102 protein-coding genes, 1 pseudogene and 1 riboswitch (1 of these 104 cut by a window edge) are annotated in these 114,106 nt (G+C 72.9%); of the genes and pseudogenes, 69 read left to right on the top strand and 34 right to left on the bottom strand.

Annotation, left to right across the window (positions count from 1 at the left end; all coding sequences use genetic code 11):
• A protein-coding gene (locus QMF80_RS09165) for an FAD-dependent oxidoreductase (protein ID WP_283451587.1) crosses the window boundary here: on the bottom strand, window positions 1-1,337 show its 5' portion. Its footprint begins 328 nt before the window's first position; 1,337 of the gene's 1,665 nt are visible here — the first part of the coding sequence; it begins with the start codon at window positions 1,335-1,337; the stop codon falls past the left edge of the window.
• A gap of 131 nt (window positions 1,338-1,468) precedes the next feature.
• Window positions 1,469-1,735 carry a UBP-type zinc finger domain-containing protein gene (locus QMF80_RS09160; protein ID WP_283451394.1) on the bottom strand — a complete coding sequence of 89 codons (267 nt, stop codon included), beginning with the start codon at window positions 1,733-1,735 and terminating at the stop codon, window positions 1,469-1,471.
• 262 nt (window positions 1,736-1,997) lie between these two features.
• Between QMF80_RS09160 and QMF80_RS09155 the strand changes: the two genes are divergently transcribed.
• The 27 genes from QMF80_RS09155 (at window position 1,998) to QMF80_RS09025 (ending at window position 29,205) form a co-directional block, all read left to right on the top strand.
• A complete protein-coding gene (locus tag QMF80_RS09155) occupies window positions 1,998-2,822 on the top strand; it encodes a type 1 glutamine amidotransferase domain-containing protein (protein ID WP_283451393.1) in 825 nt (274 codons plus the stop codon).
• A gap of 9 nt (window positions 2,823-2,831) precedes the next feature.
• Window positions 2,832-4,502 carry a thiamine pyrophosphate-binding protein gene (locus QMF80_RS09150; protein WP_283451390.1) on the top strand — a complete coding sequence of 557 codons (1,671 nt, stop codon included), beginning with the start codon at window positions 2,832-2,834 and terminating at the stop codon, window positions 4,500-4,502.
• 70 nt (window positions 4,503-4,572) lie between these two features.
• Window positions 4,573-5,004 (top strand): nuclear transport factor 2 family protein, encoded by a 432-nt coding sequence (locus QMF80_RS09145; protein WP_283451389.1) that lies wholly within the window; start codon window positions 4,573-4,575, stop codon window positions 5,002-5,004.
• Between the two features lie 21 nt (window positions 5,005-5,025).
• Entirely contained in the window at window positions 5,026-5,481 is a 456-nt protein-coding gene (locus QMF80_RS09140; RefSeq protein WP_283451387.1) for a nuclear transport factor 2 family protein, read from the top strand.
• A 4-nt stretch (window positions 5,482-5,485) separates the two neighbouring features.
• Window positions 5,486-5,866, top strand: coding sequence for a nuclear transport factor 2 family protein (locus QMF80_RS09135; protein WP_283451385.1), 381 nt, complete (start codon window positions 5,486-5,488; stop codon window positions 5,864-5,866).
• Window positions 5,867-5,878: 12 nt separating this feature from the next.
• Window positions 5,879-7,492, top strand: coding sequence for a GMC family oxidoreductase (locus QMF80_RS09130; RefSeq protein ID WP_283451383.1), 1,614 nt, complete (start codon window positions 5,879-5,881; stop codon window positions 7,490-7,492).
• On the top strand, window positions 7,485-8,096 hold the full coding sequence (locus QMF80_RS09125; protein WP_283451381.1) for a DJ-1/PfpI family protein: 612 nt from the start codon (window positions 7,485-7,487) through the stop codon (window positions 8,094-8,096). Before QMF80_RS09130 ends, QMF80_RS09125 begins: the two co-directional genes overlap by 8 nt.
• Complete coding sequence (locus QMF80_RS09120; protein WP_283451380.1) at window positions 8,096-8,530, top strand: VOC family protein; 435 nt, start codon at window positions 8,096-8,098, stop codon at window positions 8,528-8,530. Before QMF80_RS09125 ends, QMF80_RS09120 begins: the two co-directional genes overlap by 1 nt.
• Before the next feature lies 1 nt (window position 8,531).
• A complete protein-coding gene (locus QMF80_RS09115; RefSeq protein WP_283451378.1) occupies window positions 8,532-10,352 on the top strand; it encodes an AGE family epimerase/isomerase in 1,821 nt (606 codons plus the stop codon).
• 37 nt (window positions 10,353-10,389) lie between these two features.
• A complete protein-coding gene (locus QMF80_RS09110; RefSeq protein WP_283451376.1) occupies window positions 10,390-10,767 on the top strand; it encodes an STAS domain-containing protein in 378 nt (125 codons plus the stop codon).
• Window positions 10,764-12,902: a glycogen debranching protein GlgX gene (glgX, locus tag QMF80_RS09105; RefSeq protein WP_283451374.1), complete on the top strand. Its 2,139-nt coding sequence runs from the start codon at window positions 10,764-10,766 to the stop codon at window positions 12,900-12,902. The genes QMF80_RS09110 and glgX overlap by 4 nt, the downstream gene beginning before the upstream one ends.
• Before the next feature lie 24 nt (window positions 12,903-12,926).
• A complete protein-coding gene (locus tag QMF80_RS09100; protein ID WP_283451372.1) occupies window positions 12,927-13,238 on the top strand; it encodes an STAS domain-containing protein in 312 nt (103 codons plus the stop codon).
• Window positions 13,239-13,246: 8 nt separating this feature from the next.
• A complete protein-coding gene (locus tag QMF80_RS09095; RefSeq protein ID WP_283451370.1) occupies window positions 13,247-13,729 on the top strand; it encodes an ATP-binding protein in 483 nt (160 codons plus the stop codon).
• A gap of 28 nt (window positions 13,730-13,757) precedes the next feature.
• A complete protein-coding gene (locus QMF80_RS09090) occupies window positions 13,758-15,032 on the top strand; it encodes a PP2C family protein-serine/threonine phosphatase (protein WP_283451369.1) in 1,275 nt (424 codons plus the stop codon).
• Window positions 15,032-15,775, top strand: coding sequence for a MinD/ParA family ATP-binding protein (locus tag QMF80_RS09085; protein ID WP_283451368.1), 744 nt, complete (start codon window positions 15,032-15,034; stop codon window positions 15,773-15,775). The genes QMF80_RS09090 and QMF80_RS09085 overlap by 1 nt, the downstream gene beginning before the upstream one ends.
• Window positions 15,776-15,845: 70 nt before the next feature.
• Entirely contained in the window at window positions 15,846-16,586 is a 741-nt protein-coding gene (locus QMF80_RS09080; protein WP_283451367.1) for a type 1 glutamine amidotransferase domain-containing protein, read from the top strand.
• Window positions 16,587-16,620: 34 nt separating this feature from the next.
• Window positions 16,621-18,114, top strand: coding sequence for an aldehyde dehydrogenase family protein (locus tag QMF80_RS09075; protein ID WP_283451365.1), 1,494 nt, complete (start codon window positions 16,621-16,623; stop codon window positions 18,112-18,114).
• A 32-nt stretch (window positions 18,115-18,146) separates the two neighbouring features.
• Window positions 18,147-18,272 (top strand): NAD(P)-binding domain-containing protein, encoded by a 126-nt coding sequence (locus tag QMF80_RS09070; protein ID WP_283451364.1) that lies wholly within the window; start codon window positions 18,147-18,149, stop codon window positions 18,270-18,272.
• A 246-nt stretch (window positions 18,273-18,518) separates the two neighbouring features.
• Window positions 18,519-19,001 (top strand): (2Fe-2S)-binding protein, encoded by a 483-nt coding sequence (locus tag QMF80_RS09065; RefSeq protein ID WP_283451362.1) that lies wholly within the window; start codon window positions 18,519-18,521, stop codon window positions 18,999-19,001.
• A gap of 5 nt (window positions 19,002-19,006) precedes the next feature.
• Window positions 19,007-21,415, top strand: a complete 2,409-nt coding sequence (locus tag QMF80_RS09060) for a xanthine dehydrogenase family protein molybdopterin-binding subunit (protein ID WP_283451360.1) — start codon at window positions 19,007-19,009, stop codon at window positions 21,413-21,415.
• Window positions 21,412-22,296, top strand: coding sequence for an FAD binding domain-containing protein (locus QMF80_RS09055; RefSeq protein ID WP_283451358.1), 885 nt, complete (start codon window positions 21,412-21,414; stop codon window positions 22,294-22,296). The genes QMF80_RS09060 and QMF80_RS09055 overlap by 4 nt, the downstream gene beginning before the upstream one ends.
• A 75-nt stretch (window positions 22,297-22,371) precedes the next feature.
• Window positions 22,372-23,598 (top strand): MFS transporter, encoded by a 1,227-nt coding sequence (locus tag QMF80_RS09050; protein WP_283451356.1) that lies wholly within the window; start codon window positions 22,372-22,374, stop codon window positions 23,596-23,598.
• Window positions 23,595-25,079, top strand: coding sequence for an ATP-binding protein (locus QMF80_RS09045; protein WP_283451354.1), 1,485 nt, complete (start codon window positions 23,595-23,597; stop codon window positions 25,077-25,079). The genes QMF80_RS09050 and QMF80_RS09045 overlap by 4 nt, the downstream gene beginning before the upstream one ends.
• Window positions 25,080-25,091: 12 nt before the next feature.
• Window positions 25,092-25,433, top strand: a complete 342-nt coding sequence (locus tag QMF80_RS09040; RefSeq protein WP_283451352.1) for a nuclear transport factor 2 family protein — start codon at window positions 25,092-25,094, stop codon at window positions 25,431-25,433.
• A gap of 84 nt (window positions 25,434-25,517) precedes the next feature.
• A complete protein-coding gene (locus tag QMF80_RS09035; protein WP_283451351.1) occupies window positions 25,518-26,162 on the top strand; it encodes a TMEM175 family protein in 645 nt (214 codons plus the stop codon).
• A gap of 72 nt (window positions 26,163-26,234) precedes the next feature.
• A complete protein-coding gene (locus tag QMF80_RS09030) occupies window positions 26,235-27,518 on the top strand; it encodes an IS701 family transposase (RefSeq protein ID WP_283451349.1) in 1,284 nt (427 codons plus the stop codon).
• A 223-nt stretch (window positions 27,519-27,741) separates the two neighbouring features.
• Window positions 27,742-29,205 carry a GuaB1 family IMP dehydrogenase-related protein gene (locus tag QMF80_RS09025; RefSeq protein ID WP_283451585.1) on the top strand — a complete coding sequence of 488 codons (1,464 nt, stop codon included), beginning with the start codon at window positions 27,742-27,744 and terminating at the stop codon, window positions 29,203-29,205.
• 262 nt (window positions 29,206-29,467) lie between these two features.
• Here the strand turns inward: QMF80_RS09025 and QMF80_RS09020 are convergent, their stop codons facing one another.
• The 5 genes from QMF80_RS09020 to QMF80_RS09000 form a co-directional block, all read right to left on the bottom strand.
• On the bottom strand, window positions 29,468-30,703 hold the full coding sequence (locus QMF80_RS09020; RefSeq protein WP_283451347.1) for a histidine kinase: 1,236 nt from the start codon (window positions 30,701-30,703) through the stop codon (window positions 29,468-29,470).
• Window positions 30,704-30,719: 16 nt separating this feature from the next.
• On the bottom strand, window positions 30,720-32,474 hold the full coding sequence (locus tag QMF80_RS09015) for a sodium/solute symporter (RefSeq protein WP_283451345.1): 1,755 nt from the start codon (window positions 32,472-32,474) through the stop codon (window positions 30,720-30,722).
• A gap of 242 nt (window positions 32,475-32,716) precedes the next feature.
• Window positions 32,717-33,013: a hypothetical protein gene (locus QMF80_RS09010; RefSeq protein ID WP_283451344.1), complete on the bottom strand. Its 297-nt coding sequence runs from the start codon at window positions 33,011-33,013 to the stop codon at window positions 32,717-32,719.
• Between the two features lie 203 nt (window positions 33,014-33,216).
• On the bottom strand, window positions 33,217-34,059 hold the full coding sequence (locus QMF80_RS09005) for a LytR/AlgR family response regulator transcription factor (RefSeq protein WP_283451342.1): 843 nt from the start codon (window positions 34,057-34,059) through the stop codon (window positions 33,217-33,219).
• 140 nt (window positions 34,060-34,199) lie between these two features.
• Window positions 34,200-35,207, bottom strand: a complete 1,008-nt coding sequence (locus QMF80_RS09000) for a GDSL-type esterase/lipase family protein (protein WP_283451341.1) — start codon at window positions 35,205-35,207, stop codon at window positions 34,200-34,202.
• 373 nt (window positions 35,208-35,580) lie between these two features.
• On the opposite strand from QMF80_RS09000, the gene QMF80_RS08995 reads away from it, so the two are divergent.
• The 4 genes from QMF80_RS08995 (at window position 35,581) to QMF80_RS08980 (ending at window position 40,437) form a co-directional block, all read left to right on the top strand.
• Window positions 35,581-37,038, top strand: coding sequence for an amino acid permease (locus tag QMF80_RS08995; RefSeq protein WP_283451340.1), 1,458 nt, complete (start codon window positions 35,581-35,583; stop codon window positions 37,036-37,038).
• A gap of 10 nt (window positions 37,039-37,048) precedes the next feature.
• Window positions 37,049-37,504 (top strand): Lrp/AsnC family transcriptional regulator, encoded by a 456-nt coding sequence (locus QMF80_RS08990; RefSeq protein WP_007262967.1) that lies wholly within the window; start codon window positions 37,049-37,051, stop codon window positions 37,502-37,504.
• A gap of 381 nt (window positions 37,505-37,885) precedes the next feature.
• Window positions 37,886-38,686: a carbon-nitrogen hydrolase family protein gene (locus tag QMF80_RS08985; protein WP_283451324.1), complete on the top strand. Its 801-nt coding sequence runs from the start codon at window positions 37,886-37,888 to the stop codon at window positions 38,684-38,686.
• Window positions 38,687-38,724: 38 nt separating this feature from the next.
• A complete protein-coding gene (locus tag QMF80_RS08980) occupies window positions 38,725-40,437 on the top strand; it encodes a flavin monoamine oxidase family protein (protein ID WP_283451322.1) in 1,713 nt (570 codons plus the stop codon).
• Between the two features lie 79 nt (window positions 40,438-40,516).
• Here the strand turns inward: QMF80_RS08980 and QMF80_RS08975 are convergent, their stop codons facing one another.
• From QMF80_RS08975 to QMF80_RS08965, 3 genes are all read right to left on the bottom strand, one after another.
• Entirely contained in the window at window positions 40,517-41,203 is a 687-nt protein-coding gene (locus QMF80_RS08975; protein ID WP_283451320.1) for a DUF5995 family protein, read from the bottom strand.
• An 89-nt stretch (window positions 41,204-41,292) separates the two neighbouring features.
• Window positions 41,293-42,717: a uracil-xanthine permease family protein gene (locus QMF80_RS08970; protein ID WP_283451318.1), complete on the bottom strand. Its 1,425-nt coding sequence runs from the start codon at window positions 42,715-42,717 to the stop codon at window positions 41,293-41,295.
• A 110-nt stretch (window positions 42,718-42,827) separates the two neighbouring features.
• Window positions 42,828-44,054 (bottom strand): MFS transporter, encoded by a 1,227-nt coding sequence (locus QMF80_RS08965; RefSeq protein ID WP_283451316.1) that lies wholly within the window; start codon window positions 44,052-44,054, stop codon window positions 42,828-42,830.
• A 153-nt stretch (window positions 44,055-44,207) separates the two neighbouring features.
• On the opposite strand from QMF80_RS08965, the gene QMF80_RS08960 reads away from it, so the two are divergent.
• A complete protein-coding gene (locus tag QMF80_RS08960) occupies window positions 44,208-45,296 on the top strand; it encodes an ROK family transcriptional regulator (protein WP_283451583.1) in 1,089 nt (362 codons plus the stop codon).
• 41 nt (window positions 45,297-45,337) lie between these two features.
• Here QMF80_RS08960 and QMF80_RS08955 read toward each other — a convergent pair whose 3' ends face one another.
• The 3 genes from QMF80_RS08955 to QMF80_RS08945 form a co-directional block, all read right to left on the bottom strand.
• Complete coding sequence (locus tag QMF80_RS08955) at window positions 45,338-46,078, bottom strand: SDR family oxidoreductase (protein ID WP_283451314.1); 741 nt, start codon at window positions 46,076-46,078, stop codon at window positions 45,338-45,340.
• Between the two features lie 55 nt (window positions 46,079-46,133).
• Complete coding sequence (locus QMF80_RS08950; protein WP_283451313.1) at window positions 46,134-47,018, bottom strand: RNA polymerase sigma-70 factor; 885 nt, start codon at window positions 47,016-47,018, stop codon at window positions 46,134-46,136.
• Window positions 47,019-47,120: 102 nt separating this feature from the next.
• A complete protein-coding gene (locus QMF80_RS08945) occupies window positions 47,121-49,481 on the bottom strand; it encodes a chitinase C-terminal domain-containing protein (protein ID WP_283451312.1) in 2,361 nt (786 codons plus the stop codon).
• Between the two features lie 279 nt (window positions 49,482-49,760).
• Window positions 49,761-49,891: riboswitch (FMN riboswitch) on the top strand.
• Between the two features lie 152 nt (window positions 49,892-50,043).
• Between QMF80_RS08945 and ribD the strand changes: the two genes are divergently transcribed.
• From ribD to QMF80_RS08895, 10 genes are all read left to right on the top strand, one after another.
• Window positions 50,044-51,192: a bifunctional diaminohydroxyphosphoribosylaminopyrimidine deaminase/5-amino-6-(5-phosphoribosylamino)uracil reductase RibD gene (gene ribD / locus QMF80_RS08940; RefSeq protein WP_283451311.1), complete on the top strand. Its 1,149-nt coding sequence runs from the start codon at window positions 50,044-50,046 to the stop codon at window positions 51,190-51,192.
• On the top strand, window positions 51,193-51,834 hold the full coding sequence (locus tag QMF80_RS08935) for a riboflavin synthase (protein WP_283451309.1): 642 nt from the start codon (window positions 51,193-51,195) through the stop codon (window positions 51,832-51,834). It abuts the gene before it with no gap.
• Entirely contained in the window at window positions 51,831-52,484 is a 654-nt protein-coding gene (locus QMF80_RS08930; protein WP_283451307.1) for a nicotinamide mononucleotide transporter family protein, read from the top strand. The genes QMF80_RS08935 and QMF80_RS08930 overlap by 4 nt, the downstream gene beginning before the upstream one ends.
• Window positions 52,481-53,776, top strand: a complete 1,296-nt coding sequence (locus tag QMF80_RS08925; protein ID WP_283451305.1) for a bifunctional 3,4-dihydroxy-2-butanone-4-phosphate synthase/GTP cyclohydrolase II — start codon at window positions 52,481-52,483, stop codon at window positions 53,774-53,776. Before QMF80_RS08930 ends, QMF80_RS08925 begins: the two co-directional genes overlap by 4 nt.
• A gap of 67 nt (window positions 53,777-53,843) precedes the next feature.
• Entirely contained in the window at window positions 53,844-54,329 is a 486-nt protein-coding gene (gene ribH, locus QMF80_RS08920) for a 6,7-dimethyl-8-ribityllumazine synthase (protein ID WP_283451303.1), read from the top strand.
• A gap of 35 nt (window positions 54,330-54,364) precedes the next feature.
• Window positions 54,365-54,652, top strand: a complete 288-nt coding sequence (locus QMF80_RS08915; protein WP_283451301.1) for a phosphoribosyl-ATP diphosphatase — start codon at window positions 54,365-54,367, stop codon at window positions 54,650-54,652.
• Window positions 54,653-54,762: 110 nt separating this feature from the next.
• On the top strand, window positions 54,763-55,611 hold the full coding sequence (gene hisG, locus QMF80_RS08910; RefSeq protein WP_283451299.1) for an ATP phosphoribosyltransferase: 849 nt from the start codon (window positions 54,763-54,765) through the stop codon (window positions 55,609-55,611).
• A 54-nt stretch (window positions 55,612-55,665) separates the two neighbouring features.
• Complete coding sequence (locus QMF80_RS08905; protein WP_283451296.1) at window positions 55,666-56,130, top strand: PH domain-containing protein; 465 nt, start codon at window positions 55,666-55,668, stop codon at window positions 56,128-56,130.
• 178 nt (window positions 56,131-56,308) lie between these two features.
• The gene (locus tag QMF80_RS08900; protein ID WP_283451295.1) at window positions 56,309-57,709 is read left to right on the top strand and encodes a hemolysin family protein; all 1,401 of its coding nucleotides are present in this window, start codon (window positions 56,309-56,311) and stop codon (window positions 57,707-57,709) included.
• Window positions 57,706-58,776, top strand: coding sequence for a hemolysin family protein (locus QMF80_RS08895; protein ID WP_283451292.1), 1,071 nt, complete (start codon window positions 57,706-57,708; stop codon window positions 58,774-58,776). Before QMF80_RS08900 ends, QMF80_RS08895 begins: the two co-directional genes overlap by 4 nt.
• Window positions 58,777-58,800: 24 nt before the next feature.
• On the opposite strand, the gene QMF80_RS08890 is transcribed toward QMF80_RS08895, so the two are convergent.
• A complete protein-coding gene (locus tag QMF80_RS08890) occupies window positions 58,801-60,762 on the bottom strand; it encodes an AAA family ATPase (protein WP_283451290.1) in 1,962 nt (653 codons plus the stop codon).
• 387 nt (window positions 60,763-61,149) lie between these two features.
• Window positions 61,150-61,806 (bottom strand): uridine kinase family protein, encoded by a 657-nt coding sequence (locus tag QMF80_RS08885; RefSeq protein WP_502962806.1) that lies wholly within the window; start codon window positions 61,804-61,806, stop codon window positions 61,150-61,152.
• 171 nt (window positions 61,807-61,977) lie between these two features.
• Here QMF80_RS08885 and QMF80_RS08880 point away from each other — a divergent pair, with 171 nt between their 5' ends.
• The 3 genes from QMF80_RS08880 (at window position 61,978) to QMF80_RS08870 (ending at window position 64,188) form a co-directional block, all read left to right on the top strand.
• On the top strand, window positions 61,978-63,345 hold the full coding sequence (locus QMF80_RS08880) for a C39 family peptidase (protein ID WP_283451288.1): 1,368 nt from the start codon (window positions 61,978-61,980) through the stop codon (window positions 63,343-63,345).
• Between the two features lie 91 nt (window positions 63,346-63,436).
• On the top strand, window positions 63,437-63,901 hold the full coding sequence (locus QMF80_RS08875) for an SPW repeat protein (protein ID WP_283451285.1): 465 nt from the start codon (window positions 63,437-63,439) through the stop codon (window positions 63,899-63,901).
• A gap of 134 nt (window positions 63,902-64,035) precedes the next feature.
• The gene (locus QMF80_RS08870; RefSeq protein ID WP_283451284.1) at window positions 64,036-64,188 is read left to right on the top strand and encodes an SCO1431 family membrane protein; all 153 of its coding nucleotides are present in this window, start codon (window positions 64,036-64,038) and stop codon (window positions 64,186-64,188) included.
• A gap of 176 nt (window positions 64,189-64,364) precedes the next feature.
• On the opposite strand, the gene QMF80_RS08865 is transcribed toward QMF80_RS08870, so the two are convergent.
• Together QMF80_RS08865 and QMF80_RS08860 are read right to left on the bottom strand one after the other, a co-directional pair.
• Complete coding sequence (locus QMF80_RS08865; protein ID WP_283451282.1) at window positions 64,365-65,255, bottom strand: DUF6114 domain-containing protein; 891 nt, start codon at window positions 65,253-65,255, stop codon at window positions 64,365-64,367.
• A complete protein-coding gene (locus QMF80_RS08860) occupies window positions 65,246-65,878 on the bottom strand; it encodes a DUF6230 family protein (protein WP_283451280.1) in 633 nt (210 codons plus the stop codon). The genes QMF80_RS08865 and QMF80_RS08860 overlap by 10 nt, the downstream gene beginning before the upstream one ends.
• A gap of 178 nt (window positions 65,879-66,056) precedes the next feature.
• Between QMF80_RS08860 and QMF80_RS08855 the strand changes: the two genes are divergently transcribed.
• The 6 genes and pseudogenes from QMF80_RS08855 to QMF80_RS08830 all read left to right on the top strand — a co-directional run bounded on the left by QMF80_RS08855 (window position 66,057) and on the right by QMF80_RS08830 (window position 72,036).
• Complete coding sequence (locus QMF80_RS08855) at window positions 66,057-66,719, top strand: TetR/AcrR family transcriptional regulator (protein ID WP_283451278.1); 663 nt, start codon at window positions 66,057-66,059, stop codon at window positions 66,717-66,719.
• Window positions 66,720-66,902: 183 nt separating this feature from the next.
• Entirely contained in the window at window positions 66,903-68,075 is a 1,173-nt protein-coding gene (locus QMF80_RS08850; RefSeq protein ID WP_283451277.1) for an acyl-CoA dehydrogenase family protein, read from the top strand.
• 69 nt (window positions 68,076-68,144) lie between these two features.
• A pseudogene (locus QMF80_RS08845) lies at window positions 68,145-68,573 on the top strand (GNAT family N-acetyltransferase); the annotation flags it as partial.
• A 279-nt stretch (window positions 68,574-68,852) separates the two neighbouring features.
• Window positions 68,853-69,224: a GNAT family N-acetyltransferase gene (locus tag QMF80_RS08840; protein ID WP_283451578.1), complete on the top strand. Its 372-nt coding sequence runs from the start codon at window positions 68,853-68,855 to the stop codon at window positions 69,222-69,224.
• A gap of 462 nt (window positions 69,225-69,686) precedes the next feature.
• Window positions 69,687-70,820 (top strand): Rv3169 family protein, encoded by a 1,134-nt coding sequence (locus QMF80_RS08835; RefSeq protein ID WP_283451276.1) that lies wholly within the window; start codon window positions 69,687-69,689, stop codon window positions 70,818-70,820.
• A 115-nt stretch (window positions 70,821-70,935) separates the two neighbouring features.
• The gene (locus tag QMF80_RS08830; RefSeq protein WP_283451274.1) at window positions 70,936-72,036 is read left to right on the top strand and encodes a phosphotransferase family protein; all 1,101 of its coding nucleotides are present in this window, start codon (window positions 70,936-70,938) and stop codon (window positions 72,034-72,036) included.
• A gap of 5 nt (window positions 72,037-72,041) precedes the next feature.
• On the opposite strand, the gene QMF80_RS08825 is transcribed toward QMF80_RS08830, so the two are convergent.
• Window positions 72,042-72,470 (bottom strand): hypothetical protein, encoded by a 429-nt coding sequence (locus tag QMF80_RS08825; RefSeq protein ID WP_283451272.1) that lies wholly within the window; start codon window positions 72,468-72,470, stop codon window positions 72,042-72,044.
• A gap of 214 nt (window positions 72,471-72,684) precedes the next feature.
• On the opposite strand from QMF80_RS08825, the gene QMF80_RS08820 reads away from it, so the two are divergent.
• From QMF80_RS08820 to fxsA, 4 genes are all read left to right on the top strand, one after another.
• Window positions 72,685-73,125 (top strand): Lrp/AsnC family transcriptional regulator, encoded by a 441-nt coding sequence (locus QMF80_RS08820; protein ID WP_283451577.1) that lies wholly within the window; start codon window positions 72,685-72,687, stop codon window positions 73,123-73,125.
• A gap of 346 nt (window positions 73,126-73,471) precedes the next feature.
• Window positions 73,472-75,103, top strand: coding sequence for an amidohydrolase (locus QMF80_RS08815; RefSeq protein ID WP_283451270.1), 1,632 nt, complete (start codon window positions 73,472-73,474; stop codon window positions 75,101-75,103).
• 346 nt (window positions 75,104-75,449) lie between these two features.
• Window positions 75,450-76,223, top strand: a complete 774-nt coding sequence (locus QMF80_RS08810; protein ID WP_283451269.1) for a polyprenol monophosphomannose synthase — start codon at window positions 75,450-75,452, stop codon at window positions 76,221-76,223.
• A 68-nt stretch (window positions 76,224-76,291) separates the two neighbouring features.
• On the top strand, window positions 76,292-76,891 hold the full coding sequence (gene fxsA / locus QMF80_RS08805) for an FxsA family membrane protein (protein ID WP_283451266.1): 600 nt from the start codon (window positions 76,292-76,294) through the stop codon (window positions 76,889-76,891).
• A 185-nt stretch (window positions 76,892-77,076) separates the two neighbouring features.
• Here fxsA and QMF80_RS08800 read toward each other — a convergent pair whose 3' ends face one another.
• From QMF80_RS08800 to QMF80_RS08790, 3 genes are all read right to left on the bottom strand, one after another.
• Entirely contained in the window at window positions 77,077-77,451 is a 375-nt protein-coding gene (locus QMF80_RS08800) for an RNA polymerase-binding protein RbpA (RefSeq protein WP_031146696.1), read from the bottom strand.
• Between the two features lie 321 nt (window positions 77,452-77,772).
• On the bottom strand, window positions 77,773-79,179 hold the full coding sequence (locus QMF80_RS08795; protein ID WP_283451262.1) for an MFS transporter: 1,407 nt from the start codon (window positions 79,177-79,179) through the stop codon (window positions 77,773-77,775).
• A 67-nt stretch (window positions 79,180-79,246) separates the two neighbouring features.
• Window positions 79,247-80,017 carry a glycerophosphodiester phosphodiesterase family protein gene (locus QMF80_RS08790; protein ID WP_283451260.1) on the bottom strand — a complete coding sequence of 257 codons (771 nt, stop codon included), beginning with the start codon at window positions 80,015-80,017 and terminating at the stop codon, window positions 79,247-79,249.
• A gap of 186 nt (window positions 80,018-80,203) precedes the next feature.
• On the opposite strand from QMF80_RS08790, the gene QMF80_RS08785 reads away from it, so the two are divergent.
• Window positions 80,204-81,709, top strand: coding sequence for an SCO1417 family PLP biosynthesis transcription factor (locus tag QMF80_RS08785; RefSeq protein ID WP_283451258.1), 1,506 nt, complete (start codon window positions 80,204-80,206; stop codon window positions 81,707-81,709).
• A gap of 45 nt (window positions 81,710-81,754) precedes the next feature.
• On the opposite strand, the gene QMF80_RS08780 is transcribed toward QMF80_RS08785, so the two are convergent.
• Window positions 81,755-83,398 (bottom strand): ATP-binding protein, encoded by a 1,644-nt coding sequence (locus tag QMF80_RS08780; protein WP_283451256.1) that lies wholly within the window; start codon window positions 83,396-83,398, stop codon window positions 81,755-81,757.
• Window positions 83,399-83,468: 70 nt separating this feature from the next.
• A complete protein-coding gene (locus QMF80_RS08775) occupies window positions 83,469-83,663 on the bottom strand; it encodes a hypothetical protein (RefSeq protein WP_008743136.1) in 195 nt (64 codons plus the stop codon).
• A 302-nt stretch (window positions 83,664-83,965) separates the two neighbouring features.
• Between QMF80_RS08775 and QMF80_RS08770 the strand changes: the two genes are divergently transcribed.
• Window positions 83,966-84,391 (top strand): ankyrin repeat domain-containing protein, encoded by a 426-nt coding sequence (locus QMF80_RS08770; RefSeq protein ID WP_283451248.1) that lies wholly within the window; start codon window positions 83,966-83,968, stop codon window positions 84,389-84,391.
• A 305-nt stretch (window positions 84,392-84,696) separates the two neighbouring features.
• Window positions 84,697-86,094, top strand: a complete 1,398-nt coding sequence (locus QMF80_RS08765) for a HEAT repeat domain-containing protein (RefSeq protein ID WP_283451246.1) — start codon at window positions 84,697-84,699, stop codon at window positions 86,092-86,094.
• 567 nt (window positions 86,095-86,661) lie between these two features.
• Here QMF80_RS08765 and QMF80_RS08760 read toward each other — a convergent pair.
• Genes QMF80_RS08760 through QMF80_RS08750 form a run of 3 tightly spaced genes read right to left on the bottom strand, consistent with a single transcriptional unit; the run spans window position 86,662 to window position 89,026 of the window.
• Window positions 86,662-87,543, bottom strand: coding sequence for a 5-oxoprolinase subunit C family protein (locus tag QMF80_RS08760; RefSeq protein ID WP_283451245.1), 882 nt, complete (start codon window positions 87,541-87,543; stop codon window positions 86,662-86,664).
• Window positions 87,543-88,217 (bottom strand): 5-oxoprolinase subunit B family protein, encoded by a 675-nt coding sequence (locus tag QMF80_RS08755; protein WP_283451243.1) that lies wholly within the window; start codon window positions 88,215-88,217, stop codon window positions 87,543-87,545. Before QMF80_RS08755 ends, QMF80_RS08760 begins: the two co-directional genes overlap by 1 nt.
• Entirely contained in the window at window positions 88,214-89,026 is an 813-nt protein-coding gene (locus tag QMF80_RS08750) for a LamB/YcsF family protein (RefSeq protein ID WP_283451241.1), read from the bottom strand. The genes QMF80_RS08755 and QMF80_RS08750 overlap by 4 nt, the downstream gene beginning before the upstream one ends.
• An 88-nt stretch (window positions 89,027-89,114) precedes the next feature.
• Between QMF80_RS08750 and QMF80_RS08745 the strand changes: the two genes are divergently transcribed.
• From QMF80_RS08745 to QMF80_RS08730, 4 genes are all read left to right on the top strand, one after another.
• Window positions 89,115-90,665 (top strand): hypothetical protein, encoded by a 1,551-nt coding sequence (locus tag QMF80_RS08745; protein ID WP_283451239.1) that lies wholly within the window; start codon window positions 89,115-89,117, stop codon window positions 90,663-90,665.
• On the top strand, window positions 90,662-90,787 hold the full coding sequence (locus tag QMF80_RS08740) for a hypothetical protein (protein ID WP_283451236.1): 126 nt from the start codon (window positions 90,662-90,664) through the stop codon (window positions 90,785-90,787). Before QMF80_RS08745 ends, QMF80_RS08740 begins: the two co-directional genes overlap by 4 nt.
• The gene (locus tag QMF80_RS08735) at window positions 90,784-91,698 is read left to right on the top strand and encodes a hypothetical protein (RefSeq protein WP_283451234.1); all 915 of its coding nucleotides are present in this window, start codon (window positions 90,784-90,786) and stop codon (window positions 91,696-91,698) included. Before QMF80_RS08740 ends, QMF80_RS08735 begins: the two co-directional genes overlap by 4 nt.
• Window positions 91,699-91,768: 70 nt before the next feature.
• Window positions 91,769-96,454 (top strand): hypothetical protein, encoded by a 4,686-nt coding sequence (locus tag QMF80_RS08730; protein ID WP_283451232.1) that lies wholly within the window; start codon window positions 91,769-91,771, stop codon window positions 96,452-96,454.
• Window positions 96,455-96,616: 162 nt separating this feature from the next.
• On the opposite strand, the gene QMF80_RS08725 is transcribed toward QMF80_RS08730, so the two are convergent.
• Complete coding sequence (locus QMF80_RS08725) at window positions 96,617-97,081, bottom strand: hypothetical protein (protein WP_283451230.1); 465 nt, start codon at window positions 97,079-97,081, stop codon at window positions 96,617-96,619.
• 388 nt (window positions 97,082-97,469) lie between these two features.
• Between QMF80_RS08725 and QMF80_RS08720 the strand changes: the two genes are divergently transcribed.
• The 4 genes from QMF80_RS08720 to QMF80_RS08705 all read left to right on the top strand — a co-directional run bounded on the left by QMF80_RS08720 (window position 97,470) and on the right by QMF80_RS08705 (window position 101,847).
• A complete protein-coding gene (locus tag QMF80_RS08720; RefSeq protein WP_283451228.1) occupies window positions 97,470-100,274 on the top strand; it encodes a sensor histidine kinase in 2,805 nt (934 codons plus the stop codon).
• Window positions 100,271-100,711 carry a roadblock/LC7 domain-containing protein gene (locus tag QMF80_RS08715; protein WP_283451226.1) on the top strand — a complete coding sequence of 147 codons (441 nt, stop codon included), beginning with the start codon at window positions 100,271-100,273 and terminating at the stop codon, window positions 100,709-100,711. The genes QMF80_RS08720 and QMF80_RS08715 overlap by 4 nt, the downstream gene beginning before the upstream one ends.
• Window positions 100,712-100,904: 193 nt before the next feature.
• Window positions 100,905-101,246 carry a DUF742 domain-containing protein gene (locus tag QMF80_RS08710; protein ID WP_283451574.1) on the top strand — a complete coding sequence of 114 codons (342 nt, stop codon included), beginning with the start codon at window positions 100,905-100,907 and terminating at the stop codon, window positions 101,244-101,246.
• Window positions 101,227-101,847, top strand: a complete 621-nt coding sequence (locus QMF80_RS08705) for a GTP-binding protein (protein ID WP_283451224.1) — start codon at window positions 101,227-101,229, stop codon at window positions 101,845-101,847. Before QMF80_RS08710 ends, QMF80_RS08705 begins: the two co-directional genes overlap by 20 nt.
• Window positions 101,848-102,095: 248 nt before the next feature.
• Here QMF80_RS08705 and QMF80_RS08700 read toward each other — a convergent pair whose 3' ends face one another.
• The 4 genes from QMF80_RS08700 to QMF80_RS08685 form a co-directional block, all read right to left on the bottom strand.
• On the bottom strand, window positions 102,096-103,286 hold the full coding sequence (locus QMF80_RS08700; protein WP_283451222.1) for a lipid-transfer protein: 1,191 nt from the start codon (window positions 103,284-103,286) through the stop codon (window positions 102,096-102,098).
• Window positions 103,283-103,810, bottom strand: a complete 528-nt coding sequence (locus tag QMF80_RS08695; RefSeq protein ID WP_283451220.1) for a Zn-ribbon domain-containing OB-fold protein — start codon at window positions 103,808-103,810, stop codon at window positions 103,283-103,285. The genes QMF80_RS08700 and QMF80_RS08695 overlap by 4 nt, the downstream gene beginning before the upstream one ends.
• A 77-nt stretch (window positions 103,811-103,887) precedes the next feature.
• Complete coding sequence (locus QMF80_RS08690) at window positions 103,888-104,226, bottom strand: Mpo1-like protein (protein WP_283451218.1); 339 nt, start codon at window positions 104,224-104,226, stop codon at window positions 103,888-103,890.
• A gap of 13 nt (window positions 104,227-104,239) precedes the next feature.
• Window positions 104,240-104,926 (bottom strand): M15 family metallopeptidase, encoded by a 687-nt coding sequence (locus tag QMF80_RS08685; protein WP_283451216.1) that lies wholly within the window; start codon window positions 104,924-104,926, stop codon window positions 104,240-104,242.
• Window positions 104,927-104,949: 23 nt separating this feature from the next.
• On the opposite strand from QMF80_RS08685, the gene QMF80_RS08680 reads away from it, so the two are divergent.
• Window positions 104,950-105,459 (top strand): NUDIX domain-containing protein, encoded by a 510-nt coding sequence (locus tag QMF80_RS08680; protein WP_283451214.1) that lies wholly within the window; start codon window positions 104,950-104,952, stop codon window positions 105,457-105,459.
• 27 nt (window positions 105,460-105,486) lie between these two features.
• Here the strand turns inward: QMF80_RS08680 and QMF80_RS08675 are convergent, their stop codons facing one another.
• On the bottom strand, window positions 105,487-107,898 hold the full coding sequence (locus tag QMF80_RS08675) for a glycoside hydrolase family 31 protein (RefSeq protein ID WP_283451211.1): 2,412 nt from the start codon (window positions 107,896-107,898) through the stop codon (window positions 105,487-105,489).
• A 272-nt stretch (window positions 107,899-108,170) separates the two neighbouring features.
• On the opposite strand from QMF80_RS08675, the gene QMF80_RS08670 reads away from it, so the two are divergent.
• Complete coding sequence (locus QMF80_RS08670) at window positions 108,171-110,153, top strand: acetoacetate--CoA ligase (protein ID WP_283451209.1); 1,983 nt, start codon at window positions 108,171-108,173, stop codon at window positions 110,151-110,153.
• Window positions 110,154-110,211: 58 nt separating this feature from the next.
• Window positions 110,212-111,177, top strand: coding sequence for a DUF8829 domain-containing protein (locus tag QMF80_RS08665; protein WP_283451207.1), 966 nt, complete (start codon window positions 110,212-110,214; stop codon window positions 111,175-111,177).
• Between the two features lie 103 nt (window positions 111,178-111,280).
• Here QMF80_RS08665 and ptsP read toward each other — a convergent pair whose 3' ends face one another.
• A complete protein-coding gene (gene ptsP, locus QMF80_RS08660; protein ID WP_283451205.1) occupies window positions 111,281-112,951 on the bottom strand; it encodes a phosphoenolpyruvate--protein phosphotransferase in 1,671 nt (556 codons plus the stop codon).
• Window positions 112,952-113,025: 74 nt separating this feature from the next.
• On the bottom strand, window positions 113,026-113,475 hold the full coding sequence (locus QMF80_RS08655; protein WP_283451203.1) for a PTS sugar transporter subunit IIA: 450 nt from the start codon (window positions 113,473-113,475) through the stop codon (window positions 113,026-113,028).
• Between the last annotated feature and the right edge of the window lie 631 nt (window positions 113,476-114,106).

Below are 114,106 nucleotides of genomic sequence, written 5' to 3'. Positions count from 1 at the left end.
TGCAGGGTGATCCGCTCCAAGTGCTCGTCCCCGTCCAGGGAGACCACCGTGGTCCGCACCCGGGTCTCGATGTGGGGGATCCGTTCGATCTCGTCGATCAGATAGCGGGACATGCTGTCGTCGAGCGAGGCGGCCCGGACCAGGATCGTCACCCGGGCCGCGTACTTGGCGAAGTGGATGGCCGCCTGGCCGGCCGAGTTCGCCCCGCCCACGATGAAGACGTGCTGCGAGATGCAGGCCGAACTCTCGGTCGTGGCCGCGCCGTAGTACAGGCCCGCGCCCTCGAACCGGTCCGCGCCCGGGGCCTCCAGCCGGTTGTACGCCACCCCGGTGGCCAGCAGCACGGTCTCCGCGCTGATCTCCGTACCGTCCGCCAGGGTCAGGATCTTCGCGGGGTCGTCGCGGGTCAGGGAGACCACCTCGACCGGGTGCAGGATCTCGGCGCCGAACCGGGTGGCCTGGATGGTGGCCCGTCGGGTCAGGTCCCCGCCGGAGAGGCCCGAGGGGAAGCCGAGGTAGTTCTCGATCAGGCTGGAGGTGCCCGCCTGCCCGCCCGGGGCCCGGGAGTCCAGCATCAGGGTGGTCAGGCCCTCGGAGGCGGAGTACACCCCGGCGGCCAGCCCGGCCGGGCCCGCGCCGACGATCACGCACTCGTAGTGCGGGCGCGAGGCGGTGGTGGCCAGGCCCAGGCGCTGGGCCAGCTCGGTGTCGCTGGGCGCGGAGAGCACCGCGCCGTCCGGGAAGCGGACGAGCGGCAGGTGCGCGCCGGGCTGGGCGGCGAGCAGGGTCAGCGCCTCGGGGTCCCGCTCGACGTTGAGGAAGCGGAACGGCTGGCCGTTGCGGGTGAAGAAGTCCCGGACGGCGTGGGTGCCGGGAGCCACCAGATGGCCCGCGACGATGATCCCGTCGTAGGCCGGGCGGTAGGTGGCGAGCCAGTCCGACAACAGGTCGTCGAGGACCGGGAAGAGCCGCTCGTGGGGCGGGTCCCAGGGCTTGAGCAGGTAGTAGTCCAGCCGGACCCGGTTGATCGCGGTGATCGCCGCGTCCGTCTCGGCGTAGGCGGTGAGCAGCACCCGGCGGGCGTCGGGGAAGCGGCTGACGGCTTCGAGGAGGAACTCGACCCCGGTGACGTCCGGCATCCGCTGGTCCACCAGGAACAGGGCCGGGTCGTGGCCGCGCTCGTCCAGGGAGTCGAGGATCTTGAGGGCGTCGGCGGCCGAGGAAGCGCCGAGGACCCGGTAGCGGTCGCCGTAGGCGCTGCGCAGGTCCCGGCGGACCGCCCGCAGGACCTGGGGATCGTCGTCCACGGCGAGGATGACGGGCTTGCGGTTCTCCACCCGGGCGGCGTTCGCGGCGGTCGCGGCGGCGGTGGAGGTGGGTCCGGCGCAGACGGGTCCGGCGGCGGGTCCGCAGGCGGGCTCGGCGGCGGGACCGGCGGGGGCGGTCGGCGCGCTCTCGGGGGCCGCGCTCACGCCGGGTCCAGCATGAGCTGGTCGGCGTAGCACCAGGCCCAGTACTCCCCGGGCTCGTGCGAAGCCGCGACCGGGTGGCCGCAGGCGCGGTAGTGCCGGGTGGCGTGACGGTTCTTCGAGGAGTCGCAGCACCCCACGTGGCCGCAGCTGAGGCACATCCGCAGGTGGACCCAGCCGTCACCCAGCGCGAGGCATTCCTCGCAGCCCTCGGTGCCGGGCTTCACCGGACGTATCTGATCGATGTGTGAGCACTGGCTTTCCATCGGCCCCGTCCCTCTTCCTCGCGATCAGCCGACTCTGCGTCGGCGTCCAGACCATAGGGCGGGGCCCTGGAAGGGGTTCACGGATTCGGTCGAGGTCAGGAAGTCCGGAGGCTACTTCATGAACTCCGGCCACGACTTCGTGAGGTGCCCGCACGACCTGGGCCGCTACCTCACGTAGTCGCACACGGGCGCTTTGACGCAGGCCCGGGACGGAAGCAGTGTGGGGGTCGCCAACGACAACAGGCGGCGCCTGGAGGAATCTGTGAGCAGAAAGATTCTGGTCATTGTCTCCGAACACGGTTACTGGGCCGAGGAACTGATAGGGCCCGTAGCGAAGTTCGACGAGCGGGGCTACGAAGTCGTATTCGCCACCCCGACCGGAAAGCGCGCGCACGCACTTCCGCCGAGCCTCGACGCGAACTACGTCGACCCGCCGCTGGGCCGCTCGGTCACCACCGAGGAGACCGCCCGGCTGGGCCGCGAGTTCGAGCAGTCGAGCCGGCTGGACTCGCCCCTCGACATCGAGGCATGGGCGCCCGAGCGCCCGTACACGAGCGACGAGGACTATCTGCGGAAGCTGGAGCAGTACCACCGCGACCTGGACACACTCCAGGCCGACATCGACGGCTACGACGCCGTGCTCATCGTGGGCGGCAGCGGTCCGATCGCCGACCTCGCCAACAACGAGCGCGTCCACGCCCTGATCCTCGCCTTCCGGCAGGCGGGCAAGGTCGTGGCCGCCGAGTGCTACGGGGTGGCCTGCCTGGCCTTCGCCCGGGACTGGGGCGACCGCCGCAGCATCATCTGGGGCAAGCACGTCACCGGGCACTGCAAGGAATACGACTACAAGGACGGCACCGGATTCCTCGGTACCGACTTCAACATGGGCCCGCCCCCGTATCCGCTGGAGTACATCCTGCGCGATGCGACCGGCCCGCGCGGCGCGTACCACGGGAATTTCGGCCACCCGCTCTCGGTGATCGTCGACTTTCCGTTCGTGACCGGCCGGTCCACCCCCGATTCCTATCTGACGGGGCAGAAGATCGTGGAAGTCCTGGAGGACGGTCTCACCCGTTACGGGTGGTAGGGGGAATTCATGGAAGCCACTCCCGGACGGGAAAGGCTGATCGAGCAGTTCAAGGCCGACGGCCTCAATGTGATGTTCGGAAATCCCGGGACGGTGGAACAGGGATTCCTCGACGCGGCCGACGCGGCGGAGGACTTCCATTACATTCTCGCCCTCCAGGAAACGGTGGCCGCGGGCATCGCCGACGGCTATGCCCGCGCCACCGGCGGTCCGGCGCTGCTCCAGCTGCACTCCGGCGTGGGTCTGGGCAACGGGATCGGCATGCTGTACCAGTCCCTGCGCGGCCACACCCCGCTCGTCGTGGTCGCCGGTGACGCCGGGGTCCGCTACGACGCGATGGACGCGCAGATGGCCGCCGACCTGGTGGCCATGGCCCGGCCGGTGACCAAGTACGCGACCCGGGTCACCGATCCGCGCTCCCTGCTGCGTACGGTCCGGCGGGCCGTGAAGATCGCCATGACCCCGCCGCGGGGGCCGGTGTTCGTGGCCCTGCCGATGGACGTACTGGACGAACTGAACTCCGAGCCCGTCCTGCCCGCCACCGTGCCCCTGACCGATGTGGCGCCCTCGCCCGCCTCGGTGGGCCGGGCGGCCCAGCTGCTCGCCGCCGCCGAACGGCCCGTCGTCCTCATCGGCGACGGGGTCTCGCTCTCCGGGGCCCAGGCCGAACTCGCCGCGGTGGCGGAGCTGTTGGGCGCCGATGTGTACGAGGTGGACTCCTCGGAGGTCAACATCGCGGCCTCGCACCCCCTGCGGCGCGGCCAGAGCGGCCACATGTTCGGCCCGCACAGCAAGGAGCTGATCGCGGGGGCGGACGGGGTGCTGATCGTCGGTACCTATGTCTTCCCGGAGGTGTTCCCCGAACTGGAGAGCCCCTTCCGGGCGGGCGCCAGGGTCGTCCACATCGACCTCAACGCCTACGAGATCGCCAAGAACCACCCCGTGGACCTCGGCCTCGCCGCCGATCCCAAGCAGGCGCTGCGCGCGCTGGCGGGCGTACTGGAGCACCAGCTGACCCCGCAGCGGCGGGCCGCCGCGGCCGGCCGGCTGGACGCCCGTACCCGGGAACGGGCCCGCGCGGCCCGGGACACCGGGACGGGGTCCGGGAGCGCGGCCGGGGGCGCGGACCGGGACGACACGCCGATGGCCGTCTTCCTGCGGACCCTGGCCGAGCGCACCGGCGGGGACATGATCGTCTTCGACGAGGCGCTGACCACCTCGCCGCTGGTCACCCGGTACCTGCCGCCCGAGCGGCCCGGGGACTACCACCTCACCCGGGGCGGTTCCCTCGGCGTCGGCTTCCCGGGCGCGGTCGGCGCCAAACTCGCCCGGCCGGGGCGGACCGTGGTCGGGTTCGCGGGCGACGGCGGGTCGATGTACACCTACCAGGCGCTGTGGACCGCGGCCCGGCACGGGATCGACGCGAAGTTCGTCGTCTGCAACAACCGCAAGTACCGGCTGCTGGACGACAACATCGCCCAGTACTGGCGGGAGCGGGACATCGCCGGGCACGGCTTCCCGGGCTCCTTCGACCTGTCCCGCCCCGAGATCGACTTCGCCGGGCTGGCCCGGGCGCTGGGCGCGGGCGGCCTCCGGGTGGAGAAGCCGGACGAGGCCGCGGCGGCCGTCGACCGGATGCTCGCGCACCCCGGCCCGTTCCTGGTGGACATCCAGATCTGAGGCACGGCACGTCACACGTCACCAGCAGCACCATCCACAGGCGCAGCACCCGCAGAAGGAGGAGACCGGCATGTCCGTCGAGCGGTTGACCGAGGACGCGGTCCGCGAGTTCACCGACAAGTGGTACGTGGCCCTGGACCAGCACATTCCGCTGGCGCAGGTGCTCGCCCTCATCACCGAGGACCTTGAGTTCAAGGTCCCCGAGGACACCTTCCTCGGCCACCAGGGCTTCGGCCGCTGGTACGCGGCCGTCACCAGCCGCTTCTTCGACGAGGTGCACACCGTCACCAAGGTGGAGCCCGTCATCGAGGGCGACCGGGCGGTGGTCCGCGTCCTCGTCAACTGGCAGGCGAAGATCTGGGACCCGCCGGCCGCCCGCAGCCGGTGGCTCGGCTTCGACGCCGACCAGACCTGGACGGTCGTGGCCGGTCCCGACGGCCCGCGGATCAAGCGGTACACCGTCGACGAACTCGCCCCCATGCCCGGTTCCGCCGCGCTCTGACCACCGGGAAGGAGCACGACGATGACCGAAGTGACACGGGACCGGGTCGAGGCGGCCTACGCCGCCCTCGGCTCCGGAGACCGGGCCCGGATCCTGGAGCACTACTCCGAGGACCTGCGCTGGCTGGTCCCGGGCAACCACCCGCTGGCCGGGTGGTACGAGAGCCTGGACGCCTTCCTGGATCTGATGGGCCAGACCCGCAAACTCACCGGCGGCACCTTCCGCATGGACATCGAGGCCGTGCTCGTCGGTGCGGACTGCAGCGCCGACCTGTGCCGCAACGTCGCCCTGCGGGACGGCGCCGACCCGGACAGCCGGTCCCCGTACGAGCGGATGGACTATCCGGTCTTCCACTTCATGCGCTGGCGGGACGGCCGGATCGTCGAGGGCCGCGACGGCCTCTTCGGCGACTCGGCGAGCGCATTCAGCCAGTTCTGGGCGCCCTTCGCGCCGGACGGAACCCGCAGGGACCGATAGGGGGATGAGCGCGGTGGACGCACGACAGATCCTTGAGAAGTACTACGCGTACGCCAACGCCGGGGACTGGGACCGCTGGTGCGACCTGTTCGCCGACGACCAGGTCATGGACGAGCAGCTCGCCGGTCACATCGAGGGCCTGGAGGTCCTGCGCTCGATGATGAAGGGCATGGGCACGATGTACCGGACCTTCCGCAACGAGCCCCTGCACCTCCTCGTCGACGGGGAGAAGGCCGCGGCCGTCTCTCACCTCAGCGCCGTCAGCGCCTCGGGCGAGCCCGTCGAGGCCGAGGTCATGAACTTCTTCCGGATCGTGGACGGAAAGATCGCCTACATGGCGAACTACCACGACACCGCCCCTTTCCAGGTGCTGAGCCAGGGCTGAGGGGGACGACTCGTGGCCATCGCAGACACCGACGAGTACGACTACGTCGTCGTGGGCGCCGGGACGGCGGGCAGCGTCCTCGCCAACCGGCTCTCCGAGGACCCGGACGTCACCGTCCTCGTCCTGGAGGCGGGCGGCGCCCGGATCCCGCCCGAGGTGGACGACCCGTCCTCCTGGTACAAGCTCCTCGGCGGGCCCGTCGACTGGGGGTACACCAGCGTCCCGCAGCCCGGTCTGGACGGGCGCCGCACGTACGAACCGCGCGGCAAGGCCCCCGGCGGCAGCAGCAACCTCTACATCATGATGCACGTCCGGGGCCACGCCTCGGACTTCGACAACTGGGCCTACCAGGGCGCGGCCGGCTGGGCGTACGAGGACGTACTGCCCTACTTCGCGCTCCTGGAGGCCCAGGAGGACCCGACCGCCCTCACCACCGGCACCCAGGGCCCCCAGCGCATCACCCACGCCGGGCGGCACCACCCCAACCCGGTCTCCCGCGCCTTCATCGACGCGGCCGTGGAACTCGGCCACCAGGAGATCGCCGACTTCAACACCGACGGCCCCCGGCGCGGCCTCTTCGGCACCGGCTGGCACCACATCGACGTCGCGGACGGCCGCCGCCAGGGGACGCTCGCCGCCTATCTGGAACCGGCCCTCCACCGCACCAACCTCACGCTGCGCACCGGCGCCCAGACCACCCGGCTGCTCTTCGACGGGGACACCTGCGCCGGCGCCGAGTACGTCCAGAGCGCGCCGCCCGCCGACTTCCCGGGCCGTACGGTCCACGACGTCCACCGGAGCGCCGCGACCCCCGGAACGCACACCGTCCGGGCCCGGCGCGAGGTGATCGTGGCCGCCGGGGCGATCGAGTCCCCGAAGCTGCTGCTACTCTCCGGGATCGGTCACCCGGACCGGCTGCGCCCGCACGGCATCGCGGTCACCGCCGCGCTGGCGGGGGTCGGCGAGAACTTCCACAACCACGTCCTGACCGGCCTGATGGCCGAGGTCACCCAGGAGCTGCCGGCGCCCGCCCAGAACCTCTCCGAGAGCGCGCTGTTCCTGTCCTCCAGGCCCGGGCTGCCCGCGCCCGACCTGCAGATCGCCTTCGTCCACGTCCCGTTCGACGTGATCGTGGGCCAGAGCCACCCGAACACCGTGTCCATCCTGCCCGGGGTGGTCCGCCCGGTCTCCCGCGGCTGGATCAGGCTGGCGAGCGCCGACCCGCTGGCCCATCCGCTGATCAACCCGAACTACCTGGGAGACCGCTGGGACCTGGAACGGATGGTCCAGGGGGTGAAGCTGGCCCGCGAGATTTTCGCGACCTCCGCCTTCTCGCCCTGGTACAAGCAGGAGCTCCAGCCCGGCCCGGGCGCGGTCACCGACGAGGACCTGCGGGGCTTCGTACGGCGGAAGGCGGAGAGCTACCACCACCAGGCCGGTTCCTGCCGGATGGGCGTCGACGACCTCTCCGTGGTCGACCCCGAGCTGCGGGTGCACGGCGTACGGGGCCTGCGCGTCGTCGACGCGAGCGTGATGCCCGCCGTGCCCTCGGGCAACTGCCACACCGCCATCGCGATGATCGCCGAGCGCGCTGCGGACTTCTTGAAGGGGGGCTCCCGTGTCTGACGTCGTCCTGCGCGAGGGCGCACTGTCCGGGACCCGGATCGCGGTCCTGGTCGAGAGCGACTTCTACGAGCCGGAGATCTTCTACTACCAGCACCGGTTCGCAGAGGAGGGCGCCGAGGTCGACTTCCTGACCCGGCTGTGGGGCAACGACTCCATCACCTTCTCCGGCCACGAGTACCGGGCGCCGTTCACCGCCGACCAGAGCCTCGAAGGGCTCAGCGACGAACAGCTGCGCCGCTACGCGGCCGTGATCGTCCCCTCCGGGATGGTCGCCGACCGGCTGCGCTACACCGAGGACGTCGACCGACTGGCGCCCGCGACCGAGCTGTTGCGCCGGGCCTTCGAGGAGCCGACCGTCATCAAGGGGATCATCTGCCACGGCATGTGGCTGGCTTCCTCGATCCCCGGCACGGTGCGCGGCCGCAAAGTGGTGTGCCACAACAACCTCATCGGTGACGTGCGCAACATGGGCGCGCAGTACGTCGACGAGGACGTGGTCGTGGACGGGGACCTGGTCACCGGCCGCACCGGCGCCCACCACCACCTCTTCGCCCGCCGGATCATCGAACTGATCGCCGCCGGGCGGGGCCGGGGGACCGGCTGATGCCCGGGCCCCTGCGCTTCTCGCACGTGGGCCTGAACTGCGCCGACCAGAAGACCACCGAGGAGTTCTACACCCGGTACTTCGGCTTCGCCCGGGCCCGGGTGGTGGACCTCGGGGACGCCCGGATCGTGTTCCTGCGCCAGGGGGACGCGTACCTGGAACTCTTCGGCGCCGACGCCGATCCGGCGCGCCCGGCACAGGAGGACGGGCCGAAGGCCCCGGGCCGGATACGGCACCTGGCCTTCCAGACCGACAGCGTGGACGCGTTCCTGGCGGAGCTGGGGGACGCGGCGGAGGTGACCCTGGGCCCGCTGGACTTCGACGACTTCGTCTGCGGCTGGCGGACCGTGTGGCTCCGCGACCCCGACGGGGTGATCGTCGAGGTCAGCCAGGGCTACGAGGACGACCGCTCACACGACAAGGACGGTGCATGACATGGCGGATGCCGTGAGCTTCTCCTTCTCCGACACCATCGCGGGCTACGTCGGCCGCTTCGACTCCACCACCCGCGCACTGACGCTGAAGACCGCCGACGGCCGCGCGTTCGCCGTCTCCCTCGCCGGGGACCCCAGCGCCGAGCTGATCCGCAATCTGGACGAGCCCTACGTCGACGCGTCGGGGCACATCGACGAGATGCTCTCGCCGGGCCGGTTCCTCTACGTGTACGGCGTGCACTACCCGGAGAACGGGGGCCGGTTCGAGGCCAAGCGGCTGGTGTTCCTGGGCCGCGGCGCCGAGGACTACCGTTTCGAGGAGCCCAGTTGGTGGGTCAAGCAGATCGAGTCGCTGGCCTCCTTCTACCGGCGCGCCCAGTTCGGCGACGGCCCGGTGGACTTCACGGAGTACCGCACCGAGATCCGCCTCGGCGGGGACAAGACCGCCAGCCACGTTCAGGAGACCGACACGATCTCCCGGCTGGTCTACGGCATGGCCTCGGCCTACCTGCTGACCGGCAAGGACGAGTACCTGGAGGTCGCCGAGCGGGGCACCGAGTACCTGCGCAAGCACATGCGGGTCGTGGACAGCGAGGAGGACGTGGTCTTCTGGTACCACGGCATCAGCGTCGACGGGGACAGTGAACGCAAGCTCTTCACCTCGGAGTTCTCCGACGACTACGACGCGATCCCGATGTACGAGCAGATCTACGCGCTCGCCGGGCCGGTCCAGACGTACCGCGTCACCGGCGACGTACGGATCAAGAACGACGCGGACGCCACCATCCGGCTGTTCGACAAGTTCTTCCACGACGGCGAACTCGGCGGCTACTACTCGCACATCGACCCGATCCTCTTCAGCGCCGACCACGAGTCGCTGGGCGAGAACCGTGAGCGCAAGAACTGGAACTCGGTCGGCGACCACGCCCCCGCCTACCTGATCAACCTGTACCTGGCGACCGGCGAGCAGAAGTACGCCGACTTCCTGGAGTACACCTTCGACACCATCGCGGAGCGGTTCCCGGACTACGAGAACAGCCCGTTCGTCCAGGAGCGCTTCTACCGGGACTGGTCGCACGACACCACCCACAGCTGGCAGCAGAACCGCGCGGTGGTCGGCCACAACCTCAAGATCGCCTGGAACCTGATGCGGATGAACTCGCTGAAGGCCAAGCCCGCCTACGAGGAACTGGCCCGCAGGATCGGCGAGATCATGCCGGAGGCGGGCAGCGACCTCCAGCGCGGCGGCTGGTACGACGTCGTCGAGCGGCTGAAGAGCGGCGATGCCCAGACGTATCGTTTCGCCTGGCACGACCGCAAGGCGTGGTGGCAGCAGGAGCAGGCCATCCTGGCCTACCTCATCCTGCACGGCACCCTCGGTGACGAGGGCTTCCGCCGCGAAGGCCGCCAGGCCGAGGCCTTCTACAACACCTTCTTCCTCGACCACGACGAGGGAGCCGTCTACTTCAACGTCCTGGCCAGCGGGACGCCGTACCTGCTCGGCACCGAGCGGCTCAAGGGCAGCCACTCGATGTCCATGTACCACTCCGCGGAGCTGTGCTACCTCTCCGCCGTCTACAACAACCTGCTCATCAACGGCCGGGAGATGGACTTCCACTTCAAGCCCGACCCGGCCGCCCTGCCCGACCGCGTGCTCCGCGTCTCGCCCGACCTGCTCCCCGCCGGTTCGGTCCAGGTCGCGTCCGTCGAGATCGACGAGAAGCCGTGGACGGACTTCGACGCGGACGGCCTCACCGTGCGGCTGCCCGACGTCCAGGGACGGGTGAAGGTCAAGGTCCGGCTGCGGCCGGTGACCACATGAGCGCTCAACGGGGGCGCCCCGACACGAGGGGAAGACAATGACACTCAGTGTGAAGGAACGCCGGAACAAGGCGGGCACCGTGCTCGTCGCCACCGGTGAGATCAACAGCGAGACCTCCGGGTCGCTGCTCCAGTCGCTGCTGCCGCTGGTCCGCGAGGGCCGCCCGCTGCGCATCGACCTCACCGCCGTCAGCTACGTCTCCAGCGCGGGACTGCGGACCCTCCTCGTCGTCTACCGCGAGGCCCAGCACGCCGGGGTAGCCGTCACCCTCTACGGGGTGAGCGAGGAAGTCCGGTTCGTCATGTCGGCCACCGGCTTCCTGGACTTCTTCGAGACCGGGGAAGCCGCCGCGGCCGAGGCGAAGGCCAGGGCCCGGGCCGGTGCGGGCACCGTCAAGAAACCGGTCGCGCGATGAGCGGGAGCAGCTCCGAGCAGGTGTTCCGCGTCGACGCCTACCCGACCCACGAGGTGGGCGGGTACGGCGTCCGCGCGGGCAAGCCCTTCCCCTTCGGGGCCAACGTGGTCCCCGGCGGGGTCAACTTCTCCGTCTTCTCCGACCAGGCCACCTCGATGGCCCTGGTCCTCTTCAAGCGCGGAGAGCCCGAGCCGATGGCCGAGCTGGAATTCCCCGAGGAGTTCCGGACCGGCAGCGTCTTCTCCATGACCGTCTTCGGCCTCGACCACGAGAACATCGAGTACGGCTACCGGGCCGACGGCCCCTTCGACCCGGTCACCGGCCACCGCTTCGACGCCCGCCAGATCCTCTCCGACCCCTACGCCCGGCTGATCAGCGGCCGGGACGTGTGGGGCGTGGAACCGGACCGGGACCGGGCCTACCAGTACCGCTCGCGGGTCTGCCTCCAGGACTTCGACTGGGGCGACGACATCCCGCCGAAGATCCCCGCCACGGACCTCGTCGTGTACGAGACCCACGTGCGCGGATTCACCCGGCACCCCTCCTCGGGCGTGACGGCCCCCGGCACCTTCGCGGGCCTGCGCGAGAAGATCCCGTACCTCAGGGAACTGGGGGTCAACTGCGTAGAGCTGCTGCCGGTGTTCGAGTTCGACGAGAGCGACAACCCGCGCGACAACCCGGAGACCGGCGAGCACCTCTTCGACTACTGGGGCTACAACACGGTCTCGTTCTTCGCCCCCAAGGCCGGGTACGCGGCCACCGGGCGCTACGGGATGCAGGGCGACGAGTTCCGCACCCTCATCAAGGACCTCCACGCGGCGGGCATCGAGGTCATCCTCGACGTCGTCTTCAACCACACCGCCGAGGGCAACGAGCGGGGCCCGACCATCTCCTTCAAGGGCCTCGACAACGCCACGTACTACATGCTCACGCCCGAGGGGTACTACTACAACTTCAGCGGCACCGGCAACACCGTCAACTGCAACCACCCGGTCGTCCGCAACTACGTGCTCGACTGCCTGCGCCACTGGGTCGCCGACTACCACATCGACGGCTTCCGCTTCGACCTCGCCGCCATCCTCGGCCGGGCCCTGGACGGCACCCCGCTGCCCAACCCGCCGCTGCTGGAACTGCTCGCCTACGACCCGGTCCTGCGGCACACCAAGCTCATCGCCGAGGCCTGGGACGCGGGCGGCCTCTACGAGGTCGGCAACTTCCCGGCCTACGGCCGCTGGGCGGAGTGGAACGGCAAGTACCGCGACACCGTCCGCAGCTTCCTCAAGGGCGACCCGGGCCTCACCGGGGAACTCGCCACCCGGATCGCCGGATCGCCCGACCTGTACACCGGGCGCGGCACCGCCGCCTCCGTCAACTTCCTCACCGCGCACGACGGTTTCACCCTGGCCGACCTGGTCTCGTACAACGACAAGCACAACGAAGCCAACGGCGAGTACAACAACGACGGCGCCAACGACAATCAGAGCTGGAACTGCGGGGCGGAGGGACCCACCGACGACCCCGAGGTCAACCGGCTGCGGCTGCGCCAGATGAAGAACGCCCTCGCCATCCTCTTCACCAGCCAGGGCATCCCGATGCTGCTGTCGGGCGACGAGGTCGGCCGCACCCAGCAGGGCAACAACAACACCTACTGCCAGGACAACGAACTCTCCTGGTTCGACTGGGACCAGGTCGACGACAACGCCGAACTGCTGCGGTTCGCGCGGGAGATGATCGCCTTCCGTAAACACCACCGCGAACTGCGCTCCACCGCCCACCCCACCGGCATCGTCCGCGACCACGTCGGTCTCCCGGACATCAGCTGGCACGGGGAACGGGCCTGGCAGCCCGACTGGTCGCCCGACAGCCGCCTGCTGGCGGTCGCCCGCTGCGGGCCCGCCGACGACGACGTCGTGTACGTCGCCATGAACGCCCACTGGGAGCCGCACGACCTGGAACTGCCCGCGCTCCCCGGGCACCGCAGCTGGCACCTCTTCGCCGACACGAGCGCACGGGCCCCGCACGACATCCGCTCCCCGGGCGGCGAGGCCGCGCTGGAGAACGCGGGCAAGTACCTGATCGGTCCGCGGTCGGTCGTCGTCCTGGTCGGCCGCGCACCGGATCCCGAGACGTCCTGACCGCACGGCCGAAGGAGACCTGACATGCCGCTTTCCGTGTCCCTGAGCATCGAGGGCGACACCACCGTGATCGAGCTGACGGGAGAGCTGGACGCCCACACCGCACCGGACTTCCACCAGACCATCGAGAAGGCCGCCGGCCACGGCACCAGCACCGTCGAGATCCGCATGGCCGGGGTCGGCTACATGGCCAGCGCCGGGCTGCGCTCGCTGGTCTTCGCCCAGCAGAAGGTGGCCAGCCACGTCACCATCAAGGTGGTGGGAGCCATCGAACCGGTCTCCCGGACCATCAGGACGGCAGGCCTGGACCGCAGCATCGTCCTCTCCGATGACTGAGCGCTCCCATGGGCGGTAGCCCGCACCCGGGGGCCCGGCGCACCGGACCGGCCACCGCCGAACCGCCCACCACCGAGCTGCACGTCCCGGCGGCCCTCGGCTCGCTCACCGCCATCGCCCACTTCGTACGGGCGGTGGCGGTACGGTCCGGACTAGACCGGGGGGCCGCCTACCGGCTCCGGCTCGCGGTGGACGAACTGGCGACGAACATCGTGACGCACGGCTACCGGGGCGGCGAGGGACGGATCACCGTCCTGGGCCGGGCCGGGGCCGGCCGGGCGGCGATCGTCCTCCAGGACACCGCACCGGAATTCGACCCGGTCGCCGGACGTCTGCCGCCCGCCACCGACCTGCCGCCCGAGCGGCGCCGGATCGGCGGCCTCGGCATCCACCTCGCCCTCACCAGCGCGGACGAGTTCAGCTACGTACGCAGGGAGGGCCGCAACATCAGCACACTGACCGTCCTCGCGGGTCCGCGGCCTCGGCGATGACACCCACGCAGGCAGACGGGACCGGCCCATGCCCTCCACCACCGTGATCATCCTCGACGAACACCCGCCCCCGCCCCGGGCGCTGATCGCGGCGCTCTCGGCGATGGACGCCGCCGTGGTCGCCCGTACCCTGTCGGAGCTGCTCACCGGTCCACTGGAGGCACTGCCCGTCGCCGACGTGCTGCTCGCCCCGGCCGGGGTGCCGGGGGAGTCCGTACGCTCGGCCGTGCGCAGGCTGCGCCGCTGGGCCGGGGCCCCGATCGTGGTCGTGTGGACCGTGGACGAGTTCGCCGCACTGGAGGAACACGTACGCATCGGGCACGACTACCTCGTGCCCCCCTTCCTGCCCGCACTCGTCGGTGCCCGGCTGCACACCTGCTCCGAACGCGCCGAACTCGGGCGCACCCTGCGCGAGGCCGACGCCCGCGCCGAACTCATGAGCTACGAGAAGGAACTGGAGATCGGCCGGGAGATCCAGGCCGGGTTCCTGCCCGAATCCCTGCCCGTGCCCGACGGCTGGGAGATCGACGTCTGCTTCCGGCCGGCCCGCCAGGTCGCCGGGGACTTCTACGACGTCTTCGAGATCTCCCACCGCCGCCGCCTCGCCGTGGTCGTCGCCGACGTCTGCGACAAGGGCGTCGGCTCGGCGCTCTTCATGGCCCTCATCCGTTCCCTGCTGCGGCACACCGCCGAGAACAGCGGGCTCCAGCACCTGGTGGCCGCCGGGCGCGCGGGCGGCAGCCGGAGCATCCCGGTCGTCGGCGCCACCCCGCTGCTCAACGCGGTCACCGCAACCAACGGCTACCTCACCCGCAACCACCTGCGGCAGGGGTACTTCGCCACCCTCTTCTTCGGGGTGCTCGACCCGCTCACCGGGAGCCTCGTCTACATCAACGGCGGCCACAACCCGCCCCTGCTGCTCAGCGCCGACGGCTCCGGCCCCAGGACGCTGGACGTCACCGGCCCGGCCGTCGGGGTGCTGCCCGACTGCGTCTACACCCTCGGGTACGCCCAGCTCGACCCCGGGGACACGCTCTTCATCTTCACCGACGGGGTCCCCGAGGCCCGGTGCCCGAACGGCACCTTCCTCGGCGAGGAGCGGATGCTCGACCTGCTCGCCCGGACGCCCCTGCGCGGCCGGGACGTGGTCGGCCGGATGGACACCGCGGTGCGGGAGCACACCGGGACCGCGGAACAGCACGACGACGTCACCATGCTGGCCCTGCACCGGCCACCTGCGGCGCGGGGGCCGCACGGGACCGGTACCGGGCCCGCGGCCCGGGCCGAACCGGCGGTGGCCTGATGGCCCGGACCATCGTGGTCCACTCGCACCGCGGCGGCACCGGCAAGTCCACCGTGCTGGCCAACCTCGCGCTGCTGCTCGCCGCGTCGGGCCGCCGGGTCGGGGTGGTCGACACCGACATCCAGTCGCCCGTCCTCGACCTGCTCTTCCGGCTCGGGCCCGGCCCCTCGCTGGCCGACTACCTGCTCGGCCGCTGCGAGATCGAGGCCGCCGCCCGGCCGGCCGACGTCCCCGGGCTGTACGTCGTACCCGCCAGGACCGGCACCGCGGCCCTGCGGGAGATCATGACCACCGGCTACGACGTCGGCCTGCTGCCCGAGGGGTTCGACCGGCTGGCCGACCACTTCGACCTGGACGTGCTGCTGCTCGACACGCACGCCGGGCTCAACAACGAGTCGGTTACCGCCATGGCGAGTGCGGACGTGCTGCTGATCCTGGCGCGGGCCGACCGGATCGACCTCTCCGGGGTCGAGGAGACCATCGCCCTGGCCGGGCGGCTCTCCTGCCGCCGGGCCCTGGTGATGAGCATGGCCCCCCAGGCCGTGGACCCGGCCCGGTTCCGGCGCTGCGCGGAGGAGGTCTACGGCGCTCCGCTGGCCGGGATCCTGCCGTACGCACCGGAATTGGCCGCCCTGTACGGCGAACGCATATTCGCCGAAGCCCATCCCGACCATCCCATGGTCGAAGAATTCCGCACCATCATCGCGGTGCTCGACGCACGTGACGAAGTATCACGTCCCTGAGGACACCCCCTTACGCCCCTTGCGGGGGGCGTGTTGAATCGGCAGCGAATCGGAAACAAGGAGAACAGTCATGAAGATTCTCGTCGTCATGACGGCCAAAGCCACGCTTCACCTGCTGGACGGCGAACAGCACCCCTCGGGATTCTGGGCCGAGGAATTCGTGGTGCCCTACCAGCTGTTCAAGGCCGCCGGGCACGCCGTGGACATCGCGACGATCGGCGGGGCCGCCCCGACGGCCGACCAGACCAGCATCGACGCCGCGTTCCTCCAGTGGGTGCGCCCGCAGGGCTCCGCGGACGACGACGCGGCCAACGCCGCCGAGTACGTCCGGGTCATCGCGGACACCCCGCAGCTGCGGCAGCCGATCGCCCTGGAGACCCTGGGCGAGAAGGACATCGCCGACTACGACGGGATCTACGTCAGCGGCGGCCACGGAGCCATCGGCGACCTGCCCAAGTCCGACGAGCTGGCGCAGATCCTGCGCTGGACCATCGCCCAGGACAAGCCGCTCGCCACGGTCTGCCACGGCCACACCGCGCTGCTCGCGCTGCGCGACGGCGAGGGCCGCTGGCCCTTCGAGGGCTACCGGATGACCGCCTTCTCGCACAGCGAGGAGCTGGTCACCAACATGGCGGGCCGCCTCCCGTTGATCCTGGAGGTCGAACTGACCCGGCTCGGCGCCCGCTACGAGAAGGCCGAGGCGATCTGGGACTCGCACGTGGTCGTGGACCGGAAGCTGACCACGGGGCAGAACCCGTACTCCTCCAGGGCCCTCGCCGAGACGTTCCTGCACCAGCTCCAGCAGGGGTAGTACCCCCGCCCGCACCCGATACCGGAAGGCAGCCATGACCAAGCGTCAGCTCAAGGGCCGGCCCCTGGCCAACCCGGGGAAACTGTTCATCGGCGGCGCCTGGGTCGAAGCCCGGGACGGCCGGACCGAGCCGGACATCAGCCCGGTGGACGGACAGGAGATCGTGCCGGTGGCCCAGGCCGCCGCCGCCGACGCGGACGCGGCCGTGGCCGCCGCCCGCACGGCGTACGAGGAAGGCCCCTGGAGCAGACTCTCCGCGCAGGAGCGGGCGCTCAGGCTGAACCGGGTCGGCGAGCTGATCGAGCGGGACCTGGAGGAGATAGCACTGCTGGAGACCGTGGACATGGGCAAGCCGTTCGCGTTCTCCAGCACCGTGGACGCACCCATGGCCGCCCAGCTCATGCACTACTACGCCGGGGCGGTCACCCGGGTCGAGGGCTCCTCGCGGGCCCCGGCGGGCGGGCAGCTCGCCTACACGCTGCGGGAGCCGGTCGGGGTGGTCTGCGCCATCACGCCCTTCAACTTCCCGCTGCTGCTGTCGATGACGAAGATCGCGCCGGCCCTCGCGGCGGGCAACGTGGTCGTGCACAAGCCCTCCCCGGCCACCCCGCTCACCGCGCTGAAGATCGCCGAACTCTTCCAGGAGGCGGAGATCCCGGACGGGGTGCTGAACGTGATCACCGGCCCCGGGGTGGAACTGGGCGAGACCCTGACCGGCCACCCGGGCATCGACAAGATCGCCTTCACCGGGTCCACCGTCGTCGGCCAGTCCATCATCCGCAGGGCCGCCGGCACCCTGAAGAAGGTCACGATGGAACTCGGCGGCAAGTCCGCCAACATCGTCTTCGCCGACGCCGACCTCGACGCCGCCGAGGAACTCGCCTTCTTCGGCATCTACTACAACAAGGGCGAGATCTGCACCGCGGGCTCGCGGCTGCTGCTCCAGCGGCCCGTCCACGACGAGATGGTCGAGCGCCTGGTGCGCCGGGCGGCCGCCCTGAAGCCCGGGGACCCGCGCGACCCGGCCACGCTCTTCGGGCCGCTGGCACACCAGGGCCAGTACGACAAGGTCAGCTCCTACATCGAGATCGGCCAGAAGGAAGGCGCCGTCCTGCGGGTCGGCGGCACCGGCTGGACCCCCGAGGGCGCCTCCTCGGGCTTGTCGGGGGGCCTGTACTTCCTGCCGACGGTCTTCACCGGAGTGGACAACGGGATGCGGATCGCGCAGGAGGAGATCTTCGGACCCGTCCTGTCGATCATCCCCTTCGACACCGAGGAGGACGCCGTACGCATCGCCAACGACAGCGCGTACGGCCTCGCCGCCGGGGTCCACACCAGGGACCTGCGCCGGGCCCACCGGGTCGCCTCGCAGATCAAGGCCGGGACGGTCTGGGTCAATTGCTACAACCAGTACGACCCCTCGGTGCCCTACGGCGGCTACAAGGCCTCCGGCTTCGGCCGCGAGTGCGGACCGGAGTCCTTGGAGAGCTACACCCAGACCAAGTCGGTCTGGATCGGCATGGACTGACACCACCCGGCCCACCACCGACAGGGGACCCCATGAACACCGGCATCATCGGTACCGGACGGATCGGCTCCACCCTCGCGCGGATCCTGGTCGCGGCCGGGCACCAGGTGGTCCTCGCCAACGCGCGCGGACCGCACGCCCGGGCGCCCGCGTCGTGAAATCCCTCAACACCATGCATGGTGAGACGCTCGGCGTCGCCGGAACCGCACCCGGCACCACACCGTCCCAGCGCCTCGCGCATTACACGGCGGCGACGACGGGAAAGCCAAGGAAATCGTCGCGGTAATCATCGCCGATCTCGGATTTGCCGCAGTCGACACCGGACCACTGCATTCCGGAGGAATTCTCCAGCAGCCCGGCGGTCCCCTCTTCAACCGGCCGCTCACGGAAGCGCAGGCCTTTGCATGAATGTCACACTGAAAGTGAACGGGGTCGCGGAACACTTCGCGGCGGAGCCCCACGAACTGCTCGTCGAGCGGCTGCGCGACGGGCTCGGCCTCACCGGCACCAAGATCGGCTGCGACACCGGCCAATGCGGTTCCTGCGTGGTGCGGCTCGACGGGAAGTCCGTCAAGAGCTGCCTCGTCATCACCGTCGCCGCGGCGGGCTCCGAGGTGTCCACCATCGAAGGGGTCGCGGGCCCCGGTGGTGAACTGTCCGCACTCCAGGAGGCCCTGCGCCAGGAACACGGCACCCAGTGCGGCTTCTGCACCCCCGGCATGGTCATGGCGCTCGGCGAACTCGTCGAGTCCGCCGCCGGCGCCGCCGCCCCCACCGAGCCCGAGATCCGCGAATGGCTCACCGGGAACCTCTGCCGCTGCACCGGCTACCACAGCGTCGTCCGGGGCGTACAGCGCGCCTGCGCGACGTCGAGACAGGAGGGGTGAAGCCCATGACCACTGTGACGGGGACCGCACTCCACACAACGGGCCCGCTCGGACAGCCCCTCGACAGCCGCGAGGACCCGCAGCTGCTGCGCGGCGAAGCCACCTACATCGCGGACATCGACCTGCCCGGCACCGCCCACATGGCGATCCTCGGCAGCGAGGTGGCGCACGCGAAGATCCTCGTGATCGACACCAAAGCCGCCGAACAGCTCCCCGGCGTCCTCAAGGTGGCCACCGCCGCCGACTTCGCCGACCTGATGCCGCTGCCCTGCATCTGGATACCGGGCGGGGTCGAGAGCCATTTCCCGCCCCACCCCTACGGACTTCCGGGCGCCCGCCCGGTGCTCACCGGCGACGCCGTGCGCCACGTCGGCGACCCGATCGCGGTGGTCGTCGCCGAGACCGAACGCCAGGCCGTGACCGCGCTCGCCGCCATCAGCGTGGAGTACGAGCCGCTGCCCGTGGTCGTCCGGGCCGACCACGCGCTCGCCGAGGGCGCACCGCAGCTCCACGAAGCGGTCCCCGGCAACCTCAACGCGTACTGGACCTGCGGCGACAAGGACCGCACCGACGCGGCCGTCGCCGACGCCGAGGTCGTCGTGGAGCTGGACCTGGTCAACCAGCGCACCATCAACAGCCCCATCGAACCGCGCGGCGCGGTCGGCGACTACAACCGGGCCACCGGCGAGTACACCCTCTACGCCTCCACCCAGGGCCCGCACAACCACCGCTTCCTGCTCTCCGCGCTGGTCCTCGGCATCCCCTTCAACAAGCTCCGGGTGATCGCCCCGACCGTCGGCGGCAGCTTCGGCACCAAGGGGTACCTGTACCCCGACATGGCCCTCGTGCTGGTCCTCGCCAAGGCCCTCGGCCGACCGGTGAAATGGGTCGACACCCGGACCGGGCTGATGAACTCCACCGTCCAGGGCCGCGACCACCGCCAGCACGTCACCCTCGCCGGCACCCGCGACGGCCGGATCACGGCGGTGCGCTGCACCAGCTACGCCAACCTCGGCGCGTACCCCTCCACCATCGGCCCCGGGGTGGCCACCGCCCTGATGGGCCGCTCCATCAGCGGCATGTACGACATCGACGCCGCCTTCTGCGAGGTCTACGCCGCCTTCACCAACACCGTCCCGCTCGGTGCCCAGCGCGGCAGCGGCCGCGCCGAGGCGGCCTTCCTGATGGAACGCCTGGTGGACCGGTACGCCGGGGAGATCGGCATGGACCCGGCCGCCGTGCGGCGCAAGAACCTGGTCCCGGCCGAGAAGTTCCCGTACGACAACGGCCTCGGCTGGACCTACGACTCCGGGAACTACCAGGAGAACTTCGACCGGGCCCTGGAACTCTCCGGCTACGCCGACATGCCCGCGCGCAAGGCCGAGGCCCGCACCCGCGGCAAGCGCCTCGGCGTCGGCCTCGCCACCTACGTCGCGGTCTGCGGGGTCGGCCCCTCCACCCGGATGTCCAAGGAGGGCATGCTCGGCGGCACCTGGGAGAGCGCCAACATCCGGGTCCACCCGACCGGCGAGGTCACCGTCACCGTGGGTTCCGCCTCCACCGGCCAGAGCCACGGCACGGTCTTCGCACAGGTCGCCGCGGACGAACTGGGCATCGACGTGGACTCCGTCAACGTCTACGAGGGCGACACCCTCAAGGCCCCCTACGGCCAGGGCACCTACGGCAGCCGCTCCTACAGCATGGCCGCCCCCGCCATCGCCCTCACCGCCCGCAAGATCAAGAGCAAGCTGGTCCGGGCCGGGGCCGTCTTCCTGAACGTCCCGCAGGACAAGGTGGTCTACGCCGACGGCAAGGTCTTCGAAGAGGGCAACGAGAGCAACGTCAAGACCTTCGCCGAACTCGCCATGGCCATGTGGTACGGCTGGGGACTGCCCCCCGAGATCGAACCCGCGCTCGACGAGACCACCCACTTCGACCCGCCGGACTTCAACTACCCCTTCGGCAGCCACGTCGCCGTCGTCGAGGTCGACGAACTCACCGGCGAGACCGAGGTGGTGGCCTACACCGCCGTCGACGACGCGGGCAACATCGGCAACCCGAAGGTGGTCCTCGGCCAGATCGAGGGCAGCATCGTGCACGGCCTCGGCCAGGCCCTGATGGAGGCCGCCGCATACGACGACCAGGGCCTCCTGATCTCCGCCGACCTGCGCGACTACGCCCTGCCCCGGGCCGCCGACGTGCCCTTCTTCGCCCTCGACAAGACCTGCACCCCCAGCCCGCACAACCCGCTGGGCGCCAAGGGCGCGGGGGAGATCGCCACCGTGCCGCCCGCCGCCGCCGTGGTCAACGCGGTCGTGGACGCCCTCTCCGACCTCGGGGTCCGCCACATCGACATGCCCCTGACCCCGGAGAAGGTCTGGCGCCGCCTGCGCGGAGAAGGAGCCGACCAGTGATCCTCACCGAATTCGACTACGCCCGGCCCGACAGCGTCGCGCAGGCACTGACCCTCCTCGCGGGAACCCCGGGCGCCCGGATCCTCGCCGGTGGCCAGAGCCTGCTCCCCGGCCTGCGCACCGGGGAGGCCGACGCGGGCAGCCCCAAGGGTCCGGCCGGCTCCGGCGGCCCGGGGCCCCGCCTCCTGGTCGACGTACGACGGCTGGAGGAGCTGCGCGGCATCGAGCGCACCCCCGACGGGCTGCGCATCGGCGCGCTCACCACCCTCGCCGAACTCGCCGCCGACCCCCTGGTGCTGACCGAGGCGCCCGAACTGGCCGCCGCCGCCCGGGCCAACGGCGACCCGCAGGCCAGGAACCTCGGCACGGTCGGCGGCAACCTCGCCGCACCCGGCCGGGCCACAGACCTCCCGGTCGCCGCCCTGTCCACCGGGGCCCTGGTCGAACTCGCCCGTCCCGGGCGAACCAGCCGGTCCACGCTCACCGCCGAACGGTTCACGGCGGCCGGAACTCCGCCCGCCGCCCTGCTGACCGCCCTGCTCGTACCCGCCGCCGGGATGGCCGGGGCCTTCGAGAAGACCGCGGACCGGGCCACCCGCTACCCGGTCTGCGCGGTCGCCGTACGCATCACCCCCGAGGGCCCGCGGATCGCGGTCACCGGGGCCACCGCCCGGCCGCGGCGGCTGCCCGGGGTCGAGGAACGGCTGCGTGGCCTCGACGACTACCCGACACCGGCCGTGCTGGCGGCCTTCCGCGCCGAACCACGGGACCTGTTCGTGCCCGGACGCGGCACGTCGGCCGAGTACCTCGGCCACCTCGCGGGAGTACTGACCGCCCGGGCCCTGGCCAGGGCCCGGGCCGCATGGACCGCGCTCGGCTGAGCGCGACCGGGAACCACGGACCACGGGGGAGTGAGAACAGTGGCCCACCTGCCCAAGACGACCAGGGGAGTGACGGTGCACCCTGCAGCCGAGGACCCCGCGGCCCCCACAGGCTCCGGCTTCTGGGTGATCGGCGCGGTCCTGGTGCTCCTGATGCTCTCCTCCTCCGTGCCCTCCGCCCTCTACGTGCTCTACCAGGAGAAATGGGACCTCTCCTCCGCCACCATCACGGTCGTCTTCGCCCTCTACGCCGTCACCGTGCTCGCCGGACTGCTGCTCTTCGGCTCCCTCTCCGACACCCTGGGGCGGCGCCCGGTCCTCGCCGCCGGACTGGTCCTCGCCATCGTCTCCATGGGCCTGTTCGCCGGCGCCCGGGGCCTCGGCTGGCTGCTGGCCGCGCGCGCCGTCCAGGGCCTCGCCGTCGGACTCGCCACCGGAGCCATGGGCGCCGGCCTCCTCGAACTGGCGCCCCGCGCCCGGCCCGCGCTCGGCGCCCAGGTCAACAGCGCCGGACCCACCGTCGGCATCGGGCTCGGCGGCCTCGGCGCGGGACTGCTCGTGCAGTACGGGCCCGCCCCCACCGTGCTCAGCTACCTGCTGCTCATCGGGGCCTTCGCCGTCACCCTGATCGGGGTGGCCCGGATGCGCGAGAGCGCCCCCGGCGCCGCCCGGCGCGGCGGTTTCGCACTCAGCCCGCACCGGATCAGCGTCCCCGCCCCGGTCCGCGGCCGCTTCGCCGTCCTGGTCCTCACCATCGTCGCCGTCTGGTCGGTCGGCGGCTTCTACCTCTCCCTCGGCCCCCACCTGGCGCTCTCCCTGCTCCAGAGCGCCAACTACCTCGTCGGCGGCGCCACCGTCGCCCTGCTGGCGGGCGCCGCCACCACCGCCCAGCTGCTCCTCGGCCGCGCCGAGGCCCTGCGCACCGCCGTCATCGGCCTCTGCGGGCTGCTCGCCGGGCTCGCCCTGGTCCTGGCCGCCCTCGGGCTGGGCTCGGCCACCGTGTTCCTCATCGGCACCACCGTCCTCGGTGCGGGCTGGGGCGCGGCCTTCCTCGGCTCCTTCCGGGCCCTGAGCGCCCTCGCGGACCCCGCGCACCGAGGGGAACTCACCGCCGCGGTCTACGTGTTCGCCTACCTCGCGATGAGCGTCCCGGCCGTGCTCGCCGGACTGCTCACCACCGTCCACGGGCTGCACCGCACCTCGGTCGGCTTCATGGCCGCCGTCGCCGCCGTGTGCGCGGTGGCCCTGCTGGTGACCCTGCGACTGGCCGCCCGCACCCGGGCCGAGGGGAGTACGGCATGAACGGGCCCGACCTGCGCACCGCCCTGAGCGGCCTGGAGATCTTCGCCGCGCTCACCCCCGACCAGCTCGACTGGCTGGTCTCGGTGTCCCGACCGAAGGTGCTCGGCGACGGGGAGGTGCTCTTCCGCGACGGCGAGGAGGCCACCGGTTTCCACGTGCTGCTCTCCGGCGGCCTGGTCGTCACCAAGGTCGTCGACGGCCGCGAGGAGGTGCTCACCCGGCACTCCGCCGAGGAGGAGAGCGCCGCCGCCGAGGAACACGACGGCAAACCCTCCGCCGCGCACCGGTTCACCGGCGAACTGCCGCTGCTCACTGACGGGTCGTACGTGGCCACCGCGGCCGCCAGCGGGCCCGCCACCACCGTCGTCGGCTACCCGAAGCCGGTGTTCTTCGAGATGCTGACCCGCTGCCACGGGGTGGCGGCGGTCCTCCTGCCGGTGCTGGCCTGGCGGATCAAGTCCTCCGAGATCCAGGCCCGCAAACGGGCCACCGTCGAGGCGCTCGGCACCCTCGCGGCGGGTCTGGCCCACGAGCTGAACAACCCGGCCGCGGCCGTGGCCCGGGCCGCCCAGGAGCTGGCGCCCGCCCTGGACCGGCTCACCCGGACCGCGCGGTCCTGGGGCGCGGCGGCCACGGGCCCCGAGAGCGCCGTAATGGACCGGCTCGCCGACGAGCTGGACAAGGTCCCGCCGCCCGCCACCACCGATGCGCTGGCCCAGGCCGACGCGGAGGAGGAGATCTCCGACTGGGCCGAGGAGGCGGGCGTGGAGCGGCCCGGTCTGCTCGGCGCGGGCGTCTCGGACCTCGGGCTGGAGCTGGGCTGGCTGCTCGAACGGCTGGAGGGGGTGGGGGAACCGGCCCTGCCCGCCGCCCTCGACCATCTGGCCGCCGTGCTCGAAACACGGGCGCTGGCGGCCGAGTTGCGGGCGGCCGGCCCCCGGATTTCCCAGCTCGTCTCGGCCACCCGGGACTACGCCAATCTCGACCGGGCGCCCGAGCAGCGCTTCGCGGTGACCGACGGACTGGAGAACACGCTGGTCGTGCTGCGGTCCAAGCTCTCCGGAATCAGCGTCGTACGTGCGTACGCGTCGGGGCTGCCCGAACTGACGGGCTATCCGAGCGAGTTGAACCAGGTGTGGACGAACCTGGTCGACAATGCCGCCGAGGCCATGGAGGGCTCGGGGGTGCTCACCCTGCGGGCCCGCGCCGAGGGCGTGTGCATGGTCGTGGAGATCTCCGACACGGGCCGGGGCATCCCCGAGCGTTCGCTGCCCCGGATCTTCGAGCCCTTCTACACCACCAAGGACGTCGGCAAGGGCACCGGACTGGGCCTGCACCTCAGCTACCGCATCGTGACCCAGCGCCACCACGGCTCGATCACGGCGCGGTCCCGGCCGGGGGAGACCCGCATGGTGGTCCGGCTCCCGCTGGCCCCGGCCCCGCTCGCCGATCCCACCGCACCACCCCTGCCCCCCAGTTGAAACGGAGTCGACATGGCCACGTACGACATCGCCACGCTGCACCCGGTCTTCGTCCGCCAGATGGACGCGCTGGCCGCCCTGGACATAGAAGCGGTGATGAAGAACTACACGGACGACGCCGTGCTCCTTCGATTCGAAGGCGCCTCTGTCGGAATAGAGGCGGTACGGGAGACCTTCACCGGCTATCTCACCCTGAAGCCCACGCTGGTCGAACTCCAGGAGTACATCGAGACGGAGGACACGATCTTCTACCGCGCGATCATGAATCTCAACGGCGAACCTGAGCACGTGTTCGGGACGCTCGTCGTCCGGGATGGCCGGATCTGGCGCCAGACCGCCGGGTTCGGAGGCTGACGCCCGATATCTGGGTAGCGTGTGCGGGGAGGGTGGGGGAAGCGCCCTCCCCGGCACGTGGAACAGTTGGGCAAAGGGGAGGTCATGGAATCGGAAACCGGCCGCGTCGAGGCATTCAGCGACGGCGTGTTCGCCATTGTCATCACCATTCTGGTATTGGAGATCAAGGTCCCGGAAGAAACGGGATCGGAACTCTGGCACGGTTTGTGGGAACAATGGCCGCACTATGCGGCGTATGTGGTGAGCTTCCTCATCATCGGTGTCATGTGGGTGAACCACCACACCATCTTCATTCACCTGAAGAAGGTCGACCGGCCCCTGCTCTTCCTCAATCTCCTGGTACTGATGGTGGTTTCGGTGATCCCCTGGACCACCTCCGTCCTCGCCGAACACCTGGACGACGGTGATTCAGCCAACGCGGCCGCCATTCTCTACAGTTCATGGACCGTGGTCTACGCCCTCGCGTACCTGGGCTTCTGGTGGTACGTGACGCGCGTAGGGCACCTCTTCCACGAACACGTGGACCGCGCGGGGGCCCGGGCGACCCGGATGCGCTTCGGCCTGGGAGCCATCGCCTACCCCTGTACCGTCATCCTGTCCTTTTTCTCCGCACCGCTCACTCTGGCCGCACACTTCGTCATCGCGCTCTACTATGCGGTGAACCAGATCCCCATCCCCCTCGTGGTAGCGGATGAGCGGCTCGAAAGCACCAGCGACCTCATGAAGTAGCCACAGGGGCCTACGGCCGATCTCACCGGTCAAGTAGGGTATTGGATCTAGCTGGTCGCGGGGGAGGCCCGGATGACTCGCGTAGTTCTGCCGGAGGAATCCGCCAAGGATATCTCCGAATTGATCGACGTGCTGATCTCTCTGTTCTTCGAGTCCTTACCCCGGCGGGACCAGCGAAACTGGGCCCGCGTATATCTGAACGGCCTCGTGCGGACCAGCGGCAAGAAGACCATCCGCAATATCGCGGGAACCGGCGCGAGTTCCGTCGAGCAGAGTCTCCAGCAGTTCATCAGCAAGTCCCCCTGGGACTGGACTCCGGTACGTCGCTCACTCGCCCAGCACCTCGAACGCACCGCCCAGCGCCCGCTGGCCTGGGTGGTGCAGCCCATGGTCATCGAGAAGGCGGGCGACCGTTCGGTGGGTGTCGGCCGCCAGTTCGTCCCGCAGCTCGGCCGTACCGCCAACTGCCAGCAAGCGGGAGGCATCTGGCTCGCCTCCAGCGAGGCCAGCTTCCCCGTCGAATGGACCCTCACCCTCCCCGGGCCCTGGACCAGCGAACTCCTGCACCGGCGCCGCGCCGGGATCCCCGACACGGCCCGCTCGCTCACCCCCGCGCAGGACGCCGTGCACGCCGTCCAGCGCATGGCCGCCAGCTGGCAGTTGCAGCGCAGACCGGTCGTGATGGAGGTCGCCAACACCGACATCGCGCACACCATCGAGGCCTTCTCCCTTCAGGACATCCCCTTCGTTCTGAAGGTGGACGGTTCCCTGCCGGTCTCCTTCGGGGGCGCGGGCCGCCACAAACCGGGCCCGCACACCGTCCCCGCCCGCGAGCTCATCGACTCCCTGCGCTCACAGCGCCGGGTCGTCGAATGGACCCGGCACGGCCGGGGCGAGGGCGCCGTGACCCTGCTGACCGCAGCGGCCGTCCTCGGCACCCCCGCGGAGGACCGGACGCTGCCCGCCCCGGTGGCCCCGCTGCTGCTCGTCGGGGCCTGGACGGAGGCCGCGCTGATGCCCTCGGAGTTCTGGATCACCAACATCGGGGACCGGCCGCTCGCCCAGCTCTTCCTGCTGGCCAAACTCACCGACCGGGTCTCGCTCGACTTCGCCGGGATCTGCGAACCCGTGGGCATCCGGGACTTCGAAGGGCGCTCCTTCCGGGGCTGGCACCACCACGCCACCCTCGCCAGCGTCGCCCACGCCGCGACCCTGCTCGGCGCGCGCGGCCGGGCCGCGCCCGATCCGTACTCCGGACCGGTCCGGACCCCCGGTCCGCCCCGGACCACCCCCGCGGTGCTGCCGTCCCGGCCGCTGATACCGGGCCAGGCGACCCGCCGGGAGTTCATCCGCTGACCCTCTGACCTGGTCGTCCTGTAGCGCTACGCGCGTGGCGCGCCCGGCCGGGCGCTGATTGAACAGGAGCGTGCGTCCGGGCCGGGACCAAGGTCCCGTAGGAAAGAACCACTCGGCCCGGTACGTCCTGGACGATCGACCCGGCCCCGACCGGCGCGGGGCATGGGAGAATGAAGTACGTGCGTTTCCTCGGCTGCCCCTCCAGGGCAAGCGGGCCCCTCCGATCGACTGGGATGTTCAGCACGTGCGTTTCCTCAATGACCTGAAGCCGCCGTACGACCTGACGTACGACGATGTGTTCATGGTGCCCAGCCGTTCCGCGGTGGGCTCCCGCCAGGCCGTCGACCTCTCCTCCCCCGACGGCACCGGCACCACCATCCCCCTGGTGGTCGCCAACATGACCGCGATCGCGGGCCGCCGGATGGCCGAGACCGTCGCCCGCCGCGGCGGCATCGTCGTCATCCCGCAGGACATCCCGATCGAGATCGTCACCGATGTCATCGCCTGGGTGAAGACCCGCCACCACGTGCTCGACACCCCGATCACGCTGGCCCCCACGCAGACCGTCGCCGACGCGCTGTCCCTGCTGCCCAAGCGGGCCCACGGCGCCGGTGTCGTCGTCGACGCCGACAACCGTCCGATCGGTGTCGTCACCGAGCACGACCTGTCCGGCGTGGACCGCTTCACCCAGCTCTCCGAGGTCATGTCGAAGGAGCTGCTGCTCATCGACGCCGACATCGACCCCCGCCAGGCCTTCAACCAGCTCGACGCCGGTCACCGCAAGCTGGCCCCGGCCGTCGACAAGGACGGGCGCCTCGTCGGCATCCTCACCCGCAAGGGCGCCCTGCGCGCCACCCTGTACACCCCCGCCACCGACGCCAACGGCAAGCTGCGCATCGCGGCGGCCGTCGGCATCAACGGCGACTTCGCGATCAAGGCGAAGCAGCTGCTGGACGCGGGCGTGGACACCATCGTCATCGACACGGCCCACGGCCACCAGGAATCGATGATCAACGCGATCAGGACCGTGCGGGCGCTCGACCCGAAGGTCCCGATCGTCGCGGGCAACATCGTCGCCGCCGAGGGCGTCAAGGACCTCATCGAGGCGGGCGCGGACATCATCAAGGTCGGTGTGGGCCCCGGCGCCATGTGCACCACCCGCATGATGACCGGCGTCGGCCGCCCGCAGTTCTCCGCGGTCATGGAGTGCGCGGCCGAGGCGAAGAAGCACGGCAAGCACGTCTGGGCCGACGGCGGCGTCCGTCACCCGCGCGACGTGGCCATGGCGCTCGCCGCCGGTGCGTCCAACGTGATGATCGGCTCCTGGTTCGCCGGTACGTACGAGTCTCCGGGCGATCTCCAGCAGGCGGCCGACGGCCGTCTGTACAAGGAGTCCTTCGGCATGGCCTCCGCGCGCGCCGTGCGCAACCGCACCTCCGAGGAGTCCGCCTACGACCGCGCCCGCAAGGCGCTGTTCGAGGAGGGCATCTCCACCTCCCGCATGTTCCTCGACCCGGCCCGCCCGGGCGTCGAGGACCTGATCGACTCGATCATCGCGGGCGTCCGCTCCTCCTGCACCTACGCCGGTGCGGGCTCGCTCGCCGAGTTCGAGGAGAAGGCCGTCGTCGGCATCCAGTCCGCCGCCGGTTACGCCGAGGGCAAGCCGCTGCACGCCAGCTGGAACTAGCCGGGCACTGGCCCTTCCCCCGGTGCGCCCACCCCGTGGCCCCCGGCCCGTCCCCTCGTGGACGGGCCGGGGGCCACGGTCGTCGTCAGCCGAGGCCCTGTCCGGCAGACGCGGGCCGGCCCCGACGCTCCTTCCGCAACACGCCCTAGGAGACTGCTGGAGATCTTGCTCGGGGCGCCCGAGTCACCCCGATTCACCGGTAAATGTCGATCGGGGCAACCTGGTGCAAGCCGGGCGCGTTTCCAAGATCTTCAGGACACTCCTAGGCGGACGGCCGGTCCGCCGGGGCCGAGGAGTGCACCCCGGGCCGGTACTTGGGGATCCGCACGGTGATCTTCATGCCCTCGCCCACCGCCGTCTCGAAGATCAGCCCGTAGTCGTCGCCGAAGACCTGCCGCATCCGCTGGTCCACGTTCGGCAGCCCGATCCCCGAACCGCAGCCCGGCTGCTCCCCGGCCAGGATCCGGCGCAGCAGCGCGGGTTCCATCCCCACCCCGTTGTCCTCGATGGTCAGCACCGCCTCCGGCCCCGCGTCCCGGGCCGTGATGGTGATCCGGCACTCCCGGGCCGAGTCCTCCAGCCCGTGCTTGACCGCGTTCTCCACCAGCGGCTGCAGGCACAGGAACGGCAGTGACACCGGAAGCACTTCCGGCGCCACCCGCAGGGTCACCTTCAGGCGGTCCCCGAACCGGGCTCCGGCCAGCGCCAGATACTGCTCGATGGAGCGCAACTCCTCGGCGAGGGTGGTGAAGTCACCGTGCCGCCGGAAGGAGTAGCGGGTGAAGTCGGCGAACTCCAGCAGCAGTTCCCGCGCCCGCTCCGGATCCGTCCGCACGAACGAGGCGATCGCGGCCAGCGAGTTGAAGATGAAGTGCGGGGAGATCTGCGCCCGCAGCGCCCGTATCTCCGCCTCCATCAGCCGGGTCCGCGACCGGTCCAGCTCCGACAGTTCGAGCTGTACGGAGACCCAGCGGGCCACCTCCGTCGCGGCCCGCACCAGCACCGCCGACTCCTGGGAGCCGTACGCCACCAGCGCCCCCAGCACCCCGTCCTCACCCGTCAACGGCGCTATCACCTCCCACTTCAGCGCGCAGCCGGGCTGTGTGCAGCCGGTACGGCCGCTGCGGCTGCGTCCTGAGGCCAGCAGCTCCGCCGCCCGCTCCATGGCCCGCCGCTCGTGGTGCGCGGCCCCCGGCCCGTCCCAGGCCAGCACCTTCTGCCGGTCGGTCAGGCACAGCGCCTCGGTGCCCAGCAGGGAGCGCAGCCGCCGGGCGGCCTTGCGGGCGGTGTCCTCGGTGAGCCCGGCGCGCAGCGGGGGCGCGGCCAGCGAAGCGGTGTGCAGGGTGTGGAAGGTGGCCCGCTCCACCGGTGTGCCGAGGCCCGGGGCGCCGCGCCCGGCCCGCCCGGCCCGGCGCGCGTGCAGGCGGCCGAGCGCGTAGCCGAGGCTCAGGACCACCGCCGCCACCGCCGGGAGCGCGAAGAGCGCGGGTCCGGTCATCGCGTCCGCCCGCCCGTCACGGCGTGTCCCCGGACGCGGCGGACCCCCGGGTCGCGGCGCGGCCCCGGACCAGCTGCTCCGGCAGGTGCAGCCGGGCCAGGGTGGCCGCCGTGCCCTCAGGGATCCTGGCGGGGGTGGCCAGCGACACCAGCGCCATCGTCAGGAACCCGAGCGGCACCGACCAGGCGGCGGGCCAGGCGAGCAGGGTGTTCGCCCAGCCCGCCGGGGCCAGCCCGGCCCGGGTCGTCACCACCGCGCCGAGCGCCGCGCCGCCCCCGGTGACCAGCCCGGCCACCGCCCCGGGCGGGGTCAGCCGGGGCCACCAGATCCCCAGCACCAGCAGGGGGCAGAAGGAGGAGGCCGACACCGCGAAGGCGAGTCCCACCGCGTCCGCCACCGGCACGTGGGAGGCCAGCAACGAGCCCGTGAACGGCACCGCCATCGCCACCAGCACCGAGAGCCGGAAGGCGCCCACGCCCCGGGACGGCAGCACGTCCTGGTGCAGCACCCCGGCCACCGCCATGGTCAGCCCGGAGGCGGTGGACAGGAACGCGGCGAAGGCGCCTCCGGCGAGCAGCGCCCCCAGCAGGTCCCCGGTCATCCCGCCCACCATCCGTTCCGGCAGCACCAGCACCGCCGCGTCGGTGTCCCCGGTGAGGGCGAGTTCGGGGGCGTAGATCCGCCCGAGCGCCCCGTAGACGGGCGGGAGGAGGTAGAACGCGCCGACCAGGCCGAGCACGACCAGGGTGGTGCGGCGCGCGGCCCGCCCGTTGGGGCTGGTGTAGAAGCGGACCGCGACGTGGGGCAGGCCCATGGTGCCGAGGAAGGTGGCGAGAATGAGGCCGTAGGTCGCGTAGAGCCGGTACTCCTTCCGGTCCCCGGAGAGCGGCTGGGACCAGGACGGGCTGTCCGGTCCGCTGCCCGCGCGGGCCGCGGGCAGTGCGCTGCCGGGCGCGAACTCGAGCCGGGTACGGGCGTCCACCGTGTGCTGCCCGGCGCCGAGGCCGACGCTCTGGCCCGTGTACGACCGGCCGTCGACCCGGCCCGACACCCGCAGGACGAGCGGCGCGTCCAGGGAGATCCGTACGTCCTGGGCGAGGGTCACGGAGGTGTGCTCGCGCAGCACCGCCGGGGCGTCGAAGGCCGCGCGCGGGGCGCCGTCCCCGGCCCAGGCGGCGATCAGGAAGAAGGCCGGGATGAGCAGCGCGGTGAGCTTGAGCCAGTACTGGAAGGCCTGGACGAAGGTGATGCTGCGCATCCCGCCCGCCCCCACCGCGACGGTGACCACCACCGCGACCACCAGCCCGCCCGCCCAGTGCGGGGCGCCGGTCAGGATCTGCAACGTCAGTCCCGCGCCCTGGAGTTGCGGCAGCAGGTACAGCCAGCCGACCCCGAGGACGAAGACGACCGCGATCCGGCGCACCGCCCGCGACTCCAGCCGGTCCTCGGCGAAGTCGGGCAGGGTGTACGCCCCCGAGCGGCGCAGCGGCGCGGCGACCAGGACCAGCAGCACCAGGTACCCGGCGGTGTACCCGACCGGGTACCAGAGCATCTCGGGGCCCTGGAGCAGCACCAGTCCGGCGACGCCGAGGAAGGAGGCGGCGGAGAGGTATTCCCCGCTGATGGCCGCCGCGTTGAGCCGGGGGCCCACGGTGCGGGAGGCGACGTAGAAGTCGGAGGTGGTGCGCGATATCCGCAGCCCCAGCCCGCCGAGCAGGACCGTCGCCAGGACGACGACGGCGACCGCGCTCAGCGCGTAGGTCTGGTTCACCGGGCGGTCCTCGGAAGGGGGCGGGGGAGCGGTGCGGGGGAAGGCGGCGGAGATGTGGTCGGGTGATCGGATTCTAGGCATGGCGACGCGGCGGACAACAGGCGCGTTCCGGCGAATCACCGGCACGGGGACGGCGGGTGACGGGTGGGTGGTGGACGGGCGGCTGATGGGCGGCGCCGTCGGGGAGCGGGCGGCGTGTACGGGGCAGCGGGTGTACGGCGGCGTCCGGCCCGTCGTCGAGCTCAGTACATCCGCTCGTGCGCGTGCTGCGCGCAGTCGTGGTGTTCGGCGCCGTCGCGGTGGGCGATCTCCAGCTCCACCCAGGACTCCTCGGCCCGCCGGAAGGCCAGGGCCAGAGCCGCCTCCGCACGTGGCGGGAGGTGCTGACGGCAGCCCTCGTCGGCCTCGTACAGTACGTCGGCCCACCGCGCGGCCACGCCGCGCAGCCGGTCCACCAGCGCCTGGGCCTCGGCGGGGCCGGACGGCCGGGTACGGGGCAGTCCGCTCAGCGCGTCGAGCAGCGCCTGGATCTCGGACATCTCGCTCCTCCCGCCCGGAAGATCCACGATAGGTGCGCCCGGGGCGACGGCGGGCCGAACGGACGTGCCCTGCGGCCGACGGCCCCGCCGGATCGCCGTACGCGCCGCGCCGCGCGACGAACGGCGCCTCCCGGCCGCCGGGCGGTCACCCGGCCCCGGCCGAACGGGCGCGGGGGGCCCGGCGGCCGGTCCGGGGTGCGGGGTCAGCCCGTGGCCTTGCGCATCAGCAGGTCGCGCAGCTCGCGGGTGTGGCGGCGGCTCACCTGGAGTTCCGCCGCGCCGACCCGGACGCTGGTGGTGCCCGCGTCCAGGCGCAGTTCGTCGATCCGGTCCAGCGCCACCAGATGGCGCCGGTGTATCCGTACGAATCCCCGCGCGGCCCAGCGCTCCTCCAGCGTGGACAGCGGGATCCGCACCAGGTGGCTGCCCTCGCCGGTGTGCAGGCGGGCGTAGTCGCCGTGGGCCTCGACGTACGCGATGTCCGCGATCGTCACGAACCGGGTCACTCCGCCCAGTTCGACCGCGATCTGCTCGGCCGCCCGGTCCGCGACGGTGACCTCGACGGAGAGCGCCGTCGCGGGGGCCGCCCGGGCGGCGCGCGCCGGGACGGGGGCGGCGGCCGGGGACCCGGGGGCGGCGGGCGGCGCCGGGTCACGGCCCAGCAGCGCGCAGACCCGGCGGACGGCCTCCGCCAGCCGCTCCGGCCGGACCGGCTTGAGTACGTAGTCCACCGCCTTGAGGTCGAAGGCCTGGACGGCGAAGCCCTCGTGCGCCGTGACGAACACGATCAGCGGCGGCGAGCTGAACCCGGCGAGCAGCCGGGCGATGTCCAGCCCGGTCAGCCCCGCCATGTGGATGTCGAGGAACACCACGTCGAGGCCGTCGGGCCCGTCCGGGCCCGACTCCACCGCCAGCGTGATCCGGCGCAGCGCCTCGGTGGCGTCCGAGGCTCCGGCCGCCGCGCTCACCCGGGGGTCCGAACGCAGCAGGTAGAGGAGCTCCTCCAGGAGCGGCCTCTCGTCGTCGACGGCCAGTACGCGCAGCATGGGGGGCAGTGTAGAGAGCGCCCCGGCGGGGCGGAACGGGGTGCGGCCCAGTCCGGCAAGTCCGTCTCTTCCGGATCTGGCCGACGCGGGTCGGGCGCGATCCGGAAGGCGCGGATCGGGCGCGATCCGCGAGCGGCGGACTAGTCCGCCGCGAACCCGGCCCCGCGCAGGGCCGCCGCCACGGCCGTCCCGAGGACCCGGTGCCCCTCGTCGTTGGGGTGCAGCCCGTCCGCGAGGTGCCCGGGGTCCAGCAGATCGCGCCCGGGCAGCAGGACGAGCCGGTCGTCCCCGGCCGCCGTGCGCTCGCGTACGGCGCGTTCCATCGCGTCCCGCAGCGCGCCCAGGGTGGCGCCGAGCCGGTTGGGGGTGCGTTCGGCGTCGGGCCGCAGGACGGGCGAGAGCACCAGGAGCGGGGTCCGCGGATGGCCCTGGCGGACGAGGTCGATGAAGGTCCGGGTGGTCTCGTACAGCAGGGGCACCGAATAGGGAACCCCGGACCAGCAGTTGGTGCCGAAGGCCAGGGTGAGGGCGTCGGCGGGGAGGGAGGAGAGCTGCTCGGCGGTGGCGAGTTCGCCGCGGGCGGCCCCCGCGTAGCCGAGGTTGACCGTGTCCCAGCCCAGGGCCCGGCCGGTCACCGCCGGCCAGCCGTGGGCGGGGCGGGTGGACCACCAGCCCTCGGTGATGGAGTCGCCGTGCACCACCCAGCGCGGGGCGGCGGGCGCCGGGGCGAGCGGTCCGCCGATCCCGCGCAGGCCGAGCACCAGCGGAGCCCGGGCCTCGGGCGGGTAGATGGTGAAGGGGCCGCCGCCGGGCGGCAGCCCGATGCGTACGACGCACTCCGCGGCCGGTTCGGTGAACACCTCGGCGACCCGGCCGGAGCGGTCCCACAGGGCGAAGCCGTGCGCGAGGTCGCGCAGCGCGTCGGTGGACCCCGGCACGGTCGCCCGGTAGCGGATCTCCACGGCCCGCGCCGCCGCCGCGGCGGTGAACTCCAGCCGGACCCCTATCGGCAGGACGGCCCGCTCGCCCGTGTCCCAGGGCAGCCGCGCGGTGTCGGCGGGGTCCGCCCGTACCGGCCGGCCCTTCTCCAGCCAGGCCACCCCGCGCAGGAAGGGTCCGGGGTCCAGCCACCGCTCGTCAGGGATCACCTGGGGTCTCCGTTCGTCGTCCACCACCGGCGTGTGCCCCGGGGAGCGGGTCCGGATCCATGGCGGCACGCTCCGGGAGATCTGACGAACTGTCAAGAATGGGGGTCAAAAGCGACCTGCGCACTGATCGATCATCCGCGCGCAACAAAGGACCATTGCGGCCAGATCCGCGCAATGATCGTGCGGCAATGTGCAAGGATGATGCATTACGGGCGGCTTATCCCAGCTCGTAGGCTCACTCGCTGTACGTGGAGTGGTGCGACTGCCTGCTCGGCGGTCCTCCATGCCCAGGCTCTGCCTGTCCCTGCTCCGGACCGCCGCGGTCGACGCCGTTTTGTCTCTCCGGTCCCGCAGTGTCAAAAGGAGTCCCCTCGTGCTCGACCACGGCCAGGCGCCGCCGCTCACCACCGAACCCCCCGCACGGCCCGCCCACCCCCTGCTCCGCCGCAAACCCGTCGAGCGCCTCATAGCCGAAGGCGGCCAGGGCGAGGGCGGCAGCCTGCGCCGCTCGCTCACCATGTGGCAGCTGACCATGCTGAGCATCGGCGCCACCCTGGGCACCGGCATCTTCGTCGTCCTCGGCGAGGCCGCCCCGCTCGCCGGACCGGCGGTGACCATCGCCTTCGTCATCGCGGGCCTGACCGCGCTGCTCTCCGCCCTGTCCTACGCGGAACTGGCCGGATCCATCCCGGTCTCCGGATCCTCGTACTCGTACTCCTACGCGACCATGGGCGAACTCGTCGCCTGGGTCTGCGGCTGGTGCCTGGTCCTGGAGTACGGCGTCTCCGTCGCGGCCGTCGCCGTCGGCTGGGGGGAGTACCTCAACGAGCTGCTGGACGGCACCCTCGGGGTCACCGTCCCGGAAGCGATCTCCTCCCCGTACGGCCAGGGCGGATACATCAACCTGCCCGCGCTGATCGTCGTCCTGCTCGCCATGGTCTTCCTGATGGGCGGTGCCAAGGAGAGCGCCCGGGTCAACTCGATCATGGTCGGCGTCAAGATCGTCACGCTGCTGGTCTTCATCGGCATCGGCTTCATGGGCATCAAGTCCGGCAACTACTCCAACTTCGCCCCCATGGGTCAGGCGGGCATCAGCGCCGCCGCGGCCACCCTCTTCTTCTCCTACATCGGCTTCGACGCCGCGTCCACCGCCGGTGAGGAGGCCAAGAACCCCAAGCGGGACCTGCCGCGCGCGATCATGCTCTCGCTCGGGATCGTCACCCTGCTGTACGTCCTCGTCGCGTTCGTCGCCGTCGGCGCCATGCCGTGGCAGGACTTCGGCCACACCGAGGCCGCGCTCGCCCAGATCATGAAGGACGTCACCGGCGACAGCGTCTGGGGCGTCGTCCTCGCCGCGGGCGCCGTCGTCGCCATCGCCTCCGTCGTCTTCGCCGTCCTCTACGGCCAGACCCGCATCCTCTTCGCGATGTCCCGCGACGGGCTCGTGCCCAAGGTGTTCGCCAAGGTCAACGCGAAGACCGGCGCGCCCCGCGCCAATGTGGTGATCGTGTCCCTCTTCTGCGGCTGCCTCGCGGCCTTCATCCCGCTGGGTGAACTCGCCAACGCGACCAGCATCGGGACGCTCTTCGCCTTCGCCCTGGTCAACGTCGCCGTGGTGATCCTGCGCTACAAGCGGCCTGAGATGCCGCGCACCTTCAAGGTGATGCTGTTCCCCGTCACCCCGGTCCTCGGCTTCGCCGCGTGCCTCTGGATGATGTACAGCCTGCCCGCCGCCACGTGGATCGTCTTCGGTGGCTGGATGGCCGTGGGCCTCGTGGTGTACTTCCTCTACGGCATCCGCCGCTCCCGACTGGCCACAGCAGAGAAGTGATCCACCCGCAGTGCGACTGAACGATCTCGACGAACGCATCGTGCACGCCCTCGCCGAGGACGCCCGCCGCTCCTACGCGGACATCGGCTCCGAGGTCGGTCTGTCCGCCCCGGCGGTCAAGCGGCGGGTGGACCGGCTCCGGGCCGAGGGTGCGATCACCGGCTTCACGGTCCGGGTCGACCCGGCCGCGATGGGCTGGGAGACCGAGGGGTTCATCGAGATCTACTGCCGCCACAACACCTCGCCGGACGACATCCGGCGGGGGCTGGAGCGGTACCCCGAGGTGGTGTCCGCGTCGACCGTGACGGGTGACGCGGACGCCCTCGTGCAGGTCTTCGCCTCCGACATGCGGCACTTCGAGCGGGTGCTGGAGCGGATCGCGGGCGAGCCGTTCGTGGAACGCACGAAGTCGGTGCTGGTCCTCTCCCCCCTCCTCCGCCGCTTCACCTCGGGCGCCCCTGCCTAGCCGGCGGTCACGCCGGGTGGATGCCCTCAAGCGCCGGGCGGGCTGGTTCGATGCCCTCAAGCGCCGGGCGGGCTGAAACATCCCGGCCGGGCGGCTGGACAGGCCCGGCCATCCCCAGCCTCGCCGGCGTTTGAGGCGCCGCCGGAGGCAGCCCGGGCGCCGGGCTGAGGCGCCGCCGCCGGAGGCGCCCGGCCGGGGCCCGCGCCGGAGGCGTACGGCTGTGGCAGCCGTTCCGGAGCGGGATCGGACAACGAATCGCCGCTGTGCGGACAAAATGCGCAACGAATCGTTCAGCGGCACGCAACAGACACGCCTTGTCCACCACGAGCACCCCCCCGTACCGTCTATAGGACCCCGCCCCTCCTGCCACAGAGGTCGTCCATGCCCACGCTGCGCACCGCCCTCCTCCAGAGTTCCGGACGGCTCGGCGACGTCGCCGGGAACCTGAAGGCCCTCGACGAGGCCGTCGCGCGCACCGCACGGGCCGGGGCCGGGCTCCTCGTGACCTCCGAGATGTTCCTCACGGGCTACGCCCTGGAGGTTCAGGAGATCGCCGCGCTCGCCGAGCCGAGCGACGGCCCGTCCGCCGTCGCCGTCGCCGAGATCGCCCGTCGCCACGGTGTGGCCGTCCTGTACGCCTACCCGGAGCGCGACGGCGCGGCCGTCTTCAACTCCGCACAGCTCATCGGCCCCGACGGCGCCCCGCTCGCGAACTACCGCAAGACCCACCTCTTCGGCTGCTTCGAGCAGGACGCCTTCACCCCGGGCGACACCCCCGTCGTCCAGGCCGAGCTGAACGGCCTCCGGATCGGCCTGATGATCTGCTACGACGTGGAGTTCCCCGAGAACGTCCGCGCCCACGCACTCGCCGGGACCGACCTCCTGCTCGTCCCGACGGCCCAGATGCACCCGTTCCAGTTCGTCGCCGAGCAGCTGGTCCCGGTCCGGGCCTTCGAGAACCAGATGTACATCGCGTACGTCAACCGCACCGGCCCCGAGGGCGAGTTCGAGTTCGTCGGGCTCAGCTCGCTGGCCGGTCCCGACGGCACCACCCGTACCCGCGCGGGCCGTGGCGAGGAGCTGGTGTTCGGCGACGCCGACCCGGAACTCCTCAAGGCCTCGCGCGCGAACAATCCGTACCTGCGGGACCGCCGTCCCGGGCTCTACGCCTCCCTGATCTGACCCCTGCCCCCCAGCCCTGCCGCAAGGAGACGTGCCCCATGACGTCCACGGTGCCCACCACCGCCGTCCCGCACAGCGACGGACAGCCGCCGATCACCATGTTCGGCCCGGACTTTCCGTACGCCTACGACGACTTCCTCGCCCACCCGGCGGGCCTGGGTCAGATACCGGCGACCGAGCACGGCACCGAGGTCGCCGTCATCGGCGGCGGGCTCTCCGGCATCATCGCCGCGTACGAGCTGATGAAGATGGGCCTCAAGCCCGTCGTCTACGAGGCCGACCAGATCGGCGGGCGGCTGCGCACCGTCGGCTTCGAGGGCACCGGCACCGAGGGGCTGACCGCGGAGATGGGCGCCATGCGCTTCCCGCCGTCCTCCACGGCGCTCCAGCACTACATCGACCTGGTGGGCCTGGTCACCGAGCCGTTCCCGAACCCGCTGTCCCCGGCCACCCCCTCCACGGTCGTCGACCTCAAGGGCGAGTCGCACTACGCGCAGACCATCGCCGACCTTCCGCAGATCTACCGCGACGTGGCCGCCGCGTGGAACGACTGCCTGGACGAGGGCGCCGACTTCTCCGACATGAACACCGCGATGCGCGAGCGGGACGTCCCGCGCATCCGCGAGATCTGGGCCAAGCTGGTCGAGAAGCTCGACAACCAGACCTTCTACGGGTTCCTCTGCGACTCGAAGGCCTTCCAGTCCTTCCGCAAGCGCGAGATCTTCGGCCAGGTCGGCTTCGGCACCGGCGGCTGGGACACCGACTTCCCGAACTCCATCCTGGAGATCCTGCGCGTCGTCTACACCGAGGCGGACGACCACCACCAGGGCATCGTCGGCGGCTCGCAGCAGCTGCCGCTGCGCATGTGGGACCGCGCCCCCGAGAAGCTGATCCACTGGGCCCAGGGCACCTCGCTGTCCACCCTCCACGAGGGCGCCCCGCGTCCGGCCGTGACCCGGCTGCACCGTACGGCGGGCAACCGGATCACCGTCACGGACGCGGCCGGGGACATCCGGACGTACCGCGCCGCGATCTTCACGGCCCAGTCGTGGATGCTGCTGTCCAAGATCGAGTGCGATGACACGCTCTTCCCGATCGACCACTGGACGGCGATCGAGCGCACCCACTACATGGAGAGCTCGAAGCTGTTCATCCCCGTGGACCGGCCCTTCTGGCTGGACAAGGCCGTCGACGACGCGGGGAACCCCACCGGCCGCGACGTCATGTCGATGACGCTGACCGACCGGATGACGCGCGGGACCTACCTGCTGGACAACGGCCCGGACCAGCCCGCCACCATCTGCCTCTCCTACACCTGGTGCGACGACAGCCTCAAGTGGCTGCCGCTGTCCGCGAACGAGCGGATGGAGGTCATGCTGAAGTCCCTCGGCGAGATCTACCCGGGGGTCGACATCCGCCGTCACATCATCGGCAACCCGGTCACCGTGTCCTGGGAGAACGAGCCCTACTTCATGGGCGCGTTCAAGGCGAACCTGCCGGGCCACTACCGCTATCAGCGGCGCCTGTTCACCCACTTCATGCAGGACCGCCTCCCCGAGGACAAGCGCGGCATCTTCCTCGCGGGCGACGACATCTCCTGGACGGCGGGCTGGGCCGAGGGCGCCGTACAGACCGCGCTGAACGCGGTCTGGGGCGTCATGCACCACTTCGGCGGCGGGACGGACTCCACCAACCCGGGTCCCGGTGACGTCTACGACGCCATCGCCCCGGTCGAGCTGCCCGAGGACTGACCTCCGAGGACGTTCCCCCCGGTCACGGGCCGCCCCCGCGCCACGAGCGCGGCGGCGGCCCGTTCCCATACGGCCCGGGTCAGGAGCTCACCGACCAGGCCGCTCCCGACGTCTGGCGGACGGGCGTCAGCAGGCAGCGGCCGACCAGCCCGACGCCCGCGTCCAGGGACTCCTCGAACTCCTCGGCCAGACCGGGGGAGCGGCGCAGGGTCCACAGCAGCCGGGCCGAGGCCCAGGCGCCGTCGCGGGCGCGCTGCAGGCTCCAGGAACCGACCAGGTGGGTCAGTGGATCGGCGATCTGGAGCAGGTCGGGGCCGGGCATCAGCTCCTCCCGGATGCGTTCCTCCAGGGCCACCAGGGTGTCGCCGACCCGGTCGAAGTCGGCCTCCAGGGCGGCCGGTTCGCAGTCCAGGGTGCGGCAGGTGGTGATCACGGCGAGGGGCAGGTCGTGCCCGATGTGCGCGTTGATCCCGGCGAGGGCGTACTGGAGCGGCCGTACGCCGGGATGGCGCCGGTACTGGAACAGCGGCCGCCAGCACGCCGGCGTCCGGTCGCCCTCGGCGGCCGCTTCCACGGCCATCAGGTACCGCTCGGCGAACCGGACGCTCAGCACCGCCGCCCGGCGCGGCCCGGGGAACTCCCCGCGCTCGATCCGGCGGTGCAGGGTCTCGGTCACCGTCAGGTACACCCGGTTGAAGACCGCCACGCCGTCGTGCGCGGGCAGCCGTTCGTCCAGGGCGCGCATCCGCGCGAGCACCGCTTCCATGGGAGGCAGGTTCGCAGCTGACGGCCGGTTCCGGGAGACTTGGCCCGGTACTTCGCCGGTTCGGGCGAACCCTGCCCGCATCCGGCGGATCAGGAAGGCCGGTCCCCGGTGCCCCGGGAGTCCTCGCCGGTGTGCCCGTCGGTGTGCTCGTCGTACGTCGACGTACCCGAGTCGAGCAGCGGCTCCTGCTCCTTCAGGTGGGCCGGGGCGAAGTAACGCAGCACGTGGTAGCCGGTGATGACGACGATCGTGCCCAGCGCGATGCCGCCCAGCTGGAAGTTGTCGCTGATCTTCAGGCCGACCCCGCCGACGCCGATGATGATGCCCGCCGCGGCGGGTACCAGGTTCAGCGGATTGCGCAGGTCCACCCGGCCGTTGATCCAGATCTGGGCGCCGAGCAGGCCGATCATGCCGTAGAGGATGACGGTGATCCCGCCGAGCACGCCGCCCGGGATGGCCGCGACGACCGCGCCGAACTTCGGACACAGGCCGAAGAGGAGGGCGAACCCGGCGGCGGCCCAGTAGGCGGCGGTGGAGTAGACGCGGGTGGCGGCCATGACCCCGATGTTCTCGGAGTAGGTGGTGTTCGGGGGGCCGCCGAGCGCGGTGGAGAGCATCGAGGCCGCGCCATCGGCGGCGATCGCGGTGCCGAGCTGGTCGTCGAGCGAGTCGCCGGTCATCTCGCCGACGGCCTTGATGTGTCCGGCGTTCTCCGCGATCAGGGCGATGACCACGGGCAGGGCGATCAGGATCGCCGACCACTCGAACTGCGGGGCGTGGAAGGAGGGCAGGCCGATCCAGTCGGCCGTGCCGACCGAGGACAGGTCCAGGCGCCAGTGGTCCACCGCGGCGCCGCCGCCCGTCGTCGAGTGGATCTTCCCGAAGACCAGGTCGAAGAGGGCGGAGACGGCGTACCCGAAGATCAGCCCGAGGAAGATCGCGATCCGCGACCAGAACCCGCGCAGGCACACCACCGCGAGCCCGGTGAACAGCATCACCAGCAGCGCGGTCCACTGGTCCTGGGGCCAGTACGTCGAGGCGGTCACCGGGGCGAGGTTGAAGCCGATCAGCATCACGACCGCGCCCGTGACCACCGGGGGCATCGCCGCGTGGATGATCCGCGCGCCGAAGTGCCGGACGGCCAGGCCCGCGAGGAAGAGCGCCGCGCCGACGACGAGGACGGCGCCGGTGACGGTGGCGCTGCTGCCGCCGCCCGCCCGGATCGCGGCGGCGACGCCGACGAAGGAGAGGGAGCAGCCGAGGTAGGACGGGATCCGGCCGCGCGTCGCGAGGAGGAAGATCACCGTCGCGACGCCGGACATCATGATGGCGAGGTTCGGGTCGAGGCCCATGAGGACCGGCGCCACGAAGCTCGCGCCGAACATGGCCACGACGTGCTGGGCGCCGAGCCCCGCGGTGCGCGGCCACGAGAGCCGCTCGTCCGGCCGTACCACCGCGCCGGGCGCGGGGTTGCGCCCGTCGCCGTGCAGGGTCCAGCGCACGCCGAGGCCCATGGTGTGACTCCGTTTCGCCATGCGGCAGCCGCGCGGGGCGACCGGTGGGCCGACCGAGGGTGCCGGGGGTGGGGGATCGAGGATCGGACCGCAGAACGGCCAGCGTTATATTACGGCTGGATACTGGCAGGTTCGTCCTGATCGGCTGACGCGGAGTCCGCCGCTCCGGCCCCGGCGCCCGGCGTGGCACGCAGTACGCCCGCCCCCGCGACCAGCGCCAGTGCCAGCAGCGTGACCAGGCCGAAGGAGACGACCAGCGAGGTCGCGTCGGCCACCGCGCCGATAGCGGAGGGCGCGATCAGCCCGGAGGTGTAGGTGATCGTCGCCACCCCGGCGATGGCCTGGGCCGGGGCGGCGCCGCTGCGCGCGGCGGCGGCGAAGGCCAGCGGGACCACCACCGCGATGCCCAGCCCGATCAGGCCGAACCCGGCCAGTGCGCCCGCGGGGTGACGGACCAGGACCACCAGCAGCCCGCCCGCCGTGGCCAGCACTCCGCCCGCCCGGACCGTACGGACAGGGCCGAACCGGTCCACCACCTTGTCACCGACGAGCCGGGCCAGGGCCATGGTGAGCGCGAAGGCGGTGGTGGAGGCCGCGGCGAGACCGGCGTCGGTGTGCAGCACGTCCCGGAAGTAGACCCCCGACCAGTCCAAACTGGCGCCCTCCGCGAAGACCGCGCAGAATCCGATCGCGCCGATGAACAGCGCCGACTTCGGGGGCAGCGCGAAGTGCGGGGGTGCTTCGTCATCCTGGCCGCCGCGCAGGTCGAGCACCCCGCGTACGGCGACCAGGCCGACGGCGGTCAACGCCAGCGCGGCGACCAGGTGGTGCAGCCGGGCGCCCGCTCCGGCGTGCGCGGCGACGGTGCCCGCGGCCGAGCCGATCAGCGCGCCCACGCTCCACATGCCGTGCAGCGAGGACATGATCGATCGGCCGAGCCGGTTCTCGGTCTCGACGCCGAGGGCGTTCATGGCGACGTCCGACATGCCCGCGCTCGCGCCGTAGACGAAGAGGAGCAGGCAGAGGGTGGGGAGGTTCGGGGCGAGGCTCGGCAGGACGAGGGAGAGGGTCCACATCGCGAGCAGCCCGCGCAGCGCGTTGCGGGCGCCGAAGCGGTGGTTGATCCGGCCCGCCAGCGGCATGGCGAGCGCCGCGCCGATCGCGGGGAAGGCGAGGGCCACGCCGAGGGTGCCCGAGCTGAGCTGGGCGTGTTCCTGGATCCAGGGGATCCGGGTGGCGAAGCTGCCGGTCACGGCGCCGTGGGCGCAGAAGACGGCGGCGATGGCGATGCGCGCGCGGCGCAGGCGGCGCGGCGTGAGGTCCGTTTCCCCGGTCATGCGATGAAACTATCAGGGAACCTGCCTGATAAATAAGTACCCGCTCCCTCCTAGGATGGCCGCGTGACTTCCGCACCCGCCCCCGCACCCGCTCCCGCGTCCGCCGCACCCGCCGCCGCTCCCTCGCCCGCCTCGCCCAGTACGGCCCGGGCGATGAACGACCGGCTCGCGCTGCGGCTGCTCCAGGACCAGGGGCCGCTGACCGCGAGCCGCCTCAAGACGCTGACCGGACTCTCCCGCCCGTCCGTCGCGGACCTCGTCGAGCGGCTGACCGGCGCCGGGCTGATCGAGGTCGTCGGGGAGTCGGGGGAACAGCGGCGCGGCCCCAACGCCCGGCTCTACGGGATCGTCGCCCGCCTCGCCCACCTGGCCGCGCTGGACGTACGCACGGACAGCGTCACCGCGGTGGTCACCGACCTGCTCGGCCGCCCCGTGGCCCGTGGCGCCCTCCCGGCGGGCGCCGTCGAAGAGGCGGTGGACCGGCTGGCGGACCTCACCCGCGAGGCGGGCGCCACGAGCCTGCACACCGTGGTGATCGGCGCCCCCGGCCTGGTCGCCCCGGCCAGCGGGGAGCTGCGCGACCTGCGCGGCCTGCCCGCCTGGCACCGGGACCTGGTGGCCGCGCTCCAGCGGCGGCTGCCCGCCGTGGTCGTGGTGGAGAACGAGACCAACCTGGCCGCCCTGGCCGAGCAACGCCTGGGCGCCGCCCGCGGGGTGGACTCCTTCGTGCTGCTGTGGCTGGGCGCGGGGGTTGGCGCGGCCGTGGTGCTGGACGGCAAGCTGCGCCGGGGGGCGTCCGGGGGCGCGGGCGAGATCGGCTTCCTGCCGGTGCCCGGCACGGTGGGCCTGCCCTCCGCCACCGACTGCTACGGCGGCTTCCACGCGCTCGTCGGGCGCGAGGCGGTGGCCGCGCTGGCCGCCGCCCACGGCTACACCGGGCCGGTGGAGGAAGCGGCCGCCGGGGCGGCCGGGGAGGCCTTCCTCGACGCCTTCGCCGAACGCCTGGCCCTGGGCGCGGCCGCCGTGACGGCCGTCCTGGACCCCGGCTGCGTGGTGCTGGGCGGCGAGCTGGGCCGGGCGGGAGGCCCCGCCCTGGCGGCCAGGGTCGCGGCCCGGCTGGCCACGCTGACCCCGGTGCCCACCGAGGTCCGCGCCACCACCCTCGGCGATCCGGCGGTTCTGGAGGGCGCCCGGCTGGCGGCCCGGGAGTCGGCCCAGGACGCCCTCTTCGGCGCGCCGTAGCGGGCCCGCACCGGGGGAGGCGCGCACCCGGCGGCCCGCCGTCACCCGCCGGTGGGCCGGGCCAGGAACTGGGCGAAGGTGCCCCGGCCCACCGCGTTCGCGGGGCTCAGGTGGCCGCCGCGCCTGAAGCCCGCGTACGCCTTCCCGGCGAGCGGGACCGGGAGCAGGACCCGGCGCCTGCCGGTGGCGGCCAGGTAGGCGCGGGCGGCGTCCTCGAACGTGAGCACCTCCGGGCCGCCTATGTCGGGGACCCGCCCGGCGGGCGGCGCCGCGGCCAGCTCGGCCAGCCGGTCCGCGACCTCCTCGACCGCGATCGGCTGGCCGCTGACCCCGGCCGGGAGCAGCATCACGGGCAGCTTCGCCACCGCGCCCAGCGCCTGGGCCACCAGGTCGTGGAACTGGGTGGTGCGCAGGATCGTGACCCCGAGGCCCGATTCCGTCAGCATCTCCTCCACCGCGAGCTTCACCCCGTAGTACGGCAGCGGGACCACGTCCACGCCCACGATCGAGATGTAGACGAGGTGCCCGACCCCGGCCCGCCGGGCCGCCGCGATCAGGTGGGCCGCGGCCCGGTCGTCGCCGCCCCGCGGGCTGCTGGCGCAGTGGACCACGGTGTCGGCGCCCGCCATGGCCGCGTCCAGACCGAGGCCCGTCAGCAGGTCGACGGGGTGGTCGGGTGCGTGACGGCTCAGGACGCGGACCTCGTGGGCCGCCGCGCGCAGCCGCCCGGCGACGAGCGAGCCCAGGTTTCCGGTGCCTCCGGTGACGAGAATGGTGCTCATGGTGTCCGTCCCTGCTTCCGATGGGGTGCGTTCACCAGCTCAGACCGGACAGCCCTCAGGAATGTGACAGCTGACGCCGCAGAAAGGTGAGCTTCTCCGGGTTGACCATCGTCCGCAGCCCGCTGACCAGGGCGTCATCGAATTCGATCACCAGAATTCCGATCTCGCCGAAGATCAGGGCGGCCTGCCCGTTGACCTCCGCGAAGGAGACCGGGACGCCCGCCGCGTACTTCTCCAGCGCGCCCAGCAGGAAGCGGGCCACCTTCTCCCGGCCCAGGATCGGCCGCCGCGCCGCGTTGATCACCCCGCCGCCGTCGGCGACGTACGCCACCTCCGCGCTCAGCAGGCCCTCCAGCCGGGTCAGGTCCCCGCCCCGCGCGGCCGCCATGAAGGTGTCCACCAGGCCCTGCCACCGCGCCGGATCCGGCTGGAAGCGCGGTCGGGGCGCCTCCACCCGCTGCGCCGCCCGCCGGTAGAGCTGGCGGCAGTTGGCCTCGGTGAGGTCGAGCAGCCCCGCGATCTCCCGGTGGCCGTACGCGAAGGCCTCGCGCAGGACGTACACGGCCCGTTCCACCGGAGTGAGCTGTTCCAGGAGCACCAGCAGGGCCATCGAGACGCTGTCCCGCTGCTCCGCCGACTCCAGCGGGCCGAGCGTCCCGTCCCCGGTGAGCACCGGTTCGGGCAGCCAGGGGCCGACGTATTCCTCGCGCCGGGCGCGGGCGGAGGTGAGCCGGTTGAGGCAGAGGTGCGTGACCACCTTGGCGAGCCAGGCCCCGGGGTGCTCGATCGCGTCCCGGTCGGCGGCGCTCCACCGCAGGTAGGCGTCCTGGACGAGGTCCTCGGCCTCGTGGGCGGAACCCAGCATGCGGTAGGCGACGGCGAACAACCGGGGCCGGTGCTCCTCGAATTCCGCTGCGGGGGCGGCGCTGCGCGTGGTCATCGCGCCAGGGTACGAGGACCGGGCGGGGCGGATGCGCGAGGACCCGGTGGCCGCCGGGCCACCGGGTCCTCGCACCCTTCGGATGCTGTCAGCCCTGCCGGGTCAGCAGGCGCCCTGGTCCTTCCAGACGCCCCAGTCGCCGGTGCTGCCGGGTTCCTCGTTCTGCGTCCACCACTGGGCCTTCCAGTTGTGGCCCTTGTACGAGACGACCGAGCCGCCGGTGGTGACCGCGCCCGCCACGTAGGCCGGGGTGGTGCAGGTGCCGCCCGGAGGGGTGGTGGTCGGCGTGGTCGGCGGGGTCGTCGGAGGCGTGGTCGCAGGCGTGGTGGGCGGGGTGGTCGCGCCGCCTGGCTCGACCACCGTGGTGCCGCGTGCCAGGTCGCCCGTGATGCCGTAGGTCCTGCCGCCGAAGGTCACCGTCCAGTTGGACGGGGTGGAGGTCGGCAGGTAGTAGACGAAGTCCAGCTCCACCGAGGCGCCCGGAGCCAGCGACTGCCAGGCCGGGAGCTTGAGGGAGACCCGGTTGTAGTCGCCCTTGAGACCGCCCGCGTTGCTGCCCGTGTGGTCGCTGCGGATGACCGTGGTGCCCCAGCCGGACTGGTCCTTGGCGTTGTTCGGCGCCGAGGAGGAGTAGTCGAACTGGAACTCCGTACCGCCGGGCAGCGTGGCCGTGGTGTTGTTGGTGATCTTCAGCTTGGGGCTGATCGGGTAGTTCGAGTCGCCCAGCGGGAACTGGCCGAACTCGGTGTCCACCTTGATCGCCTCGGTCGGCACGGCGGTGGTGGCGCGCTTGGCGCCGTACGGGGCGGCCGACTTGAACTTGTCGTACATCGCCGTGGTGAGCGTGCTGCCCGTCTCGTACTGGCCCTTGGCGGAGTTGTAGGCGTAGTCGCCCGCCAGCTCCCAGACCATCGTGCCGCCGATGCCCTTGTTGACCACGTAGTCGGCCTTGGCGTTCACCGACTGCTCGTCCTCGGTGGAGAGGAACACCTTCTTCTGGTCGTTCCACAGCCACGGCGCGACCAGGGTCGCGTCGTACTTGCGGACATAGGTGCCGGTCAGGGTGGTGTTCGCGGGGAAGCCGTACCTGGTGACGTAGTCGCCGACGACCCCCTTCTCCAGGTTCTTGGCGTGCCACATCGGGTTGGAACCGGCCGGGGCCTCGACCCCGTTGGCGTCCAGGTCGTGCCAGAGGTTGTCGATGCCGACCGCGCCGTCACCGCACTTGGTCAGACCCGCGCCCGCCGGGCAGTTGGTGGCCGGGGCCTTGCCCCAGAGACCGTCGGTGCCGCCCTGTACGTTCTTGAACCCGCGGGTGTAGTACGGCAGGCCCATGTTGATCCGGCCGGACGGCATCGAGCCGCGGAAGTAGTGGTAGGCCCAGTCGGAGTTCAGGTACCCGATGCCGCCGTACTGCGAGGTCGAGTAGACGCCCGCCGAGGCCAGTTCGGAGTCCTTGCCGTCGTCGAAGAGCGAGGCGTTGGGGCCGACGTACTCGTTCCAGGCGCCGTGCAGGTCGTAGGACATGATGTTGACGTAGTCCAGGTACTTCTGCATCTGGAACGTCTCCATGCCCCGCAGCAGGTAGCCGGAGGAGGGGGCGGCGACGGAGAGCAGGTAGTGCTTGCCGTCGGTGGCGCCCGCGCGGTCGAGCTTCTCGCGCAGCGACTTCATCAGGGCGCCGTAGCCCTTGACCAGACCGGCGCGGCGGGCGTTGGAGAGCTGGTAGTCGAGCGGGTTGCCCGCGTCCTTCATCGTGGTCGGGTACTCGTAGTCGATGTCGACCCCGTTGAAACCGTACTTCCGGACGAAGTCGACGGAGGAGTTCGCGAAGGTGTCGATGCCCGCCTGGTTGACCGAGCCGTCGGCGTTGGTGGCCATCGAGTAGAAGCCGCCGGAGTTCACCCGGTTGCCGTCGTCGCCGAAATAGCCGCCGGTCTCCGCCCAGCCGCCGACCGAGATCAGCGTCTTGACGTTCGGGTACTGCTTCTTGAACTTGTTGAGCAGGTTGAAGTGGCCCTTGTAGGGGAGCGAGGGATCCATCTCCGCGCCCGCCACGCCCGGCCAGGTCATTCCGGTGGCCGCGTTGTCCGGGCCGTCCGAGCCGACCGAGAGCTTGTTGTCGGAGCCGACGTGTCCGAAGGCGTAGTTGAGGTGGGTGACCTTGTCCCACGGAATGTTGTTGGCGAGGTAGGCGGGGGTGCCGTCCTTGCCGGTGCGCCAGCCGGTGAAGTACCCGATGACCCGTCGCTGGTGGTCGGGGCCCATCTTCTCGCGGCCGGCGGAGTCGTAGACCGAGCAGTAGGGGACGTCGACGCCCGCCGTCTTGTAGAGCCCGTCGGGTCGACAGCTCTCGTTGTCGGCGGCGTGCGAGACGCCTGCGGAGAGGCCGCCGATGAGCAGTCCGGCGATGGCGGCGCCGGACGCGAGCAGCACGGTCCTGGTGCGCGTGGGGGACAGCATTGTGCCTCCTGGGGAGGGGAGGTGAACGGACACAACGTGCGGAGAAGTAGCGCTGGTTGGCCCGTGACGTGCGCACATCTGGCGGGCTGTCTCCCGGGGAAGATGAAGGGAACGTTAAGAGGACTAGACCACCCCGTCAATAGGTCTGGACCAAAGCTGCACCCCTCGGGGGTTCCGCCGAACGGCCCCGGATGTCCCGCCGAACGTGTGAGCCAGGCCACAATCCCTTGCGTGCGTGGCCCGCGATCACGCGTGGCACACTGGCCCTAGTACCAGTAGCAGCGCACTCCGGGGTCGGTGCAATTCCGAACCGGCGGTTATAGTCCGCGACCCGTCCGCAGCCAGCGGCCGGTTGACCAGGTGAAATTCCTGGACCGACGGTTAAAGTCCGGATGGGAGGCAGTGCGCGGCGGGCCAGTCACCGGTACGCCGCCGTCGGCGGTTCGTCGGCGTAACCCCCAGGGGGTACGTCTCGGACGGACCGGAATCCCGGCCCAGGCGTCCCCGCGTGTACTACCCGCTTCATCTGTCGTATCCCGACAGGCCCCGGAGTCCGTGCCCTATGAGGCAGGAGGACCCGGTGGCGACACACGCCGACGCGAACGACCCGCACGCCATCGACGCGCACGCCGTACGGCGGGCCGTCGAGCTGGCCGCCCGCGGGCTCGGCTACACCAGCCCCAACCCCGTCGTGGGCTGCGTCATCACCGACGCCGCCGGCCGCGTCGTCGGCGAGGGCTGGCACCAGCGGGCGGGCGGCCCGCACGCCGAGGTCCACGCCCTGCGCGCGGCGGGAGACGCCGCCCGCGGCGCCACCGCGTACGTCACCCTCGAACCCTGCGACCACACCGGCCGTACGGGGCCCTGCTCGCAGGCCCTCATCGACGCCGGGATCACCCGCGTCGTCTACGCCGTGCCCGACCCGAACCCGGTGGCGGGCGGTGGCGCCGCCACCCTGCGCGCCGCCGGGATCGAGACGGTCGAGGTCACCGAGAGCGCCCACGGGCCGCTCCGGGCCGAGGCCGAGGCCGGGAACCGGGCCTGGCTGACCTCCGTACGCCTGGGCCGCCCCTTCGTCCTGTGGAAGTACGCCGCCACCCTGGACGGCCGGGTCGCCGCCGCCGACGGCACCAGCCGCTGGATCAGCGGCCCCGAGTCCCGCGCCGACGTCCACCGGCTGCGCGCCGAGGCCGACGCCGTCGTCGTCGGCTCCGGCACCCTGCGCGCCGACGACCCGCACCTCGCGGTCCGCGGCATCGAGGGCGTCCGCCAGCCCCTGCGCGTGGTCCTCGACACCCGCGCCACCATCCGGCCCAGCGCCCGGATCCTCGACGAGGCCGCCCCCACCCTGGTCGCGGTCGCCGAGGACGCCGACACCCGCCACCTGGCGGGCGTCGAGGTGGTCCGGCTGCCCAGCGACACCTCCGGCATCTCCGTGACCGCCCTGCTCGCCGAGCTGGGCGCCCGCGGGGTGCGCTCCGTCATGATCGAAGGCGGCCCGGCCCTGGCCGGGGCCTTCGTCGCCGCGGGAGCCGTCGACGAGATCGTCGGCTACCTCGCCCCCGTCCTCCTCGGCGCGGGCCCGGGCGTCCTCGCCGACGCCGGGATCACCACCCTCGCCCAGGCCCTGCGCCTGGAGATCACCGAGGTCGTCCGCCTCGGTCCCGATCTGCGCGTCACCGCCGTCCCCACCGCCCCCAAGGAGCACTGAGTGTTCACCGGAATCGTCGAAGAACTGGGCGAGGTCACCGCCGTCGAGCAGCTCCGCGAAGCCTCCCGCTTCCGGCTGCGCGGCCCCCTCGTCACCGAGGGCGCCAAGCACGGCGACTCGATCGCCGTCAACGGTGTCTGTCTGACGGTCGTGGAGACCGGGGACGGCGAGTTCACCGCCGACGTCATGCAGGAGACCCTCGACCGCTCCAGCCTCGGCGCCCTGACCCAGGGCTCCCGGGTCAACCTGGAGCGCCCGATGGCCCTCGGCGGCCGCCTCGGCGGGCACCTGGTCCAGGGCCACGTGGACGGCACCGGCCGGATCGTCTCCCGGACCCCTTCCGAGCACTGGGAACTGGTCGAGGTCTCGCTGCCCGCGCGGCTGGCCCGGTACGTCGTCGAGAAGGGCTCCATCACGGTCGACGGCGTCAGCCTCACGGTGGTGAAGGCCGCCGCCGACCACTTCACCATCAGCCTCATCCCCACCACGCTCGACCTGACCACGCTCGGCATCAAGAAGCCCGGCGACCCGGTCAACCTGGAGGTCGACGTCCTCGCGAAGTACGTCGAGCGCCTCCTGGCCGCGGGCGTCGACCCGCTGACCGCCGCCGCCACCGCGGACCCGAAGGAGACGGACCGATGAGCGCGCTCACCTGGCTCAACACCGAGGCCTTCGCGGTCTTCGGCCAGAAGGTCATCTGGTCCGACATGATCGGCAACCTGATCGGCCTCGGCGCCCTCGCCCTCGGCTGGCGCCGCTCCATATGGACCTGGTCCGCCCAGCTGCTCTCCGGCCTGATCCTGGTCGGCGCCTACGCCACCGCCCACCTCGCGGGCGGCGTCGGCAAGCAGCTCCTGGTCATCGCCGTCGCGGTGTGGGGCTGGCGCGCCTGGCAGCGCGGCAGGCAGAACGCCCAGGACGGGTCCATCGCCGTACGCACCGCCACCTGGACCGAGCGCGGCCTGCTCCTGGCCGGGGCGGCCCTCGGCACCCTCGCCGTCGGCGGCCTCTTCACCCTCGTCCCCTCGCTCTCCTGGAGCCCGTGGGCCGACGCCTACATCTTCGTCGGCACGATCGTGGCGATGGTCGCCCAGGCCCGCGGCCTGGTCGAGTTCTGGTTCGCCTGGCTGCTCGTCGACGTCGTCGGCGTTCCGCTCGCGTTCCAGAGCGGTCTGGTCTTCTCGGGCCTCGTCTACGTCGTCTACTTCGCCCTCGTCGTCTGGGGCGCCTACGACTGGTACCAGCGCTCGCGCACCACCGAAAGCCCGGCCCTGGAAGGAGCAACGGCATGACCCTCAAGCCCGTGCCCAACGAGAGCGACCACGCGAGCGAGTCCTTCCGGCTCGACCCCGTCGAGCAGGCGATCCGGGACATCGCTGCGGGCCGCCCCGTCGTCGTCGTCGACGACGAGAACCGTGAGAACGAGGGCGACCTCGTCATCGCCGCCGAGAAGGCCACCCCCGAGATCATCGCCTTCATGATGAGCGAGTGCCGCGGCCTGATCTGCGCCCCGATGGAGGGTCCCGAGCTGGACCGCCTGGCGCTGCCGCAGATGGTGACGCACAACACCGAGTCGATGCAGACCGCCTTCACCGTCTCCGTCGACGCGAGCGGCGCCCACGGCGTCACCACCGGCATCTCCGCCGCCGACCGCGCCACCACCCTGCGGCTGCTGGCGAGCGGCGCGAGCGCGGCGGAGGACTTCGTCCGCCCCGGCCACGTCTTCCCGCTGCGCGCCAAGCCCGGCGGCGTCCTCGTCCGCAACGGCCACACCGAGGCCGCCGTCGACCTCGCCCGCCTCGCGGGCCTGCGACCGGCGGGCGCCATCGTCGAGATCGCCGGTGAGGACGGGGTCATGCTCCGGCTGCCGGAGCTGATCCCCTTCGCCCGCAAGCACGGCCTGACGATCATCTCCATCGAGGACCTGGTCGCCTACCGCCGCTCCGCCGAGCCGACCGTGCGCCGCGAGGCCGAGGTCAGCCTGCCGACGTCCTTCGGCCACTTCACGGCGTACGGCTACCGCTCCACCGTCGACGGGGTCGAGCACATCGCCCTGGTCCACGGCGACATCGGCGACGGCCGCGACGTCCTGGCCCGGATGCACTCCGAGTGCCTGACCGGGGACATCTTCCAGTCCCAGCGCTGCGACTGCGGCCCCCAGCTGCACGCCTCCATGGAGCGGGTCAGGGCCGAGGGGCGCGGGGTCATCGTCTACCTGCGCGGGCACGAGGGCCGCGGCATCGGCCTGCTGGCCAAGCTGCGCGCGTACGAACTCCAGGAGCGCGGCCGCGACACCCTGGACGCGAACCTGGAGCTGGGCCTGCCCGCCGACGCCCGTGACTACGGCGCGGGCGCGCAGATCCTCGCCGACCTGGGCGTCCGCAGCACCCGGCTGATGACGAACAACCCGGAGAAGGCCGAGGCCCTGGTCCGCCACGGCATCGAGGTCGTCAGCCGGGAGGCCATGCCGACCGAGGCGGGCGAGCACAACCTGCGGTACCTGCGCACCAAGCGGGACCGGATGGGGCACGACCTGCCCTGGCTGGACGGCACGGTCGTCGTCTCGGCCTGCGGCAACCAGTAAACAGATCAGACCGAACAGACCGATCAGACCGACAAGCACCGAACGCACCGAAAGCACGAGGAGAGCCGTGAGCGGCAAGGGCGCACCCGAACTGAGCGTGAAGAACTGCGGAGACCTGCGGGTAGCCGTGATCGCGGCCCAATGGCACGAGAAGGTCATGGACGGCCTCGTCGACGGCGCCCTGCGCGCCCTGCACGAGCTGGGCATCGACGAGCCCACCCTGCTGCGCGTCCCGGGCAGCTTCGAGCTCCCGGTGGTGGCGAAGGTACTCGCCGGTCGCGGTTACGATGCCATCGTCGCCCTCGGCGTGGTCGTCCGCGGCGGCACCCCGCACTTCGAGTACGTCTGCCAGGGCGTCACCCAGGGCCTGGTCCAGGTATCGCTCGACACCGGAGTCCCCGTCGGCTTCGGCGTACTGACCTGCGACAACGACGAGCAGGCGCTGGACCGCGCCGGACTCGAAGGGTCGAACGAGGACAAGGGGCACGAAGCGGTCACCGCCGCCGTCGCCACCGCCATGACCCTGCGCACCGTCAGCGAACCCTGGCGCTGAGTGGCGGTCGTCGACCCCTTATTCTGAGGACCATCATGGCGAACCAACCCAAGCCCCCCAAGACGTTCGAAGCGCTCTTCACCGAGCTGCAGCTCAAGGCCGCGAACGGCGACCCGAGCACCTCCCGTACCGCCGAGCTGGTCGGCAAGGGCGTCCATGCCATCGGCAAGAAGGTGGTCGAGGAGGCCGCGGAGGTCTGGATGGCCGCCGAGTACGAGGGCAAGGAAGCCGCAGCCGAGGAGATCTCGCAGCTGCTGTACCACGTACAGGTGATGATGGTCGCCCGCGGGATCTCCCTCGACGACGTCTACGCGCACCTCTGAGCCGCCGGGCCGCCGAGCCCTCGCACCACGCTGTTTCACACCGAAGCACCGAAGCACCGAAGCACTGAGACACCGAAGCACCCCCGCACCTACGCACCCAAGGAAGACTCATGCTGCGCATCGCCGTCCCCAACAAGGGTTCCCTCTCCGGACCGGCGTCGGCGATGCTCCATGAGGCCGGCTACCGGATGCGCAAGGAGTCCAAGGAGCTCGTGGTCGTCGACCCCGACAACGAGGTGGAGTTCTTCTACCTCCGCCCCAAGGACATCGCGATCTACGTGTCCTCGGGCAAGCTCGACATCGGCATCACCGGCCGTGACCTGCTGCTCGACTCCGGCGCCAGCGCCGAGGAGATCCTGGCGCTGAACTTCGGCCGCTCCACCTTCCGCTACGCCACCATCCCCGGCACGGCGAAGGGCCCCGAGGACTTCACCGGGATGACGATCGCCACCTCCTACGAGGGGATCGTCGCCAAGCACCTCGCCGAGAAGGGCATCGACGCCTCCGTCGTGCACCTCGACGGCGCGGTCGAGACGGCCATCCAGCTCGGCGTCGCCCAGATCATCGCGGACGTCGTCGAGACCGGCACCAGCCTGCGCAACGCGGGCCTGGAGGTCATCGGCGAGCCGATCATGACCTCCGAGGCCGTGGTCATCCGCGGCAGCGGCACCAGCGCCGACGACCCGCGGGCCCAGCAGTTCCTGCGCCGCCTCCAGGGCGTCCTGGTGGCCCGCAGCTACGTGATGATGGACTACGACTGCCGCGCCGAGCACCTGGAGCGCGCCGTGGCCCTCACCCCGGGCCTGGAGTCGCCGACGGTCTCCCCGCTTCACAACGAGGGCTGGGTCGCCGTCCGTGCGATGGTTCCGGCCAAGGAGGCCCAGCGGATCATGGACGACCTGTACGAGCTGGGCGCGCGCGCGATCCTCACCACCTCGATCCACGCCTGCAGGCTCTGACCCGCCCGGCCGAAGCCGTCCCTCCGTACGTCCTTTCGTAGAACCGAGCACCTCATGAGCGAGTCCGCCGCCCAGTCCGCACTGCCCGCCCTGCCGGTCACCTTCCGGCCGACCCGGACCCGCGTGGTCCTGCTGGGCGTCGGGCTCGCCATGTTCCTCACCATCACGGCGATCGCCCTGATGCTGGAGGGCCTCGGGGGCGGCGAGCGGCTCAGCTTCGTCTTCACGGCCGTGCTGCTCTCCTCCGTCCTGGTGCTGCTCAGCCGCCCCAAGGTGGTCGCGGACGAGGCCGGGGTCACCGTCGTCAACCTGACCACCACCCGGCGGCTGGAATGGGCGCAGATCCTGCGCGTCAACCTCCGCCCCGGCGACCCGTGGGTGTTCCTCGACCTCAACGACGGCACCAGCCTGCCCGCCCTCGGGATCCAGCCCGGAGTGGCCAAGCAGCAGGCGATCGGCGACGCCCGCGCCCTGCGCGCGCTGGCCGAGAACCACGGAAGCGGCCAGCTCGACCGCTGAGTGCCATTGCGGCCACGATCTCAATGACTACCCTGGTGGCGGGGCGCCTTCCCGCGCCCTCCCACCCTCCCCGGGACAACCCGGCCCGTGGGTACCTGCGACTTGAGGAGTGACTCCCTCCAGCAATGGACGGATCGTCCGGTAGTACACGCGCCGCCCTCCCCTCGGAGGCGGCGGCATGACCACCCCGCTCATCCTGCTCGTGGCGGCATTCGCCCTGATCCTCGCCAACGGTTTCTTCGTGGCGGCCGAATTCGGCCTCGTCACGGTGGAGAGACCCGAGGCCGAACGCGCCGCCGCCGACGGCGACAAGCGCGCCCGTACGGTCGTCAAGGCCCTGCGGGAGCTGTCGTTCCAGCTCTCCGGAACCCAGCTCGGCATCACCCTCACCTCCCTCGTGGTCGGCATGCTCGCCGAGCCCGCCCTCGCCGGGCTGCTCACCGGGCCGCTCGCGGCGACCGGACTGCCCCGCGGGGCGGTCACCGGGATCGCCGTCGTCACCGGCATGCTGGTCGCCTCGGCCGTACAGATGGTCGTCGGCGAGCTGGTCCCGAAGAACTGGGCGGTTTCCCGGCCGCTCCAGGTGGCCCGTATCGTGGCCGGTCCCCAGGACGCCTTCTCCCGTGCCTTCCGGCCCGTCATCGCCGGTCTCAACGCCGTCGCGAACCGGCTCGTCCGGGCGCTGGGCGTGGAGCCCGCCGAGGAGATGACCTCCGCCCGCACCCCGGGCGAACTGGTCTCCCTGGTCCGCCATTCGGCTCAGGCGGGCACCCTGGAACAGGACACCGCCGACCTCTTCGTCCGCACCCTCTCGCTCGGCGAGCTGACCGCCCAGCACGTCATGACCCCCCGGGTGAAGGTCAGCGCGCTCCAGCACACCGCCACCGCGGCCGACGTGCTCAACCTGACCCGGGCCACCGGGCTGTCCCGCTTCCCGGTCTACCGGGAGCGCATCGACGAGATCACCGGCGTGGTCCACCTCAAGGACGCCCTCGCCGTGCCCGAGTCCGAGCGCTTCCGCACCACCGTGGGCCGGATCTGTGTCGCCCCGCTGCTGGTGCCCGGCTCCCTGCCGGTGCAGCCGCTGCTGGAGCGGCTGCGCAGCGAACAGCCGATGGCCGTCGTCGTCGACGAGTACGGCGGCACCGCCGGAGTCGTCACCCTGGAGGACATCGTGGAGGAACTCGTCGGCGAGGTCCGCGACGAGCACGACCTCGCCGAGGACGAGAGCCCCGAGCTGGCCGCCGTGCCCGCCGAGGACGGCCGTCCCTGCTGGGAGGCCGACGGCAGCTGCCGGGTGCACACCCTGCGCCGGATAGGCCTCGACGTGCCCGAAGGGCCCTACGAGACCGTCGCCGGGCTGGTCGCCGACCTGCTCGGCCGGATCCCCGCCCCCGGGGACCGGGCCGAACTGCCCGGCTGGAAGCTCTCCGTCCGCCAGGTCGGCCGCTACCGCGCCGAGCGGGTCCGGCTCGTCCGTACGGCCGACGGCGGCGCGGGAACGGAACCGGATTCCGGCTCCGGCTCCTCCGGTAGCACGGGCTCCGTGGCCGCACGCGAGATGGCGGTCACCCGGTGAACGCCCTCCAACTGCTCTTCGCCCTGCTCCTCGTCCTGGCCAACGGCTTCTTCGTCGGCGCCGAGTTCGCGCTCGTCTCCGTCCGCCGCAGCCAGATCGAACCCCTGGCGGCCTCCTCCAAGCGGGCCCGCCAGGTGCTGCACGGGCTGGAGAACCTGCCCCGGATGATGGCCGCGGCCCAGTTCGGCATCACCGTCTGCTCCCTCACCCTCGGAGCGGTCGCCGAACCCACCGTGGCCCGGCTCCTGGAGCCGCTCTTCGAGGCCGTACGGGTCCCGCACGGCCTCGTCCACCCCCTCGGCTACGCCTTCGCGCTCGCCGCGGTGGTCTTCCTCCACCTGGTCATCGGCGAGATGGTCCCCAAGAACCTCGCCATGGCCGCCCCGGAGAAGACCGCCCTGTGGTTCAGCCCCGGCCTGGTCGCCTTCGCCCGCCTCTGCGGGCCGGTCACCACCGCGCTGGGCGCTTGCGCGATCCTGGTGCTCCGCCTCTTCAAGGTCGAGCCCAAGGACGAGGTCGAGGCCGTCTACACCAGTGCCCAGCTCGGCCGGCTCGTCGAGGACTCCCGGCAGGCCGGGTTCCTGAAGCAGGGCGAGCAGGAGCGCCTGGAGGACGCCCTCGAACTGGGCAGCCGCCCGGTCACCGACGTCCTCCTCGCCCGCGACCGGCTGGTCACGGTCACCCCCTCGGTGACCCCGCGCGAGATCGAGCAGCTGACCGTCCGCACCGGGTACTCGCGCTTTCCGGTCCGCGCGGACAGCGGCTCCTTCATGGGCTACGTCCACGTGAAGGACGTACTCGACCTGGAACACCGGGAAGGGGCCGTCCCGCAGCGGGTCTGGCGCCGGATGACCACCCTGTCGGCCACCCTGCCGCTGGACGACGCGCTCAGCGTCATGCGGCGGGACGCCACCCACCTGGCGCAGGTCGCGGACCCCGCCGGCCGGGTGCTCGGGCTGGTCGCGCTGGAGGACGTACTGGAGAAACTGGTCGGTGAGGTACGCGATCCCGCGCACCGCACGACCGCCCCGCCCGCCCGGCGCCCCGAGCGGGCGCTGACCCGCTAGCGGGCACCCGGTCCGCCGTCCCCGCTACATGGGGGGCGGCGGATCCGTGCGTCCCCGGTCCTGCGGGCCCCGGCCCGACAGCACCTCGCCGTAGGCCTGCATCAGGTCCGCCAGGCGCAGCGTCGACAGGTCCTCCCGGGACGGGGTCAGCGCGTACCCGGCGAGCCGCAGGTCCCGGTAGGCGCAGCTCTTCTCGTACAGGGTGCGCAGGAAGCGGCCGTTGCCCAGCTCGTCGATCCAGCCCTGCTCCACCACGTGCCCGCTGATGCTGCGCAGCTCCTCCAGGGCCTCCTCGTCCCAGCTGTCCCCGTTCGCGTCGGCCAGCACCCCGCCGATCGCGGTCAGTTCGAGGGGGCGGTAGCTCGGGAAGTCCACCCGGGTGGTGAACCGGGAGGAGAGCCCGGGATTGGTCGCGAGCAGCCGGTCCATGCCCGCCGGGTAGCCCGCCAGGATCACCACCAGGTGGTCGCGGTTGTCCTCGGCGCGCTTGAGCAGCACCTGGAGCGCCTCGTCCCCGTAGGCATCGCCCTTGCTGTAGCCCGAGTTGGACAGGCTGTAGGCCTCGTCCACGAACAGCACCCCGCCGATCGCCGAGTCGATCAGCTCGTTGGCCTTGACGGCGGTCTGCCCCAGGAACTCGCCGACCAGATCGGCCCGTTGGGCCTCCACCAGGTGGTCGCCGCCGAGCAGCCCGAGCGCGTAGAACACCCGGCCCAGGATCCGCGCCACCGTCGTCTTGCCCGTACCGGAGGGCCCGGAGAAGACGAAGTGCCGTTTCGGCGGCTGCACCGGCAGCCCCTGCCCGGCCCGCAGCCGGGCCATGTGCAGCTGCGCGGAGAGCGCCTTGACCTGCCGCTTGACCGGCTCCAGGCCCACCATCCGCTCCAGCTCGGCGAGCGCCTCGGCGAGCAGCGCCGGATCCGCCGGTCCCGTCGGCAGCCCCGGTGGCGCGGCCTGCGGCGGTACGCCCGCCCGGTGCCGTACGCCGTCCACCCGGCCGGAGCCGTCGGCTCCCTGCCCCGGCCCCACCGGCAGGTTCGGCGCGCCCGGGCCCGGCCCGAAGCGGGCCTCCGGAGGCTCGGCCGAGAGCAGCGGGTCCGCCTCGAGCTGCCCGTCCGCCGCGATGTCCTGCCCGAGGCCGCCGGCCAGGGCCACGGCGGCGAGGTTCCCGTCCGCCGCGGAGAGCCCGTAGCCGTCGAGGCCGTCCAGCCCGTCCAGGCCGTCGTTCTCGGCGATGGCGGTCAGCCGGGCCGCGGTGTCCATGAACGCCGGGTCCACCCGGTGCACCGCGCGGTACAGCGGCAGCGCGGCCGCGCTGCGCCCGGTGCCCTCGTGCGCCCGGGCCAGCCAGTAGCGCAGCTCCTTGCGCTGCGGCTGCTCGCTGCGGCAGCGCATCAGCGCCGCCGACAGCATCGGCTCCGCCTGCCCGTACATCTCCAGCCGGACCCGGGCCATCCCGCCGAACAGCCCGGCCTCGATGCCGAGCAGCGGATCGTCGACGAGCGGCTCGGTCTGGCGGACCAACTGCTCCCAGTCCTTGACCAGATAGGCCCGGCAGGCGTGCAGGAAGCGCACCTGCGGATCGGTGTCCACCGGGGGCAGCGCGGCCAGCGCCTGGTCCAGTTCGGGCACGTGGCGGCCGTCCAGCCAGTGCGAGGCGTGCGCGAGCAGCAGGTCGCGCCTGCTCTCCAGTACGGGCTGGACCCACCAGCCCAGCCAATACCAGGAGTTGAGCGTGCGCCGGTGCCGGGCGCGCTGTTCCCCGAAGCGGTCCCGGTGGGCGTACATGCGCAATAACGCGTTGGTGGTGTCCACCCGCAGCGCGTGCAGCCCCAGCCAGGCGTCGGCCATCGAGGGATCGAGCAGTACGGCTGCCCGGAACTCCTCCTCGGCCTGCGGATAGGCGCCCATCGTGCAGGCGTCCACCCCGCGCAGCCAGGCGAGTTCGGCCGGGGCGTAGGCACTGCCTCGCGCGGCGAAGTCCATCACATCCCCCACAAGCCTGCCCCCGTGGTGCGCGTCAACCCCCGTGTGCTGCACGTGAGTTGCCCATGCGCCGATGAAATCAGGGTGGCATCGTACCTGCGGTCACGGGCCTTACGTAGGGTGCGGCGGGAACGCGTCCGAGGTGCGCCCCGGGCGCAAGTGATCACGGAGCGTGAAGGTGTGTGAGGGGATCGGCGGCCGAAGGGACGGCCGCGGAGGCTCCCGGGACAGGACGAAGCCCCCGGTCACGGGGGAACAACCGGGGGCTCCGCGTCTTCGGCGGCCCTGAAAAACCGCACATTCAGAACGTAAGGCCGTCGCGGGGGCAGGTCAAGCGCACCCAGGAGGGACCCGGGGCCTGCGTGTGCGGACCGGGCCGGGCTCGGGTCAGGACCTGGGGAGTTCGTCACTCTCGGCGACGAAAAGGGCTCGCAGGGCAGTCGCATCCGCCCCGGAAGACCACTCGTATCCCGTACCGCTCTGGCGCACCAGCGTGTCGGCGAAGGGGCGCGAAGGGTCGTCCGTGAAGTGCGCGCGCTCCGCGCGCTCCCATCCGTCCCAGAAGAGTGACAGTTCGCGCCCGTCCCTGCTCCGCCCGCGCCCCCAGGACTGCTCCCGGGGCATCTCCATCCACATCAGCCGCGCCAGGTGCGGCCGCAGCGCCCGCCGCCCGGCGCCCACGCCCTCGACGATCAGCACCCGCGGCGGCTCCAGCGCGCGCTCGGGGCCGAACCGGCGCGCCACCCAGTCGTACGGCGCCCAATGGGCCGCCCGCCCGGCCGCGAGCGGATCCAGCACCTGGGCGCGCAGCCGCTCCGTCCAGCCGAACAGCTCCTCGTGGGTGGCCACGTCGTCGAGGTGGAGCACGGGCGCCCCGCCGAGGGCCTCGGACAGCCGCCCGGCGAAGGTGCTCTTGCCCGATCCGGCGTGCCCGTCGACGCCGATCACCCGGACCGGGCCCAGGGACGGCGGCAGGGCGGCGAGCTCCCGGGCGAGCGGTGCGAGGGGGCGGGGGGCCGCCGCGGGCGGGGTCAGGGGTTCCACTTCGCCAGCCTACGGGGATGCGCGACACGGCCCCGGCACCCTGGCATCGGCCCCCCGCGAACTGGGAGGCTGGCCGGACCACGTACCAGCCGTACGGCACCGCACCGCATGCCGGACCGCACCGCACGCCCGCACCGCACCGCACGCACCGCACCACTGGGGGTTCCGCCCATGACCGCACCCACCCCGCGCCGGGCCGTCCTCGCCGCGGCCCTCGCCGCCGCCACGGCCGCCACCGTCTCCGCCTCCCCGTCCGCCGCCGCGCCCGCCCCGAAGGGCGCCGGGGGAGCCCCGGCCCCGGGCCGGACCGCGGACAACCGGTTCTGGTACGCGTACCCCCACTGGCAGGCCGGGAACCACGAGGGGACCGCCGCCGCCCCGGGCCCGCGCCCCGGGCTGCGGATCGCCACTCCCGCCGGCCGCACCGAGTACGCCGACCCGCACACGGGGCGCAAGAGCACCTGGGAGTACGCCACCTGGACCTCCCCGGTGCACCGCTGCGCCGTGCCCGCCACCGAGGCCATCGCCTCCTGGAACGCCCGTACCCCCGCCGGGACCTGGATCCAGACCGAGCTGCGCGCCACCTATACCAACGGGGTCACCGGCCCCTGGTACGTGATGGGCCGCTGGGCCTCCGGGGACGGCGACATCCGCCGCACCTCGGTCGACGGGCAGACCGACGGCACCTCCACCGTCTGGACCGACACCCTGGCCCTGGACGGCCCGGCGCGCGCGAGCGGGCTGCGGATCCGCGACTGGCAGCTGCGCCTGACCCTGCACCGCCGCCCGGGGGCCCCGCTGGGCCCGCAGGTGTGGCTGGCGGGCGCGATGGCCTCCGACGTCCCCGACCGCTTCACGGTGCCCGCCTCGGCGCCGGGCCCGGCCCGCGAACTGGCCGTGCCGCGCTACTCGCAGGAGATCCACGCGGGCCAGTACCCCGAGTACGACAACGGCGGCGAGGCCTGGTGCAGCCCCACTTCCTCGCAGATGATCATCGAGTACTGGGGCCGCAAGCCCAGCGCCGCGGCCCTGGCCTGGGTGAAGAAGGAGTACGCCGACCCGCAGGTCTGCCACGCGGCCCGCGCCACCTACGACGCGGCCTACAAGGGCTGCGGCAACTGGCCCTTCAACGCGGCCTACGCCGCCACCTACCCCGGACTCGCGGGCGTGGTGACCCGGCTCGGCTCGCTCACCGACCTGGAGACCCTGACCGGGGCCGGGATCCCGGTCATCACCTCGCAGTCCTTCCGCGAGGGGGAACTCACCGGCGCGGGGTACGGCACGGCGGGCCACCTGATGACGGTCATCGGCTTCACGGCGGCCGGGGACGTGATCGCCAACGACCCGAACTCGCCCACCGACCAGGCCGTGCGCCGGGTCTACCGCCGGCGCGAGTGGGAGAACGTCTGGCTGCGGACCAAGCGCTACCACGCCTCCGGCAAGGTTCTCTCGGGCAGCGGCGGCATCTGCTACCTCTACGCGCCGGCGGTCCCGGACCCGGCGCGGCTCAGCGCGCTGCGATCGGTCGGCGTGCTCTGAGAGTTCCGGATTCCCGCACGGTTTCCGGACCCCTCAAATGGGAAGATTACGGGTTAAAGGGCACATAAAGGCTCCCTCTAGGAGGCGGACCGTGACCACCCACCCCAACATCGAGACGCACCCCGATCTCGCCGAGATGCGCACGCGCTTCGAGCGGGTCACCACCACACCCCGTGCCCAGGCCGTGGAGACCCTGGCCCTGATCACGGGCCTGTACCTGGCGGCCTCGCCGTGGATCGCCGGGTTCAGCGGGCTGACCGCGCTGGCCATCACGAACCTGATCGCGGGCCTGGCGTACTGCCTGTGCATGGGCGGGCTCGGTTCCGCCTACGAACGCACCCACGCGATGGCCTGGACGGCCGTCGCCATCGGCGCCTGGACGATCGTCGCGCCCTGGGTGATCGTCGGAGAGATGGACACGACCCGGACCGTGGTCAGCAACTGCGTCACGGGCGCCGTCGCCCTCGTGCTCGCGCTGGCCATGGCGGGCATGGCGGCCCGCGAGCGCCGCTCCGGGACGCACAGGACGGGCCGCGAGCACGCCGTCGCCGGCTGAGAGCCGGTAGCCTTCCGGACCCCATGGACACCGGGTCCCGGCCGCACGGGCGGCCGGGGCCCGGGCGCGTGACGGGTGCCACGCGTGAGCATCGTCTCTCCCGCGAAGGCCGCGAACGCTGTCACATTGGACGTATGACCGCACACACCGCCGCTCTGACCACACGTGCTCGCGACCTCGTCCGCACCGGGGGCCCCGAGGAGGATTCCGCCTGGCTGGAGCACGTGCTCGGCTGGACCCTCGTGGTCGTCCTCGCGATGCTCGTCACCCAGATCGGCTGGCTCTGAGCGTCCGCCCGCCGGGCGCCGTCCCCGTCTCCTCTTCCGGTTCCGCGGTGGCGAACCGCTGGCAGTGGTTGACGACCGCCCGGACGCCCGGGCCCCCGACGCCCGAGCCCTCCGGGCCGCCCGCGGACCAGTCGGCGTAGGCCCGCGGACCCGCAGCGGAGCGGCCTGGACGGGGATCACGAGGCCTCCAGCCGCAGCCCGTCGGTCACGATCAGGTCGGCGGTGACCAGGGCCTGCTCGGCGCTCACGTTCGTCATGAAGACGAAGGGCGGGATGACGGGCGGCGCGGGCAGCCCGTCGGGGGTGAAGGTGACGCACAGCAGCCCTTCGATGCACCCGCTGAACTTGGTCAGGTACAAGGTCACGTCGCCGCTCAGGTCGAGGGCCGTGGCGGCCAGCCCGTACTCGTCGCCGCCGTCGCGGGTGCGCAGCCGGTAGTCGTAGAGCTTGGCCGCCCGCATCGTGAGCACCAGTACCTTGAGCGGCCCGTCGACCGTCGGCACCTGGGTGACCCCGGCCAGCGCGAACCCCTGCGGGGCGAAGAGGGAGGTGGTGACCGTCGGGGGCGTGCGCGGCACGGTCGGCGGAGCGCCGTCGGCCGTCGCCGCCCGGGCCCGGGGCGCGCCCGTCGCCAGCGCCGCGAGCAGCACCACCGGCAGCACGGCGGCCAGGGTCCGCGGCCCGCTGCCGTTCGGGCGGGGGACGTACGGTTCCTCCTCGTCCCCGTCCGGATCCGGCAGCGGGGTCCAGCCGAAGGCCAGGGCGCTGCCGGTGACGCCGAGCAGCATCCCGACGAGGAAGCCGCCCAGGTTGGTGGCGACGAAGGACAGGACCGACAGCAGCAGGGCGTGGATGCTGACGTACGTGCGGGCCTGCGGCAGGAACCACAGGAACAGGCCCGCGGCGATCAGCGCGAGCCCGATCCCGATCGCGGCGATCCCGCCCAGCACCAGCAGCAGCCCGCCCCAGAAGGGCCGGGTCCGGCGCCAGGCCCGCAGCCGGGCCCGCACCCCGGGCCACGGCAGCCGCCGCTCCAGCCGCCCGGTGGCCAGTGCCGCTAGAAGCACTGCTTGCCGTCCAGGGCCACGTTCAGCTTGAGCCCCTTGAGCCGGAAGTCGCCGCCGGTCGCGGACCAGGCGTGCGAGCGGACGCCCGCGACCTCGATGTCCCCGGCCTGGAGGCCGAACGTCCCGGGCTCGCCCTTGACGCCGTCGACCTGGTCCAGGGTCGAGGCGTCGCGGCCGATCTCGGCGGTGCCGAAGCGGGCGTCACCGCTGAGGTCCTCGCCGTCGATGACCAGGTTGGTGGCGGTGACGTTCCCGGCGGGGCCGCCCGCCATCAGCTTGAAGACCACCTTGCCGACGGGGGTCTCGACCACGGCGGACTGGCAGATGTCCGTGAGCGTCGCCTCGCCGATGCCGAGGAGTGCGACCGGGTGTCCCTTGCCGTCGACGGAGCGGTCCGTCTGCACGTACGAGGACAGGCCCTTGCTGCTGAGGTTGGAGGAGGAGACCTGGAAACCGGTGCCGGAGACGGCGAAGGACGCGGCGAGCGCTCCCTGTGCCATCACCATCCCCATCGCGCCGACCGCGACGAACGCGGGGAGCGCGGCGACGGCCGTCTTCTTCCAGTTGACCCGGCCCTCGGCCGGGGGTCGTGCTGCGGTGCCCTGTCGTCCTGCGGTGCTCATGGCGGAGGTGCCTCCCGTACGTCGTCCGGTGCGCAGCGGAAGTGCGAGGAGCTGCGGAGGTGGGGTGCGAGGGAGCTGCGGAGGTGAGGTGCGAGGGGCTGCTGAGCGCGGGGGAGCCGTGCCACGGGGGTCTGCCATACTGCGGGAATCCTGTGGCAGTTCGAGGCTAGGGCTGAATTTGAATAATAGTCAACAGCGCGGCACCACCGAGCGATCGCAGGTTCGGCGGGCCGAACTCATAGCGACCGGTCGCAAGTTGTTCGCCGACACCTCGTACGACGCCCTGTCGATGGACGACATCGCGAAGCAGGCGGGGGTCGCCAAGGGGCTGATCTACTACTACTTCAAGAGCAAACGCGGCTACTACCTCGCCATCGTCGAGGACTCCGTCAACGAACTCGTCGCCCGGGCGGGCGGGGACACCGACCAGCCCAACGCCGAACGGGTCCGCCGCACCATCGACGGCTACCTCCACTACGCCGAACAGCACCAGGCCGCCTACCGCACCATCGTCACCGGCGGGGTCGGCTCCGACGCCGAGGTCCTCGCCATCCGCGACGCGGTCCGCGCCGAGCTGGTCGCCACCATCGCCGAGGGCGCCTACGGCCACCGGGCCGTCCCCCCGCTGGCCCGGCTCGCGCTGATCGGCTGGCTCTCCGGGGTCGAGGGCACCACCCTGGAGTGGATCGGTACCGAAGGCGAGCCCGAGCGTCCCGACCGGCCGGTCCTGGGCGCCCTGCTCGTGCGGCAGCTGCGCGCGACCCTGAGCGTGATCGAGGAATTCCTCCCGCAGTGCCCGGCCCCGCCCGCCACGCCGGAAACGGCGGACCCCCGCGGGTAGGCCGCAGCTGCGCACCCGTGACGGAACGCCCTTGATCGGGCATACTCAAGCCGCCGCAGCCGCTGGTCAGCCCCCTTGTGATCCGGGAGGGCGCCGACGGCTGTGAGAGATCCGAGACCCGGCGGCGCGACCCACCCATATCGCGCGCCGCCGCCGTGCCCGACGAGGGAGGAGAGCGCCGCCATGACCGACCGCGCCCCGCAACCGGTGGACCGTCAGCTGCCCACCGAGGAGTCCCGTGACCTTCTCGCGCTCGTACGCGAGATCGCCCAGCGGGAGATCCGCCCCCGGGCCGCCGAGGAGGAGGATTCCGGCCGGTTCCCCCGCGAGGTGTTCACCCTCCTCTCCGAGGCCGGGCTGCTGGGCCTGCCGTACGCCGGCGACTTCGGCGGCGGCGATCAGCCGTACGAGGTCTACCTCCAGGTACTGGAGGAACTGGCGGCGGCCCGCCTGACCGTCGGCCTCGGGGTCAGCGTGCACTCGCTGGCCTGCCACGGCCTGGCGGGCTACGGCACCAAGGAGCAGCAGGCCGAGCACCTGCCCGCCATGCTCGGCGGCGGCCTGCTCGGCGCGTACTGCCTCTCCGAACCCGCCGCCGGTTCCGATGCCGCCTCCCTGGTCACCAAGGCCGTCCGCGACGGCGACGACTGGATACTGACCGGCACCAAGGCGTGGATCACCCACGGCGGGGTCGCCGACTTCTGCACCGTCCTCGCGCGCACCGGCGTGCCGGGCCCCAAGGGGATCACCGCCTTCCTGGTGCCCGGCGACGCGCCGGGCCTGACGGCGGCCGTCCCCGAGAAGAAGATGGGCATGAAGGGCTCGCCCACCGCCCAGCTGCACTTCGACGGGGTACGCGTCCCCGACGCGCGCCGCATCGGCGAGGAGGGCCAGGGCTTCACCATCGCGCTGGCCGCCCTGGACGCGGGCCGCCTCGGCATCGCCGCCTGCGCCGTCGGCGTCGCCCAGGCCGCCCTGGACGAGGCGCTCGCGTACGCCCTGGACCGCAAGCAGTTCGGGCACCCGATCGCGGACTTCCAGGGGCTGCGCTTCATGCTGGCCGACATGGCCACCAAGATCGAGGCGGGCCGCGCCCTGTACCTGTCGGCGGCGCGGCTGCGGGACGCGGGGAAGCCGTTCTCCCGGCAGGCGGCCATGGCGAAGCTCTTCTGCACCGACGCGGCCATGGCGGTGACCACGGACGCGGTCCAGGTCCTCGGCGGGTACGGCTACACCGCCGACTTCCCGGTCGAGCGCCTGATGCGCGAGGCGAAGGTGCTCCAGATCGTCGAGGGCACCAACCAGATCCAGCGGATGGTCATCGCCCGGCACCTCGCGGGCCCCGAGTCCCGCTGAGCGCCCCGGACCGCGCCCGCCCGGAAACCCGGGTGCGGTCCGCGCCGCCGTTCTGGTAGTCCAGCGGTCATGGATGACCTTGTGACGGAGCGGCTCGTACTCCACCCGTTGACCCCCGCCGAGGCCGGGCGGGTGCTCGCGGGCGACCCCGACGGCACGGCGCCGTGGGCGCCCGGCTACCCGGCCGAGGGCGACCTGGCTGCCGTGCGCCGGTTCCTGGACACCTGCGCGGCCACCGGTGACCCCCGGCCCTTCGGCACGTACGCGATCCGCCTGCGGGAGAGCGGGCAGCTGATCGGCGGGGCCGACTTCCACGGCCGCCCGGACCCGGCGGGCGAGGTCACGGCCGGCTACGGCCTGGTCCCCGCCGCCCGCGGCCACGGCTACGCCGCCGAGGCCCTGCGCGCCCTGATCGCCCTGGCCCGCTCCCTGGGCGCCGCGGCCGTCAGGGCCGACACCGACCGGGACAACAGCGCGTCCCAGCACGTCCTGACATCGTCCGGAATGCACCTGTCCGCCGAAGACTCCCACTTGCGCCACTACCGCATCGCCCTGCCCGCGAGGGCGGGGGACGGCGTCGAGGGCGAGCCGGGCGCCGGGAGCGCCGCGCTCGCGGCGGGCGCGGAAGGCGTGGCGGCCCCCGGTGGCGTGGCGGGCTTGGCGGGCGCCGGGATCGTGGGGCTCCCCGGCGGCCCGGGGCGCGGGGAAACGGGGTCGGGGGGTCGGGACGCGGGTCCGTGGGAGGTTTCCACCGATCCGGCGCGGCTCGACGCGGGGCTGGTCCACCGGTGGCTCTCGGGGGACGCCTACTGGGCGCTGGGGCGCTCGCGGGAGAAGCAGGACCGGGCCATCGCCGGGTCCCTCAACTTCGGTGTGTACGACCGGGATTCCGGCGCCCAGCTGGCCTACGCGCGCGTGGTGACCGACCGGACCACCTTCGCGTGGCTCTGCGACGTCTACGTCGCCCCGGCCGAGCGCGGCAAGGGGCTCGGCACGGCCCTGGCGGTGGCCGTCCGCGACCACCTCGCCCCCTACGGCCTGCGCCGGATCATGCTGGCCACGGCGGACGCCCACGAGGTCTACGCGAAGGTGGGCTTCGAGCCGCTGGGCAACCCCGGCCGGTGGATGGTCCTCGGCGAGCAGCGGTGAGCGCGCGCGGGCCCGGTCCGGTTCAGCCGCCGAAGAGCGGGCCGGTCGGCCAGACCGGGGAGGAGGCGAGCCGGGACCACTCGGGATCCCGGCGGCCCGGCAGGGTGCGCCCGTCGTCGGCCCAACGCGCCATCATCGCCCGGTAGATGGGCGGGTCCGCGGGTCGGTGAACCGATTCTTCGTACCCCGGAGGCATCGGCCGCCGCCGTCGTCCCGTGGATGCCTCAAGCGTGCTCATGCACGGCCAACGCGGCGGGTGCGGACGGGGTAATCGCACCCACCGTACGGGTATCCGTTCGAGGGGGTCCCCTGGAGCGGGTCCGCGCGCCGTCCCGCGTCCCCGGCCGGTGCCCCGGCCCTCGCGCCGCTGATCTGTCAGCGAGTGACACGACTCTGGCCCCGGGCGCGGTTTCTGACGTACCGTCATATCCGCCGAGCCGCCCCGTGCCCAGGAGGTTTGCCATGCCCGCGGACCGACCCGTCGCCCTTGACGAATACCCCATCCACCAGGCCCCCTTGTCGATGAAGCACGTCGCCACCGGCGACCGCAACGCCTACGACCGCTGCATCTTCCACGTCTTCGACCACGCAGGCCGGGCCGTCCTCATCCTCGGCCTCGGCGTCTATCCCAACACCGGGGTCATCGACGCCTACGCCACCCTGCGCCTCGGCGACGAACTCCTCGCCGTCCGCGCCTCCGACGCACTCACCGACGACCGGATGAACCTGTCCGTCGGCCCGCTGCGGATCACCATCGACGTCCCGCTGCGCCGGATCGGCCTGCGCTGCGAGCCGGACCCCGACGACCCGGACGGGCTCTCCTGCGACATCACCTGGACCGCGGCCTTCCCCGCCGTGTGGGAACCGCACCACGTCCAGCACCGCGGCGACCGGCTGATGCTGGAGGGCCGCCGCTTCGTCCAGGCGGGCACCGTCACCGGCACCATCCGTGCCAAGGGCGAAGAACTCCAGCTCACCGAGGGGGAGTGGACCGGCACCCGGGACCGCAGCTGGGGCGTCCGCCCGATCCCCGGCGAGGACGGTGGCCGGGCCGCCGAGGAGCACCGGACCGAGGGCTTCCACTGGCTCTGGGTCCCGGTCCGCTTCGAGGACCGCTTCCTCATGGTCATCGTCCAGGAGGACGCCGACGGCCACCGCGCCCTGAACGAAGCCGTCCAGGTCTTCCCCGACACCGCCGGGCGGGGCGACGTACAACTCGGCTGGCCCCAGGCGGACATCCGCTACCGGACCGGCACCCGCCACCCCGAGGGCGCCGTCATCCACCTCACCGACCGGGACCGCAAGCCCCTCGAACTCGGGGTGGAGATCCTGAACTCCTCCCCGCTCGCCGTCGGAGCCGGGTACCCGCCCGCCACCGACTGGCAGCACGGCACCTGGCAGGGCCGCGGCTGGACCGACCGGCGGGTCTACGACCTCTCCGACCCCACCGCCCACCCCATGGCCGCCTTCGGGGTCACCGACCACTCCGCCCGCTTCACCCTCGACGGACGGACCGGCTTCGGGATCTTCGAGCACGGCAGCTTCGGCCGGCACGACCCGAGCGGCTTCACCGACTACGGCTCCGTGGCGCCGTAGGAGCGAAGCCCGGGCAGCGGCCCGGACAGCCGTCCGGCATCAGCCCGGCAGCGGCAGCGGCACCGGCACCGGCAGCGGCCGGCCGGCGGTCCACGACAGAAAGGGGTGGCCGTCCATGGCCACGGCTCCACGTCCCCGCACCTCCACCCGGGAACCCGGGGAACTCGGCCGTCGCCTCGCGGCCTGGCTCGGCACCCGCCTCCCCGGTGCGGAGGTCACCAACATCTCCGTACCCGGCTCCAACGGCATGTCCAGCGAGACCCTGCTCTTCGACATCGACCACCCCGACACCCCCGTTCGGGCCTGCGCGCTGCGCCTGGCCGCCGACCCGGACGCCTACACCGTCTTCCCCGCCTACGACATGCCCCGCCAGCACCGGGTGATGAGCCTGGTGGCGGAGCACACCGACGTGCCCGTGCCGCGCGCGTGGTGGCTGGAGGAGGACCCGGAGCCGCTCGGCGCCCCCTTCTTCGTGATGGCCCGCGCCGAGGGCCGGGTGCCGCCCGACGTCATGCCCTATACCTACGAGGGCAACTGGCTGCACGCGGCGAGCGACGCCGAACGCGCCGCGCTCCAGGAGGAGAGCGTCTCGCTGCTCGCCCGGCTGCACGACCAGTTCCCACCGGAGGAGGCCGCGTTCCTCCTCCCGCGGGGCACGGGCAGCCCGCTGCGACGGCACGTGGACGCCCAGCGCGCCTACTACGAGTGGGTGGTGGCCGGACTCGCCCGCTCACCGCTGCTGGAGCGGGCCTTCGACCGGCTGGAGGAGATCTGGCCCGCCGACGAGGGCCCCGCCGTACTCAACTGGGGCGACGCCCGGATCGGCAACGTCGTCTACGACGGCTTCCGGGCCGCCGCCGTACTGGACTGGGAGATGGCGGCGTACGCCCCGCGCGAGGTGGACCTCGGCTGGAGCGTCTACCTCCACCGGTTCTTCCAGGACCTCACGGTGAACTTCGGCCAGCCCGGCCTGCCGGACTTCCTGCGCCGGGACGACCTGGAGCGACGCTACGCGGAACTCACCGGCCACACCCCGCGGGACATGGACTTCCACACCCTGTACGCGGCCCTGCGGCACGGGATCGTGATGCTGCGGATCGCCTACCGGCAGGCCCATTTCGGCGAGGTGGAGGTCCCGGCCGACCCGGACGGGCTGATCCTGCACCATGCCAGCCTCGCCGCCATGGTGCAGGGAACCTACTGGAACCGCGTCTGACGGGCTCAGGCCGCCTGCACGTGCTGGACAGGACGCGAGCCCGGACCGCCGACGTGCGAGAAGGGCTGCGTCCGCCAGTCCAGGCCCTGGGGGAGCGTCAGGTGCACGACCGGCTCCAGCTCCCGCTCGGCCGCCGCCTCCTCCGCCGCCCGCGCCTCGGCGGCGGGCCGCCCCGTGCCCGCGCAGACCGTCAGTCCGAACGGGTTCCACGGGCTCAGGCAGAGCCCGTGCTCCGGAAGGAACTCCTCGTCCGCGACCAGCGCGATGGACTGGCCGCAGTCGGGGCAGACGGCGTGGTGGATGTCGAAGGCCTCGGCGTCGGCGTAGTCCGGGAAGTCGGCGTCCTGGTCGAAGTCGCCGTACTCGCCGTCGGAATGGTCGAGCCGTCCGAGGGACGCCGGTGCGGTACGACCGGCGCGCTTGGTGTTCTGCATGGATGTACTCCCCCTTGGGTGGGCCGGGCGGGCATGTTCGGCCGCGGCCACAGCAAGCACTTCCCGTCGCGCGGCACGAGTAACCACAACCGCCCCGCGTACGCCTGCATACCCTTGTGGGGTTGGTCACATGCCTGCCGCAGGTGCCACTTCCCCGTGGACACCACTGGGCCTGGAGCGCACTTGGGCCATAGGTTGGGCGGCTATGAGCGCAATGGAGGAGCTGGACCGCCAGATCGTGGATCTGCTCGTGCGGGACGGCCGGATGAGCTACACCGACCTGGGCAAGGCCACGGGGCTGTCCACGTCCGCGGTGCACCAGCGAGTACGTCGTCTGGAGCAGCGCGGCGTGATCCGCGGCTACGCGGCCGTGGTCGATCCCGAGGCCGTCGGGCTGCCGCTGACCGCCTTCATCTCCGTGAAACCGTTCGACCCCAGCGCGCCGGACGACATCGCGGATCGCCTGGCCGGGGTCCCCGAGATCGAGGCCTGCCACAGCGTGGCGGGCGACGAGAACTACATCCTCAAGGTCCGGGTCGGGACGCCCCTGGAACTGGAGGACCTCCTGAGCCGCCTCCGCGCCCTGGCCCATGTCGCGACCCGCACCACGGTGGTCCTCTCCACCCCGTACGAGGCCCGCCCCCCACGCGTCTAGCCCGCCGCCGGGGGCCTTTCCGGCCGAGCGCCGATCCCGTCCCGCCTGGGGCCGATCCCGCCCTCCCGGGGCCTTTCCAGCCCCTCCGGCGTTTGAGGAGCGGGGTCCGGGGCGGAGCCCCGCGGGGGCGCGTCGGCAGCCTGCCCGGCGATTGAGGGCCCGCCGAGGGGTGCGACGCGTCGGCCCTCCGGGGGCGCCTCAAACGCCGGCGGGGCTGGAGTATGCCCCCTAGGCGGGGCTCGGGCGAGCCGGCGGCGCGGGCGGGCCGGTGGCGCGGGCGGGCCGGAGAGGGGGCGAGCGGGGACCCTGGTCCGGCCCGGGGCCGGGGACCCGCGAGACTGGTGCCATGACCGACCGCACCGCCGCTTCCGCCACCGCCGCCGGAACCACCCCGACCGAGACCCTCCTGCTCCGCCGGGGTGAAGTCCACAGCCCCGCCGACCCCTTCGCCACCGCGATGGTCGTCGAGCGCGGCCACATCGCCTGGGTCGGCTCCGAAGGCGCCGCCGACGCCTTCGCCCAGGGCGTGGACCGGGTCGTCGACCTGGACGGCGCGCTCGTCACGCCCGCCTTCACCGACGCCCACGTGCACACCACCGCCACCGGCCTCGCCCTCACCGGCCTGGACCTGACCGCCGCCCGCTCGCTGCCGGACGCGCTGGCGCTCGTACGGGCGTACGCGAACCGGCGCCCCGCCGACCGGGTGCTGCTCGGGCACGGCTGGGACGCGGCCCGCTGGCCCGAACGGCGCGCCCCGCGCCGGGCGGAGCTGGACGAGGCCACCGGCGGCCGCCCGCTCTACCTCAGCCGGGTGGACGTGCACTCGGCCGTGGTCTCCACCGCCCTGCTGGACCTGGTCCCGGGCGTGCGGACCACCGGGGACGAGCCGCTGACCCGCGACGACCACCACCTGGTGCGGGCCGCCGCGCTCGCCGCGGTCACCCCCGCCCAGCGCGCCGAGGCCCAGCGGGCCGCCCTGGACCACGCCGCCTCCCTCGGCATCGGCTCCGTCCACGAATGCGGCGGCCCCGACATCTCCTCGGCCGAGGACTTCCACGACCTGCTGAACCTCGCGCGCGAACGGCCCGGCCCCCGGGTCTTCGGCTACTGGGCCGACCTCGACCTCGAACTGGCCCGCGAGCTGGGCGCCGTCGGCGCCGCGGGCGACCTGTTCGTCGACGGGGCCCTCGGCTCGCACACCGCCTGTCTGCACACCCCGTACGCCGACGCCGCGCACACCGGGACCGGCTACCTGGACGCCACCGACGTGGCCGCCCATGTGGCGGCCTGCACCGAGGCGGGCCTGCAGGCCGGTTTCCACGCCATCGGGGACGCCGCGCTCACCGCGGTGGTCGACGGCGTCCGCGCGGCCGCCGAGAAGGTCGGCCCGGCCCGGGTGCGCGCCGCCCGGCACCGGGTCGAGCACGCCGAGATGATGACCCCGGCCACCATCGCCGCCTTCGCGGAACTGGGCCTCACCGCCTCCGTCCAGCCCGCCTTCGACGCCGCGTGGGGCGGCGAGGAGGGGATGTACGCCGACCGGCTGGGCCCGGAGCGGGCCCGGACCCTGAACCCGTTCGCCGCGATGCTCAAGGCGGGCGTCCCGCTGGCCTTCGGCTCGGACGCGCCGGTCACCCCGCTCGACCCCTGGGGCGCCGTCCGCGCGGCCGCCTTCCACCGGACCCCGGCCCAACGGATCTCCGTACGGGCCGCCTTCACCGCCCACACCCGGGGCGGCTGGCGGGCGCTGGGCCGCGACGACGCGGGGGTGCTGGTGCCGGGCGCCCCGGCCGACTACGCCCTGTGGCAGACCGAGGCGCTGGTGGTGCAGGCCCCCGACGACCGGGTCGCCCGCTGGTCCACCGACCCCCGTTCGGGCACTCCCGGGCTGCCCGATCTGACGCCCGGCGCCGATCTGCCGGTGTGCCTGGCCACCGTGGTCGGCGGCCGGGAGGTATTCGTACGCCCACAGGGGTGATCCGCCCGGCCTCGGTTCGGTGCGGGCGCCCGGACCCGGATAGGTTCGGCCGGGTCCACCACAGGACGACCGTGCCGGACGGCTCCGTCTGCTCAGCGCGCCCGCGCCTCGGGGGCGAGGGAAGGTTCCGCCGGCCGGGGGTCCCTCCCCGCTCCTAAGGAGCGTGGGGGCGAGTGGCCTTGGTCGGGGCTCGGAGGTCCAGTAGACAACGGTTACGGCGGCCCGCAGCCAGCGGGCGCCCGGCCGGCCCGAAGGACCCCCGGCCCCGACTCTCCGTCGCACCCCTCCCGCTGTTCTAAAATCGGTTCTCCGTGACGGGACGGGAACGACGCGCAAAGGGGAAGCTGTGAGTGACGGCGGTGAGCGGCGCTACGGCCCGCTCGGGACGGTCCTGGTGATCATTCCGACCTACGACGAGGCGGAGAACATCGGCCCGATCGTCGCCCGCGTGCGCGCGGCGGCTCCCCACGCGCACGTCCTGGTGGCGGACGACAACAGCCCCGACGGCACCGGAAAGCTCGCGGACGGGCTGGCAGCGGCCGACGAGCAGGTGCACGTCCTGCACCGCAAGGGCAAGGAAGGCCTGGGCGCGGCCTACCTGGCGGGATTCCGCTGGGGTCTGGAGCGCGACTACGGCGTCATCGTCGAGATGGACGCCGACGGCTCCCACCAGCCCGAGGAGCTGCCCCGGCTGCTGACCGCCCTCAAGGGCGCCGACCTGGTGCTCGGCTCGCGCTGGGTGCCCGGCGGCCGGGTGGTCAATTGGCCCCGCCACCGGGTGCTGCTCTCGCGCGGCGGCTCGACGTACTCCCGGCTGATGCTGGACGTGCCGATCCGGGACGTGACCGGCGGCTACCGCGCCTTCCGCCGCGAGACGCTGGAGGGCCTGGGCCTGGAGCGGGTGGCCTCGGCCGGGTACTGCTTCCAGGTCGACCTGGCCCGGCGCGCGGTGAGCGCGGGCTTCCACGTGGTGGAGGTGCCCATCACCTTCGTCGAGCGCGAGTTCGGGGACAGCAAGATGAGCCGCGACATCGTGGTGGAGGCCCTGTGGCGGGTCACCCAGTGGGGCGTGTCGGCCCGCGTCGCGCAGCTGGTCCCCGGAGCCAGGAAGCGGTCCTGACCCCTTAGGGGATGTCCGGTACCTCCGATTGAGGTGGCTTTTACGGGGGCCCAGGCACACTGGGTGGTATGACGACCGGCTTTCCCACCTCGAAGGCGAGGCCCGGGGCCCCTTCGGCGGCCCCCCGGCGGCGCTCGCCCGCCCGTACGTTCGTTCCCCTGGCGGTAGCCGCCTGGCTCATCCTGGAGATCTGGCTGCTCAGCCTGCTCGCGGGGGTGGGCGGCGGACTCGCCGTGGCCGCGGTGATCGCGGGCGGTCTGGCGCTCGGCGTGGTGGTCATCAAGCGGGCCGGGCGGCGCGCCTTCCAGAACCTCGCACAGACCTTCCAGAAGGCCCAGACGGGCGAGCGGCCCGCCCCGCAGCAGCCCGGCTCGGGCAACGGCCTGGTGATGCTCGGAGGCCTGCTGCTGATCCTGCCCGGCCTGCTCTCCGACGTGCTCGGCCTGCTGCTCCTGCTGCCGCCCGTCCGGGCCTGGGTCGGCCGCCGCGCGGCCCGTTCGCTGGAGCGCACCATGGCCTCCGCGTCCGCGGGCCCCCTCGGTGACGCCTTCCAGCAGGCCCGGATCCACCAGCCCGACGGCATGGTGGTGCGGGGCGAGGTGGTCCGGGAGGACGAGGTCCGGCGCCCCGGCCCGGACACCGGCCACCGCCCGCCGCTGGCCCCCTGAGGCGCCGTACGGCCGGCTGAACGACGTACGGCCGGGCAGCTTGGCGACGTACGCCCAGATGCCCGGCCGGCGCCGGTGCGGCGCGCCGCGCGGTCGAGCAGCGCGCGGGTGGTGCGTGAGAACGAGCCGAGGGCCCCCGCCACACGGAATGTGGCGGGGGCCCTCGGCTGTTCGGTGTCCGGGTGTCAGGCGGACTTGCGGCTGTCCCGCGGATGCACGGCAATGTTCATGGCGCCGGAACGGAGGACCGCCAGCCTTTCGGCCAGCACTTCCTCGAGCTCCTCGCGGGTGCGTCGCTCCATGAGCATGTCCCAGTGCGTTCGCGCAGGCTTGCCCTTCTTCTCTTCGGGCCCGTCGCCGTCCACCAGAAGTGCCATGGCGCCGCACGCCTTGCACTCCCACTCCGGCGGAATGTCGGCCTCAACCGAGAACGGCATCTCAAAGCGATGTCCGTTCTGGCATGCGTACTCCACCGCCTGGCGCGGGGCCAGATCGATGCCGCGGTCCGTCTCGTAGCTGGTAACCACGAGGCGCGTACCGCGGAGAGCTCGCTCACTCATGAATCGTGCCTCCCGGGCTTGTCGCCCACAGGACAGGTGTCGCTGTCGTCGTCATCAGGTCAACGTCCGGTCGGCGGTATTGATTCCCGCTCCGGGTCATGCGTCGCCCGTCGTACCGCCCCTTGTTGTACCCACCAATGCCCGTTTTGTCACATCTGGCAGCAGATGTCACCCAGCGTCTTCATTCATCGAGTACGCAGTAACGGTCCGCCTGGCAGGCCAAAGGCGTACACTACCGGCCCTTCGCTTCAACGTCTAAATTTGTTCGGAACTCGTTCGCCAGATCGGCTGTCCCGCCCGTTCTCGTACGTTCGCGCGCGTTCAGATCCTCTCGGGGACAGGATTCCCCGCCGCCTCCACCGCGCGGCGCACCGGCACCCGTGCGAGCAGCACGAATCCCAGTGCGAAGAACACCACCAACGAGATGATCGCCGTGCGGTAACTGCCCGTGAGCTGGTAGGTCAGCCCGAAGACCAGGGGCCCCACCCAGCTCAGTCCCCGGTCGCTCATCTCGTACGCGGAGAAGTACTCGGCCTCCCTGCCCGCCGGGACGAGGTGGGAGAACAGCGAGCGGGAGAGCGCCTGGCTGCCGCCGAGCACCAGCCCGATCATCGACGCGAGGGCGAAGAACCACACCGGAGTGCGGGCCGGGAGGAAGTACCCGGCGGTCAGGGTCAGCCCCCACGCGGCCAGCGAACCGAGGATCGTCCGCTTCGCGCCGTACGTCCGGGCCAGACGGCCCATCCCCAGCGCGCCCGCCACCGCGAGCACCTGGACCAGCAGCACCGCCACGATCAGGGTGGACTGCTCCAGCTCCAGCTCCTCGGAGCCGTAGATCGAGGCCTGGGAGATCACCGTCTGCACGCCGTCGTTGTAGATCAGGTACGCGAGCAGGAACGACAGGGTCAGCGGATAGCGCCGCATGTCCTTCAGTGTCGCGATCAGCTGCCGCCAGCCGCTGACGGCCGGGGCCGAGGACGCCTCGCGCACCACCGCCCGGTCCCGCAGCCGCCGCAGCGGGATGATCGCGAAGGCGCCCCACCAGAGACCGGCCGAGGCCAGGCAGATCCGCACGGCCGCGCCCTCGGTGAGGCCGAAGGAGTCGTGGCCCTGGAACAGGACCAGGTTCAGCACGAGGACGAAGGCGCCCGAGGTGTAGCCGAAGGCCCAGCCCCGCGAGGAGACGGTGTCCCGCTCGTCCGGACCGGCGATCTGCGGCAGGTAGGCGTTGTAGAGCACCATCGAGACCGCCAGCGCGGCGTTCGCGACGATCAGCAGCAGCCCGCCCAGCAGGTAGCGGTCGCCGCCCAGGAAGAACATCCCGGCCGTGGCCGCGGCGCCCGTGTACGCCGCCGCCGCGAGCAGCGGCTTCTTGCGTCCGCTGCGGTCGGCCACCGCGCCCACCAGCGGCATGATCAGGACGGCCACGATCACCGACGCCGACACCGAGTACGCGAAGAACGACCCGGCCCGCACGGGTATGCCGAGCGGATGGACGTAGCCGTGGGAGTCCGCGGCGGCCTTGGCCACCGCCGTCAGGTAGGGCCCGAGGAACACCGTGAGCACGCTCGTGGAGTACACCGAGCAGGCGAAGTCGTAGAAGTACCAGCCGTGCTGCTCGCGCTTGCGCGCGGCCGCCTCCGCTCTCCCGCCGTCGGCTCCCTCGCCGCCGCCGCCTCCGCCGTCCCCCGCGCCCGGTTCCGCTTCCGCTGTGGTCCGCGCACTCATCAGTGCCCCCTCGCTGGTCCCCGTACCGCACGGCCCACCTCGTACCGCGCGGCGGCAAGCGGGCTTGTCAGGCCCAGGCCCCGCGGCGCTCCAGCACCGTGCGCAAGATGTCGATCCGGTCGGTCATGATGCCATCGACACCCAGGTCCAGCAGCGACTCCATGCGTTCCGGTTCGTTCACGGTCCACACGTGGACCTGGAGCCCCCGGGCGTGCGCGGTCTCCACGAAGCGCCGGTCGACCACGCGGATGCCCGACTGGACCTCCGGAACCTGCGCCGCCACCGCCCCCACGCGCAGCGCGGCGGGGATCGCGTACGAGCGCAGCCGCAGCCCCACCACGCCCCGGACCCCGTACGAGGTCGCCAGCCGGGGCCCGGCGATCCGCTGCGCCCGGGCCACCCGGCCCTCCGAGAACGACCCGACGCAGACCCGGTCCCACGCGCGCGTCCGGGAGATCAGGTCGAGCAGCGGCAGGAGCGCGGGTTCGGCCTTGACGTCGATGTTCCACCGGGCGTCCGGGAACTCCTCCAGCAGCTCCTCGAACAGCGGCAGCGGCTCGCTCCCGGCCACCCGGGCCGCGCGCACCACGCTCCACGGCAGCTCACCGATCCGGCCCCGGGTGTCGGTGACCCGGTCGAGGGTGGCGTCGTGGAAGGCGACGAGCCTGCCGTCGGCGGTGGCGTGGACATCGGTCTCGAAGTACCGGTAGCCCGCGCCGGTGGCCCGCCGGAAGGCGGCGGCGGTGTTCTCCAGCCCGTCCGCGGCCCCGCCGCGGTGGGCGAAGGGGAGCGGGGCCGGATGGTCGAGGTACGGGTGCCGGAGGCGTACGTGCGTCACGGCGGCAGTATGCACCGGGCGGACCGGGTGCGCCTCGGGACGCCCGCCCGGCCCGTGGCAGCCCGGGGGCGGGACCTCTGGCCGAGGTGGCCCCCGGCGTGACAGTCTGGGCCCGCGGAACCAATCCAATCCCGGCCGCCCGACCCTGCGGTCCGGGGCCAATTCTTCGAAGGTGGACCGGACAGCATGGCTCAGTGGACCTCCGCGGTCGGCGCCGCACAGCTCGCCCGGCTGATCACCTCGCAGCAGCAGCCGCTGCCCGCGGTGACCGGGGCGCGCAAGCCGCCCGCCTACCGCTCGCTCGCCGACGGGATCCGGCTGCTGGTCCTGGAGGGCCGCGTCCCGGTCGCCGCCCGGCTGCCCGCCGAGCGCGAGCTGGCCGTCGCCCTCACCCTCAGCCGCACCACCGTCGCCGCCGCCTACGAGGCCCTGCGCTCCGAGGGATTCCTGGAGTCCCGGCGGGGCGCCGGAAGCTGGACCTCCGTACCCGCCGGGAATCCGCTGCCCGCCCGCGGCCTGGAGCCCCTGCCCCCGGAGGCCCTCGGGTCCATGATCGACCTCGGCTGCGCGGCCCTGCCCGCCCCCGAGCCGTGGCTGACCAAGGCCGTCCAGGGGGCCCTGGAGGAGCTGCCGCCGTACGCGCACACCCACGGGGACTACCCGGCGGGACTGCCCGCGCTGCGCCGGATGCTCGCCGACCGCTACACCGAGCGTGGCATCCCCACCATGCCCGAGCAGATCATGGTGACCACGGGGGCGATGGGCGCGATCGACGCGATCTGCAGCCTGTTCGCGGGCCGCGGCGAGCGGATCGCGGTCGAGTCCCCCTCCTACGCCAACATCCTCCAGCTCATGCGCGCCGCCGGGGTCCGCCTGGTGCCCGTCGCGATGGCGGACGGGCTGGGCGGCTGGGACATGGCCACCTGGCGCCAGGTGCTGCGCGACGCGGCGCCCCGCCTCGCCTACGTCGTCGCCGACTTCCACAACCCGACGGGGGCGCTGGCCACCGAGGACCAGCGCCGCGAGATGGTCGAGGCGGCCCGCTCGGCGGGCACCGTCCTCGTCGTGGACGAGACCATGGCGGAACTGCGGCTGGATCCCGGGCTGGAGATGCCCCGCGCGGTCTGCTCCTTCGACCCCTCGGGCAGCACCGTCGTCACGGTCGGCTCCGCCAGCAAGGCCTTCTGGGCGGGCATGCGGATCGGCTGGGTCCGGGCCGCACCCGATGTGATCCGCAGCCTGGTCGCCGCCCGCGCGTACGCCGATCTGGGCACGCCGGTGCTGGAGCAGCTCGCGGTGAACTGGCTGATGCGCACCGGGGGCTGGGAGGACGCGGTGGAGATCCGACGCACCCAGGCCCGGGAGAACCGGGACGCGCTGGTCACGGCCGTGCGCCGGGAGCTGCCGGACTGGGAGTTCACGGTGCCGGGCGGCGGGCTGACGCTGTGGGCCCGGGCGGGCGGCCTGTCCGGCTCCCGGCTCGCGGAGGTGGGGGAGCGGGTCGGCGTCCGGGTGCCCTCGGGACCCCGGTTCGGGGTGGACGGCGCCTTCGAGGGCTATGTGCGGCTGCCCTTCACGGTCGGCGGCCCGCTCGCGGACGAGGCCGCCGCCCGGCTGGCGGCGGCGGCACGGCTGGTCGGCACGGGTGCGGGCGGCAGCGGCGCGGAGCCCCCGCGCACGTTCGTCGCGTAGCCGTCCCGCCCGGATCGTGCCCGGGCGGGGGGTCAGGGCGGCGGGTCAGGGCGCGTCCGCCGGGACCTCCGGGATCTCCGAGGCGTCGATCGAGGTGCTCTGGTCCGGGGTGTCGTGAGCCGGGGTGCTCTGGGCCGGCGTGCGGTCCTGGGGCAGGAGCGGCGGCTTCGACAGGGCGGTGCGCGGGCGCTCCGGCAGCAGTTCGAGTACGGCCCGGCGGTGCACGGGGTGCGCCGCGTCGTCGTACGGGTCCGGGGTGGCCGGGACCTGGAGCCGGTGCACCGGGCCCGCCCCGAGCCGGGCGTAGCCCCGGCCCGGCGGGACCTGCGCCGTCGGGGTGGTGTGCGGGGGCAGCCCCAGCACCTCCGCGATCTGCTGGATCGTGGCGGGCCCGAGGACGGCCCGGGCGCGGGTGTGCTGCCACACCGCGTCGCTCAGCAGCTCCAGGTGGTCGAACTGCTCGGTCACCACCACCGTGACGTTCGCGGCCCGGCCGTGCCGCAGCGGAACCTGGAGCAGCGCGAGCGGATCGCTGCGGCCCTCGGCCGCCGCCAGGTGGCCCAGCACACTGGGCCGGTCGAGCAGGATCCACAGGGGCCGCCGGACGTCCTCGGGCGCGGGCCGCCCGGCCTCGCGGGCCCGGTGCCCGGCGATCAGGCGCCGCTCGGTCTCCTGGGCGGCCCACGCCAGGGTCGCGTGGGCCCCGGCGGGCCCGCTCTCCACGGCGAGTACGCCCGTACGCCCGGAGAGGCAGGAGTACTCGCCGCTGCCGCCGCCCTCGACCATCACGACGTCCCCGCCGTGCCGGAGGGCCTGGAGGGCGATGGAGCGCAGCAGGGTCGAGGTGCCGCTGCCGGGCTGGCCGACGGCGAGCAGGTGGGGCTCGGTGGAGCGGGGGCCGGTCCGCCAGATCACCGGCGGGGCGTCCCGGGTGTCCTCGCCGTCGGTCACGGGCAGGGTCCGCTGCACCGAGGCCGGGTCGGTGAAGCCGAGGACGGTCTCCCCGGGCGAGGTCACGAAGGGCTGGGCGGCGATGCTCGTGGGCAGCGCGGCCAGCACGCTCAGGTCGAGCTGGTTGCCCTCCTCGTCCCAGTCGAAGAGGTACTCCCGCCCGCGCCCGGACTTGGCGTGCAGCAGGGCTTCGATCCGGGCCCGCGAGGAGGACTCGCCGTCGGTGAAGTACGCCGGGTAGCGGATCCGCAGCCGGGAGAGCCTGCCCGCCTCGTCGAACGCGTACTCGCTGAAGGCCTTGTCCCACTCGCCTCCGTGGGCGAAGAGCGGCGTGGGGTCCTCGGGGATGGAGAAGTACGGCACGAGGGCCTCGTAGAGCGAGCCCAGGCGCTCGGCCTCGGCGTCACCGGGCCCGGTCTTGGCCGGGGTGCGGTCGCGCCCGTGCCAGGCCGCCGCCGCCATGAGGGTGATCAGGGCGATCAGCGGCCCGTACGGGACGAGCGCGACCACGAGCACACAGGCCGCCGCCAGGAACAGCGCGGGACCACGCTTGTCCTTGGGGGTGTCGGCCCACCTGCGCCGCCCGGCCGTGGCCAGGACGCGCAGACCCCGCGCGATGGTCAGCAGCGGGTGGAGGACGTCCGTGGCGTTGTCGGCGGCCGTGCGAGCGAGGTCGCGTCCCCGGCTCAGCGAGACGTTGCCGCTGATGAGGATGCGGGGAAGTGGGCGCCGGGCCACGGGCGTCTCCTGGGATGTCGCGTGCTGCTGCGGGGTGTCGTGGGGAGTGGGGGACGGGGGACGGGGGCGGTCAGAGCTTGATGCCGCCCAGGAGGCTCGCGAGGCTGGCCGTACTGGCCGTGATGCTCGGAGCGATGGCCGATCCGGCGAGGAAGAAGCCGAACAGCGCGCAGACGAACGCGTGCGACAGCTTCATCCCGTCCTTCTTGAAGAAGAGGAAGCAGATGATGCCGAGCAGGACGACACCTGAGATGGACAGGACCATAAGAAGCTCTCCAAGCTCTCCTGGTGGGTGGGGACAGTCACCATCAGTTGTTCCAGGCTCACAGCAAGTATCAATGCGATAAAAGGTGCAGATGGGTGATTTCTCTAATTTTTCACTGATCCGGCCCAGTCCCGGGGGCAGCCCTCCAGGGGTGATCTTTGCCTCGGTCCGACCCCGTCATGTCCAGGTCCGGGCAGTACCCTGTCGATTCACCCGTACGGACGCAGCGCCGTGCGTTCCCCTGCCCGCCCGGCCTGGGGAAACTTCACACCAGGCAGCGAATGAGAGGCGGTACGACCCCGATGAACGAGCGCGCCGAGAACAGCCACCCGGACGTCCCCGAGGTTCCCGACGAGGACGTCATCGAGCTGGCCACCAAGATCTTCGACCTCGCCCGTCAGGGTGAGACCGAGACGCTCGCCGCCTACCTCGACGCGGGCGTCCCGGCGAACCTCACCAACGACCGCGGCGACACCCTCGTCATGCTCGCTGCCTACCACGGCCACGCCGACGCCGTCACGGCCCTGCTGGCCCGCGGCGCCGAGGGCGACCGCGCCAACGACCGGGGCCAGACCCCGCTCGCGGGCGCCGTCTTCAAGGGCGAGGAGCAGGTGATCCGGGCGCTGCTCGCCGGGGGCGCCGACCCGAACGCGGGCACGCCCTCGGCCGTGGACACGGCGCGGATGTTCGGGAAGGCGGACTTGCTCGAACTCTTCGGAGCCAAGTAGTCCGTTTCTGTGGGGGCGTAGGTCCCGGCTCGGTCCCGGCGGCCGTAAATGTGGTCGCGGTGCACAAACCGGCTGGGTCATCATGGCGACGGATTCGATTTGCGAACCAGGCGGACGGGCAGGAGCGGGCAGGACACGTCACGTCCCAGCCCGGTCCGACCGCCCGGTCGCGACGCACCGAGAGAGTGAGAAGGCAATGGTCTACATCGAGCGGAACAAGACGGCGGACGACCTCACGTGCTGTTACGCGGCCCTGTGAATCCCGATTCCCGGTCGCGTCCCCAGCTTGATTTGAGGCCCTTCCCATGTTCGAACCAGTCATAGCGCCGAGCGGAACCCTGCTCGGGCTCCTCCAGCGCGGCCGCGGTGACGGCACGCTGCACGCGCTCGCCGCGCCCCGGGCGGAGGCCCTCGCGGCCCTCAACCAGTGCGTACTGCGCGATCCGCGCCAGGACTGGCAGGTCGAGAACCGCTCCCTCTACTACGCCCGGCTCTACCTGGACCTCAGCGGTCCGCTCGGTGAGATCGAGGCGCACCTCTTCAGCGCCGAGGACATCCTCGACGACGGCGACGCCCGCACCGGCCTCGCCCTGTCCGTCCTGGGCCACCTCGCCTCGTACGGCCGTGACGACGCGCTGATGCTGCTGCGCCGCTACGCCGCCGCCGGGGCGAACTGGGCCTGGGCCCTGGACGAACTCGCCCTGCGCGACGACGACAGCGGCCTGCGCGCCCTGGCCCGGCCCGTCCTGGCCAGGTTCCCCGACACCGCCGAGGGCGGGGCGCGGCTGGCCGCCGCCGTCCGCGACGCCTACGAACCGCGCCCCTGGTGCCTGTGGGAGGAGGACCCCGAGTTCGGCGAGCGGCTGCGCGCCGCCCGCCAGCAGGGCTCCTTCGACCGCTGGCAACGCCAGCTGACCCCCGCCGGGCCCCGCCCGGGCTGGGGCGTCCAGGCCGTCTTCGACTGGGCCGACGACGGGCTGCGCCGCGGTACGCCGCTGCACGTGCCCGCCGCCCGCTGCCTCGGCGCGGTCGCGACCCCCGAGGACCGGCCCGCGATCCTCGCCGCCGCCGCGGGCGCGTCCGGCGAGGCCGCCCGGGCCACCGCCCTGCACCACCTCGTCCTGGCCGAGCCGGCCAACCCGGCCGTCCTCGACCTGATCGAAGCCGCCGGTGACGAACCGGCCGTCGCCGCCTACGAGCGCATGTGCGGCGCCGCGGCCGTGGACCGGGCCCGCGCCTGGGTCCACCGCCCGGACGCCCTCGGAGCGGCCGCCGCGAGCCTCCTCGCCGCCCGTGGCGACGAGGGGGACGCGGCACTGGTCCTCGGCGCGCTGCGGACGACGGTCCGCTCGGCCGGGCCCGACACCGTACGGCTCTTCGCCCTGGTGGACGGCGCCGGACGGCTCGCCATCGGCTGCGCCGCGCCCGTCCTGCGCCACGTCTACCGCGAGACCGCCTCGTCCCACCTGCGCGGCCGCGCCGCCCGGGCCCTGGCCGCCACGGACCCCTCGTTCGCGGCGGGCTTCGCCGTCGAATGCCTGTGGGACTGCGAGGAGACCACCCGCGAGGTGGCCGCCCACCACGCCGAGACCGCCGACGCCCGGGTCGCCCCGCGACTGCGCCGCCTGGCGACGGACCCGGCGGAAGAGGAAGACGTCCAGTCGGCGGTCCGCAACCGCATCGCCCCGGAATCCGCCGTGTGACGCCGCCGCCGTACCCGGCCGGGGGCGGGGCCGAGTCCACCCGCCGCCCCCGAGCCGGTCGTGCGAGCACCCGGGCCCCCGGGGCGCGCCCCGCCGAAAGGGGCCCGGCGCGACGGCACGCACACCGACGGGCGGTCCGCACCGGCCCTGCTGCGGGCCCACCCTGGCCCCGGGGCCCGGTACGGTCCTGCGTGGCCGCCCCGAGCGCCCTCCGGGCACCGCGACCTGGTCCTGCGGACCGCCGTGGCCGGCTTCACGGCCGGGCGGAGCCGGATCCCGCGCGGCCGTCCGCACGCCCGTGGGACGCGGAACCGGCGCTGTGGGCTCGCCCCTGGCCCCCCGTGACCGCCCCGAGCGTCTCCGGCCCGCCGGAGGGTCCCTGCGGGCCCCCCGGGCCCACGTGGCCCGGCAGTGCGGGGTCCCGCGTGGCCGCGCGCACGTCAGCGGGAACGCGCGACCGCTCCTGGGGGCCGCGTCGGGCCGCCGTGCCAGCTCGGCAGAGCCGGGCCCCGTGCCCCGGCCCGGCCCCGGCGACGGCCCGGGCCGCCGCGCGCCCGGGGGAGCGGGTCACCCCTCCAGGACGAACCGCACCGGGGTCCCCGGGCGGGCCTGCGCGGCCCGGTGCAGGGCTTCCTCCGGGACCACGCCCAGGACCGGATAGCCGCCCGTGACCGGATGGTCGGCCAGGAACACCACGGGCATGCCGTCCGGCGGAACCTGGACCGCGCCCAGCACCATGCCCTCGCTGGGCAGTTCGCCGGACCGGGCGCGCGCCAGCGCGGGGCCGCCCTCCGTGCGCAGCCCGATGCGGTTGCCCGCCGAGGAGACCCGGTAGCGGGCCCGCGCCAGCCGGGCCACGGACTCCCCGGTGAACCAGTCGTCCCGGGGACCCGCAAGCACCGGCAGGACCAGCTCCGCCGGGGGCGCGGGCAGCGGCAGCACGTCCGCCGCGCCCACGGGGCCCATGGGCCCGTCCCCGGGGTCGCCCACGGGCAGCGCCGCGCCCGCCGCCAGGACCGGGGGGCCCAGGCCCGAGAGCAGATCGGTCGAGCGGCTGCCCAGCACGGGCGGGACCGCGTACCCGCCGCGCACGGCGACGTAGGAGCGCACCCCGTACACCGCCGGGCCGACCTCCAGCACCTCCCCGGCCGCGAGGCGCACGGGCGCGCCCCAGGGCGCCGGGCGCGCTGCCGCCCGTACGGCGCACGGTGCGCCGGTGACCACCACCGTGACCGGGGCCAGGGCGCGCAGCGCGACCCCGTCGAGGGTGGTCTCCAGGGTCGCCGCCCCGGGCGGATTTCCGAGCAGGCGGTTGGCGAGGGCGTGCGCGGGGACGTCGAGTGCGCCGGAGCGCGGGACGCCGAGGTGCGCGTACCCGGGCCGGCCGAGATCCTGCACCGTGGTCAGCGCCCCGGCCCGGACCACCTCCAGGCCCGCCGCGCCGGGCATCACGCCCCCACCTCCGCGAACCGGACCCGCACGCCGGGCGCGAACAGGGCCGCGGGCTCGCGCCCCGGATCCCACAGCACCGCCTCCGTGGACCCGATCAGCTGCCAGCCGCCGGGGGAGGAACGCGGGTACACCCCCGCGTACTCACCCGCCAGCGCGAGCGAACCCGGCGGGACGGCCGTGCGCGGCGCGGCCCGGCGCGGCACGTGGAGCCGTTCCGGGAGCCCGGTGAGGTAGCCGAAACCGGGCGCGAACCCGCAGAAGGCCACCCGGAACTCCGTCCCGCCCACGATCTCCGCCACCCGCCCCGCCGGAACCCCCCACAGCGCGGCCACCTCGGCCAGGTCCGGGCCGTCGTAGCGCACCGGAACCCGCACGAGCGGGCCCTCGGCCGCCGCGAGCGGAGGCACCCGCCAGCCCCGGATGCGGGCCGCCAGCGCGGCCGGTCCGCGCACCCCGTCGAGCAGTACCGTCCGCGCGGCGGGCACCACCTCCCGTACGTCGCCCAGCTCGCCCGCGTCCCGGCGGCGCAGCAGCTCCGCGTGCAGGGCGGCCACCTCCTCCGCCGACCCCACCTCGCACAGCAGCCCCGCCCGCCCCACGCGGAGCACGCGGACGCCCCCGCCGGTGCCGGGGCCGGCGCCCCCGGTGTTCGTGCCCCCGCCCCCGCTCATGTGAAGGCCTCCACCCGGACCCCGGCGCCGCCCAGCGCCGCCCGGACCCGCCGGGCCAGCTCCGCCGCCCCCGGGGTGTCCCCGTGCAGGCAGAGCGACCGGGCCGCCACCGCCACCCGGGACCCGTCGGCCGCCGTCACCGCGCCCCCGGCCGCCACCGCCAGGGCCTGCGCCACCACCGCGTCGGCCCCGCCCAGCACCGCCCCGGGCCGGTCCCGCGGCACCAGCGTCCCGGCGGGGGTGTAGGCGCGGTCGGCGAACGCCTCCGGTACCGCCGTCAGCCCCTCGGCCGCGGCCGCCGCCAGGAGCAGCGACCCCGGCAGGCCGAGGACCGGGAGGTCCGCCCCCGGCCCCGCCGCCAGCCGGACCCCCGCGACCACCGCGCCCGCCTGCGCCGCGTCGCCCACGGTGCGGTTGTACAGGGCGCCGTGCGGTTTCACATACGACACCCGTGATCCGGCCGCCCGTGCGAACACCTCCAACGCCCCGATCTGGTACGCCACTTCGGCCGCCAGCTCATCGGCCGGGACCTCCATCGCCCGGCGCCCGAAGCCCGCCAGGTCACGGTAGGACACCTGGGCCCCGATCCGTACGCCCCGCTCGGCGGCCCGCTCGCAGACCCGCCGCATGATGGCCGGGTCCCCGGCGTGGAAACCGCACGCCACGTTCGCGCTCGTCACCACCGACAGCAGCGCCTCGTCGTCGGTGAGCGTCCACCGGCCGAAGCCCTCGCCCAGGTCGGCGTTGAGATCGATGACGGGCCCGGACGCGGGCGGCGCCGACCCGGAGGATGTGCTCAGGGATGCCATGCGGCGAGGGTAGACGGCGCGGTGGACGGCGGGGGCGGAACGGCCGCGCGGCCCCCGTCGCGGGACCGGCGGACGATCCGGCCGAACCATGCCGTTTGGGATGTTGTCCGTGCGAGCGCCTAGTCTTTCCGTCGTGACTTTCCCCGCCCCGGCGAAGACCCATCCCTCCCCGGCGCCGGGCCCGGCCGCCGACGAGGGCCTGGCCAGGCGCCTGCGCGCGCTCGCCTGCACCGCCCCGCTGCACGACCTCGACGTACGCAAGGCCAACCTGGCCGGTGAGTACGGCGGCTACGCCATGGCGGAGGTCGCGCTCGCCGCGATCGACCTGGTCACGCTCAACATGGACTTCGACACGGGCGCGGACCACGAGCAGATAGTGGCCAGGCTGCTGCCCCGCGTCGCCGCCCAGGCCCCCGCCCGCGCGGCCGCCGAGCACGAACGCGTCGCCCGCTGGGTCCTGGAGAACCTGATCAACGTCGGCAGCGTCGACCGGGGCTTCCGCGCGATCTACGGCACCTTCGGCCCCGACGGCAGCTACGTCCGGCGCGACTACGACTTCAAGCTCATCGAGGAAGTCCCCGGCTACGGCGGCGCGGTCTACCTGCGCACCACCGACGAGGCCGTCAACGTCCTCGTCGGCGCCCTCGACACCGATGTCACCAGTGCCCAGATCGCCGCCGAGGTGAAGCTGGAGGCGCTGATCAGCCGGGGGCGCCTCGCCGATGCCCAGCTGGCCGCGGAACAGGCCCGGTACCGCACCGTGCAGTACGCCGAGACCCTGCGCCGGACCCTGGACGCCACCCGGCGCAACGTCCGGGCCGTGGACTGGCTGGTCACCGTCCCCGACATGATCGCGGAGGCGCTGGACCACGTGGCCGACCGCTACCGCCACGAGAACGCGATCCTCACCAACATCCGCAAGGCCCGCGACGAGGCCGAGGAGCCCGAGAACAAGCGGCGCGCCGCGGAACTCGTCGACATCGTCAAGGACTGCATCCGCCGCCACACCCAGCTCCAGTCCCGCCTCCTGGACGCCGGGCCGCTCTTCCGCGCCGAACAGGACCGCCAGGCCTTCGCGGCCCCCGCGCCGCGCTCCGGCATCGACCTGTACGGACAGCTCGTCGCCCCCCTGCTGCCGCTGCCGGTGGCCCAGGCCCGCCAGGTCACCGACGCGTTCTTCGCCGCCGGAACCGGACTCCGTACCCCCGTCTCGGTGCGGGTGGGCGACCTGGTGGACATCCTGCTGACCCCGCCCGTGGAGCGCGAGCACCTCGGTGTGGAGATGCCCGAGCCGGACCTGATCGCGACCCCGGACGACAGCCGGTTCAGCGAGGACCAGCTGGCGCACGCCATGCGGCTGCTGGACCTCCCGCACGACGCCCCGCGCCGCCTCTCCGGCCTGCTGGCCGAGGCCCGGCTGCACGACCCGGACCTGCCCTACCTGGTCGCGTTGCTCGCCGTACACGCCGCGAGCCCGGCCGTCGGCACGGCGTACCGCCAGGGCGAGGAGCGACTGCTCTTCGCGGTGGACGACGGCACGGAACTGGACGACCCCGAATTCGGCGGCGCCGACCTCATCGTCGGTACGGCCCTCCTGGACGCGGCCGCCATGACCACGGCCCGCGCGGAGGCCGCATGACCCCGCCGCCCGCGCCGACCCCCTCCGGGCCGTCGGCCCCGGCGGGCCCCACCGTGATCCGTCCCGCCGCCCCCGCCCCGGCAGCGACCACCGCACCGCCCTTCGAGGAGACGTACCCGTGAGCGACCACCACGCCGAACACCCCGCGTGGAGCGAGACCGACGCGGGCGCGGCCCACGGGCCCGCGCCCGCGCCCGCGCCGGGCCACGCCCCCGTCACCCCGGCCGACGCCGCCGACGCGGCCCGGCTCGTCGCCTTCGGGCTCCAGCCCAAGCTGCTCCCCGCCCGTGACGCCGAATACGCCGAACTGCTGCGCCGCTACCGCGAGGACCCCCCCTTCGCGCGGCTCGCCGACGCCGTCGCCACCGGCCTCGGCCTCGTGGTCCTGGAGGTCTCCACCCGGGCCGGGATGGCCGTGGCGGCGGGCGAGGACTCCGTCTTCGCCGTCCGCATGGGCGACTACGCCCGCCGCACCACCGCCGATTCCGCCGACCGGTTCCTGCACGGCCTCGCCCACCTCGCCGTCGCCGCCCTCGCCTTCCCCCGCCCCGAGGACCTCGCCGACGACGGCTACATCGGCCGCATCACCGTCAACGGCGTGGACGCCTTCGTCCGCCAGACCTGCCGCCGCCTGGAAGAACGCGCCGAGGAGCTCGGCGAGAACACCGACCCCGCCACCGACGCCCCCGGCCTGGAGGCCGCCTGGCGGGTCTACGCCCGGCGCAGCGCCACCGGCGCCACCAAGGACGCCCGCCGCCTCGCCGGTTCCACCACCGGCATCGTCGGCAAGGCCGCCGCCTTCCTCACCGAATCCGGCTTCCTCCAGCGCACCGGGGACGAGGCCGGAGGCACCTACCGGACCACCCCCCGCTACCAGCTCCAGGTCCGCGACATGGCGGGCAGCGCCGCCATGGCCGAACTGCTCGAACTCGGGGTGGTCGCCGTCAGCGACGGCTCCGCCACCCTGCTGCCGCCGCCCGAGGGCGACGACCTGGAACTCGCCGCCGACGCGGGCCTGCCCTTCCACGCCTGAGGCCCCGCCCGAGGCCCCGGCCGCCGACCCCGTCACCTGCCCTCCGTACCGAGCCACCACGAGAGTCCCCATGTACGAGCTGTCCCGGATCCGCCTCTACTCCATCGGGCCCGCCGGCGCGCGCTACGCCGACACCGTGCTCGACCTGCGCGGAGTCGGCGCGCCGGTGCCCCATCCGGCTCCCGCCCAGGCGGAGTTCTTCGAGGCCGAGCCGTCGGGCCCGCCGCGCCGCCCCGCGCCCGCCGGAGTGCTGTTCCTGGAGAACGGCGGCGGCAAGTCCGTCCTGCTCAAGCTGATCTTCTCGGTGATGCTGCCCGGCCACCGCAACACCCTGGGCGGCGCCAGCTCCGGCGTCCTGCGCAAGTTCCTGCTCGCCGACGACTGCGGCCACGTCGCCCTGGAGTGGCAGCACACCCGCACCGGTGAATGCCTGGTCGTCGGCAAGGTCAGCGAATGGCGCGGCCGGCAGGTCTCCAACGACCCGCGCAAGTTCGCCGAGGCCTGGTACTCCTTCCGCCCCGGCCCCGGCCTCAGCCTGGACAGCCTCCCGGTCGCCGAGTCCACCGCCGTACGCCCCGTCGTCGAAGGCGTCTCCGGCGCCCAGGGCCGCCGCCGCACCATGAAGGGCTTCCGCGACGCGCTCACCGAGGCGGGCAAGGCGTACCCCCACCTGGAGGTCTCCTGGGAGGAGATCCACGACCGCTGGAACGAGCACCTCACCGACCTGGGCCTCGACCCCGAACTCTTCCGCTACCAGCGTGAGATGAACGCCGACGAGGGCGAGGCGGCCGGTCTCTTCGCGGTCAAGAAGGACTCCGACTTCACCGACCTGCTGCTGCGCGCCGTGACCGACACCCGCGACACGGACGGCCTCGCGGACCTCGTCCACGGCTTCGGCAACAAACTGGGCCGCCGCGCCGAGCTGATGGCCGAACGGGACTTCACGGCGGGCTCGGTGGACCTCCTCGGCCGGATCGTGGACGCCGCCGAAGCCCGCTCCCGGGCCCGTGACGTCCACGCGGGCGCGGAACGCCGTACGCGCACCCTGGCCCGGCGGCTGTCCGCCCGCGCCGTCGAGGAGCGCGGCCGAGCCGCCGACCTCGCCCAGCGGGTCACCGACGCCGCCCACCAGGTCACCGCCGCCGAATCGGCCCGGGACCGCAGCGCCGCCGTCTCCGCCGAACTCGCCTACCGGCACGCCTCGCTGGCCCTCACCGTCGCCGACAAGGCCGCCGCCGCCCAGCGCCGCGAGCTCATCGAAGCGCGCACCCTGCACTCCGCCTGGCAGGCCGCCGAGTCCGTACTGCGCCACCGCGCCGCCACCGACCGCTCCGCCCGGGTCGCCGCCGCCATCCTGGAGGCCGAACGGGACGCGGCCCCGGCCCTCGCCGCCCGCGCCACCGCCGCCGCCGCGCTCGTACGGGCCCTGCACACGGCCGCCGAAGCGGGGGAGGAGGTCGCCAACGAGGGTGAGGAACGTTCCGCCACGCTCCAGGAGCTGGGCGAGAGCGCCCACCGCGACGCCACCGCCGCCGCGACCGCCGCCCAGCGCGCCCGCAGCGAGGCCGAGCACCTGCGGGCCCGGCTCGCCGAGGTCGAGCAGGAGACCGCCGAGGCCGTCCGCGCGGGCTGGCTCGACGACTCCGCCCCCGATGCCGACCCGGCGCGCGCCGCGCTCGCCGCGAGCGACGCCGAGAAGAGCGCCGTGGCCGCCTGGGACGAGGCCCGCGAGGCCGCCCGCGCCACCGCCGACACCGCCCGCGAGACCGCCGCCGCGCAGTCCCGCGCCGAACTGACCGCCGCCCGCGCCGCCGACGCCGCCGACGCGGCCGAGGCCGCCCACGCCGCAGAGCACCGCGCCGCCGCCTCCATCGCCTCCGCTCCCCGTCTGGCCGCCCTCCTGGGCCTCCCGGGCGCGGACCCGGCCGACGGCCCCGCAGGCCCCGGTACGGGCGCCCACGCGGCCGGGAGCCCGCCCGGGACCGGGGCCGAAACCCAGGACGCCCGCGCGGACCACCCGGCCCCCGGCCTCACCGCCGAGGACCTCGACCGGGGCGCGGACGCGCTGCGCGAACTCCTCGACACCGGGGTCGCCACCGCCGAGCGCCAGCTCTTCGACCTCCGCACCGCCGCCGCCGACGACTCCCGCATCCTCGGCGCCCTCGGCGACGGCGGCCTGCTGCCGCCGGGTCCCGACGTCCTGGCCACCGTCGAGTACCTCGGCGAGCACGGCATCCCGGCCCTCCCCGGCTGGCGCTACCTCGCCCAGGCCGTGGACCCCGCCGACCACGCCGCCGTCCTCGCCGCGCGCCCCGAACTCGTCGACGGCGTGATCATCACCGACCCCGACACCCACACCCGGGCCCGCGAGGTCCTCTGCGCCGCCGCCCTGCTGCCCCGCTCCGCCGTCGCCGTCGGCACCGCCGCCGCCCTCCTCGCCCCGGTGCCGCCCGCCGGATCCGACGCCGACGGCGCCGCCTCCGGAGTGTTCCTCGTACCGCCGAACCCGGCCATGCACGACGAGGGCGCCGCCGACGAGGAACGCCGGGCCCTGCGCACCCGCGCCACCGCCCGCGACACCGAGATCCGCGAACTCGCCGCCCGCCTCGCGGGGGACCGCGCGCTCGCCGCCCGGCTCGCCTCCTGGCGCACCGGCTGCCCGCCCGGACACCTCGCCGAACTCGCCGCCCAGGCCGCCTCCGCCCGTACGTTCGCCACGGAAGCCGAAGCCGAACTCGCCGAGGCCCGCACCGCCCGCACCGAAGCCGACGAGGCCGCCGCCGACGCCGCCCGGGTCCGTGAGGAACGCCAGGACACCGCCCAGCGGGCCCGCCGCGCCGCCGACGCCCTCGCCGGACTCGCCTTCCGGCTGCGCGAACGCGCGGGCTGGCAGGCCCGGCTGCGCGAACTCGCCGACGAGGGTTCCGAGTCCGAGGCCCGCGCCGAAGTCTGCCTCGACCGCGCGCGCGCCGCCGACGAGGACCGGCGCGCCGCGCAGCGCGCCGCCGACGACGCCCGCCGCACCGCCCGCGCGCTGCGCGCCGAACGCGCCGAGATCGCCGGAGCCCCCGAGCACCTGCCCGAGGACGAGAGCACCGCCAGGACTCCGCTGCCGGACCTGCGCGAGGCCTACCGGGCCGCCTCCCAGCTGTACGAGAAGGTCGGCGTCGGCGCCGACCTGCGGGCCGAACAGGCCCGTGCCGAGAGCGACGAGAGCGCCGCCCTCGCCGACATCGACCGGCTGACCAACAAGGTCCGCACCCGCGCCGCCCAGCTCCTCGAAGGCACCGACGGCTCCGACGGCCCCTCCCGCCAGGCCGCCGCCGCCCGCGCGGAGTCGCTCGTACAGATGCTGGAGACCCGCGCCTCCACCGCCAGCGAGCAGCTCGGCCGCCTGCGCGGCGAAGCCGAACGCCACGCGCCCGCCGACGGCACCGCCCACGCCGACCTCCCCGAGGAACTCGTCCCGGACGACGTCGAACGCGCCCAGGCCCTGCTGCGCACCGCCACCGCCCAGCTCGCCGCGCACAGTTCCGCCGTGGAGAGCGCGCGGGCCGCCCACGCCGACCTGCTGCGCTCCCACCGCGCCGCCGAGGACGGCGCGGCGGGCTTCGAGGAGACGGCCGCCCTGCTGCGCGACCTGATGCGCGACCAGAGCCCGCAGGAGGACGCCGACGAACAGGGTTCCGGTGCCTACCCGGGCAGCCTGGAGGAGGCCCGGCAGTCCGCCACCGAGGCCCGCCGCTCCCTGCGCGGCTACGCCGGTGACCTCTCGGCCGCCGAAGCCGCCGTCCGCGAGGCGAGCGACATCCTGGTCCGGCACGCCAACGCCACCCGCTACGAGGCCGTACGGACCCCCGCGCGTCAGCAGATCCGCGAGCTCCCGGCCGCCTCGCTGCCCGAGCACGCCGCCGCCTGGGCCACCGCCTTCGCCCCGCGCCTGCGCGTCCTCACGGACGAGCTGGAGCAGCTGGAACGCAACCGCGACAGCATCGTGGACCGGCTGCGCGGCCTGGTCGAATCAGCCCTCGCCACCCTGCGCTCCGCCCAGCGGCTCTCCCAGCTGCCCGAGGGCCTGGGGGAGTGGTCGGGACAGGAGTTCCTGCGCATCCGCTTCGAGGAGCCCGACCAGACGACCCTCGCCGAACGCCTCGGAGAGGTCATCGACGAGGCCACCCGCGCGGCCGTGAAGAAGAACAGCACGGCCTCCTTCGGCGAGGGCCGCCGCGACGGCATGTCCCTGCTGCTGCGCGGGGTCCAGGCAGCCCTGGAGCCCAAGGGCATCGCGGTGGAGATCCTCAAGCCCGACGCCGTCCTGCGCGCCGAGCGGGTCCCCGTCGGCCAGATGGGCGACGTCTTCTCCGGCGGCCAGCTGCTCACCGCGGCCATCGCCCTGTACTGCACGATGGCCGCCCTGCGCAGCAACGACCGGGGCCGGGACAAGCAGCGCCACGCGGGCACCCTGTTCCTCGACAACCCCATCGGGCGCGCGAACGCCACGTACCTGCTGGAGCTCCAGCGGGCGGTGTCGGACGCCCTCGGTGTCCAACTGCTCTACACCACGGGTCTGTTCGACACCACCGCGCTGGCGGAGTTCCCGCTGGTGATCCGGCTGCGCAACGACGCCGACCTCCGGGCGGGCCTGAAGTACATCAGCGTGGAGGAACACCTGCGCCCGGGCCTGCCCCAACAGCGCCCCGAGGGCGAGCCCATCCACGGCGAGATCACCGCGACCCGCATGTTCCGCCGCACCTGACCGGTCCGCGCGAGCCCCCGCCCGGACCGGGCGGGGGCCGTCGTACCCGGGCGGGCCCGCAGCCGCCCCGCCGTCGCACCCGCACCCGCCCCGCGCCAGGCTCCAGCGGATCCCGCCAGGGTTCAGCGGACCCCGCCACTGATCAGCGCGCCCCGCCGACCGTCAACGCATCCCGCCGGAGGCGACCGGTATTCGGCCGGACCGGGCCGCGCGCCGGGCGCGCCGCCGGTCCCGGCGCAGGCCGCGCGCCGTACTGCTCGGCACCGACACGACCCCGTACCGCTGGTTCCAGGTCTGCCGGGTGATCCAGACGTCCAGCACGCCCCAGGTGGCCACCACGATCCCGGCCACCGCGCCCAGGGACATCGGGAGGGCCAGCCAGGACCCGGCCACCGCCAGCAGGAACGCGACCGTGGCCTGTGTGAGGGTCACGGCCACGACCAGGACCGCCCGCACCGCCGCCGTCCGTACCGGATCGGGCATCCGGCGCCGCCGGGCCGGTTCCTCCACCCACAGGGTCCGCGCGCGGGACCCCGCCGCCGACCGCGCCGCAGCCCCTGCCGGAGCCCGCGCGCCCGCCCGCGTCGCGCTCGGTCGTCCGCCATCGTCTTCGTACACGCTGCCCATGTCCGCTCACTCCCCACCAGACGGCTCGCCATGCCGCCTCGAACAGATAGACGCTCGAACGGGGTTGGAGATTCCCGAAGCGGCGCACTTTCACCCGCCGATACCCGCCCCCGTGCGCCCCACCCACCCTCCGGCCGTCCCGGAAGGGAGAATTCCAGCCATCCCTGCGCCGACGGGAACTGAGGCCCCACCAAGTGTCATCTGCCACATAACGGGCCGCACTCGACCGGAAGTAACGGACAACTGGTGATCTTCGTCCGCCAGACCGGCCGAAAACGTCCGGACACCCCTTCGAACGCGGCCCACGTCAGTAGTAGGCTCACGCCGTTTAATTGACGGAACACCGACCCCCGGCAGCGGGGTTGAGCTGGGGGAGGCTGGGGAGGCCATGCGCTTTCGCGGGAAATCCATCCGCCGGAAGATCGTGGCGTTGCTCCTTGTGCCGCTCATCTCCCTGACCGCCCTCTGGGGCTTCTCGACCGTGATCACCGGCCGCCAGGCCGTCGAACTCCTGGACGTCGCCTACGTCATGAAGAAGGTCGGCTACCCCATCGAGGACGTCGTCCGCGTCATCCAGAAGGAACGCCGCCAGAGCCTCGTGGTCCTCGGCGACCCCCGCTCCGCCGTGGCGACCGCCGAACTCGCCAAGCGCCGCGCCGCCACCGACGCGGTCGTCGAGGGCATCACCCGCGACGCCACCGACCCGGACGTCGTCGAGGAACTCAGCCCCGCCGCCGCCGACCGGCTGGACTCCATCGTCGACGCCTTCCACGGCATCGGCGCCCTGCGCCGCTCCGTCGACCAGACCAACCTGAACCCGTCCCAGGCCCTGGACCTGTACAGCCGGCTCGTCGACCCCTGCTACGGCTTCCTCGTCAACCTCCACGCGCTGGAGAACGTCGAGATGGACAAGGAGGGCCGGGCCCTCGTCGGCATCACCCGGGCCCGCGAGGCGCTCTCCCGCGAGGACGCGGTCGTCGCCGCCGCCCTGGCCGCCCGCAACATCAGCGCCAAGGACACCCGGACGGTCTCCGACCTCATCGCCAACCGCGCCCTGCTCTACGACGTCAACCTCGCGATCCTCCCGGCCGAGGACCGCGAGCTGTTCGAGCAGTACTGGAGCGGCCCGGACACCAAACGCCTGCGCGACATCGAGGAACAGGTCGTCCAGACGGGCGCGGTCAAGAACCCGCGCCACGTCAACACCGCCCAGTGGGACGAGAGCGCGGGCAAGGCCCTCGACGACCTCGCGGCGATGGGCACCGCGGCGGGCGACCGTTACCAGCAGCGCGTGCACCCCGTGGCCATGGACGTCCTGGTCAAGGCGGCCATCGCCGGGATCCTCGGCTTCGTCGCCCTGATCGTCTCCCTGGTCCTCTCCGTGCGCATCGGCCGGGACCTGATCCGCGACCTCTCCCGGCTGCGCAAGGAGGCCCACGAGGTCTCCGGCGTCCGCCTGCCCGGCGTGATGCGCCGCCTCGCTGCCGGTGAGCACGTCGACGTGGACACCGAGGCCCCGCGCCTGGAGTACGAGAAGGACGAGGTCGGCCAGGTCGGCATGGCCCTCAACTCCCTCCAGCGCGCGGCCGTCGAGGCCGCCGTCAAACAGGCCGAACTGCGCCGCGGGGTCTCCGATGTGTTCGTCAACCTCGCCCGCCGCAACCAGGTCCTGCTGCACCGCCAGCTCACCCTGCTCGACACCATGGAACGGCGCACCGAGGACTCCGAGGAACTCGCCGACCTGTTCCGCCTCGACCACATGACCACCCGCATGCGCCGCCACGCCGAGGGCCTGGTGATCCTCTCCGGCGCCGCGCCCTCACGCCAGTGGCGCAAACCCGTGCAGCTCATGGACGTCGTACGGGCCGCCGTCGCCGAGGTCGAGGACTACGAGCGGATCGAGGTGCGCCGACTGCCCCGCCTCGGGATCACCGGCCCCGCCGTCGCCGACGTCACCCACCTGATCGCGGAACTCCTGGAGAACGCCACGGTGTTCTCGCCCCCGCACACCGCGGTCCAGGTGCACGGGGAGCGCGTGGCCAACGGCTTCACCCTGGAGATCCACGACCGCGGCCTCGGCATGACCCCGGACGCGCTGCTCGACGCGAACCTCCGGCTCGCCGAGACCCCGGAGTTCGAACTCTCCGACACCGACCGCCTCGGCCTCTTCGTCGTCAGCCGCCTCGCCCAGCGCCACAGCGTCAAGATCTCCCTCCAGCCCAGTCCGTACGGCGGCACGACCGCGGTCGTGTTCCTGCCCGTCGCCCTGCTCACCGAGGCCCCCGACACCAACGGCGGCGGCCTGCGCCTGGAGGGCGCGGCCCAGGCCGCGGTGGCGGCCGGCCCGGCCTCCCGCCCCAAGGGCATCGGCTCCGCGGCCGCCAACGGACACAGCAACGGACACGCCAACGGGCACGTCAACGGACACGGCGCAAGCGGTACGCCGCCCAAGCGCCCCGTGCCCGCCGCCCTGCTGGACGGCCCGGTCGAGCTGGAGGCGCCCCTCAGCGTCCTCGGCCTGGACCCGCCCGCCCCCCTGGACGGCCACCGGCCGACCGCCGCCCCGGTTACCGGCACCCCCGCCCCCGCCCGCCCCGCCATGGCCACCCTGGACGACGAGACCCCGCCCAATGGCACGCCGCGCAGCACCCTGCTGGGTCTGCGCCCGGCGGAGCGCAGCCGCGACCTCGGCCGGGACCCCGCCCGCGAGCAGCAGAGCGCCTCCGGCCCGGTCCGCCTGGAGGGCGCCCGTTTGGACGCGGCCGCCCGCCCGGCCTCCGGCGCCGTACCGCTCCCGCGCCGCCACCGGACCCCGACCCTGGTCGCGGAGCACGGCCGCCGCGTCGACACACCCAGGGTCTCCGCCGTCCCGCCGGCCGCCGCTACGGCCCCCGCGCCCTCGCCCGGCGAGCGCACCGGCAGCGCCCCGGACCGCACCGGCCCGGGCGGCCTGCCCCGCCGGGTCCGCCAGGCCAACCTCGCGCCCCAGCTCAAGAACGCCCCGCCCCCGCCGCCCGCCGACGCCACCGCCGACCCGGTCGCCGACCGGGACGCGGAGACCGTACGCATCCGCATGTCCGCACTCCAGCGCGGCTGGACCGCAGCCCGCGACCAGCACGCAGAGCAGTCCGGGACCGGTGCCGAAAGCGCTGGCGCCGGTACCGAGCACGAGAACGAGGGGGACGGTCGATGACCGCACCGCAGACCGCAGGCAACGACTCCCGGGGCCGTGGCCCGGGGCAGCTGAACTGGCTGCTGGACGAACTGGTCGACCGCGTGGGCAGCATCCGCAAGGCGGTCGTCCTCTCCGGCGACGGCCTGCCCACCGGCACCTCCAAGGACCTGACCCGCGAGGACAGCGAGCACCTGGCCGCCGTGGCCTCCGGATTCCACAGCCTGGCCAAGGGCGTCGGCCGGCACTTCGAGTCCGGCCAGGTCCGCCAGACCGTGGTGGAACTGGACGAGGCCTTCCTGTTCGTGATGGCCGCGGGCGACGGCAGCTGCCTCGCCGTGCTGTCGGACGCCGACTCGGACGTCGGCCAGGTCGCGTACGAGATGACCCTGATGGTCAAGCGCGTGGGCGTCCACCTGGCGACCGCACCGCGCACCGGGCTGCCAGCCGGAGGGTGAGCCGGACGGCATGAGGGACTCCGGCCACGAACCCGACCACACGCCCGCGTACGACACCCACGCCGCCCCCTACCCGGCGCGCCCCACCCACGCGCCCCACCAGACCCACGTACCGCACCAGGCTCACTCGCCACACGAGTCCCATGGCAACCAGGGCCAGGACTCGGCCTGGTTCGACGCCGACGCGGGCCCCGTGGTCCGCCCGTACGCGATGACCCGCGGCCGGACGAGCCACGCGGGCCAGCACCGTCTCGACCTGATCGCACTCGTCGTCGCCGAACCAGCGGCCGACGACCCCGCCTGGGACATGACCCTGTCCCCCGAACACGCCCACATCCTCGGGCTCTGCAAGGAACGACCCCAGTCCGTCGCCGAACTCGCCGCCGAAATCGACCTCGCGGTCGGAGTCGTCCGCGTCCTGATCGGCGACCTCGTCGACGACGAACTGGTCCATGTGACCCGTCCGGTTCCGCCCGCGGAACTCCCGGACGAGTCCGTTCTCCGTGAGGTGATAGATGGCCTTCGGGCGCTCTAGCCGCACCGGTGCCATGCACGCGGTGTCGCCGGTCGAACCCCTGACCTTGAAGATCCTGGTCGCGGGCGGCTTCGGGGTGGGCAAGACCACCCTGGTCAGCGCAGTCAGCGAGATCCGCCCGCTGCGCACCGAGGAACGGCTCTCCGAGCCGGGCCGCGCCGTGGACGACCTGGGGGGAGTGGAGGGGAAGAGCACCACCACCGTCGCCATGGACTTCGGCCGCATCACGCTCCGCGATGACCTGGTCCTCTACCTGTTCGGCACGCCGGGCCAGGACCGCTTCTGGTTCCTGTGGGACGAGCTGGCCACGGGCGCGCTCGGCGCGGTGGTCCTCGCCGACACCCGCAGGCTCGCGGACTGTTTCGCGGCCGTCGACTACTTCGAACGGCGTGAACTGCCGTTCGTGGTGGCGGTCAACTGCTTCGACGGAGCCGACCGCCATCCGGTGGCGACCGTACGGGAGGCACTCGACCTCGACCCCGAGGTGCCGGTGCTGATCTGCGACGCGCGCGACCGGGAACTGGTCAAGGACGTCCTGGTCGGGGTGGTGGAACACGCCATGTCGCTGGCCCGCGCCCGCCGCAGCCCGACCCGGACCTGACGGCGCCGGAACAGACCGGCGCATGGAGGCGGCCCGTACCCCCGCCGACTGGGGTACGGACCGCGGCTCACATGGGGGGCCTGTCCGGGCGCGCCCGCCCGGGGCGCGCGACCGTGTCAGGCAGTGTGAACCCGCCTGCGGGGGCCGTCAAGCGTTCGCGCAACAGCCCCAGCTCACGGCCCGCGCGAAGCGCGTCGCCGCCCGCGCGACGGCCCGCGTACCGCGCCCACGGCCCGGCACCCGGCGCCTCACCGGACGGCGATGACCGCCGACCCGTGCCCGAACAGCCCCTGGTTCGCGGTGATCCCGGCCCGCGCCCCCGGGACCTGGCGCTCCGAGGCCGTACCGCGCAACTGCCACGTCACCTCGCACACCTGGGCGATGGCCTGCGCGGGCACCGCCTCGCCGAACGAACCCAGCCCGCCGCTCGGGTTGACCGGGATCCGCCCGCCGAGGGCGGTCGCCCCCTCCCGTACGAGCTTCGCGCCCTCGCCCTCCCCGCAGAGTCCGATGTCCTCGTACCACTCCAGCTCCAGCGCGGTGGACAGGTCGTACACCTCGGCGAGCGACAGGTCCTCGGGCCCGAGCCCGGCCTCCTCGTAGGCCGCCCGTGCGATCGAGGACCGGAACGACCCGGGCGACGGCGCGAAGCCAGCCGCCGAATCGGTGGCGATGTCCGGCAGGTCCAGCACCGTCCGCGGGTAGGTCGGCGTCACGGTCGACACCGCCCGGATCCGCACCGGATCGCTCACCCCGCGCGAGCGCGCGAAGTCCATGCTGGTCAGCACCAGGGCCGCGCCCCCGTCCGAGGTCGCGCAGATGTCCAGCAGCCGCAGCGGATCGGCGACCACCGCCGAGGCGGCGACCTCCTCGGCGGTGACGGCCTTGCGGTAGCGGGCATTCGGATTCAGCACTCCGGCCGCCGCGTTCTTCACCTTGACCAGCGCGAAATCCTCGCCGGTGTCCCCGTACAGGGCCATCCGCCGCCGCGCGTACAGCGCGAAGTACGCCGGGTTCGTCGCCCCCAGCACCCGGAAGCGCAGCCAGTCCGGGTCATCGGGCCGCTCCCCGCCCGCCGGGGCGAAGAACCCCTTGGGCGCCGCGTCCGCGCCCACCACGAGCACCACGTCCGCCAGCCCGGCCAGGATCTGCGCCCGCGCCGCCCCGATCGCCTGGGCACCGGACGCGCAGGCGGCGTACACGCTGGTCACCCGCGCCCCCTGCCAGCCCAGCGCCCGCGCGAAGGTCGCCCCCGCCACATAACCCGGGTACCCCGAGCGCACGGTGTCCGCGCCCACGATCGAGCCGACGTCGCACCAGTCGAGCCCCGCGTCGGCGAGCGCGGCCCGGGCCGCCGCCCGCCCGTACTCGACGAAGCTGCGCCCCCACTTGCCCCACGGATGCATCCCGGCCCCGAGGACCGCCACGTCACCGCTCATGCCCGCACCCCGCCCCGACCGCCGTCGCCGCGGTCCTCGCCGTCGTGCTCCGCCACGGGGCGGAAGTGCCAGGTCGTCCAGGTCGTCCCGGTGGCCGCGTCCTCGTTCAGCACCCCCGGCACCACCTCGACCGCCATCCCCACCGCCAGATCGGCCACGCCCACCCCGGGCGCGGCCTGCCCCAGGACGACCATCCGCTCGGCCTCCAGCTCCACCGCGACCAGCGTGTACGGAGTCCAGGGCAGGTCCGGGTCGGAGACGTACGGGGCGGGCGGCCGGTAGCGCCCGTCGGTGTAGGACCAGACCCGCCCGTACCGCGACAGCGGCACCTCGGCCAGCTCGCCGCCGCCCGCGCAGCCGGGATTGCGGCAGAAGGCGTCCTCCCGCGGGAAGTACACGGCGGCGCAGGCGGAACACCGGGTTCCGAGCAGCCGGAACCCCGCCTCCGCGCCCCCGGCCGCGTCCCCCGCGGCATCCGTATCCGTGAACCACCCGCTCACGACGGGTGTACGCGTGCGTCCCAAGACCCCTCCTGACAGCGACGGTTGATTCTGACTATCCGTCAGAATCCTCTGGAGTCTGTCACGGCGGGCCGCGCGGGTCACCGGTTGACGGCGAGCCACTTCCCGGCGATCGCCGCCAGCTCCGCGTCCCGCCCGGCCAGCATCATCCGGATCATCTGCGCGTCCCCGCGCAGCGACCAGCCGGGATGTCCGAAGCTGGCCGGGTTGTTCCGCTCGATCAGGAAGTGCGCGGGCCAGGCCGCCCCGTACCCGAGGAGCGGCAGCGCGGCGAGGTAGCGCGTGCGCCCCCGGGCCAGCCCGTAGGCGGCCACGGCGAGCCCGGTCAGGGTGCCGCCCAGATGCACCCAGCGGGTCGCGGCCCGGGAGTGCATGGCGACGTAATAGGGCCAGAATTCCTCGTACGAAGAGAACGTCATGGCGCGACCGTACTCACGGCGCGACCGAGCCGACAGAGACCGGGAAGTCGAAGTACGCGTCCGGGAAGGTCTCCGGCCGGTAGGTGAAATGCCACCACTCCTCGGGCAGGTTCACGAAGCCCTGCGCCGCCAGCACCCGCTTCAGCAGCTCCCGGTTCTCCCGCGCGGCGCCCGTCACCCGCGGGTCGTCGGTGTGCGACAGCGGATCGAAGAAGTCGAAGGGCGTCCCGAAATCCACCGGCCGCCCCAGCGGCAGCCGCACCAGACCCACATCGACCGTACTCCCACGGCTGTGCCCCGAACGCGCCGCGATGTAACCGTCCGGGATCAGCCGGTCCTTCTCCACCCGCGGGTAGTACTCCGCCTTCGTGCGCTGGTCCGCCGCGTCCCCGGCCCAGCGCACGAAACGGTCCACCGCCCGCTGGGGCCGGTAGCAGTCGTACACCGCCAGCGCGTACCCGCGCCGCACCACCGCGCGTTGGGCCCGCGCCAGCGCCTCGGCGGCGGGCCGGGTCAGGAGGCACACCGGCTCCTCGTACCCCTCGACCACCCCGCCGGTGAAATTCCGGTCCCCGGCGTACCGCATCTCCTGCCGGACCGTCGGATCCACCGCGCCCAGGGCCACGAAGGCATCCGGAGCGGACCCCGCCGCCGACGCTCCGAGCGAGGCGACCACGAAGACGACAGCCAGCGTTCTCATGCCCCTTCGTCTACCATCGCGGGATGCCCGCGCCGCTGATGAACTCGCACTGTTCCGCCTGCGGATCTCCGTTCGCCACCACCGACTGGCCCCGTACGTGCGCCGACTGCGGGACCACGGCCTACCGCAACCCCACCCCCGTGGCCGTGGCCCTGCTCCCCGTCGAGGACGAGCGGGGCGTCGGCCTCGTGGTCATCACCCGCACCATCGAACCGGCCCTCGGCGCCGTCGCCCTCCCGGGCGGCTTCATCGACCACGGCGAGGACTGGCAGGAGGCGGTGGTCCGCGAACTGCGCGAGGAGACCGGCATCCACGCCCCGGCCTCGGACGTCACCCTCGCCGACGCGCTCAGCTCCCCGGCGGGCCACCTCCTGGTCTTCGGCCTGCTCCCCGAACGCCCCGCGTCCGCACTGCCCGAGTCCGTCCCCACGGACGAGACCACGGGCTGGCACGTCCTGCGCGCCGCCGCCCCCCTGGCCTTCCCCCTCCACACCCGCGCCGTCGCCGCCTGGTTCGCGGGCCGCTACACCTGACCCCGCCCCCGGAAGACGCCCGGCCGGTCACACCCCCCGCACCCGCACCCCCTCCACCACCGCCCCGCCCTCGCGCTCCACCACGACCACCGCGTCCGCCTCCGGGGTACCGGGCACACCCGGGGCGCCGACGGCCCACCGCGAGGCGTACCGCTCCACCGTGCCCGGCTCGAAGCCCGGCCCCGCGTCCCGGACGACGAGGCCGCCACCCGTGCGCCCCCGTGCCGGAGCCCAGGCCTCCAGCCCCACCGACCCGTCCTCCGCCCGGACCGGGATCACCGCGCCCGCCCGCGCCAGCACCGGGATCCGGCCCAGCGGCGCGTCCAGCAGCACCTGGCCCGGCCCCTCGTACGCCGTCTCCGTCACCGTGTCGTACCAGCGGCCCCGGGGCAGCCGCACCGCCCGCCGGTCCGCCCCGCACTCCAGCACCGGCGCCACCAGCAGCGCGTCCCCCAGCAGGAACGCGTCCTCGCAGTCCCGCAGCCCCCGCTCCTCCGGCGAACCCCACCAGAGCGGCCGCACGTACGGCGCCCCCGTCCGCCGCGCCAGATGCGCCAGCGTCACGAAGTAGGGCCGCAGCCGCTCCCGCTCGGCCAGCGCCGCCCGCGCGTGCCCCTCCACCTCGGCCCCGAACTCCCACGGCTCCCGCCGTCCCGCCCAGATCGCCGAGTGCGTCCGGAACAACGGCAGGTACGAGCCCAGTTGCAGCCACCGCAGGTACAGCTCCGGCGACGGCGAGCCGCCGAAGCCCCCCACGTCCGGCCCCGAGTACGGCACCCCGCACAACCCCAGCCCCAGCACCAGCGCCAGTGAGGCCCGCAGCCCCGGCCAGCTCGTCTCCACGTCACCGGACCACGTGCCCCCGTACCGCTGCATCCCCGCCCACCCCGACCGGGAGAACAGGAACGGCCGCTCGCCGGGCCGCAGCCGCACCAGCCCCTCGTACCCGGCCCGCGCCATCGCCAGCGCGTACACGTTGTGCGCTGCCCGGTGGTCCCCACCCGCCCCCTCCAACGCGTGCCGCGCCGACCTGGGCAGGGTCATGTCCCCGAGCGGCGCGAAGGACACGGGCTCGTTCATGTCGTGCCAGATCCCCGCGAAGCCGTTCGCCAGCCGCTCCTCGTACAGCGCGCCCCACCACTCCCGCACCGCCGGATCCGTGAAGTCCGGATACCCGCAGGTCCCCGGCCACACCTCGCCCCGCACCTCCCGCCCGCGCCCGTCCCGGACGAACGCCCCCGCGTCGCCCACCGCGCTCCCGGACCCGTACACCCCCTCGCCCGGCTCCACCCTCACCGCCGGGTCCACGATCGACACCAGACGCACCCCGCCCCCCGGCAGCGCCCGCAACTCCTTCGCCAGCCCCGGCAGATCGGGGAACCGCTCCCGGTCCACCGTGAACACCCGGTGCCCGTCGTAGTGGTCGATGTCCAGGTGTACGGCCGCCAGCGCGATCCCCCGCGAGACGTACCCGTCCACCACCCGCCGCACCTCCACCGCGCTCCCGAACCCCCACCGCGCGTGCTGGTACCCGAGCGCCCACTCCGGCGGCACCGCGGCCGCCCCCGTCAGCCCCGACCACCCCTGGAGCACCCGGGCGGGCGTACCCACCAGCACCCAGCACCGCAACGGCCCCCCGTCCATGCGCAGTTCGCTCACCCCGGACCGGTCCGGACCCGAACCCGCGCCCTCCTCACCCTCGCGCAGGGTCACCCGCCCGTCCCAGGTGTCGTCGTAGAACGCCAGGTGCGTCCCCGCGTCGGCGACCACCAGTTGCACCGGCATCGTGACGTACAGCGGATCGTCGCCCGGCCCGAACCCGCCCCGCGGATCGGTGTTCCACAGCCGGTACACCCCGTCCCGCAGCCGCGGCCCCGAGGCCCGCCCGCCCAGCCCGAAGAACCGCGCGTCCGCCTGAACCTCCGAGCGCAGCAGCCACCGCGCCCCCACCGGCGCCCGTCCCTGCGGCGCGGGCCGCACCTGCTCCCACCAGCGCGGCGGCCGCTCCCGCCGCAGCACCACCCCGCCCGGCGTCCGCACCTCCACCTGGCCGTGCCGGGACACCGCCACCGTCACCCGCTCCGACACCACCCGCCAGCCACCCCCGGTGTCCGGCTCCAGCACCGCCCGCGGATCCGGCTCCGGCCCCGTCCCCACCACCGCGTACGAGGGCGTCGGTCCGGCCCCGTCCCAGCCCCAGAACACCGCGCCGCCCGCCGTCACCCGCACCAGCAGCTCCGAGCGCGCGAAGCGCAGCACACCCCCGCCCGGCCGGGGCTCCGTACCGGTCAGCAGACCCGGCACCCGGGCCCGCTCCGCGCCCCGGCGTGCGAGCCCCTCCGCATCCGTGCGCCGATGGCGCCAGGCCGAGCGCCAGGCGCGCCGCCCGCGCGCCGTACCGATCTCTGTCACCGCACGCACCAGATCACGACCGTTCATGCCGCGCACTCTGCCACCGGCCCCGGCCCGAGCGGGCTGCGTTCAGCTGCCGTTCACCTTTGAACAGATCACACCGGGCCGACTCGGACGGCTCTGGTGCGGATGTCGATCACATGGCATGGTCCCTGTGAGCCGCCGCGCGCACACCCACCGCGCGGTGGCACCGTACGCACACAGGTACACACGCCAGCACCAGCAGCAACGCCAGCACCAGTACACGCACCAGCACACGCACACGAAGCGCGCGCCGCAGACGGACCGGGAGCCGACCCATGACCTCAGCCACTTCGCCGGAACCCCTGTGGGCCCCGGGCCCCGACCGGATCGCGGCGGCCCGGATCACGGCCTTCCAGGCCTGGGCCGCCGAGCACCACGGCGCCCCCGCCGACGGTGGCTACCCGGCCCTGCACAGCTGGTCCGTGGACGAACTGGACACCTTCTGGCAGGCCGTCGCCGAGTGGTTCGACGTCCGCTTCACCACCCCGTACGAGTCCGTCCTCGCCGACCGGGCCATGCCCGGCGCACGCTGGTTCAGCGGCGCCACCCTCAACTACGCCGAGCACGCCCTGCGCGCCGCCGAGGACCCGGCGCGCGCCGGGGAGGCCGCCCTGCTCCACGTGGACGAGACCCACGACCCGGTCCCCGTCACCTGGGCCGAACTCCGCCGCCAGGTCGGCGCGCTCGCCGCAGAACTGCGCGCCCTCGGCGTACGCCCCGGCGACCGGATCAGCGGCTACCTCCCCAACATCCCCGAAGCCGTCGTCGCCCTCCTCGCCACCGCCGCCGTCGGCGGCGTCTGGACCTCCTGCGCCCCCGACTTCGGCGCCCGCAGCGTCCTCGACCGCTTCCAGCAGGTCGAACCCGTCGTCCTCTTCACCGTCGACGGCTACCGCTACGGCGGCAAGGAACACGACCGCCGCGACACCGTCGCCGAGCTGCGCGCCGAGCTCCCCTCGCTGCGCGCCGTCGTGCACATCCCGATGCTCGGTACGCACGCCCCCGAGGGCGCCCTCGACTGGTCCGCCCTCACCGCGGGCGACACCGCGCCCGTCTTCGAGCCGGTCCCGTTCGACCACCCGCTGTGGGTCCTGTACTCCTCCGGTACGACGGGCCTGCCCAAGGCGATCGTCCAGTCGCAGGGCGGCATCCTCCTCGAACACCTCAAGCAGCTCGGCCTGCACTGCGACCTCGGCCCGGAGGACCGGTTCTTCTGGTACACCTCCACCGGCTGGATGATGTGGAACTTCCTCGTCTCCGGCCTGCTCACCGGTACGACGGTCGTCCTCTACGACGGCAGCCCCGGCTACCCGGACACCGGCGCCCAGTGGCGGATCGCGGAACGCACGAAGGCCACCCTGTACGGCACCTCGGCGGCGTACGTCATGGCCTGCCGCAAGGCCGAGGTCCACCCGTCCCGCGACTTCGACCTCTCGGCCGTCACGTGCGTGGCCACCACCGGCTCCCCGCTCCCGCCCGACGGCTTCCGCTGGCTGCACGACGAGGTGGCCGAGGACCTCTGGATCGCCTCCGTCAGCGGCGGCACCGACGTCTGCAGCTGCTTCGCGGGCGCCGTCCCCACCCTCCCCGTCCACATCGGCGAACTCCAGGCGCCCTGCCTGGGCACCGACCTCCAGGCGTGGGACCCCTCGGGCAAGCCCGTCATCGGCGAGGTCGGCGAGCTGATCGTCACCAACCCCATGCCGTCCATGCCGATCCGCTTCTGGAACGACCCCGACGGCAGCCGCTACCGCGACAGCTACTTCGAGATGTTCCCGGGCGTCTGGCGGCACGGGGACTGGATCACGATCACCGACCACGGCTCCGTCGTCATCCACGGCCGCTCCGACTCCACGCTCAACCGCCAGGGCGTGCGCATGGGCTCCGCCGACATCTACGAGGCCGTCGAACGCCTTCCCGAGATCAAGGAATCCCTGGTCATCGGCCTGGAGGAGGCGGACGGCGGCTACTGGATGCCGCTCTTCGTCCACCTGGTCCCGGGCGCCTCCCTCGACGAGGACCTGCGGGCGCGGATCAAGGCGACGATCCGCGAGGAACTGTCCCCGCGCCACGTCCCCGACGAGATCATCGAGGTCCCGGGCGTCCCGCACACCCTCACCGGCAAGCGCATCGAGGTCCCCGTCAAGCGGCTCCTGCAGGGCGCGCCCCTCGCCAAGGCCGTGAACCCGGGCTCCGTGGACAATCTCGACCTCCTCCACTTCTACGAGGAGCTGGCCCGCACCCGCCGCCAGGGGTGACTGTCAGTGGCCTTGGTTACGCTGAGTGAGCATTGACCGATGCCGCTCAGGGGGAGCCATGGCAGACACGAAGAACACGGGCAGGACCACCAGCCGGACCACCACCGGCACGACCGCCAGGACCCGCAGGGGAAGCGGCGGACCCGGGAGCAACACCCGGGCCCGCCGCGGCCTGCGCCGCGAGATCCCCGGCACCCTCGGCCTCATCGCCGACCCCGGTGACTTCGCCGCCATGCGCGGCTACCGCAGCTTCCCCTTCGACGACCACGAGGAGTACCTCACCCAGGTCGACGGACTCCTCACGTCCCGCGCCGGCCAGGGGATGCACACCACCGTCGCCCTCTTCGACCCCGCGGAGTACGCCGACTACTGCGCCGACCACGGCATCGACCCCGACACCCACGGCGCCCGGACCCGCTTCACCGCCGACCTGGCCGCCACCGCCGCGGGCCTGCCCTACGGGGACGGGCCGCTGCGCCCCCTCGTCCCCCGCCTCGTGGACGAGGCCGCCCGCCAGGCCACCTGGGAGTACGCCACCGTGCTCCTCTCCGGCGCCGGCAGCTGCACCGACTGCGGAGAGGACATCGGCCACGCCTCCTTCGAACGGGCGGGCCTGATCCTCAAGCGGCTCCTCGAACGGGCCGGACCCGGCCACCACCACCTGGTGTGCAGCGTCCCCACCGAGGACGAACAGCTCGTCGCCGTCCTGCGCGCCGACACGACCGGCCACCAGGACACCCCGCCCCGGACCGAGGCCCGCGAAAGCCTGGACTTCGTCACCGTCCTGGCCACGGGCCTCGCCCTCGGCGGCCCGGGGGGACTGGTCCTGCGCACCACCGACGGCGCTTCCCGCGACCGCGTCCACGGCTGGCGCGTGGACCGCGGGCGCCTGGTCGCGCTCACCGCGGCGGCCGTGTTCAACGCGTATTGCACCGACGCCGACACCGGGGAGCCCGTACCCCCGGAACCGGACGTCGAGTACTGCCCCGGGTACGAGGTGGACGAACCGGGACCGCGCCACTGACCCGAACGGGGCATGGGGACGGGTGACGCGACCGGTTCACGGAAACGGCCGAGGGGCCCTCGCCACCGGCGAAGGCCCCTCGTACGACACACCATCCATCCGGCTACTCGCCGGACAGCACCGCCTGGGCGGCCACCCGGGCCTCCTCGGCGCTGTCCGCCGCACGCGCCGCGGCGGCGGCGCGCTCGCACTGGGCGAGCGTGTGCTTGGCGAGGGTCGCGCGCACGTACGGAATCGAAGCCGCGCCCATCGACAGAGAGGTGACACCCAGACCCGTCAGCACACACGCGAGCAACGGGTCGGAGGCAGCCTCGCCACAGACCCCGCAGCTCTTGCCCTCCGCCTTGGCGGCATCCGCCGACATGGCGATCAGGTCGAGCAGCGCGGGCTGCCACGGGTCCTGGAGGCGGGACACCGCACCGACCTGACGGTCGGCGGCGAAGGCGTACTGCGCCAGGTCGTTGGTGCCCAGCGACAGGAACTCGACCTCCTGCAGGATCGAGCGGGCCCGGAGCGCGGCGGAGGGGATCTCCACCATCGCGCCGAACTTCGCCCGCAGACCGGCCCCGCGGCACGCGTCCGCGAACGCCTTGGCGTCGGCGCGGTCGGCCACCATCGGGGCCATGACCTCGAGGTAGACCGGCAGTCCCTCGGCGGCCTTGGCCAGCGCGGTGAGCTGCGTACGCAGCACCTCCGGGTGGTCCAGCAGCGACCGCAGACCACGGACACCCAGAGCCGGGTTCGGCTCGTCGGCCGGGGTCAGGAACTCCAGCGGCTTGTCGGCGCCGGCGTCCAGGACGCGCACGACGACACGGCCCTCGGGGAAGGCCGCCAGCACGGCGCGGTACGCCTCGACCTGCTTCTCCTCGGTCGGCGCCTTCTTGCTGTCGTCCAGGAAGAGGAACTCGGTGCGGAACAGACCCACACCCTCGGCCCCCGCCGCGACGGCGGCGGGCACGTCCGCCGGACCGCCGACGTTGGCCAGCAGCGGCACCTTGTGACCGTCCGACGTGGCACCCGGACCGGACGACGCGGACAGCGCGGCCCTGCGCTCGGCGGCCGAGGCCTCCAGTTCCGCGCGCTTCTGCGCGGTCGGCTCGACGAACAGGTCACCAGTGCTGCCGTCCACGGCGATCATGGTGCCCTCGGGGATCTCCCCGGCGCCCGGCAGAGCGACGATGGCAGGCACGCCCAGCGCCCGCGCGAGGATCGCGCTGTGGCTGGTCGGGCCGCCTTCCTCGGTCACGAAACCGAGCACGAGCGCCGGGTCGAGCAGCGCGGTGTCCGCGGGAGCGAGGTCCCGCGCGATCAGCACGTACGGCTCGTCACTGTCCGGCACACCCGGCATCGGTACACCCAGCAGGCGGGCCACGATGCGGTTCCGTACGTCGTCCAGGTCGGCCACCCGACCGGCCATGTACTCGCCCGCCCCCGCGAGCAGCTCGCGGTAGGCAGCGAACGCGTCGTACACGCCGCGCTCGGCGGTGCTCCCGACGACGATCCGGCGGTCGACATCGGCCATCAGCTCGGGGTCCTGAGCGATCATGGCCTGAGCTTCGAGCACGTGCTGGGCCTCGCCACCGGCCAACTGGCCGCGCGCGATCAGATCGGCCGCCACAGCGTCCACGGCCTGACGGGCGCGCCCCTGTTCGCGTCCCGCCTCCTCCGCGGCGATCTGCTTGGCGGGCGGTTCGAGAACCGCCGTGCCCATGTGCCGGACCTCGCCGATCGCCACACCGTGGCTCACGCCGACGCCTCGCAGCGTTGTCTCCATTGCACCCGTCTCCGATTGAGCGGCGGTACCACCCGCCGCGGTGGATGTGCGATTCGCCCGAGCAGGCGGATACGTCACTGCCAGCCGAAAAGAACGTCTCCGGCCTTCATGTCTCCGGTCTCGACGACGTCGGTGAGGGAGTCGGCAGTCGCTTCCAGCGCCACGACGGGGCAGATGGGGGACTTGCCGGCGGCCTCGACCGCGGCGGGGTTCCAACGGATGACGGCCTGGCCGCGGGTCACGGTGTCGCCCTTGTTCACGAGCAGCTCGAAGCCTTCGCCGTTGAGCTGGACGGTGTCGATCCCGAGGTGCGTGAGCACACCGTGGCCTTCGCTGTCGACGACGACGTAGGCGTGCGGGTGCAGGGAGACGATCACACCGTCGACGGGGGACACAGCCTCCGAAGCCTCGCGCACGGGATCAATGGCGGTGCCCGGTCCCACCATCGCGCCGGAGAACACCGGATCGGGCACTGCCGCGAGTCCGATGGCGCGCCCGGCAAGTGGGGACGTCACGCTGGTCATGGGGGGCCTCCCAGGGGTGGGGCTTCTTCGTGTCGCCGTCACAACCTGTCCTGGACGGCGTACTTTGAGAAGGGTAAGTCATGACACGTCCCGGTTCCGCACGAAGTGCCCTCCTTGTGGAGGTCCCACGCGGTCCCGCGACAACCTAGTGGACTAGACCATACGCCTGAATCGATTTGCCTGGGCATCGGCAGACCTGTACTGTCGTGACTCCCGTCAGCGAGCGTCGTGTGAACACCTCACGAACTGCCCATGGACGGGATCCCTCCTCTTGAGTTGCAGATCTTCAGCCCGGCTTCCTCCTGCCTGCCTATCGGCCGACGGAGAGAGTGGTCGGGGAGGAAGAAAAGCGCTGGTAGAGTTGGGCTCGCCGGAAAGGGAAACGCGAAAGCGAAGCCCTGAACGGCAAATGCAAAACCCGTTTCGACCGGGAATCGGACGCGAAAGAGTCTGATAGAGTCGGAAACGAAGAACGAAGCCCGGAGGAAAACCCCAGTACACACTGAGGGTGAGTACAAAGGAAGCGTCCGTTCCTTGAGAACTCAACAGCGTGCCAAAAATCAACGCCAGAAGTTGATACCCCGTCCATTTCGGTGGATGAGGTTCCTTTGAGAAAGACCTGTGAGGCCTT

The organism is Streptomyces sp. G-G2 (genome assembly GCF_030063135.1).
Taxonomy (GTDB): Bacteria; Actinomycetota; Actinomycetes; order Streptomycetales; family Streptomycetaceae; genus Streptomyces.
This window is presented reverse-complemented; position numbering and strand designations above follow the sequence as displayed.

What these genes read in the sequence shown, in the direction of transcription:
- QMF80_RS08705 (WP_283451224.1), top strand. Translation starts at nt 101,227, where the DNA reads ATGGCCTTCGGGCGCTCTAGCCGCACCGGTGCCATGCACGCGGTGTCG.
- QMF80_RS08975 (WP_283451320.1), bottom strand. Translation starts at nt 41,203, where the DNA reads ATGGAAGCGGTGCTCGCGCGGATGCGCGCCCTGGACGAACGGCTGCCC.
- QMF80_RS08830 (WP_283451274.1), top strand. Translation starts at nt 70,936, where the DNA reads ATGGCCACGGCTCCACGTCCCCGCACCTCCACCCGGGAACCCGGGGAA.
- QMF80_RS08760 (WP_283451245.1), bottom strand. Translation starts at nt 87,543, where the DNA reads ATGCCCGGCGCGGCGGGCCTGGAGGTGGTCCGGGCCGGGGCGCTGACC.
- QMF80_RS08675 (WP_283451211.1), bottom strand. Translation starts at nt 107,898, where the DNA reads ATGAACGGTCGTGATCTGGTGCGTGCGGTGACAGAGATCGGTACGGCG.
- QMF80_RS08775 (WP_008743136.1), bottom strand. Translation starts at nt 83,663, where the DNA reads ATGGTCCTGTCCATCTCAGGTGTCGTCCTGCTCGGCATCATCTGCTTC.
- QMF80_RS08835 (WP_283451276.1), top strand. Translation starts at nt 69,687, where the DNA reads ATGCCCGCGGACCGACCCGTCGCCCTTGACGAATACCCCATCCACCAG.
- QMF80_RS08795 (WP_283451262.1), bottom strand. Translation starts at nt 79,179, where the DNA reads ATGAGTGCGCGGACCACAGCGGAAGCGGAACCGGGCGCGGGGGACGGC.
- QMF80_RS09085 (WP_283451368.1), top strand. Translation starts at nt 15,032, where the DNA reads ATGGCCCGGACCATCGTGGTCCACTCGCACCGCGGCGGCACCGGCAAG.
- QMF80_RS08685 (WP_283451216.1), bottom strand. Translation starts at nt 104,926, where the DNA reads ATGAGAACGCTGGCTGTCGTCTTCGTGGTCGCCTCGCTCGGAGCGTCG.
- QMF80_RS09120 (WP_283451380.1), top strand. Translation starts at nt 8,096, where the DNA reads ATGCCCGGGCCCCTGCGCTTCTCGCACGTGGGCCTGAACTGCGCCGAC.
- QMF80_RS08800 (WP_031146696.1), bottom strand. Translation starts at nt 77,451, where the DNA reads ATGAGTGAGCGAGCTCTCCGCGGTACGCGCCTCGTGGTTACCAGCTAC.
- QMF80_RS09035 (WP_283451351.1), top strand. Translation starts at nt 25,518, where the DNA reads ATGGAATCGGAAACCGGCCGCGTCGAGGCATTCAGCGACGGCGTGTTC.
- QMF80_RS09070 (WP_283451364.1), top strand. Translation starts at nt 18,147, where the DNA reads ATGAACACCGGCATCATCGGTACCGGACGGATCGGCTCCACCCTCGCG.
- QMF80_RS08755 (WP_283451243.1), bottom strand. Translation starts at nt 88,217, where the DNA reads ATGAGCGGGGGCGGGGGCACGAACACCGGGGGCGCCGGCCCCGGCACC.
- QMF80_RS08815 (WP_283451270.1), top strand. Translation starts at nt 73,472, where the DNA reads ATGACCGACCGCACCGCCGCTTCCGCCACCGCCGCCGGAACCACCCCG.
- QMF80_RS08655 (WP_283451203.1), bottom strand. Translation starts at nt 113,475, where the DNA reads ATGACCAGCGTGACGTCCCCACTTGCCGGGCGCGCCATCGGACTCGCG.
- QMF80_RS08950 (WP_283451313.1), bottom strand. Translation starts at nt 47,018, where the DNA reads ATGACCACGCGCAGCGCCGCCCCCGCAGCGGAATTCGAGGAGCACCGG.
- QMF80_RS08860 (WP_283451280.1), bottom strand. Translation starts at nt 65,878, where the DNA reads ATGAGCACCGCAGGACGACAGGGCACCGCAGCACGACCCCCGGCCGAG.
- fxsA (WP_283451266.1), top strand. Translation starts at nt 76,292, where the DNA reads ATGACGACCGGCTTTCCCACCTCGAAGGCGAGGCCCGGGGCCCCTTCG.
- QMF80_RS08665 (WP_283451207.1), top strand. Translation starts at nt 110,212, where the DNA reads ATGGCAGACACGAAGAACACGGGCAGGACCACCAGCCGGACCACCACC.
- QMF80_RS09065 (WP_283451362.1), top strand. Translation starts at nt 18,519, where the DNA reads ATGAATGTCACACTGAAAGTGAACGGGGTCGCGGAACACTTCGCGGCG.
- QMF80_RS09040 (WP_283451352.1), top strand. Translation starts at nt 25,092, where the DNA reads ATGGCCACGTACGACATCGCCACGCTGCACCCGGTCTTCGTCCGCCAG.
- QMF80_RS08765 (WP_283451246.1), top strand. Translation starts at nt 84,697, where the DNA reads ATGTTCGAACCAGTCATAGCGCCGAGCGGAACCCTGCTCGGGCTCCTC.
- QMF80_RS09145 (WP_283451389.1), top strand. Translation starts at nt 4,573, where the DNA reads ATGTCCGTCGAGCGGTTGACCGAGGACGCGGTCCGCGAGTTCACCGAC.
- QMF80_RS08745 (WP_283451239.1), top strand. Translation starts at nt 89,115, where the DNA reads ATGCCGTTTGGGATGTTGTCCGTGCGAGCGCCTAGTCTTTCCGTCGTG.
- QMF80_RS09030 (WP_283451349.1), top strand. Translation starts at nt 26,235, where the DNA reads ATGACTCGCGTAGTTCTGCCGGAGGAATCCGCCAAGGATATCTCCGAA.
- QMF80_RS08725 (WP_283451230.1), bottom strand. Translation starts at nt 97,081, where the DNA reads ATGGGCAGCGTGTACGAAGACGATGGCGGACGACCGAGCGCGACGCGG.
- QMF80_RS08880 (WP_283451288.1), top strand. Translation starts at nt 61,978, where the DNA reads ATGACCGCACCCACCCCGCGCCGGGCCGTCCTCGCCGCGGCCCTCGCC.
- QMF80_RS08925 (WP_283451305.1), top strand. Translation starts at nt 52,481, where the DNA reads ATGACCCTCAAGCCCGTGCCCAACGAGAGCGACCACGCGAGCGAGTCC.
- QMF80_RS09115 (WP_283451378.1), top strand. Translation starts at nt 8,532, where the DNA reads ATGGCGGATGCCGTGAGCTTCTCCTTCTCCGACACCATCGCGGGCTAC.
- QMF80_RS08715 (WP_283451226.1), top strand. Translation starts at nt 100,271, where the DNA reads ATGACCGCACCGCAGACCGCAGGCAACGACTCCCGGGGCCGTGGCCCG.
- QMF80_RS08680 (WP_283451214.1), top strand. Translation starts at nt 104,950, where the DNA reads ATGCCCGCGCCGCTGATGAACTCGCACTGTTCCGCCTGCGGATCTCCG.
- QMF80_RS08945 (WP_283451312.1), bottom strand. Translation starts at nt 49,481, where the DNA reads ATGCTGTCCCCCACGCGCACCAGGACCGTGCTGCTCGCGTCCGGCGCC.
- QMF80_RS08720 (WP_283451228.1), top strand. Translation starts at nt 97,470, where the DNA reads ATGCGCTTTCGCGGGAAATCCATCCGCCGGAAGATCGTGGCGTTGCTC.
- glgX (WP_283451374.1), top strand. Translation starts at nt 10,764, where the DNA reads ATGAGCGGGAGCAGCTCCGAGCAGGTGTTCCGCGTCGACGCCTACCCG.
- QMF80_RS08850 (WP_283451277.1), top strand. Translation starts at nt 66,903, where the DNA reads ATGACCGACCGCGCCCCGCAACCGGTGGACCGTCAGCTGCCCACCGAG.
- QMF80_RS09045 (WP_283451354.1), top strand. Translation starts at nt 23,595, where the DNA reads ATGAACGGGCCCGACCTGCGCACCGCCCTGAGCGGCCTGGAGATCTTC.
- QMF80_RS08870 (WP_283451284.1), top strand. Translation starts at nt 64,036, where the DNA reads ATGACCGCACACACCGCCGCTCTGACCACACGTGCTCGCGACCTCGTC.
- QMF80_RS08960 (WP_283451583.1), top strand. Translation starts at nt 44,208, where the DNA reads ATGAACGACCGGCTCGCGCTGCGGCTGCTCCAGGACCAGGGGCCGCTG.
- QMF80_RS08700 (WP_283451222.1), bottom strand. Translation starts at nt 103,286, where the DNA reads ATGAGCGGTGACGTGGCGGTCCTCGGGGCCGGGATGCATCCGTGGGGC.
- QMF80_RS08985 (WP_283451324.1), top strand. Translation starts at nt 37,886, where the DNA reads ATGCCCACGCTGCGCACCGCCCTCCTCCAGAGTTCCGGACGGCTCGGC.
- QMF80_RS08965 (WP_283451316.1), bottom strand. Translation starts at nt 44,054, where the DNA reads ATGACCGGGGAAACGGACCTCACGCCGCGCCGCCTGCGCCGCGCGCGC.
- ribD (WP_283451311.1), top strand. Translation starts at nt 50,044, where the DNA reads ATGAGGCAGGAGGACCCGGTGGCGACACACGCCGACGCGAACGACCCG.
- QMF80_RS09110 (WP_283451376.1), top strand. Translation starts at nt 10,390, where the DNA reads ATGACACTCAGTGTGAAGGAACGCCGGAACAAGGCGGGCACCGTGCTC.
- QMF80_RS09005 (WP_283451342.1), bottom strand. Translation starts at nt 34,059, where the DNA reads ATGCTGCGCGTACTGGCCGTCGACGACGAGAGGCCGCTCCTGGAGGAG.
- QMF80_RS09160 (WP_283451394.1), bottom strand. Translation starts at nt 1,735, where the DNA reads ATGGAAAGCCAGTGCTCACACATCGATCAGATACGTCCGGTGAAGCCC.
- QMF80_RS09135 (WP_283451385.1), top strand. Translation starts at nt 5,486, where the DNA reads ATGAGCGCGGTGGACGCACGACAGATCCTTGAGAAGTACTACGCGTAC.
- QMF80_RS08750 (WP_283451241.1), bottom strand. Translation starts at nt 89,026, where the DNA reads ATGGCATCCCTGAGCACATCCTCCGGGTCGGCGCCGCCCGCGTCCGGG.
- QMF80_RS08690 (WP_283451218.1), bottom strand. Translation starts at nt 104,226, where the DNA reads ATGACGTTCTCTTCGTACGAGGAATTCTGGCCCTATTACGTCGCCATG.
- QMF80_RS08915 (WP_283451301.1), top strand. Translation starts at nt 54,365, where the DNA reads ATGGCGAACCAACCCAAGCCCCCCAAGACGTTCGAAGCGCTCTTCACC.
- ptsP (WP_283451205.1), bottom strand. Translation starts at nt 112,951, where the DNA reads ATGGAGACAACGCTGCGAGGCGTCGGCGTGAGCCACGGTGTGGCGATC.
- QMF80_RS08930 (WP_283451307.1), top strand. Translation starts at nt 51,831, where the DNA reads ATGAGCGCGCTCACCTGGCTCAACACCGAGGCCTTCGCGGTCTTCGGC.
- hisG (WP_283451299.1), top strand. Translation starts at nt 54,763, where the DNA reads ATGCTGCGCATCGCCGTCCCCAACAAGGGTTCCCTCTCCGGACCGGCG.
- QMF80_RS09075 (WP_283451365.1), top strand. Translation starts at nt 16,621, where the DNA reads ATGACCAAGCGTCAGCTCAAGGGCCGGCCCCTGGCCAACCCGGGGAAA.
- QMF80_RS08980 (WP_283451322.1), top strand. Translation starts at nt 38,725, where the DNA reads ATGACGTCCACGGTGCCCACCACCGCCGTCCCGCACAGCGACGGACAG.
- QMF80_RS09060 (WP_283451360.1), top strand. Translation starts at nt 19,007, where the DNA reads ATGACCACTGTGACGGGGACCGCACTCCACACAACGGGCCCGCTCGGA.
- QMF80_RS08730 (WP_283451232.1), top strand. Translation starts at nt 91,769, where the DNA reads ATGTACGAGCTGTCCCGGATCCGCCTCTACTCCATCGGGCCCGCCGGC.
- QMF80_RS08820 (WP_283451577.1), top strand. Translation starts at nt 72,685, where the DNA reads ATGGAGGAGCTGGACCGCCAGATCGTGGATCTGCTCGTGCGGGACGGC.
- QMF80_RS08770 (WP_283451248.1), top strand. Translation starts at nt 83,966, where the DNA reads ATGAACGAGCGCGCCGAGAACAGCCACCCGGACGTCCCCGAGGTTCCC.
- QMF80_RS09080 (WP_283451367.1), top strand. Translation starts at nt 15,846, where the DNA reads ATGAAGATTCTCGTCGTCATGACGGCCAAAGCCACGCTTCACCTGCTG.
- QMF80_RS08825 (WP_283451272.1), bottom strand. Translation starts at nt 72,470, where the DNA reads ATGCAGAACACCAAGCGCGCCGGTCGTACCGCACCGGCGTCCCTCGGA.
- QMF80_RS09095 (WP_283451370.1), top strand. Translation starts at nt 13,247, where the DNA reads ATGGGCGGTAGCCCGCACCCGGGGGCCCGGCGCACCGGACCGGCCACC.
- QMF80_RS09090 (WP_283451369.1), top strand. Translation starts at nt 13,758, where the DNA reads ATGCCCTCCACCACCGTGATCATCCTCGACGAACACCCGCCCCCGCCC.
- QMF80_RS08900 (WP_283451295.1), top strand. Translation starts at nt 56,309, where the DNA reads ATGACCACCCCGCTCATCCTGCTCGTGGCGGCATTCGCCCTGATCCTC.
- QMF80_RS08970 (WP_283451318.1), bottom strand. Translation starts at nt 42,717, where the DNA reads ATGGGCCTCGGCGTGCGCTGGACCCTGCACGGCGACGGGCGCAACCCC.
- QMF80_RS08890 (WP_283451290.1), bottom strand. Translation starts at nt 60,762, where the DNA reads ATGGACTTCGCCGCGCGAGGCAGTGCCTACGCCCCGGCCGAACTCGCC.
- QMF80_RS09140 (WP_283451387.1), top strand. Translation starts at nt 5,026, where the DNA reads ATGACCGAAGTGACACGGGACCGGGTCGAGGCGGCCTACGCCGCCCTC.
- QMF80_RS09150 (WP_283451390.1), top strand. Translation starts at nt 2,832, where the DNA reads ATGGAAGCCACTCCCGGACGGGAAAGGCTGATCGAGCAGTTCAAGGCC.
- QMF80_RS09020 (WP_283451347.1), bottom strand. Translation starts at nt 30,703, where the DNA reads ATGACCGGACCCGCGCTCTTCGCGCTCCCGGCGGTGGCGGCGGTGGTC.
- QMF80_RS08905 (WP_283451296.1), top strand. Translation starts at nt 55,666, where the DNA reads ATGAGCGAGTCCGCCGCCCAGTCCGCACTGCCCGCCCTGCCGGTCACC.
- QMF80_RS08955 (WP_283451314.1), bottom strand. Translation starts at nt 46,078, where the DNA reads ATGAGCACCATTCTCGTCACCGGAGGCACCGGAAACCTGGGCTCGCTC.
- QMF80_RS09010 (WP_283451344.1), bottom strand. Translation starts at nt 33,013, where the DNA reads ATGTCCGAGATCCAGGCGCTGCTCGACGCGCTGAGCGGACTGCCCCGT.
- QMF80_RS08670 (WP_283451209.1), top strand. Translation starts at nt 108,171, where the DNA reads ATGACCTCAGCCACTTCGCCGGAACCCCTGTGGGCCCCGGGCCCCGAC.
- QMF80_RS08785 (WP_283451258.1), top strand. Translation starts at nt 80,204, where the DNA reads ATGGCTCAGTGGACCTCCGCGGTCGGCGCCGCACAGCTCGCCCGGCTG.
- QMF80_RS08740 (WP_283451236.1), top strand. Translation starts at nt 90,662, where the DNA reads ATGACCCCGCCGCCCGCGCCGACCCCCTCCGGGCCGTCGGCCCCGGCG.
- QMF80_RS09100 (WP_283451372.1), top strand. Translation starts at nt 12,927, where the DNA reads ATGCCGCTTTCCGTGTCCCTGAGCATCGAGGGCGACACCACCGTGATC.